At 72.5% G+C, this 114,215-nt stretch carries 96 protein-coding genes and 2 pseudogenes (2 of these 98 only partly in view); 34 read left to right on the forward strand and 64 right to left on the reverse strand.

All coding sequences use genetic code 11. From position 1 onward, the window contains the following. The 4 genes and pseudogenes from AC07AW_RS30475 to AC07AW_RS30490 form a co-directional block, all read right to left on the reverse strand. Positions 1–596: the 5' portion of a hypothetical protein gene (locus AC07AW_RS30475; RefSeq protein ID WP_478818673.1), read on the reverse strand. It extends 232 nt beyond the left edge of the window; 596 of the gene's 828 nt are visible here — the first part of the coding sequence; it begins with the start codon at positions 594–596; its stop codon lies off the left edge, out of view. Next, entirely contained in the window at positions 596–1,870 is a 1,275-nt protein-coding gene (locus AC07AW_RS30480; RefSeq protein ID WP_478818674.1) for a VWA domain-containing protein, read from the reverse strand. Before AC07AW_RS30480 ends, AC07AW_RS30475 begins: the two co-directional genes overlap by 1 nt. A gap of 37 nt (positions 1,871–1,907) precedes the next feature. Next, on the reverse strand, positions 1,908–2,444 hold the full coding sequence (locus tag AC07AW_RS30485; RefSeq protein ID WP_478818675.1) for a hypothetical protein: 537 nt from the start codon (positions 2,442–2,444) through the stop codon (positions 1,908–1,910). 270 nt (positions 2,445–2,714) lie between these two features. Then, positions 2,715–3,029: pseudogene (locus AC07AW_RS30490) on the reverse strand (SbtR family transcriptional regulator); the annotation flags it as partial. 87 nt (positions 3,030–3,116) lie between these two features. On the opposite strand from AC07AW_RS30490, the gene AC07AW_RS30495 reads away from it, so the two are divergent. Then, a complete protein-coding gene (locus AC07AW_RS30495) occupies positions 3,117–3,659 on the forward strand; it encodes an EamA family transporter (protein WP_478818676.1) in 543 nt (180 codons plus the stop codon). A gap of 69 nt (positions 3,660–3,728) precedes the next feature. On the opposite strand, the gene AC07AW_RS30500 is transcribed toward AC07AW_RS30495, so the two are convergent. The 4 genes from AC07AW_RS30500 to AC07AW_RS30515 form a co-directional block, all read right to left on the reverse strand. Then, the gene (locus AC07AW_RS30500) at positions 3,729–6,989 is read right to left on the reverse strand and encodes an NACHT domain-containing protein (RefSeq protein WP_478818677.1); all 3,261 of its coding nucleotides are present in this window, start codon (positions 6,987–6,989) and stop codon (positions 3,729–3,731) included. Between the two features lie 718 nt (positions 6,990–7,707). After that, positions 7,708–8,439: a flavodoxin family protein gene (locus AC07AW_RS30505; RefSeq protein ID WP_478818678.1), complete on the reverse strand. Its 732-nt coding sequence runs from the start codon at positions 8,437–8,439 to the stop codon at positions 7,708–7,710. A 264-nt stretch (positions 8,440–8,703) separates the two neighbouring features. Next, positions 8,704–8,952: a DUF6296 family protein gene (locus tag AC07AW_RS30510; RefSeq protein ID WP_478818679.1), complete on the reverse strand. Its 249-nt coding sequence runs from the start codon at positions 8,950–8,952 to the stop codon at positions 8,704–8,706. 83 nt (positions 8,953–9,035) lie between these two features. Further along, positions 9,036–9,845 (reverse strand): N-formylglutamate amidohydrolase, encoded by an 810-nt coding sequence (locus tag AC07AW_RS30515; RefSeq protein WP_478818680.1) that lies wholly within the window; start codon positions 9,843–9,845, stop codon positions 9,036–9,038. A gap of 171 nt (positions 9,846–10,016) precedes the next feature. On the opposite strand from AC07AW_RS30515, the gene AC07AW_RS30520 reads away from it, so the two are divergent. Both AC07AW_RS30520 and AC07AW_RS30525 read left to right on the forward strand, forming a co-directional pair. Continuing rightward, entirely contained in the window at positions 10,017–10,616 is a 600-nt protein-coding gene (locus AC07AW_RS30520) for an HPP family protein (RefSeq protein WP_478818681.1), read from the forward strand. 232 nt (positions 10,617–10,848) lie between these two features. Then, on the forward strand, positions 10,849–12,342 hold the full coding sequence (locus AC07AW_RS30525) for a SulP family inorganic anion transporter (protein WP_478818682.1): 1,494 nt from the start codon (positions 10,849–10,851) through the stop codon (positions 12,340–12,342). 62 nt (positions 12,343–12,404) lie between these two features. Here the strand turns inward: AC07AW_RS30525 and AC07AW_RS30530 are convergent, their stop codons facing one another. Continuing rightward, the gene (locus AC07AW_RS30530) at positions 12,405–12,833 is read right to left on the reverse strand and encodes an ATP-binding protein (RefSeq protein WP_478818683.1); all 429 of its coding nucleotides are present in this window, start codon (positions 12,831–12,833) and stop codon (positions 12,405–12,407) included. Between the two features lie 176 nt (positions 12,834–13,009). On the opposite strand from AC07AW_RS30530, the gene AC07AW_RS30535 reads away from it, so the two are divergent. Then, a complete protein-coding gene (locus AC07AW_RS30535) occupies positions 13,010–13,876 on the forward strand; it encodes a SigB/SigF/SigG family RNA polymerase sigma factor (RefSeq protein ID WP_478818684.1) in 867 nt (288 codons plus the stop codon). Positions 13,877–13,945: 69 nt separating this feature from the next. Here the strand turns inward: AC07AW_RS30535 and ehuA are convergent, their stop codons facing one another. The 10 genes and pseudogenes from ehuA to AC07AW_RS30585 form a co-directional block, all read right to left on the reverse strand. After that, positions 13,946–14,743 (reverse strand): ectoine/hydroxyectoine ABC transporter ATP-binding protein EhuA, encoded by a 798-nt coding sequence (ehuA, locus tag AC07AW_RS30540; protein ID WP_478818685.1) that lies wholly within the window; start codon positions 14,741–14,743, stop codon positions 13,946–13,948. Further along, positions 14,733–15,368, reverse strand: a complete 636-nt coding sequence (gene ehuD, locus AC07AW_RS30545) for an ectoine/hydroxyectoine ABC transporter permease subunit EhuD (RefSeq protein WP_478818686.1) — start codon at positions 15,366–15,368, stop codon at positions 14,733–14,735. Before ehuD ends, ehuA begins: the two co-directional genes overlap by 11 nt. Continuing rightward, a complete protein-coding gene (ehuC, locus tag AC07AW_RS30550) occupies positions 15,368–16,051 on the reverse strand; it encodes an ectoine/hydroxyectoine ABC transporter permease subunit EhuC (protein WP_478818930.1) in 684 nt (227 codons plus the stop codon). The genes ehuD and ehuC overlap by 1 nt, the downstream gene beginning before the upstream one ends. Before the next feature lie 108 nt (positions 16,052–16,159). Then, a pseudogene (ehuB, locus tag AC07AW_RS30555) lies at positions 16,160–17,076 on the reverse strand (ectoine/hydroxyectoine ABC transporter substrate-binding protein EhuB). Then, positions 17,073–17,969, reverse strand: coding sequence for an ectoine hydroxylase (thpD, locus tag AC07AW_RS30560; protein ID WP_478818687.1), 897 nt, complete (start codon positions 17,967–17,969; stop codon positions 17,073–17,075). The pseudogene ehuB and the gene thpD overlap by 4 nt, the downstream one beginning before the upstream one ends. 83 nt (positions 17,970–18,052) lie before the next feature. Then, positions 18,053–18,469 (reverse strand): ectoine synthase, encoded by a 417-nt coding sequence (locus AC07AW_RS30565; protein WP_478818688.1) that lies wholly within the window; start codon positions 18,467–18,469, stop codon positions 18,053–18,055. 37 nt (positions 18,470–18,506) lie between these two features. Beyond that, on the reverse strand, positions 18,507–19,778 hold the full coding sequence (gene ectB / locus AC07AW_RS30570) for a diaminobutyrate--2-oxoglutarate transaminase (RefSeq protein ID WP_478818689.1): 1,272 nt from the start codon (positions 19,776–19,778) through the stop codon (positions 18,507–18,509). A 113-nt stretch (positions 19,779–19,891) separates the two neighbouring features. Beyond that, a complete protein-coding gene (gene ectA / locus AC07AW_RS30575) occupies positions 19,892–20,440 on the reverse strand; it encodes a diaminobutyrate acetyltransferase (RefSeq protein ID WP_478818690.1) in 549 nt (182 codons plus the stop codon). A 332-nt stretch (positions 20,441–20,772) separates the two neighbouring features. Further along, positions 20,773–21,576, reverse strand: coding sequence for an endonuclease I family protein (locus AC07AW_RS30580; RefSeq protein ID WP_478818691.1), 804 nt, complete (start codon positions 21,574–21,576; stop codon positions 20,773–20,775). Between the two features lie 196 nt (positions 21,577–21,772). Further along, the gene (locus tag AC07AW_RS30585; protein ID WP_390490843.1) at positions 21,773–22,237 is read right to left on the reverse strand and encodes an Lrp/AsnC family transcriptional regulator; all 465 of its coding nucleotides are present in this window, start codon (positions 22,235–22,237) and stop codon (positions 21,773–21,775) included. Between the two features lie 118 nt (positions 22,238–22,355). Here AC07AW_RS30585 and AC07AW_RS30590 point away from each other — a divergent pair, with 118 nt between their 5' ends. The 4 genes from AC07AW_RS30590 to AC07AW_RS30605 all read left to right on the forward strand — a co-directional run bounded on the left by AC07AW_RS30590 (position 22,356) and on the right by AC07AW_RS30605 (position 27,807). Next, positions 22,356–23,477 (forward strand): asparaginase, encoded by a 1,122-nt coding sequence (locus tag AC07AW_RS30590; protein ID WP_478818692.1) that lies wholly within the window; start codon positions 22,356–22,358, stop codon positions 23,475–23,477. 327 nt (positions 23,478–23,804) lie between these two features. Next, positions 23,805–25,238 carry an aspartate ammonia-lyase gene (gene aspA, locus AC07AW_RS30595; protein ID WP_478818693.1) on the forward strand — a complete coding sequence of 478 codons (1,434 nt, stop codon included), beginning with the start codon at positions 23,805–23,807 and terminating at the stop codon, positions 25,236–25,238. A gap of 69 nt (positions 25,239–25,307) precedes the next feature. Beyond that, a complete protein-coding gene (locus AC07AW_RS30600; protein WP_478818694.1) occupies positions 25,308–26,075 on the forward strand; it encodes an aminoglycoside adenylyltransferase family protein in 768 nt (255 codons plus the stop codon). An 82-nt stretch (positions 26,076–26,157) separates the two neighbouring features. Further along, positions 26,158–27,807 (forward strand): GMC oxidoreductase, encoded by a 1,650-nt coding sequence (locus tag AC07AW_RS30605; protein WP_478818695.1) that lies wholly within the window; start codon positions 26,158–26,160, stop codon positions 27,805–27,807. 91 nt (positions 27,808–27,898) lie between these two features. On the opposite strand, the gene AC07AW_RS30610 is transcribed toward AC07AW_RS30605, so the two are convergent. From AC07AW_RS30610 to AC07AW_RS30620, 3 genes are all read right to left on the reverse strand, one after another. After that, the gene (locus tag AC07AW_RS30610; RefSeq protein WP_351182333.1) at positions 27,899–28,387 is read right to left on the reverse strand and encodes a carboxymuconolactone decarboxylase family protein; all 489 of its coding nucleotides are present in this window, start codon (positions 28,385–28,387) and stop codon (positions 27,899–27,901) included. Continuing rightward, positions 28,384–29,463 (reverse strand): NAD(P)H-dependent amine dehydrogenase family protein, encoded by a 1,080-nt coding sequence (locus AC07AW_RS30615; RefSeq protein WP_478818696.1) that lies wholly within the window; start codon positions 29,461–29,463, stop codon positions 28,384–28,386. Before AC07AW_RS30615 ends, AC07AW_RS30610 begins: the two co-directional genes overlap by 4 nt. An 81-nt stretch (positions 29,464–29,544) precedes the next feature. After that, entirely contained in the window at positions 29,545–29,985 is a 441-nt protein-coding gene (locus AC07AW_RS30620; RefSeq protein ID WP_478818697.1) for a GNAT family N-acetyltransferase, read from the reverse strand. Between the two features lie 152 nt (positions 29,986–30,137). Here AC07AW_RS30620 and AC07AW_RS30625 point away from each other — a divergent pair, with 152 nt between their 5' ends. After that, the gene (locus AC07AW_RS30625) at positions 30,138–30,941 is read left to right on the forward strand and encodes a hypothetical protein (protein WP_478818698.1); all 804 of its coding nucleotides are present in this window, start codon (positions 30,138–30,140) and stop codon (positions 30,939–30,941) included. Between the two features lie 51 nt (positions 30,942–30,992). Here the strand turns inward: AC07AW_RS30625 and AC07AW_RS30630 are convergent, their stop codons facing one another. Beyond that, complete coding sequence (locus AC07AW_RS30630; RefSeq protein ID WP_478818699.1) at positions 30,993–32,375, reverse strand: NAD(P)/FAD-dependent oxidoreductase; 1,383 nt, start codon at positions 32,373–32,375, stop codon at positions 30,993–30,995. Positions 32,376–32,498: 123 nt separating this feature from the next. Here AC07AW_RS30630 and AC07AW_RS30635 point away from each other — a divergent pair, with 123 nt between their 5' ends. Beyond that, positions 32,499–33,071 carry an NADPH-dependent FMN reductase gene (locus AC07AW_RS30635; RefSeq protein ID WP_478818700.1) on the forward strand — a complete coding sequence of 191 codons (573 nt, stop codon included), beginning with the start codon at positions 32,499–32,501 and terminating at the stop codon, positions 33,069–33,071. A 13-nt stretch (positions 33,072–33,084) separates the two neighbouring features. Here AC07AW_RS30635 and AC07AW_RS30640 read toward each other — a convergent pair whose 3' ends face one another. From AC07AW_RS30640 to AC07AW_RS30650, 3 genes are all read right to left on the reverse strand, one after another. Continuing rightward, positions 33,085–34,263 carry a YncE family protein gene (locus tag AC07AW_RS30640; protein ID WP_478818701.1) on the reverse strand — a complete coding sequence of 393 codons (1,179 nt, stop codon included), beginning with the start codon at positions 34,261–34,263 and terminating at the stop codon, positions 33,085–33,087. A gap of 177 nt (positions 34,264–34,440) precedes the next feature. Next, positions 34,441–35,022 (reverse strand): dienelactone hydrolase family protein, encoded by a 582-nt coding sequence (locus AC07AW_RS30645; protein WP_478818702.1) that lies wholly within the window; start codon positions 35,020–35,022, stop codon positions 34,441–34,443. Between the two features lie 105 nt (positions 35,023–35,127). Further along, positions 35,128–35,460 (reverse strand): hypothetical protein, encoded by a 333-nt coding sequence (locus AC07AW_RS30650; RefSeq protein ID WP_478818703.1) that lies wholly within the window; start codon positions 35,458–35,460, stop codon positions 35,128–35,130. A gap of 191 nt (positions 35,461–35,651) precedes the next feature. On the opposite strand from AC07AW_RS30650, the gene AC07AW_RS30655 reads away from it, so the two are divergent. From AC07AW_RS30655 to AC07AW_RS30680, 6 genes are all read left to right on the forward strand, one after another. Next, on the forward strand, positions 35,652–36,860 hold the full coding sequence (locus AC07AW_RS30655; RefSeq protein ID WP_478818704.1) for an RNA ligase: 1,209 nt from the start codon (positions 35,652–35,654) through the stop codon (positions 36,858–36,860). 4 nt (positions 36,861–36,864) lie between these two features. Continuing rightward, the gene (locus AC07AW_RS30660) at positions 36,865–37,782 is read left to right on the forward strand and encodes a phosphatase domain-containing protein (protein ID WP_478818705.1); all 918 of its coding nucleotides are present in this window, start codon (positions 36,865–36,867) and stop codon (positions 37,780–37,782) included. Between the two features lie 99 nt (positions 37,783–37,881). Next, positions 37,882–38,583 (forward strand): ribonuclease H family protein, encoded by a 702-nt coding sequence (locus AC07AW_RS30665; protein WP_478818706.1) that lies wholly within the window; start codon positions 37,882–37,884, stop codon positions 38,581–38,583. Between the two features lie 287 nt (positions 38,584–38,870). After that, positions 38,871–39,554 (forward strand): GNAT family N-acetyltransferase, encoded by a 684-nt coding sequence (locus tag AC07AW_RS30670; protein WP_478818707.1) that lies wholly within the window; start codon positions 38,871–38,873, stop codon positions 39,552–39,554. Between the two features lie 999 nt (positions 39,555–40,553). After that, positions 40,554–41,633: an enoyl-CoA hydratase/isomerase family protein gene (locus tag AC07AW_RS30675; protein ID WP_478818708.1), complete on the forward strand. Its 1,080-nt coding sequence runs from the start codon at positions 40,554–40,556 to the stop codon at positions 41,631–41,633. Further along, complete coding sequence (locus AC07AW_RS30680) at positions 41,630–42,553, forward strand: glutaminase (protein WP_478818709.1); 924 nt, start codon at positions 41,630–41,632, stop codon at positions 42,551–42,553. The genes AC07AW_RS30675 and AC07AW_RS30680 overlap by 4 nt, the downstream gene beginning before the upstream one ends. Positions 42,554–42,588: 35 nt before the next feature. On the opposite strand, the gene AC07AW_RS30685 is transcribed toward AC07AW_RS30680, so the two are convergent. Continuing rightward, complete coding sequence (locus tag AC07AW_RS30685) at positions 42,589–43,197, reverse strand: TetR/AcrR family transcriptional regulator (protein ID WP_478818710.1); 609 nt, start codon at positions 43,195–43,197, stop codon at positions 42,589–42,591. Positions 43,198–43,291: 94 nt separating this feature from the next. Here AC07AW_RS30685 and AC07AW_RS30690 point away from each other — a divergent pair, with 94 nt between their 5' ends. Then, entirely contained in the window at positions 43,292–43,684 is a 393-nt protein-coding gene (locus tag AC07AW_RS30690) for a DUF4345 domain-containing protein (protein WP_478818711.1), read from the forward strand. A 14-nt stretch (positions 43,685–43,698) separates the two neighbouring features. Here the strand turns inward: AC07AW_RS30690 and AC07AW_RS30695 are convergent, their stop codons facing one another. Next, the gene (locus AC07AW_RS30695) at positions 43,699–44,379 is read right to left on the reverse strand and encodes a lysophospholipid acyltransferase family protein (protein ID WP_478818712.1); all 681 of its coding nucleotides are present in this window, start codon (positions 44,377–44,379) and stop codon (positions 43,699–43,701) included. Between the two features lie 173 nt (positions 44,380–44,552). Between AC07AW_RS30695 and AC07AW_RS30700 the strand changes: the two genes are divergently transcribed. Continuing rightward, positions 44,553–44,999 (forward strand): hypothetical protein, encoded by a 447-nt coding sequence (locus AC07AW_RS30700; protein ID WP_478818713.1) that lies wholly within the window; start codon positions 44,553–44,555, stop codon positions 44,997–44,999. Between the two features lie 145 nt (positions 45,000–45,144). Continuing rightward, positions 45,145–47,427, forward strand: a complete 2,283-nt coding sequence (secD, locus tag AC07AW_RS30705; RefSeq protein ID WP_478818714.1) for a protein translocase subunit SecD — start codon at positions 45,145–45,147, stop codon at positions 47,425–47,427. Between the two features lie 55 nt (positions 47,428–47,482). On the opposite strand, the gene AC07AW_RS30710 is transcribed toward secD, so the two are convergent. From AC07AW_RS30710 to AC07AW_RS30720, 3 genes are read right to left on the reverse strand one after another with little or no spacing between them, the layout of a single operon-like run. Then, positions 47,483–47,881: a nuclear transport factor 2 family protein gene (locus AC07AW_RS30710; protein ID WP_478818715.1), complete on the reverse strand. Its 399-nt coding sequence runs from the start codon at positions 47,879–47,881 to the stop codon at positions 47,483–47,485. A 51-nt stretch (positions 47,882–47,932) separates the two neighbouring features. Next, positions 47,933–49,126, reverse strand: coding sequence for a macrolide-inactivating glycosyltransferase (gene mgt / locus AC07AW_RS30715; RefSeq protein WP_478818716.1), 1,194 nt, complete (start codon positions 49,124–49,126; stop codon positions 47,933–47,935). Positions 49,127–49,159: 33 nt separating this feature from the next. Beyond that, positions 49,160–50,332 carry an FAD-dependent monooxygenase gene (locus AC07AW_RS30720; RefSeq protein WP_478818717.1) on the reverse strand — a complete coding sequence of 391 codons (1,173 nt, stop codon included), beginning with the start codon at positions 50,330–50,332 and terminating at the stop codon, positions 49,160–49,162. A 79-nt stretch (positions 50,333–50,411) separates the two neighbouring features. On the opposite strand from AC07AW_RS30720, the gene AC07AW_RS30725 reads away from it, so the two are divergent. The 3 genes from AC07AW_RS30725 to AC07AW_RS30735 all read left to right on the forward strand — a co-directional run bounded on the left by AC07AW_RS30725 (position 50,412) and on the right by AC07AW_RS30735 (position 53,192). Next, positions 50,412–50,978: a TetR/AcrR family transcriptional regulator gene (locus AC07AW_RS30725; protein ID WP_478818718.1), complete on the forward strand. Its 567-nt coding sequence runs from the start codon at positions 50,412–50,414 to the stop codon at positions 50,976–50,978. Between the two features lie 141 nt (positions 50,979–51,119). Next, positions 51,120–51,887 (forward strand): NPP1 family protein, encoded by a 768-nt coding sequence (locus AC07AW_RS30730; protein ID WP_478818719.1) that lies wholly within the window; start codon positions 51,120–51,122, stop codon positions 51,885–51,887. 105 nt (positions 51,888–51,992) lie between these two features. After that, on the forward strand, positions 51,993–53,192 hold the full coding sequence (locus AC07AW_RS30735; protein WP_478818720.1) for a lactate 2-monooxygenase: 1,200 nt from the start codon (positions 51,993–51,995) through the stop codon (positions 53,190–53,192). On the opposite strand, the gene AC07AW_RS30740 is transcribed toward AC07AW_RS30735, so the two are convergent. The 7 genes from AC07AW_RS30740 to AC07AW_RS30770 all read right to left on the reverse strand — a co-directional run bounded on the left by AC07AW_RS30740 (position 53,155) and on the right by AC07AW_RS30770 (position 66,074). Then, the gene (locus AC07AW_RS30740) at positions 53,155–54,432 is read right to left on the reverse strand and encodes an FUSC family protein (RefSeq protein ID WP_478818721.1); all 1,278 of its coding nucleotides are present in this window, start codon (positions 54,430–54,432) and stop codon (positions 53,155–53,157) included. The two genes, AC07AW_RS30735 and AC07AW_RS30740, sit on opposite strands and share 38 nt — an antisense overlap. 144 nt (positions 54,433–54,576) lie before the next feature. After that, a complete protein-coding gene (locus tag AC07AW_RS30745) occupies positions 54,577–55,935 on the reverse strand; it encodes a hypothetical protein (RefSeq protein WP_478818722.1) in 1,359 nt (452 codons plus the stop codon). A gap of 95 nt (positions 55,936–56,030) precedes the next feature. Next, entirely contained in the window at positions 56,031–57,407 is a 1,377-nt protein-coding gene (locus AC07AW_RS30750; protein ID WP_478818723.1) for a sensor histidine kinase, read from the reverse strand. A 6-nt stretch (positions 57,408–57,413) separates the two neighbouring features. Continuing rightward, a complete protein-coding gene (locus AC07AW_RS30755; RefSeq protein ID WP_478818724.1) occupies positions 57,414–58,091 on the reverse strand; it encodes a response regulator transcription factor in 678 nt (225 codons plus the stop codon). A gap of 92 nt (positions 58,092–58,183) precedes the next feature. Then, positions 58,184–59,113 (reverse strand): hypothetical protein, encoded by a 930-nt coding sequence (locus AC07AW_RS30760; RefSeq protein ID WP_478818725.1) that lies wholly within the window; start codon positions 59,111–59,113, stop codon positions 58,184–58,186. Between the two features lie 71 nt (positions 59,114–59,184). Continuing rightward, on the reverse strand, positions 59,185–62,352 hold the full coding sequence (locus AC07AW_RS30765) for an efflux RND transporter permease subunit (RefSeq protein ID WP_478818726.1): 3,168 nt from the start codon (positions 62,350–62,352) through the stop codon (positions 59,185–59,187). Next, the gene (locus tag AC07AW_RS30770) at positions 62,349–66,074 is read right to left on the reverse strand and encodes an efflux RND transporter permease subunit (RefSeq protein WP_478818727.1); all 3,726 of its coding nucleotides are present in this window, start codon (positions 66,072–66,074) and stop codon (positions 62,349–62,351) included. Before AC07AW_RS30770 ends, AC07AW_RS30765 begins: the two co-directional genes overlap by 4 nt. Before the next feature lie 432 nt (positions 66,075–66,506). Between AC07AW_RS30770 and AC07AW_RS30775 the strand changes: the two genes are divergently transcribed. Beyond that, complete coding sequence (locus AC07AW_RS30775) at positions 66,507–67,196, forward strand: phosphatase PAP2 family protein (protein WP_478818728.1); 690 nt, start codon at positions 66,507–66,509, stop codon at positions 67,194–67,196. Positions 67,197–67,229: 33 nt separating this feature from the next. Here AC07AW_RS30775 and AC07AW_RS30780 read toward each other — a convergent pair whose 3' ends face one another. From AC07AW_RS30780 to AC07AW_RS30880, 21 genes are all read right to left on the reverse strand, one after another. Next, positions 67,230–68,555, reverse strand: coding sequence for a glutamate-1-semialdehyde 2,1-aminomutase (locus AC07AW_RS30780; protein ID WP_478818729.1), 1,326 nt, complete (start codon positions 68,553–68,555; stop codon positions 67,230–67,232). 7 nt (positions 68,556–68,562) lie between these two features. Next, positions 68,563–69,114: a dTDP-4-dehydrorhamnose 3,5-epimerase gene (gene rfbC, locus AC07AW_RS30785; protein WP_478818730.1), complete on the reverse strand. Its 552-nt coding sequence runs from the start codon at positions 69,112–69,114 to the stop codon at positions 68,563–68,565. Next, complete coding sequence (locus AC07AW_RS30790) at positions 69,111–70,337, reverse strand: polysaccharide pyruvyl transferase family protein (RefSeq protein WP_478818731.1); 1,227 nt, start codon at positions 70,335–70,337, stop codon at positions 69,111–69,113. Before AC07AW_RS30790 ends, rfbC begins: the two co-directional genes overlap by 4 nt. Further along, positions 70,334–71,281, reverse strand: a complete 948-nt coding sequence (locus AC07AW_RS30795; RefSeq protein ID WP_478818732.1) for a glycosyltransferase family 2 protein — start codon at positions 71,279–71,281, stop codon at positions 70,334–70,336. Before AC07AW_RS30795 ends, AC07AW_RS30790 begins: the two co-directional genes overlap by 4 nt. Beyond that, on the reverse strand, positions 71,278–72,567 hold the full coding sequence (locus AC07AW_RS30800) for a hypothetical protein (RefSeq protein WP_478818931.1): 1,290 nt from the start codon (positions 72,565–72,567) through the stop codon (positions 71,278–71,280). The genes AC07AW_RS30795 and AC07AW_RS30800 overlap by 4 nt, the downstream gene beginning before the upstream one ends. Positions 72,568–72,572: 5 nt before the next feature. Further along, positions 72,573–73,904: a DUF4910 domain-containing protein gene (locus AC07AW_RS30805; RefSeq protein WP_478818733.1), complete on the reverse strand. Its 1,332-nt coding sequence runs from the start codon at positions 73,902–73,904 to the stop codon at positions 72,573–72,575. Further along, positions 73,901–74,926: an NAD-dependent epimerase/dehydratase family protein gene (locus AC07AW_RS30810; protein ID WP_478818734.1), complete on the reverse strand. Its 1,026-nt coding sequence runs from the start codon at positions 74,924–74,926 to the stop codon at positions 73,901–73,903. The genes AC07AW_RS30805 and AC07AW_RS30810 overlap by 4 nt, the downstream gene beginning before the upstream one ends. Before the next feature lie 3 nt (positions 74,927–74,929). Then, complete coding sequence (locus AC07AW_RS30815; RefSeq protein WP_478818735.1) at positions 74,930–75,577, reverse strand: PIG-L deacetylase family protein; 648 nt, start codon at positions 75,575–75,577, stop codon at positions 74,930–74,932. Beyond that, positions 75,574–76,368, reverse strand: coding sequence for a glycosyltransferase family protein (locus tag AC07AW_RS30820; RefSeq protein WP_478818736.1), 795 nt, complete (start codon positions 76,366–76,368; stop codon positions 75,574–75,576). Before AC07AW_RS30820 ends, AC07AW_RS30815 begins: the two co-directional genes overlap by 4 nt. Further along, positions 76,365–77,600, reverse strand: coding sequence for a class I SAM-dependent methyltransferase (locus tag AC07AW_RS30825; RefSeq protein ID WP_478818737.1), 1,236 nt, complete (start codon positions 77,598–77,600; stop codon positions 76,365–76,367). Before AC07AW_RS30825 ends, AC07AW_RS30820 begins: the two co-directional genes overlap by 4 nt. Further along, complete coding sequence (locus AC07AW_RS30830) at positions 77,601–78,875, reverse strand: glycosyltransferase family 4 protein (protein ID WP_478818738.1); 1,275 nt, start codon at positions 78,873–78,875, stop codon at positions 77,601–77,603. A 7-nt stretch (positions 78,876–78,882) separates the two neighbouring features. Beyond that, positions 78,883–80,169 (reverse strand): O-antigen ligase domain-containing protein, encoded by a 1,287-nt coding sequence (locus tag AC07AW_RS30835; RefSeq protein ID WP_478818739.1) that lies wholly within the window; start codon positions 80,167–80,169, stop codon positions 78,883–78,885. A gap of 1 nt (position 80,170) precedes the next feature. Continuing rightward, complete coding sequence (locus AC07AW_RS30840) at positions 80,171–81,724, reverse strand: right-handed parallel beta-helix repeat-containing protein (RefSeq protein WP_478818740.1); 1,554 nt, start codon at positions 81,722–81,724, stop codon at positions 80,171–80,173. A 209-nt stretch (positions 81,725–81,933) separates the two neighbouring features. Beyond that, entirely contained in the window at positions 81,934–83,883 is a 1,950-nt protein-coding gene (locus AC07AW_RS30845) for a heparinase II/III domain-containing protein (protein WP_478818741.1), read from the reverse strand. Next, positions 83,880–86,066 (reverse strand): bi-domain-containing oxidoreductase, encoded by a 2,187-nt coding sequence (locus AC07AW_RS30850; RefSeq protein ID WP_478818742.1) that lies wholly within the window; start codon positions 86,064–86,066, stop codon positions 83,880–83,882. The genes AC07AW_RS30845 and AC07AW_RS30850 overlap by 4 nt, the downstream gene beginning before the upstream one ends. Before the next feature lie 17 nt (positions 86,067–86,083). Next, positions 86,084–88,018: an asparagine synthase (glutamine-hydrolyzing) gene (asnB, locus tag AC07AW_RS30855; protein ID WP_478818743.1), complete on the reverse strand. Its 1,935-nt coding sequence runs from the start codon at positions 88,016–88,018 to the stop codon at positions 86,084–86,086. A 3-nt stretch (positions 88,019–88,021) separates the two neighbouring features. Further along, positions 88,022–89,542, reverse strand: coding sequence for a Wzz/FepE/Etk N-terminal domain-containing protein (locus tag AC07AW_RS30860; RefSeq protein WP_478818744.1), 1,521 nt, complete (start codon positions 89,540–89,542; stop codon positions 88,022–88,024). Beyond that, positions 89,539–90,906, reverse strand: coding sequence for a YveK family protein (locus AC07AW_RS30865; protein WP_478818745.1), 1,368 nt, complete (start codon positions 90,904–90,906; stop codon positions 89,539–89,541). The genes AC07AW_RS30860 and AC07AW_RS30865 overlap by 4 nt, the downstream gene beginning before the upstream one ends. Continuing rightward, positions 90,903–92,168: a glycosyltransferase family 4 protein gene (locus AC07AW_RS30870; RefSeq protein ID WP_478818746.1), complete on the reverse strand. Its 1,266-nt coding sequence runs from the start codon at positions 92,166–92,168 to the stop codon at positions 90,903–90,905. The genes AC07AW_RS30865 and AC07AW_RS30870 overlap by 4 nt, the downstream gene beginning before the upstream one ends. After that, positions 92,158–93,474, reverse strand: a complete 1,317-nt coding sequence (locus AC07AW_RS30875; RefSeq protein ID WP_478818747.1) for a nucleotide sugar dehydrogenase — start codon at positions 93,472–93,474, stop codon at positions 92,158–92,160. The genes AC07AW_RS30870 and AC07AW_RS30875 overlap by 11 nt, the downstream gene beginning before the upstream one ends. Positions 93,475–93,547: 73 nt before the next feature. Continuing rightward, positions 93,548–95,026 (reverse strand): sugar transferase, encoded by a 1,479-nt coding sequence (locus AC07AW_RS30880; protein WP_478818748.1) that lies wholly within the window; start codon positions 95,024–95,026, stop codon positions 93,548–93,550. A gap of 556 nt (positions 95,027–95,582) precedes the next feature. Here AC07AW_RS30880 and AC07AW_RS30885 point away from each other — a divergent pair. The 6 genes from AC07AW_RS30885 to AC07AW_RS30910 all read left to right on the forward strand — a co-directional run bounded on the left by AC07AW_RS30885 (position 95,583) and on the right by AC07AW_RS30910 (position 104,273). Beyond that, positions 95,583–96,716: an FAD-dependent monooxygenase gene (locus AC07AW_RS30885; protein WP_478818749.1), complete on the forward strand. Its 1,134-nt coding sequence runs from the start codon at positions 95,583–95,585 to the stop codon at positions 96,714–96,716. A 295-nt stretch (positions 96,717–97,011) separates the two neighbouring features. Beyond that, a complete protein-coding gene (locus tag AC07AW_RS30890) occupies positions 97,012–97,515 on the forward strand; it encodes a hypothetical protein (RefSeq protein ID WP_478818750.1) in 504 nt (167 codons plus the stop codon). Continuing rightward, positions 97,515–98,915, forward strand: a complete 1,401-nt coding sequence (locus tag AC07AW_RS30895) for a hypothetical protein (RefSeq protein ID WP_478818751.1) — start codon at positions 97,515–97,517, stop codon at positions 98,913–98,915. The genes AC07AW_RS30890 and AC07AW_RS30895 overlap by 1 nt, the downstream gene beginning before the upstream one ends. Further along, positions 98,912–100,357 carry a VWA domain-containing protein gene (locus tag AC07AW_RS30900; protein WP_478818752.1) on the forward strand — a complete coding sequence of 482 codons (1,446 nt, stop codon included), beginning with the start codon at positions 98,912–98,914 and terminating at the stop codon, positions 100,355–100,357. Before AC07AW_RS30895 ends, AC07AW_RS30900 begins: the two co-directional genes overlap by 4 nt. A 17-nt stretch (positions 100,358–100,374) precedes the next feature. Beyond that, positions 100,375–101,496, forward strand: a complete 1,122-nt coding sequence (locus tag AC07AW_RS30905; RefSeq protein WP_478818753.1) for an ATP-binding protein — start codon at positions 100,375–100,377, stop codon at positions 101,494–101,496. Continuing rightward, on the forward strand, positions 101,493–104,273 hold the full coding sequence (locus AC07AW_RS30910; RefSeq protein ID WP_478818754.1) for a DUF5682 family protein: 2,781 nt from the start codon (positions 101,493–101,495) through the stop codon (positions 104,271–104,273). Before AC07AW_RS30905 ends, AC07AW_RS30910 begins: the two co-directional genes overlap by 4 nt. A gap of 15 nt (positions 104,274–104,288) precedes the next feature. On the opposite strand, the gene AC07AW_RS30915 is transcribed toward AC07AW_RS30910, so the two are convergent. After that, the gene (locus AC07AW_RS30915; RefSeq protein ID WP_478818755.1) at positions 104,289–104,843 is read right to left on the reverse strand and encodes a DinB family protein; all 555 of its coding nucleotides are present in this window, start codon (positions 104,841–104,843) and stop codon (positions 104,289–104,291) included. A gap of 111 nt (positions 104,844–104,954) precedes the next feature. Further along, positions 104,955–105,860, reverse strand: coding sequence for a hypothetical protein (locus AC07AW_RS30920; RefSeq protein ID WP_478818756.1), 906 nt, complete (start codon positions 105,858–105,860; stop codon positions 104,955–104,957). A gap of 272 nt (positions 105,861–106,132) precedes the next feature. On the opposite strand from AC07AW_RS30920, the gene AC07AW_RS30925 reads away from it, so the two are divergent. Together AC07AW_RS30925 and AC07AW_RS30930 are read left to right on the forward strand one after the other, a co-directional pair. Continuing rightward, a complete protein-coding gene (locus AC07AW_RS30925; protein WP_478818757.1) occupies positions 106,133–106,732 on the forward strand; it encodes a hypothetical protein in 600 nt (199 codons plus the stop codon). 71 nt (positions 106,733–106,803) lie between these two features. After that, positions 106,804–107,724, forward strand: coding sequence for a GNAT family N-acetyltransferase (locus AC07AW_RS30930; RefSeq protein ID WP_478818758.1), 921 nt, complete (start codon positions 106,804–106,806; stop codon positions 107,722–107,724). Here the strand turns inward: AC07AW_RS30930 and thpR are convergent. Both thpR and AC07AW_RS30940 read right to left on the reverse strand, forming a co-directional pair. Continuing rightward, the gene (gene thpR / locus AC07AW_RS30935) at positions 107,685–108,302 is read right to left on the reverse strand and encodes an RNA 2',3'-cyclic phosphodiesterase (protein WP_478818759.1); all 618 of its coding nucleotides are present in this window, start codon (positions 108,300–108,302) and stop codon (positions 107,685–107,687) included. The two genes, AC07AW_RS30930 and thpR, sit on opposite strands and share 40 nt — an antisense overlap. Before the next feature lie 139 nt (positions 108,303–108,441). After that, positions 108,442–109,719, reverse strand: coding sequence for a serine hydrolase domain-containing protein (locus AC07AW_RS30940; protein WP_478818760.1), 1,278 nt, complete (start codon positions 109,717–109,719; stop codon positions 108,442–108,444). A 248-nt stretch (positions 109,720–109,967) separates the two neighbouring features. Here AC07AW_RS30940 and AC07AW_RS30945 point away from each other — a divergent pair, with 248 nt between their 5' ends. Continuing rightward, entirely contained in the window at positions 109,968–111,998 is a 2,031-nt protein-coding gene (locus tag AC07AW_RS30945) for a calcium-binding protein (protein WP_478818761.1), read from the forward strand. Positions 111,999–112,097: 99 nt separating this feature from the next. Here the strand turns inward: AC07AW_RS30945 and AC07AW_RS30950 are convergent, their stop codons facing one another. Continuing rightward, on the reverse strand, positions 112,098–113,057 hold the full coding sequence (locus tag AC07AW_RS30950; RefSeq protein WP_478818762.1) for a helix-turn-helix domain-containing protein: 960 nt from the start codon (positions 113,055–113,057) through the stop codon (positions 112,098–112,100). A 164-nt stretch (positions 113,058–113,221) separates the two neighbouring features. Between AC07AW_RS30950 and AC07AW_RS30955 the strand changes: the two genes are divergently transcribed. Then, positions 113,222–114,097, forward strand: a complete 876-nt coding sequence (locus AC07AW_RS30955; protein ID WP_478818763.1) for a branched-chain amino acid ABC transporter permease — start codon at positions 113,222–113,224, stop codon at positions 114,095–114,097. Next, positions 114,058–114,215, forward strand: partial view of an ABC transporter substrate-binding protein gene (locus AC07AW_RS30960; RefSeq protein WP_478818764.1) — the beginning only. It continues 1,081 nt past the right edge of the window; 158 of the gene's 1,239 nt are visible here — the first part of the coding sequence; its start codon is at positions 114,058–114,060; the stop codon falls past the right edge of the window. The genes AC07AW_RS30955 and AC07AW_RS30960 overlap by 40 nt, the downstream gene beginning before the upstream one ends.

Genomic DNA, 114,215 nt, shown 5'->3' on the forward strand with positions numbered 1-114,215 from the left:
GCGGCGAGCGAGCCGTCCGTGGCGTAGGCGCCGCCCTCGTCGTGGAGGTCGGCCCCGATCCGCGCGGTGAACGGCTGGCCGAGGTCCTCGTCCGGGAGATCGGTGACGGTCAGCCGGACGTAGTAGCTGCCGGGCAGCGGGTCGTTCGCCCAGGCGTCGGCCGAGGCACGGACCGGGCGCAGCACACAGGCCAGCTCCACGGTCGCGGTCTCCTTCGCCGCCGTACGGGACTGCATCCCGTACATGCACGGCTGGCGCCGCCGCAGCCCGTCGTACACGTCGATCCGCCAGGTGGCGGGCCCGTGCCGCAGGGCCGCGTCGGGGAGCGTGACCGTCGCCTTCACGGTCGGCCGCTCGCCGGTGTCCGCCGGGAAGACCCAGTACAGGTAGTCACCGGTGGAGGCCTGCGCCGTGGCCTGCTGCCCCGGCAGGAACCGGGCGGCGGTACGGAAGGTGGTGCCGGCCTCCGTGGGCCCGGCCTCCTCGGCCGGGGAGGCCGAGGCGCTGGGCGTGTCGGCCAGGGCGGCCGGGGCCGCGAGGCCGAGCAGGGCGGCGCCCGCGAGAGCGGCCGTCGCGAGCATGCGTACGGTACGCATCAGTTGGTCCTCCAGACAGCGACGCGCCAGCGGGACAGCCAGCCCCAGAGCAGACCGGCGAGGAAGCCGGCGAGCACCAGCACGCCGAGCAGCCACCAGCCGCGGCCGAGACCGAACGAGGCGATGTCCGACGCGCTCGACGGGCCGTCGACGACGTCCACCGTCAGCTCGACCGGCATGCCCGGGGTCGTCTTGACCGACGGGGGAGCGGAGAAGGAGTTGCTGACCTGGAGGCACACCGTCTCGGCCGCCGGCTTCGCGTCCCCGGGGCCGTCGTCGGCGTCCGGCTTCGGGTAGCGCAGTCCGGTCGAGATCACGTCCGTGCGCCCGTCGCCCGCCTCGGAGCCGCGGACGATCTCCCGGCCGTGGAGGGTGACGGCGCGCAGCAGCACCCCGTAGTCGTTGTTGACGGCCCGGTCGGCCGACACGCTGACGGAGGCGCGCAGCTCCTGGCCGGGCAGCAGGTCCACCCGGTACCAGCGGTGCTCGCCGAAGGACTCGCGGTCCGTGTAGAGGCCGGGCTTGAGCTGCGGCGCCTTGTCGCACCGCGCCGTACCCTGCGTGGCCACGGGGGTGACGACCGGATCGGCCGCGCGGTCGACCAACTGCTTGACGCGGCGGGAGAGCTCCTCGGTGCGGTGGACCGAGGTGTACGTGCCTCCGGTGGCCTCCGCGATGCAGGTGAGCTGCTGCCGGGTCTTGGTGTCCGGCACCAGGCCCAGGGTGTCGATGACGAGGTGGATGCCCTTCGCCGCGATCTCGCGCGCCACCTGGCACGGGTCGAGCGGGGCGCAGGTGTCCTCGCCGTCCGTGATGAGCACGATGCGCTTGGTCGCCCCGTCCTCGCCGAGGTCGTCGGCCGCGCCGAGCAGCGCCGGACCGATCGGGGTCCAGCCCGTCGGGGCCAGGGTGGCCACCGCGGTCTTGGCCTCGGTGCGGTCGAGCGGGCCCACCGGGTAGAGCTGCCGGGTGTCCTTGCAGCCCCGCTTGCGGTCCTGCCCCGGGTAGTCGGCGCCGAGTGTGCGGATGCCGAGCCGTACCTCCTCGGGCACCGCGTCGAGGACCTCGTTGAAGGCCTGCTTGGCGGCGGCCATGCGGGACTTGCCGTCGATGTCCTTGGCCCGCATGGAGCCGCTGACGTCGAGGACCAGCTCGACCTTGGGGGATTCCTTCGCCACCGGTTCGTCGGCGGCCGCACCCGTCGGCAGGAGCGCGACGCTCAGGGCGGCGAGCAGCGCGCAGGCCCCGGTCGCCAGCCGTTTTCTCGTGATCATCGCCGGATCGTATTGATGATCGTGCGACAAACCCAAATCAGGTCTGGCTGTTGAGGAAGCCGATGAGGCAGGCGCCCCACCAGCCGGTCTGGCTGATGGTCGCGGCCAGGCCCGAACGGGCGAGCAGCCGGCGCGGGACAGGGCCGCCGCGGTGGGCCTCCAGGAGCTGGCCGAGCCGGTGCGCCCAGAGGCCGTTCAGGGTGACGGCGACGACGAGCCCCAGCTTGACCAGGGTCAACGGGGAGTGGAGGTCGGGGCGGAGGAAGAGGCCGGAGACGACGAGTCCGCCGAGCCCGGCCCAGATCGGCGCCTGGAGCGCGACGGCCGTGTCGAGGACGCCGGCCAGCGGCCGCTTCCCGGTCAGCCAGAGCACGGCGAACCAGTCGACGGCGAGCACCGCACCGAGCCCGACGACGAGGAACGCGACGTGGAAGAAGCGGGCCACCGTCAGGAGGGAGGCGTCCGCGTGGACGTGTCCGGCGGTCCAGCAGGCTGCCGCGATACCCGCGGTGGCGACGAGCCCGAGGGCGGTGAGGAGCCAGGAAGGGGTGAGCTCCTGCGCGGTTCTGGACATGCGTTGATCTTCCGGACGTATGAACGGCATAAATTAGGTAAGGCGAAGCTAAGTTCTCGCCCGTGGGTACGTCAAGCCGGTGTGGTGCACGTCCCAGCCCTTGAAAGGCCAGCTCAGCGGTGCTCTGGATGGGGGAACTCCGGCTTGCACCCCGCGTCCCGGACCGAGCGCCGGCCCCGGACCGACCTCCCCGATCCACCCCACGTCCGCGCACCGTATGCACGGTCCCGGTCCCGCCCGGACAGGCCCGCCGTGCGTGAGGTGCGGCTGTCAGGCCGCGTTGCGGCATCCGGTGAGGAGGAGGGCGACCATGCGCTTGGCGTCGGCCTGGTCGTAGTCGGGGCCGGTGATGCTGAGGTTTCCGATGGCGCGCATGAGGGTGTAGGCGGAGACCTCGGAACGAAGGTCGCCCTCGGCGGCGCAGGCGGCCAGGAGCGTCGCGCAGGCCGGGACCAGGGTGTCGAGCATGAGGGCGTGGAGGTTCTCCAGCCCCGGGTCTCCGGACCCCAGCGCCGCGCCGAGGCCGTGCTTGGTCACGAGGAAGTCCACGAACGCGTCCGTCCACAGGGTCAGCGCGGTGAACGGCGGTCGCTGCTGATCGGCGTCGCCATCGGAACCGAGCGCGATCTCCGGCCGACCCGGCCGGCCGGGCTGTTGCTCGGGTTCGCCGGGGTGGTGTTGATCTTCGCCCCGTGGCGCGCGACGGCGTCAGGCGGCTGGGGCGTCCTCGCCGTGGTCGTCGCGGCGGCGAGTTACGCCGTCGGCTTCACGTTCATGGGCCGCTTCCTGGTCGGCAGAGGCATCCCCACGCTCTCGCTCTCCGCGGCACAGCTCGTCGCGGCCACCGCCCTGACCGCGCCGACCCTTGCGGCGGGCGGTCTGACGCCGGTCGAGATCGACCCGAAGACGCTGATCGCCGTGGTGGTCCTGGGCGTCGTCGCCACCGGGGCCACGTTCCACCTCACCCACCGGAACATCGCCGCCGAGGGCGCCACGAACACGGCCACGGTCGGCTACCTGTTGCCGGTGGTTTCCGTCGCCCTGGGGGTCGTCGTACTCGACGAGGACTTCACCCTGTGGATCGCCGCCGGGATGGCGGTCGTGCTCGTCGGGGTCCTCCTGGTGCGCCGGCGCGCACAGCCGCCGGCACCGGAGGAAGCATCCGAGGGTCCCACGCACGGCCTTTCGCCACAGGAACAGGACGCACGACAGTGACGGCATTTCAGCGCCGAAGCACCGCCGCCCTCTCGGGCGCGGCTTCACCGCTGGCGGCTGTGAGTGGCCTTACGAGCGGGGTGTGCGGGTGCGTTCCGCCATCTGCCCCCAGAACTGCCGTAGTTGTTTGCAGGTCATCCCCTGCCACGGCGCGCGCTTGCGGGTCATGGCGATGAGGGGGAACCGGCCGCGGCGCCAGCGCAGCAGCGCCTGCTGCTGGAGGCAGAACACCTCACGCAGCTCGGCCCGGGGGAGGGCGCCCTTGGGCGGGTACGGGCAGAGCTCGAACGGGCAGTCGCGCAGGCAGGTGTTGCCGGGTTCGGCCTTACGCGCCATACCGACGGTCCGTCTCGGCTGGAGCGGCGAACGATCCCTGGTCAGACACGGCGGTAGGGAGTTGCGGGCGGACCGTTCGAACCGCCTCTCGATCAGGTCCGGATCACCGTTGCGCTCCGTGAGGTTGAGCAACAGCAGGACGTCGGCGAGCAGTTGCTGCGCCCGCGGGTCCAGCGTGGACCAACCGACCGACGGCGGGATCCAGAGGTTGTGCTTGCGGAAGAAGTGCGGGTCGCCGGAGGTGGAGCCGACCTTCTCCATCGCGCCCTTCTCGTCGATCCAGATGTACTGCTCAGGCCGGCCGGTCTCCAAGGCCAGCACGGCCAGTTCCGCCGCCCGGGACACGAAGGGATGCAGTCGCTCGCCATGGCGCGCCTGGTCCTCCTCGCGGCGGTCCGCGGGCGCGCGCTCGCTGCCGGCCAGCTTGAGCCAGCGTTGAACCGCGTCGTTCGGATCGGCAACCGGGCGGTGATTGTTGCGGTGATTGTTGCGGTGGTTGTCGTGCTCGTGGTCGGGCTCGTCGTCATTCGACTCTGTGACGGTGGTGCGGCCGAGACGGTCGGGCAGCTCCCAGAGACAGAGCGCGTGGATCAGGGTGAGCTGGGCGAACCAGTACCGCGACCTTGCCAGCATGGTCTCGGCCTTCTCGATCAGCAGTTCACGGGTGTCATCGTTCGTGTCGGGGTGGCGCCGACGGCGGTTGGCCGCGGACTTGAAGCCCTGCGCGAGGGCGACCTCGAGGGAGAGCGGCAGGTCGGCGGTGCCGCCCTTGCATTTGGTCGGATCGAGGTGTTTGAGCCAGGTGTCCAGCCGCTCGGCCGCCTCGGCGCGGCGCTCGATGCCGACCGAGCCGACGACCATGGGTACGGTCGTGGCACGGGTGGCGAACTGGCGCCAGACGTCACCCTTGCACTTGCGGATCTCGTCCTCCTTCCGCTGGAACTCCGCCTTCTGCTTCTCGGTGCGACGCTCGCCTCTCGACACGTCGCTGAGACGTTGGGCACGCTGCTGCAGATCCTTGAGCATCGCGTTGTACTGGTTGACCGGGTCGGGGGCAGGAGCTGAAGTCGGGCGGAAGACCCTACGCAGCGCGTCGAAGGCCGCGTCGCCGCCGGCGCCGACTTCTTGGGTGATCGCCAGTCGCAACGCGTAGGACTCCTCTTGGAACGCCAGTTCCAAGAACGAGCGGTACGCCGGCGATTGCTCGGGGGCGTGCCACGCGTCGGGGTCCGGGTCGCTGAGGTTCCGCCGTCGGGTGATCTCGCGCAGGACCTCGCCGTAGCGGTGGACCAAGCGCTCCCTGCCCTCGTCCAGGCTTCGGGGGTCACCAGCGGTGATCTTCGGCCACCGGCTGCTCAGGGCACTGGCGATGTCGGTGTGGATCGAGACTGCCTTGCCCTCGGGTTCGGCGGACTGGGCATGGACATCGACCTCGAGAGCCGCCGCGAACAGGTCCAGGGCCTTGGAGTCTGTCCGCTTGGTGTCTGCGGCAGCCTCCAGAAGGAGTCGTGGGTAGTCCTTGATGGTGGCCCACTCCTCCCGGCACGAGCGGAGGACCAGGCTGATCAGCAGTTCACGGCCGAGGTCGTTGCCTTGGAGCGACTGCCTGAGCTGATCCTTGGTGACCAGGTGGAGATACATGGAGCCGAGGTGGGCCTGGAGGATGCTGTGCGGGAAGGAGACGCCGTTGTCCCGACTCTCCACCAGGCTGAGCTGTTCTCCTCGGGAGGCGTGGAGGGCGTACTTGCTTGCGTATTGCTGTGGGTCGAGCGTGCGTTGGTCAGGGTGAAGCGCTTTCTGCAGCTTCTTGGCCACGGCGATCAGCCCGCGCTTCCCCTCAAGGGCAGGAGCGTTCATCGGGTCGAGCAGTTCGTCGAAGTCAACCTGCAGGCTGTCCCGGAGCAAACCGATGGTGGCCAGTGCGGAGAGCACGCGGACGGTCCGGTCCCGCTCTTTCTGGGTCAGGGCGACATCCTCGTACAGGTAACCGTGGATCACGGCTTCCTTCCAGGTCTCCAGCAGGCGCAGCCGTAGCGTCGAGCGGTCGCGGCTACGGGTGTCGAGCGCGTTCCCGGCCCTGGCGCTCTCCAGGTGCTCGAGCTGGTGCTTCCGTGCCAACTCGCGGGTGATCTCCATGTAGAGCGGGGACTCGCTCACCACGGCGGTCTCGACGATCCAGTCCAGCCGGTGGGTGTCGGGCTCCGGATCGTCCTGTGCCAGGAAGCAGAGGGCGGCCTCCTCGGAGAGCGGTTCCAGATCGATGATCGAGGCGTAGGTGTCCTCGAGCGGGGCGTGCGGTCGGGAGGCGATGACGAGGGGGAGCTTCTGCCGCTCGGCGCGGTCGATGGCGAGCCGGATTTCGTTGTCCCGGTCTCGTTGCCGACTGTCGGTGCTGAGCGCCTCCTCCAGGCCGTCCGCGATCACCACGGCCCGGCCTTCCTTGCAGAGCTGGCGCCAGACCTTGGCACCCTGTTCCGACGAGAGGAATGCCCCGGGATCGGCCTCGTTCGAAAACGTCTTCTCCGCCAGCGTGCGGAAGTCCAGGGAACCTTTGGTGTCGGCCTGGCGAAGCCTGACCGGGGCCGGGACCCGGCCCTGCCGGGCGAGCATCTGGGTGAGCTGGATGAGCACCGCCGTCTTCCCCGAGCCCACTCCGCCGACCAGGATGTACGGGCGCCGGTTCTGACGGTCGCCCAGTGACCGGCAGATCACCTCGCACAGTTGCTCACGGCCGACAATCTGCTCGACGGGCCTTCCGGCCGGAGCGACAAGCCGTTGCGGTTGGTGTTTGGCCTTGCGGACGATGGGCCGTTTGATGTGCCAGGACCGGTAGTACAGGAACACCGTGGTCGCCAGGGCGAGGGACAGGAACGGGAAGAGGAAGCCGGTTACCACGCCGCATGCGCCACTGTTTCCGCAACGCGCCTCAATGGGGCCCTTCGTGCCGCTGATGACGTTGGCGAGCGAATACCCGACGAACAGGAGGAAGGCCACGGCGGGGATGGGCGTGAGGATTTTCCGGAACGTTGCCCAAGTGAGCCGGTAGCGGATCCGGATGACTTTACGGCGGCAGATCCATCGGCGACGGATACCGCGTAAGGCCCGCCGGACCCACCGGTACAACGCTCGGATCGCGCGGCGTGGGCGTACCAGGCGGGGCGCGCTCCGGGGTCTGACCTTGCCCCCCGATTGCTTCCTTCCCCCGGGCTGTCGTGCGACGGTGTCCATGGGGTATCACGGCTTCTCGAATGAGCGAGGTTCGCCACATGGAAAGTTCATGTGTGAACCAGTCGGGTCCGGCTGATCCGAAGAGTCCATTCCATCGAATCACTACGGCACGCGATTGGGTACCCCTAGGCCCGCCGCTGACTTCGCCGACTTCTCCTCGGTGGGCGCAGTTCGGCCCGCAGGCCTGCGGCGGGGCCGCCGGTGTCAGGCAGGGCAAGGCCGCCCTCGTGCTCGCCGGCGGCGAGGAAAGGCGTCCAAGACGACGGCGCCCTCGGAGGGCCCGGCGGGTAGACAGCCTGCTTTTGCCGACGTCTGCACAGGCGATCATCGCCCCGATGGCGAGCGTGCCCAAGCCGACGCGGCTCAGTAGCCGTTGTACCGTTTGCGGGTGTGGCGAACAGCTGATCTCTCCGCCGACTTACCGAGCCCGTAACGCACAGTGGGCATGGCGGACAGCGAGAAGATCACCTGGGAAGCCGGCCGTTCAGCGATGCTCGGGATTCTCGAAGTCGAAGCGGCAGCCTGCATCCCACTCGGATCGCTGGTTGCCGTACGACGGGATACCGCCGGCGTCCTTGAGCATGCGGGCCAGGTGGAGCTGATTCCAGGTCATGAACGTGGTGTTGCGGTTGGTGAAGTCGTTCTCCGGCCCGCCCGAGCCCTCGTCGAGGTAGGAAGGGCCGGGTCCGGCCGGGCCGACCCAGCCTGCGTCGGCCTGCGGCGGGACGACGTAACCCAAGTGCTGAAGGCTGTAGATGACGTTCATCGCGCAGTGCTTTGCGCCGTCCTCGTTGCCGGTGATCAGGCAGCCGCCCACGCGACCGTAATAGGCGTACTGGCCACGCTCGTTGAGGATCGACGAGCAGGCGTACAGACGCTCGATCACCTTCTTCATGACCGAGGAGTTGTCTCCCAGCCACACAGGCCCCGCCAGGGTCAGGATGTCGGCGGCCATCACCTGCGAGTAGATCACCGGCCACTCGTCCGTCTCCCACCCGTGCTCCGTCATGTCCGGCCAGACACCGGTCGCGATGTCGATGTCCACCGCCCTGAGCACGTCGACCTGCACGCCCTGGCGCTCCATGATCCCGGTGCTGATGTCGATCAGCCCTTGCGTGTGGCTGCGCTCCGGGGAACGTTTCAGGGTGCAGTTGATCACCAGGGCGCGCAGGTCGGCGTACGACGTCGTCGGGTCCGGCACGGAATCCTCCTCCATCCGCTCAGGGAGTCCGGATGTGAAGGCACCGGAGATCTCCCCGTACAGCTCACCAGGCCTTCGCCCCGGGCGCTCGTGGAGCTGGGCCGGTTGCCTGACAGTCCGGAAGATCACGGTGATGTCGGGCGTGCTGCGGGCGCGGCCGTCGGCGGGGTCTCCTCACTCCGCGTGCGGCCCCCTCCCGGGCCCGACCCCAGCCTGCGTACTCGGCGCAACCCCGGCCGGTCCGGCGCGACCGAGCGCATGAGGGGCCCGGCCGCGACGTCAGGCCGGGGAGCCGTCGGGGTCGGGGAGTGGGCGGGCCCGAACGGTCTGGGCGGGTTCCTGATGGCCGCCCGAAGCGAGGATGCGCACCTCGTCGCGGTCGCTGATCTCGGCCCGGATGATGCCGGTGGCGTCGGTGTACACCGGATGGCCCCCGGCCCCCTTGAGCTGCGTGCGCTCCACGATCACGACGTCCAGGGCCGAGCCTGCGCCGTCGGAGAACACCAGCTCGTAGCGGCGTGGGTTCATCTCCCCGATTTTACGCCGATCGGGCGAGGCCACCCGCTGGGGAACCCGCCGCTCGGAGGAGGTCACGGCCCGGGACCCGCCGCTCAGCCGGGCGCGCCCTGGGTCACCGCGTCGACCAGCGCGGCCAGGGCAAGGCCCAGCGCCTCGGCGCCCGGGCCCGCCGGACCGCCCGGCTCGCTCATGTACAGATCGCGGCGGATCTCCACCATCAGGGCGCTCACCCGCGGATCCCGGCCGTAGTGCGCCAGCGGCACGTACGTCCCCGCGAAGGGGCTGTCCGTGCCGACGCCGCCGAACCCGCCGAACGCCTCCCGCGCCGCGTCGAGCAGCGCGGGCGGCGTGTGGAAGGCGTCCGTGCCGAGGCAGACCGGCGGGCGCGGCCCTTCGCCGTGCAGCTCGTACGGCAGCCGCTCGGTCGGGTACGAGTGGACGTCGACGATGACCGCCCGTCCCGCCACGGCCAGGCGCTCGGCCACGGCCTCCGTCATCGCCCGGGCGTACGGGGCGAAGTACCGGTCGAGCAGCGGCGCCGGGTCGAAACCGTCCGCCCGCAGCGCCGCGCGGTGGGTGGTGCGGGTGTACACCGCCCCCATCCCGACGGACAGCATCTCCTCACGCTCGTCCGGGAAGCGCTCCGGGTCGACGACGAGCCGCGAGAGCCGGTTGACGAACCGCCAGGGCGCCGTGCCGGCCGCCGCCGTGGCCACGTCGGCTATCTCCGCCGTGTGGGCGTCCGTGATGTGGTCCAGCTCCCGGGCCAGCTCCTCGTCGCCGAGCAGGATCCCCTCCCGTACGTCCGCGGGCACCTCGCGCGAGGAGTGTGGCACATGCAGGAGGACGGGGGAATCCGGTGCTCCGGGAAGGAGCCGGAACGAGGGCGTGGTGTCGGTCATGAGGCGATCTTGCCCCCGACCCCGCCCACGCCGTGGCGAAACCGCTGGTTACAGTGGTGCGAGGTCGCGCCGCCGCACCAGGCTCAGGCGTGAGACCGGGCCGACTGTCGACCACAGGGACCCGTACGACCACCACCCCTGTCCGTCCCTGTCCCGGAAACCGCACCGCACATGAGCACCGACGCCGCACTGCGTCCCGCCGCCGCCCCCGACACCCACGCCGCCCCCGACACCCACGTCGCCCCCGACACCCACGCCGCCAGGGAGCCGCGCCTGCCGTGGATCGCAGGACGCGCCCCGGCCCGGCCCGCGCCCGGCGCGGCCTTCCACAACGTCAGCGCCGCGACCGCCGCCCTCCTCGGGCTCGTCGCCATCGGCGCTCTCATCCACGAACCGGTGCTGATACCCCCGCTGGCCGCCAGCGCCGCGCTCGTGCACTGCGCCCCCGCTCTGCCCCTGGCCCAGCCCCGGAGCGTCGTCGTCGGCCACCTCATCGGCGCCGCCGCCGGATACGCCGTGGCGGCCGTCGCCGCGCACGGCAGCGCCTGGGCCGCGGCCGTCGCCGCCGGAGTCACGCTCGCCCTGAACACCCTGGCCCGCACTCCGCACTCCCCGGCCTGCGCCACCGCTGTCGTCATCGTGCTCCAGGCCCCCGCGCCCGGCCGCTTCGTCCCCCTGCTGTTCGGGGCCACGGCGCTGCTCGTCCTGACCGCGTTCGCCGCCTCCCGCATCCGCCGCGTGGCACCGAAGTACCCCGCCTACTGGTGGTGAGCGCCCCGGCCTCCCGAGGCTCTGAGCCCCCGCGCGCCCGACACGGCGACCGTACGCCCTCCGTCTGATCGCGTGTGCGGGCGCCTGCGGCCCGGTGCGCCCCGGTGATCCGCACCTCCGAGCGCCTTCCCCCGGGGTGATCGCGTCACCTTCCGGCCGGTTCCGGACGGAAACCACCGGTCGGCTCCGGTCCGTCCCGAACAGGCCCCGACAAGGGCGTATCACCCCTTGTATGGCCTCCTCCTTTCCGTACCTCCGGCAGGACTTCGCCGCCTCCCTCGTCGTGTTCCTCGTCGCGCTGCCGCTCTGCATCGGCGTGGCCGTCGCCTCCGGGGTCCCCGCCGAACTCGGTCTCGTCACCGGCATCGTCGGCGGCGCCGTCACCGGCCTCATGCGGGGCAGCAGCATCCAGGTCTCCGGACCCGCCGCCGGCCTCACCGTCCTCGTCCTCGACGCCGTCCGGACGCTCGGCCCGGCCGCGCTCGGCGTCATCGTGCTCCTGGCCGGGCTGCTCCAGGTCGCCATGGGCCTACTGCGCTGGGGCCGCTGGTTCCGGGCCATCTCCCTCTCCGTCGTCGAGGGCATGCTCGCCGGGATCGGCCTCGTCATCGTCGCCGGCCAGCTCTACGCCGCGACCGGACTCAGCGCCCCCGCCTCCGGCCCGGCCCGGCTCGCCGGACTGCCGGCCGCCCTCGGACGCGCCGTGACGAGCCTCGCCACCCTCGTCCCGCTCGCCGTCGCGGCCGCCACCGTCCTCGTGATCGTCGGCTGGCGGCACCTGCCCCGCCGGGCGCGGGCCGTCCCCGGCGCGCTCGTCGCCGTCCTCCTCGCGGCGCTCGCCACCGCCCTGTTCGACCTGCCGGTCGCGAGGGTCAGGGTGAGCGGGGTACTGGACGCCGTGGGGCTGCCCGGAGCGGACGGGCTCTCCGCCCTGACCGACGTCGCCCTGCTCGGCACCGTCCTCGCCTTCGCGCTGATCGCCTCCGCCGAGTCCCTCTTCAGCGCGGCCGCCGTGGACCGGCTGCACGACGGACCGCCCACCGACTACGACAAGGAACTGCTCGCCCAGGGGTTCGGCAACACGCTCTGCGGCCTGCTCGGGGCGCTGCCCATGACCGCCGTGATCGTCCGCAGCTCGGCCAACGTCCAGGCGGGCGCCAGGACCAGGGCTTCCCGCGTGCTCCACGGGCTGTGGCTGCTGCTCTTCGCCGCCCTGCTGCCGGGCACGCTGGAGTACGTACCGCTCGCGGCACTCGCCGGGATCCTCGTCCACGCGGGCTGGAAACTGATCCCCTTCCGGGGCCTCGTCACCCTCTGGCGCGGCCACCGCGGCGAGGCGCTCGTCCTCCTGGTGACGGCCCTGGCCATCGTCACCCTGAACATGCTCGAAGGCGTCCTGATCGGACTCGTCGTCTCCGTCGCCAAAGCGGCCTGGGACGCCTCCCACCTCCGCGTCGACCACACCGACGAGGGCGAAGGGCCCGTGCGCGTCGGCCTGTCGGGCACCGTGACCTTCCTGCGGCTGCCGACGATCCTGGACACCCTCGAAGCCCTGCCGCGCGACCGCCCGGTCGTCCTGGACCTCTCCGGACTCCATCACCTGGACCACGCCTGCCGGGCCGCGCTCGAGTCCTGGGCCGAGCGCCACCGCACGAACGGCGGCCCCGCCTCCGTACACCTCCACGGTCCGCCGGAGCGGCACCCCGCACGCCCCGCGGACGCCTGAGACAGGCCCCAGGGGGTGTGTCGAAAGTCCCGCACAGCCCCCACGGGACTTTCGAAGCACCCCTAGCGGTCGACCGTCACCGCCGCGTGGACCGTCTTGCCGTCCGGCCGGGTGTCCACCGTCACCTCGCGGCACAGGCGCAGCACGATCGGCCAGCCGAAGCCGCCGGGCCGCAGCTCCTCGCGGAGTTCGTGGCGCGGCGGCTCCTCGCTGGCGTCGGCCACGGAGACGGTGACCCGGTCGCTGCCGACGGCGATCCCGAACGAGGTGACCCCGCCGCCGTGGCGATGGGCGTTCGTGACCAGTTCCGAGGTGACGAGCAGCAGGTCGTCGACCTGGGAGGCCCGCAGGGGGCCGAGGGCCGTGAGCGTGTGGCGGACCAGCTGCCGGGCCTGCGCCGGAGTGAGGAGCGGTGACGTGCCGGTCCTCCCGGTGGCGGCCCATGGACCCGTGGTGTCCGCGCGGGACCTGGTGTCGCTCCGGCTGTTCATCGCGGTCCCTTTCTCCCGATGCGTCGAGGGCTGACGGTTTACGCCTGCCCGGTCACGCCGGAGTGATGCCTCCCGCCCGGGCCGAAGAAGGCGCGTCCCGGTGAGGAGTGCCTCCGCGCGGAGCGGGTACGCGAACCGGGACCGCCGAACGGACAGAGCAGGAGGAGGTCGTCCCCGTGCAGACCGAAGTGGCCAAGTCGACGGAGACGTACGTGACGAGCGGTACGGGGGAGGGCCTGCCCGACATCGAGGCCCCTCACGAGGTCGCGCCCCGGGACGCCCGCGCCCTGTCGAGAGTGTTCCTCCGTGAACTCGCGGCGCGGGAGGAGGGAACGGCGCAGCACCAGTACGTCCGGAACACCCTGATCGAGATGAACATGACGCTCGTGCGGTACGCGGCGGGCCGATTCCGCGGGCGTGCCGAGGAGATGGAGGACATCGTCCAGGTCGGCATGATCGGCCTGATCAAGGCGATCGACCGCTTCGACCTGGCCCGCGAGGTGGAGTTCACCACCTTCGCCGTGCCGTACATCGTGGGCGAGATCAAGCGGTTCTTCCGCGACACCTCCTGGGCGGTCCACGTCCCCCGCCGGCTCCAGGAGGCGCGGGTGGAGCTGGCCAAGGCGACCGACGAACTGAGCTCGCGGCTCGGCCGCGCACCCCGCGTCGCGGAACTGGCGCCGCTCATGGACCTGTCCGAGGACCAGGTCGTCGAGGCCCAGCTGGCCGCGAACGGCTACCACTCCACGTCCCTGGACGCCGCGATCGGCGGCGGTGACGACGACACGGACGACGCGGCCCTGGCCGACCTCATCGGCGAGGAGGACACGGCGCTCGCGCTCTTCGAGGACTTCCACACCCTCGCCCCGCTCGTGGCGGCCCTCGACGAGCGCGACCGGCTGCTGCTGCACCTGCGGTTCGTCGAGGAGCTGACCCAGACGCAGATCGGCGAGCGCCTCGGCGTGTCCCAGATGCACGTCTCGCGACTCCTGGCGCGGAGCCTGAACAGGCTCCGGGAAGGCATGGTCGGGACCGGCGTCTGAGCCTGAGACGGGGGTACGCCCGGGTCCCCCCCCCGGGTGTACCCCCGTCTCACCCGACCGGGCCCGTGCTCACCGGACCGAGCCGAGGAACGCCCGCGTGCGTTCGTGCGCGGGCGACTCCAGGAGCTCGTCCGCCGGGCCCGATTCCACGATCCGGCCCCGGTCGAACATCAGGATCCGGTCGGAGACGTCCCGCGCGAAACCCATCTCGTGGGTCACGCACAGCAGGGTGATGTCGGTGGAGCGGGCGATGTCGCGCAGCACGTCGAGCACCTCCGCCACCAGCTCCGGATCGAGCGCGGACGTCACCTCGTCGAGGAGCAGGATCCCGGGCCGCATCGCGAGGGCGCGGGCGATGGCCACGCGCTGCTGCTGGCCGCCGGAGAGCCGGGTCGGCCGCGCGTCGGCCCGGTCGCCGAGCCCGACCAGGTCGAGCAGGTCCCGCGCCCTGCGGTCCGCCTCGTCACGGCTCTCGCCGAGCACGTGGACGGGCGCCTCGACGATGTTCTCGAGGACGCTCATGTGCGGGAAGAGGTTGAACTGCTGGAAGACCATGCCGATCCGGCGCCGGCGCACCGCCAGATGGCGTTCGCTCGCCGGCACCGGCTTCCCGCCCGCGCCTCCCGGCATGTGGGAGAAGGGCTCCCCGTCCACGTGGATGACGCCGTCGGTGACCCGCTCGAGCGTCATGAGCAGCCGGAGGATCGTGGTCTTCCCGGAGCCGCTCGGGCCGATCAGCGTCACGCGCTCCCCGTGCCCGACCTCCAGATCGAGGCCGTCGAGCACGGTGCGGTCCCCGTACCGTTTGGTGACCCGGTCGAAGCGGACCGCGGGAGCGGCCGAGCCCTTGGGGTTCTCAGTGGGCAAGGCGTGCCTCCAGTCGTCGTACGAGCACGGACGTGGGCCAGCTCGCGAGCAGGAACACCGCGGCGGCCAGGGTGAAGCTCTCCAGATAGGCGAAGTGCGTACTGCCGAAGGTGTTCGCCTCGTGGACCATCTCGTGCACGGTGATCACCGAGAGCAGGGGCGTCTCCTTGAACATGGACACCGCGTAGTTGCCGAGCGGCGGCAGCACGTTCCGTACGGCCTGCGGCAGCACCACCGCCCGCCACACCCGCCGGCGCGGCAGCGACAGGGCCGTGCAGGCCTCCCACTGCCCGCGCGGCACGGCGTCGATGCCCGTCCGGTACACCTCCGAGAGGTACGTGGCGTAGTGCGTGCCGAGCACCAGGACGCCGAGCACCGGCGCGTCGAGCGCGGGCACGAGCACCCAGGCCGCGAACAGCTGCACCAGGAGCGGCGTCGAGCGGACGAACGCGGCCGCCCCGCGCACCGGAAGCGCCGCCCACCGGGGACCCGCCCGCTGGACCAGGGCGAGGACGAGCCCGAGGAGCATCGCGAGGGCGAACGCCGGGACGGTCGCCAGGACCGTGACACCGAAGCCCTCCAGTACGGCGGGCAGCGCGGCCCGGGCGGCCTCCCCGTCCCACATCAGGCACCGCCTTCCTGCCCGAGGCGGGCCTTCGCCGCCCGCTCCAGGGCGTTCATGAGGAGGCTCAGCACGACGGCCATGGCGAAGTAGAGCCCGAGGAGCAGCAGGTACGAGGCGGCCGTCGCGCCCGTCGCCGAGCGCAACTGGTCGATCTGGAAGGTGAGATCGGGGACCGTGACCAGGGAGAGCAGCGGTGTCGCCTTCAGGAGCTGCACGAGCAGGTTCTTGAACGGCGCGACCATCAGGGCGTGTGCCTGCGGCAGGACGACCCGCCGCAGCCGCAGCCCCGCCCCCATGCCGAGCGCGATCCCCGCCTCGGTCTGGGCGCGGGGGACCGCCGCCACCGCGCCCCGCACCACCTCGGCGCCGTACGCCCCGTAGTTGAGGCCGAGGGCGAGCACCGCGCAGGCGAGCGGTTCGAGCCGGAAGCCGACCATGGGCAGAGCGAAGAACAGCCAGAACAGCTGCACGTACAGCGAGGTCCCCCGGAAGAACTCCACGACGAGGCGCGCCCCGCCCCGCACCGGCAGCCGCGCCGACCGGGACAGCAGTCCGAGGACGTACGCGAGGAGCAGTGCGAGCGCGGCACCGAGCACCGTGGCCTCGACCGTGACGAGGAGTCCCTCGGCGAGCCGGGGCAGCGCGCGCCGCAGCTCGGGCAGGAAGCCCGCCGCGAGGGGCATGGAGCCGGACCCGGCGGACGGCGAGCCGGCAGGGAGGGGCACGGAGCCGGACCCGATGGACTGCGCGCCGGCCGCGACGGACAGGACGTCAGCCACGCCGGCCACCCCTCACCCGGCACACAGGTCGGCGGTCCGCAGCGAACGGGGCGGCACCTCACGGGCGGTGAACCCGTACTTCCCGACGAGGCCCACGAAGCGCTCGGGCGAGCCGGTGATCTTCAGGAGCTCCCGGTCGAAGGCGTCCCGGAGCCCGCTCGCCCCCGGCCGGAACACCGCTCCGCCCGCGCCGAGCTGCCGCACCCCGCCGACCACCGGGACGAACGCCTCGCCCACCTCCACCGGCGCGCCCGCGTTCGTCCGCGCGAGCCAGCGCAGCGAGATCGCGGTCAGCGCGAAGGCGTCGATCCGGCCGGCCAGGAGGGCGTCGAGCCCGTCCTGCTGCTTGGCGAGCGTCTTCACCGAGCCGTCCGGGACGCCCGCCGCCTTGGCGTAGGACGCCTCCACGGCCGCGGTCAGCACCCCGACGGTGGCGCCCTTCGCCGCGCAGGACTCCAGGTCGCTCACCCCCTTCGGGTTGCCCTTGCGGACCATGAGGGCGGTGGGGGAGCGAACTCCGGCTCGGAGAAGATCACCTTGGCACAGCGCTCGGGCGTGATCGACATGCCCGCGCTCACCACGTCGAAGCGGCCGGCGAGCAGTCCGGGGATCAGCGCGCCGAACTCCGTGAGCGTGGGGCGCAGTTCGCGCACGCCGAGCGCGGTGAATATCTCCCGGTGGAGGGCCGGGGCCTCGCCGGCGAGTTCGCCGCCGTCCTGGAAGCCGTAGGGCGCCTCACCGGCGAACCCGACCCGCACGAAGCCCTGTTCCCGCAGGTTCGCGAGAAGTTTCCCGTCGTCGGCGGGCGCTCCCGTCCCCGCCTGGGTGCGGGTGCAGGCGGTGAGCGGCCCGGCCGCCAGGGCGAGACCGCCGAGGACCGACGCCCTGCCGAGGAAGCGGCGGCGGTCGAGTGGCGCGGAGCCGCTCATGCCAGGTCCTCCGGGCGGGCGGCGATGAAGGAGGGGCGCCGGACCGGGGCGGCGAAGGGGGCCTCGGGGGCGTTCTCGACGCTGTTGAAGACGAGGAACACATTGCTCCGGGGGTACGGGGTGATGTTGTCGCCCGAGCCGTGCAGGGCGTTGCAGTCGAACCAGGTGGCCGATCCCGCCGGGCCCGTGAAGTGCCGGATGCCGCAGGCGTCGGCGAAGGTGGTGAGCGCCTCGTGGGACGGGGTCCCGGCGTCCTGCATCCGCAGCGACTGCTTGTAGTTGTCCTTGGGCGTCTCGCCCGCGCAGCCCAGGAAGGTGCGGTGCGAGCCCGGCATGATCATCAGGCTGCCGTTGGTGGTGTGGTTCGGGGTGAGGGCGATCGACACCGACACGGTCCGCATCCGGGGCAGCCCGTCCTCGGCGTGCCAGGTCTCGAAGTCGGAGTGCCAGTAGAAGCCGCTGGCGCCGAAGCCGGGCTTGACGTTGACCCTCGACTGGTGGACGTAGACGTCGGAGCCGAGGATCTGCCGGGCCCGCCCGACGACCCGCGGGTCCTCGGCCAGCCGGCGGAAGACCTCGCTGATCCGGTGCACCTCGAAGACGGAGCGGATCTCCTGGGAGCGGGGCTCGACGACGGCCCGCTCGTCCGCCCGTACGGCGGGGTCGGCGACGAGCCGGTCCAGCTCGGCGCGGAGCTCGTCGACCTCGGCCGGGGTGACGAGCTCGTCCACCGTGACGAAGCCGTCGCGGTCGTACTCCTCCAGCTCCCGGGCCCAGAAGGGGCCCGGCGTGCCGGGCTCGGACCACACGACGGGGTCCTTGCGGCCGATGAGCTCCTCCCGGGAGCCGCGGGTGGGGTAGAGGTCGACGGGACGGGTGGGTGCGGAGGCCATGGGGCGGGGTGCCTTCCTTTCGCGTACGGGGTGGTCGGGGGGCGCGGGCCGGTCTCGGGCCCGGCAGTGGTTCCGGCCGGCTCTCAGGCCTGGCCGGGTTCGGATTCGGGCTCGGAGAGGAGCGGGTAGACGCCGTTCTCGTCGTGGTCCTCGCGCCCGGTGACGGGCGGGTTGAAGACGCACAGGCAGCGGAAGTCCCGCTTGACCTTGAGGGTGTGGCGCTCGTGCCCGTCGAGCAGGTACATCGTTCCGGGCAGGATCGTGTACGTGCGCCCGGTCTCGTGGTCGGTGAGCTCGGCCTCGCCGGCGGTGCAGACGACGGCCTCGACGTGGTGGGCGTACCACATGGACGTCTCGGTGCCGGCGTACAGCACCGTCTCGTGGAGGGAGAAGCCGACCCGCTCGCGGGCGAGGAGGATGCGCTTGCTCTCCCAGGTGCCGGACGCGGCCCGGACATGCCGCTCGGTGTTCTCCAGCTCGTCGAAGGTACGGACGATCATGGGTGATGGCCTTTCGGGTGGATCTGGCGGTGCGGTCTCAGGCGGAGTGGCGTACGGAGCGGGCCAGCATGCCGAGGCCCTCGTCGAGCTCGTCGTCCGTCGCGGTCAGCGGAGGCAGCAGCTTGACCACCTCGCCGCGCGGCCCGGACGTCTCCAGGAGCAGACCGATCTCGAAGGCCCGCCGGCACACGGCCGCGGCGCGCTCCCCGTCGGCGAACTCCAGGCCCCAGACGAGGCCGCGTCCGCGCACGGCCAGGCCGGCGCGGTCGTCGTCGCCGCACAGGTCGAGCAGGGCGCGCTCGATCCGGTCGGCCCGGCCCAGGGTGCGTTCGCGCAGGGTGCCGTCGCGCCAGTAGGCGTCGAGGGCGGCCGTGGCGGTGACGAAGGCGGGGTTGTTGCCGCGGAAGGTGCCGTTGTGCTCGCCGGGCTCCCACAGGTCGAGCTCCGGCCGGAAGAGGCAGAGGGACATGGGCAGGCCGTAGCCGCTGATGGACTTGGACAGGGTGACGATGTCGGGCGTGATGCCCGCCTCCTCGAAGGAGAAGAAGTCGCCGGTGCGTCCGCAGCCCATCTGGATGTCGTCGACGATGAGGAGCATGTCGTGCCGGCGGCAGAGCTCCGCCAGCGCGCGCAGCCACTCGGCCCGTGCGACGTTGATGCCGCCCTCGCCCTGGACGGTCTCGACGATCACGGCCGCCGGGTGGTCGAGGCCGGAGCCGGCGTCGTCCAGGAGCCGCTCGAACCAGAGGAAGTCGGTGACCTGCCCGTCGAGGTAGTCGTCGAAGGGCATCCGGGCGGCGTGGTGCAGCGGGACGCCCGCTCCGGCGCGCTTGGCGGCGTTGCCGGTGACGGCCAGCGAGCCGAGCGACATGCCGTGGAAGGCGTTGGTGAAGGAGACGACCGTCTGGCGCCCCGTGACCTTGCGGGCGAGTTTGAGGGCGGCCTCCACGGCGTTGGTGCCGGTGGGGCCGGGGAACATCACCTTGTAGGGCAGGGCGCGGGGTTCGAGGACCGTCGTGCGGAAGGTCTCCAGGAAGGTGCGTTTGGCCGTCGTCGACATGTCGAGGCCGTGGGTGATGCCGTCGTCGGCGAGGTAGTCGAGGAGGGCGCGCTTGAGCACCGGGTTGTTGTGGCCGTAGTTGAGCGAGCCCGCCCCGGCGAAGAAGTCCAGGTACGGACGGCCGTCCTCGTCGTACAGCCGGCTCCCACTGGCGCGTTCGAAGACGACGGGCCAGGCACGGCAGTAGCTGCGGACCTCGGATTCGACGGTCTCGAAGACGGAGGGGGCGGCGATGTCGGTCAGGGTCACGAAGTCTCTTCTCCAGGGTGTGGTGCGGGGGAGTGGCGCGGAGTCGGCCGGGGACGCCGGGTCGGTTCAGGACGCCGGGGGTGGCTCGGGTCGCCGGGGTCGCCGGGGCCGGCTCAGGTCGCCGGAGTCGGCTCGGGCCGCCGGGGTGCGAGGGGGCCGATGCGGTAGAGCACCTCGGCCTCGTGTCCTGCCACGGGGAAGGAGGCGGACGGGAAGAGGACCTCGCGTGTCAGGTCGGCGCCGTGCCGGCGGGCGTAGGACCGGAAGAGCCGGTCCGACGCCAGGTTTCCCGGTGTGACGGTGGCCTCCACCCGGTCGAGTCCGTGCTCGGCCGCCACTCGGGCGGACAGAGCGTCGAGCAGGGTCCCGGCTACCCCGCTTCCGCGGTGCGAACCCTCCACGGCGACCTGCCAGACGAAGAGCGTCCCGGGTGCGTCGGGCCGCAGATATCCGGTGACGAAGCCGACGGGTCGCCCGGAGGCGTCACGGGCGACGGCGGTCGTGTCGGCGAAGTCACGGCACCACAGCAGGTAGCTGTACGGGGAGTTGAGGTCGAGTTCTCCCGAGCCGCGGGCGATCCGCCAGAGCTCGGCGCCGTCCGCGATCTCGGCCGGGCCGACGGAGAGGCCGCCGACCGGGGATTTCTGGGGGGCAGTGGTCATGGGCGCCGAAGCTACCGAGCGGGCCGCGGAACTTCCTGGGCCGGAGGTCTTGTTCGGCTCGGTGAGGGCGTGATAGGTGCGCCGCAGGTCTCCGTGGCGGGAATTCGCGGCCGAGTGCGCGGCAAATTCCCTCAAAGAGGGTCAAAGTCACCGTTTGTAACGGATGGATAACGCCTTCGGGTTGTCGAGGCCGGTCTTTCAAAAACGTGAGACGATCCGGGATTTCGCGTTTGAAGGCGCCGGAAGCGGTCAGGCGTAGGGGCCGACATGGCAGGAGCCGGGCCGGACGCGTCGCGTCCGGCCCGGCTCCCGTCACCTCCGTGGCGCTCGGACTACCAGATCGCCTCGATCCACTCCGGGTGGTCGATGAACGGGTTCCGGTTGTGCTGGTAGGTGTTGTAGATGACGTCGTTGCGACGCTCCTCGAAGGCGCTCGGCGGGTCCTGCTCGTTCCACTGCTTCAGGATCGAGAGGCGGCCGTGGAACGGGACGCTGCCGTTCGTGGAGGACTCGTTGGGCTCCAGGTTCGGCCAGCCGTCGCCACCCTCGTAACGGACGGCCATGTACAGGATCATGCGGGCCACGTCGCCCTTGTCCGCGTCGCGCGGCTCGAAGGAGTCGCTGTCCGTGTAGGCGCCCGGCGCGCCGCTGACCGCACTGCCGCCGTTGTCCCAGTCCTTGTTGCCGCGGATGCTGTTGACCTGCACGTCACAGGCGCGCAGGTGGTGCAGGTCGGTGCCGGGGCCGGCCGAGGTGCCGAAGCTGCCGTGGGACTGGGCCCAGGTGTGCTCGCGGTTCCAGTCGCCCACGGAGCCGCCGTTGAGGGACTTGCTGCGCGAGACGCCGCTGTAGAGCAGGATCACGTTGTTGGTGTTGTTCGGGTCCTGGTCGGTGACCTTCAGCGCGTTCCAGACCGCGTCGTACGAGATCTTGCTCTGGCTGCTGATGATGGTGTGCAGCGAGGACTTGAGGTTCGTGCCGGTCTTGCCGATCGCGTCCTTGTAGTACGTGGAGTCGTACGCGGTGGTCGTGGCGCTCGCGGGAGTCGCGGTGACCGCGGGGAGCGTGATGCCGACGAGGGCGGTGGCGACGGCCGCCGCCCACACCTTCCATCTGCCGATCCGCACAACGGACATGGGGGGCCCTTTCCCGGGGACGGCACGCGCGGGACTGCGGGCGCGGCTCAACGCCACCGCTGTCTACGCGTGTTGACTACGTGTCATCGGGAGGGTGGCACAGGTCAGGTACCTGTCATGTAACGGGGAGAAGGCTGTTGCGTGACGTTCTCGCATATGGCGCAACCGAGTACGCCCCCGGGGTGTCGCCGGGACCTCAGACGCCCCGGACGTCCACCGGCATCCCCTTCGGCTCCTTGATCCGCTTCATGATGATCTGCGAATTGACCTCGGTGACCCCGGCAAGGGTCGTCAGCCGCTCGATCCACAGCCGTTCGTACGCCGCCAGGTCCGCCACCGCGATCCGCAGCAGGCAGCCGGGGCTCCCGAACAGCCTGTACGCCTCGATCACGTCCGGCACGTCCTGGAGCGCCTCCTCGAAGGCCTCCACCGTCTCCCGGTCGCGCCGCACCTCCACCGAGACGAGGACCTCGAAGCCGCGGCCCACCGCCTCCGGGTCGATGATCGCCCGGTACCCCTGGATCACCCCGTCCTGCTCCAGCTGGCGCACCCGGCGCAGACAGGGGGAGGGGCTGAGCCCGACCCGCTGGGCCAGCTCCTGGTTGCTCAGCCGGCCGTCGTTCTGGAGCTCGCGCAAGATGTGGAGATCAATCCGGTCCATGGCGCAATTATCTACCACGCTGCAACAAACCAGGGGCGGATTTCGCAATCGCCTTGCGGACCTCCTGTCCTATCGTTGCGGACGCAGGAGATATGGGTACGGAGTAAGGACGGCAGGCATGAAGCGGACGCACGACGGGGGAGCACGCCGGATCGTCGTCATCAGCACCGGCGGCACGATCGCCAGCCGCTGGCAGGGCACCGGCTACGCGGCCGACGCCTCCGGGAACGACGTCCTGGCCACCGCCCCGCTCCCCGAGGACGTCACCGTCGAGGTCGTCGACCTGTTCAACGTGAACAGCTCCCGCATGACCGCGGCCCACCAGCTCGCCCTGCTGCGCACCGTCCAGGAGACCTTCGCCGACCCCGGCGTCGACGGCATCGTCGTCACCCACGGCACCGACACCCTGGAGGAGACGGCCTTCCTCCTGGACCTGCACCACGCCGATTCCCGCCCGGTGGTCCTCACCGGCGCCCAGCGCCCCTTCGGCACCGGCGACGGCGACGGCCCCGGCAACCTCTACGACGCGCTCCAGGTCGCCGCGAGCGTCCGCGACCTCGGCGTCCTCGTCGTCTTCGACGGACGCGTCCACGCGGCGCGCGGCACGGTGAAGACCCAGACCCTCGCCGCGGACGCCTTCTCCGACCCCTCCGCCGAGCGCCTCGGCCGCGTCGGGTTCTCCCGCGTCGACATCGAGCGGCAGCCGGAGCGTCCCGCCCCGCTGCCCCTGCCGGCCGCCGCGCGGACCGCGAACCCGGAGGCCACCGGCCCCGACGCCACCCCGCTGCCCCGGGTCGACATCGTCACGCACCACTCCGACGGCGACCCGTTCCTCCTGAACGCCGCCGTCTCCGCCGGCGCCCGCGGCATCGTCCTCGTCGCCACCGGCGCGGGCAACGCCACCCCCGAGATCGCCGCCGCCGTCGCGGACGCGGTCGCCCAGGGCGTCCTCGTCGCCGTCACCACCCGGGTCCCCGCGGGACCGCTGGCCGAGATATACACCGGCGGCGGCGCGGTCGACCTCGTCGCCTCCGGAGCCCTGCTCACCGGCACCCTCCGGGCCGGCCAGGCCCGGATCGCCCTCCTCGCCACGCTGCTCGCCGACGGCACCGGCGGCGCGGGCGACCCCGCCCGCAGCACCGCCCTCCTGCGCCGCCTCCTCGAAGGACCGGTCCGCGCCGAACCGGCCCTCGCCACCGGCCACTCCCGGTCCGCCTCGGCGGTCGCCGCCCGCGCCTGACGGCGCCCCCGGAACCCCGGCTCGCGGACGGCGCATCCCCCCGCCCGCCCGCGAGCCGGAATCAACCTCCTCCACCGGCGCCCCGCGCCCGCCGGGCCCGCCCGGCGGCTTCGCCGTGCCCGGAACCGGCCGCCCAGGCCGTACGCGCACGCGGGCAGCCCGCCGAGGCAGGCACGCGCACGCGTACCGGCGGCCGGGTCCCGCACGCGCACGCGTACCGGCGGCCGGGTCCCGCACGCGCACGCGTGGACGCCGGACGAGCCCTTCCGGCCCGACGTGCACCCCACCCCTCCCCACCCTCCCCGCTCTCCTCAAGGACGGCCCTTCATGGTTACCGCACCGGCCCCGCACGACCTCCCCGTCCGCCGCGAGCACGATCTGCTCGGCGACCGGGACGTCCCCGCCGACGCCTACTGGGGCGTCCACACGCTGCGCGCCACCGAGAACTTCGCCATCACCGGTACGCCCATCTCGGTCTACCCGCTCCTGATCGACGCGCTCGCCGCCGTCAAGGAGGCCGCCGCCCGCGCCAACGAGGAGCTCGGCCTGCTCCCCGCCGACAAGGCCGCCGCCATCGCCGGCGCCTGCCGGGAGATCCGTACGGGACAGCTCCACGACCAGTTCGTCGTGGACGTCGTCCAGGGCGGCGCCGGCACCTCCACCAACATGAACGCCAACGAGGTCGTCGCCAACCGGGCCCTGGAGCTCCTCGGCCACGCCAAGGGCGAGTACAGCCACCTCCACCCCAACGAGGACGTCAACCTCGGCCAGTCCACCAACGACGTCTACCCGACCGCGATCCGCATCGCGGCGATCGGCGCCGCCCGCGAGCTCCTGAAGGCCATGGCCGTCCTCCAGGACGCCTTCGCCGCCAAGGCCCTGGAGTTCCGCGAGGTCGTGAAGATGGGCCGCACCCAGCTCCAGGACGCGGTGCCCATGACGCTGGGCCAGGAGTTCTCCACGTACGCCGTGATGCTGGAGGAGGACCGCGGCCGGCTCGCCGAGGCGATCGAGCTCATCCACGAGATCAACCTCGGGGCCACCGCCATCGGCACCGGCCTCAACGCCGCCCCCGGCTACGCCGAGACGGCCCGCCGCAACCTCGCCGAACTGACCGGCCTGCCGCTCGTGACCTCCGCCAACCTCATCGAGGCCACCCAGGACTGCGGCGCCTTCGTGCAGCTCTCCGGTGTCCTCAAGCGGATCGCGGTCAAGCTCTCCAAGACCTGCAACGACCTGCGGCTGCTCTCCTCGGGACCGCGCGCGGGCCTCGGCGAGATCAACCTGCCGCCGGTGCAGGCCGGTTCCAGCATCATGCCCGGCAAGGTCAACCCGGTGATCCCCGAGGTCGTCAACCAGGTCGCCTTCGAGGTGATCGGCAACGACATCACCATCACCATGGCGGCCGAGGCGGGACAGCTCCAGCTCAACGCCTTCGAGCCGGTCATCTTCCACGCCCTCTCGAAGAGCCTGCTCTCCCTGCGCGCCGCCTGCCTCACCCTGGCCGAGCGCTGCGTCGACGGCATCACCGCCAACACCGAGGCGCTCCGGGCGGCCGTGGAGAACTCCATCGGTCTCGCCACCGCGCTCAACCCGCACCTGGGCTACACCGCCGCCACGGCCATCGCCAAGGAGGCGCTCGCCACCGGCCGAGGAGTCGTCGAACTCACCCTGGAGAAGGGGCTGCTGCCCGCCCACCGCCTCGCCGAGCTCCTCACCCCCGAGCGCCTGACGGGAGCCCCGGGTCCGTCCCCGGCCTGACCCGTCCGCCCGCGGCTCCTCCGGTACGGTGACGGCCCCACACCCGTCCCACCCGGAGGAGCAGGCCCGATGACCTCGAACGCCCGGGCCGGGCACGTCGTCCACCTCGTCCGCGAGGTACTGGGAGACGACGTGCTCGCCGCCTGCCTGCACGGCTCGGCCGTACTCGGCGGTCTCCGGCCGGGCAGCGACATCGACGTCCTGGTGACCGTGCGCCGCCGCACGACCGAGGCCGAACGGCGAGCCCTCGTCGAGTCCCTGCTCGCCGTCTCCGGCGCACGGGCGTACGAAGGGCCCGCCCGGCCCGTCGAACTGAGCATCGTCGTCCACGCCGACATCCGCCCCTGGCGGTATCCGCCCGTCTGCGGGTTCCTCTACGGGGAATGGCTCCGCGACGCGTTCGAGGCGGGCGCGACCCCCGAACCCGGGCCCTGCCCGGACCTCGCACCGCTGATCACCATGGCGCTCACCGGGAACGCCCCGCTCTTCGGCCCGCCGCCGACGGAGGTCTTCGACCCGGTCCCGGAGAGCGATCTGCGCGCCGCGATCGTCGCGGGCGTGCCCGGACTCCTCGCGGACCTCGACGGCGACACCCGCAACGTGCTGCTCACCCTGGCCCGGATCCTGACCACCCTGCGCACCGGCCGGATACGTTCGAAGGACGGGGCGGCGGACCGGCTGCTCGGCGAGCTGCCGGAGGAGCACCGGCCGGTGCTGGTCACCGCACGGGACCAGTATCTGGCGGGGGAGTACGGGGAGTGGGCGGAACTGCTGCCCGCTGCGCTGGCCCACGCCGCGTACGTAGCAGAGGCGATCAAGAGGGCCTCTCCGGCCTGAAGTTACCCGGCAGTTTCTCGTGACTTCCTCAGCGGGCGGTCGTAGAACGTGTTCCCATTCACTCGCGAGTGAGGAAGATCACATGAGTGAACACCCCTTGTCCGCCCAGGGAAATCACAGAGTCAGTCGCCGCCGCTTTCTCGCGGGAACAGGTTCTGTTCTCGGCGCCGCCGCCCTCGCCGGCACGATCACGACCCCCGCCCGCGCCGAGGTTCCCGGCCTGAACTGCACCCCCATCGCCGACGGCTCCCAGGTGCGCGCCCTCGTCATCGGCACCGGCTACGGCGGCTCCGTCGCCGCCCTGCGACTCGCCCGCGCCGGCGTCGACGTCCACATGATCGAGATGGGCATGGCCTGGGACACCCCCGGTCCCGACGGCAAGATCTTCGCCAACACCACCAAGCCCGACTACCGCTCCTTCTGGCTGCGGACCCGCACCAAGCAGCCGCTGAGCCAGTTCCTCGGCTTCCCGCTCGACAAGGACGTGCCGGTGCACACCGGCATCCTCGACGCGGAGGACTTCGCGGGCATCACCGTCTATCAGGGGCGTGGTGTCGGCGGAGGCTCCCTCGTCAACGGCGGCATGGCCGTCACCCCGCTCCGGGAGCGCTTCCCGGCGATCCTCCCCACCGTCGACCCGGCCGAGATGTACTCCACCTACTACCCGCGCGCCAACGCGGGCCTGGGCGTCACCTCGGTGGACGTGAACTGGTGGGAGAGCCAGCCCTGTTACCAGTACGCGCGGGTGGGCCGCAAGCACGCCGAGCGGTCCGGCTTCCCCTTCGTCTTCGTGCCCAACGTCTACGACTGGGACTACATGAAGCAGGAGGCCGCCGGGACGGTCCAGAAGTCCGCCCTGGAGGGTGAGGTCATCTACGGCAACAACGCCGGCAAGAAGAGCCTCCAGAAGACGTACCTCGCCCAGGCCGCCGCCACCGGCCGCGTGAGTGTCTCCCCGCTCCACCGGGTGACCTCGGTCAGCCCGGCGGCCGCGGGCGGCTACACCGTCGTCATCGACCAGATCGACACCACCGGCGCCACCCTCGTCACCAAGACCGTCCGTGCGGACCGGGTCTTCTTCGCCGCGGGCAGCGTCGGCACCAGCAAGCTCCTCACCCGCCTCAGGGCCACCGGCGCCCTGCCCGCCCTCAACGACCGGATAGGCAAGGGCTGGGGCGACAACGGCAACGTCATGTGCGGGCGCGCCAACCACATGTGGGACCCCACCGGCACTCTCCAGTCCTCCATGCCCACCGCGGGCATCGACAACTGGGACGCCGGCGGGGCCTTCGCCGAGGTCGCCCCGCTGCCCACCGGCATCGAGACCTACGCCTCGTTCTACCTCTCCATCACCCGGACCCCGCGCCGCGCCGAGTTCAGCTGGAACCCGGCCACCGGCAAGGTCGACCTGAGCTGGGACCGGGCCTGGAAGCAGACGTCCATCGACATGGCCAAGTCCATCTTCGACAAGATCAACGCCAAGGAGGGCACGATCTACCGCACCGACCTCTTCGGCGCCTACAAGATCTGGGGCGACCACCTCACCTACCACCCGCTCGGCGGCGCGGTCCTGGGGCAGGCCACCGACAACTACGGCCGGCTCCACGGCTACTCCGGCCTCTACGCCATCGACGGATCCCTGATCCCCGGCAACACCAGCGTCAACCCGTTCGTCACCATCACGGCCCTCGCCGAACGCAACATCGAACGGATCATCGCCGAGGACTTCTGACGAGAAGCGGAAGGGCCGGTCGGGGTTCCCGGCCGGCCCTTCCGTACGCCGGCCGGCCGGGGTCCCGGCCGGTCCTTCCGTACGCCGTCCCTCAGTGCGTCGGCAGCACGCACACCGTGTCGAGCCCGAGCACCCGGTTGAGCCGCCCGAACGCCAGCCACGACCCCAGGCTCATCGTCAGCTCCACGATCTCCGCCTGGCTGTACCGCGCCGTCATCCGCGCCCAGAACTCCTCGTCGAGGCCGTGATGGTCGAGCGCGTACCGCTCCGCGTACTCGGCCGCGAGCCGCGTCCGCTCGTCGAAGGCCTCCGAGACCTCCGTCTCGCGCCACGCCGCGACGAGCTCGTCGAAGCCCTCCTCGACCTTCTCCCCGTCCCGGTCGGTACGCCAGTCCAGACAGAAGCCGCAGCCGTTGATCTGCGCGATCCGCAGCCGGGCCGCCTCGAACTCGCGCAGCCCCAGGGTCGTGTGCGCGTACACCGACAGCGAGAAGTTCGCCGCCGCCGTCCCGATCTCCGGGACCATGTCGCCCCACACGTACCCGATCGGCTCCTGGCCCTCGGGAATGTCGATGATCATCGTGGTCTCCTTCCCAGCTTCCCGACCGCCGGCCGCAGCGGCACGTCCAGCGCGTCGTACAGTCCCGGCTCCGCCGCCACCAGCCACTCGATCGCCCCGACGAGCCGGCCGACCGCCGTGGCGTTCCCGCCCGCCGAGCGGTTCTCGCCCTCGTCGGTCGCCGCCACCGTCACCTCGATCCGGGGACTCCCCTCGACGATCACCCGGTGAGCGCCCGCCCCGTCCGGCGGCACCGGCCAGTCCGGCGCGCAGGAGGGGTGGATGCGGGTGACGTGCTCGATCACGATGCGGGGCTCCCCGCCGACGATCCCCTGCACCTCGAAGCGCACCGCGCCCTGCGTCCCCGCCTCGAACACGCCCATCGTCCGCGTCTTGACCGTGGACTCCAGCGGGCGCCGCTCCAGCGTCTCGCGGATCTCGTCGAGCTCGGCCCCGAGCGCCCGGGCCATCAGCCGTATCTGCCCGCCCCAGACCATCGTCGGCACCGAGGGCCACAGCATGGGCGGCTCGTACTCCATCGGCCGGCCCATCCCCACCAGCTCGCGGACCGACTCCTCCTGCTCGTACGTCGAGTAGTCGAAGATCTCCTGACAGCGGATCACGTCCACCGTGGCGGCGAGGCCGCTCACCAGGAGCGGCAGCACGTCGTTGCCCCAGCCCGGGTCGACGCCCGACACGAAGAGCGAACCACCCCCCTCCGCGACCGCCGCGAGCACCGGGTCCCGGAACTCGGGCGGCGCGTTGCGCTGGTCGTACAGCGGATACAGGGCGGGCGTCACCACCACCGCGCCCGCCGCCACCGCCCGCGCCACATCGGCGAGCGCCCCGTCGGGCCGGGTGTCGCCGGAGGCCGCGTACACCACCGCCCCCGGCCGCCCGTCGAGCACCGCGCCGACGTCGTCGCCGGCCACCACCCCGAGATCGTGCCCGAGCCCCGCGAGCCGGCCCGCGTCCCGGCCCACCTTCGCCGGATCGGACACGACCACGGCCACGAGCTCGAGCCCCGGATGGGCGTCCACGGCGCGAATGGCCGCGCGCCCGACATTTCCGGTACCCCACACCACCGTCCGAATCATGCGCGGAGGGTAGCGCCGGGCCCCGAAGGTTCCCAGACCCGCGACGCAATGTTCTGACGGATCGTCAGGAATGCTCTCTCGTCAGGCCAGACGCAGCGCCACGAACGGAATCGTGTCACCGGGCAGGACGTACCGCTCCACCTCCACGAAGCCGCGCGCCAGCGCGAATCGCAGACCCTCCTCGTTCGAGGCGAGGACCACCGTCTCCACGCCCTCGTCGCTCAGCGTCCGCGCGTGCGCGAGCCCCCGCTCGTACAGCGCGGTCCCGAAACCCCGCCCCCGGTACCCGGGCAGCGTCCGCGCGATGACCGTCGCCGCCGGGGTCTCCTCGTCCGGCGGACGCACCGTCGAACACCCCACCGCCACCTCCCCGAGGTACGCGACGTCCAGCCGGTTCCGGCCGGCCCGCTCCCGCACCTCCTCGGGGGACAGCACCGCCGTCGGGATGATCGTGTTGTGGACAGCCCGCCAGTCGGCGAGCTGCTCCTCGGTCCGCGCCCGTTCGATACGAAGATCACTCATCCCCGCAGGAAAGCCGGACCGGCGCGACGGGTCAACCTCTTTCCCGCATCCGCAGCGCGTCCGTCCGGGTGAGCGCGCGGTCGCAGCGGCAGCGCCGCCCACCGAGCGGGTACGGATCGCTGCACTGCCCCCGGCCAGGAGGATGCCGTCCCATGCCCGTCCGCAAGGGCGCCCCCGCGCTGCTGAGCGCCGGCACACTGTGCGCGGCCCTGTTGCTCAGCGGCTGCGCGAGCCCCGCACCGCCCGCACCCGCCGCACCCGCCGCACCCGTCCCGTCGTCCCCGCCGGCCGCGGGCGACAGCCGACCCGCCCCGGGCCCGCCCGGCAGGGCGGCCAACGACCTCGCCTCCGCCCCGGTCCCCGCACCCCGGATCCCCGGCGTCGGCCCCGCCACCCACGCCCTCGTGCCCGACGGCACCACCCAGGTCCTCGTCGCCACCGGCGCCACCGCCGACTCCAACACGGCCACCGTCACCCTCTACGCGCGCGACCGGGCCGGCCGGTGGACCGGGACCGCCGGACCGTGGCCCGCCCACAACGCCCTCCAGGGCTGGACCGACGACCACACCGCCGGCGACCTGCGCTCCCCCATCGGGGTCTTCCGGATCGGCGACGCGGGCGGTCTGCTGCCCGACCCCGGCTCCCGGCTCCCGTACGACCAGGACGAGGAGTTCGCCATCAGCGGCACCGGCCTCTCCGGCGAACCCCTCGAAGGCTCCTTCGACCATGTGATCGCCATCGACTACAACCGGGTGCCCGGCCGCACCCCGCTCGACAAGGAACGCCCGCTCGGCGAGGAGAAGGGCGGCGGCGTCTGGATCCACGTCGACCACGGCGGCCCGACCCAGGCCTGCATCGCCCTGGACCGGGGGGCGCTGCGCGAACTCCTGCGCGCCCTCGACCCGGCCGCGGAACCCGTCGTGGTCATGGGCCCGGCGCCGGTACTCGCCCGCTGACCCCCTGCGCGGCGCCGGGAGTCCACCCGCGATTCCCGGCGCCGTACGGGGTCAGTTCCCGCTGCCCGAGCCGACCGCCCCGCGGAACGAGGCCGTGTGCTCGCGGACCTGCTCCGGCGTCAGATACGCGTCCGTGTACTCGAAGTCCCGCAGCGTCCCCGCCTTCGCGGCCAGGAACCCGGTCCGTACGTAGTCGTCGCCGGCGACCGCGTTGAGCAGCCAGTTCGTCATCACCCGGGTCTTGGCCACATTGGTCCGCAGCGCCGCCCAGTGGTAGCCGCGCGCCACGGCCTGGGCGGGTGCTCCGTGCAGCTCCACGCCGAGCGGCTTCGACACCCCGTCCATCCCGCCCAGGTCCACCACGAGACCCAGGTCCTTGTGCGTGTACGGGTGGGTCCGCTCGCCCCGCAATGTCGACACCAGGTTGTCGGCGACGGCCTTGCCCTGCCGCATCGCGTGCTGCGCGGTCGGCGGGCAGATCGCCCCCTCCTCGCCCTTGGCGAGATCGGGAACCGCCGCCGCGTCCCCGAGCGCCCACACCCCGTCGAGCCCCGGCACGTCCATCTCGGCCGAGACGACGAGCCGGCCCCGGACGGTCTCCGCGCCGAGCGTGCCGATCAGCGGACTCGCGGCCACGCCGGCCGTCCAGATCAGCGTCCGGCTCGGCAGCACCCGCCCGTCCGTGAGCGTCACCCGCTCCTCGTCCACCGAGGCCACCGACACACCCAGCGACACCTCGATGCCGCGCTTCGTCAGGATGTCCATGGCGGCGGAGCCCAGCTTGTCGCCCAGCTCGGGCATCAGCTTCGGAGCGATGTCGACCAGATGCCACTTGATGAGGTCGGGGTCGAGCCGGGGATACCGCTTGACCGCGTTCGCCGTGAGCAGCTGGAGACAGGCAGCCGTCTCCGTACCGGCGTAACCGCCGCCGACCACGACGAACCGCAGCCGCGCGGCCCGCTCCTCGTCGTCGTTGCTCGCATCGGCCAGGTCCAGCTGGGCGATGACGTGGTCCCGGATGTACACGGCCTCCGCGAGCGTCTTCATGCCGCGCGCGTGCTCGGCGAGCCCCGGGATGTCGAAGCTGCGGGTCACGCTGCCGGGCGCGAGGACGAGATGGTCGTACGGCTCCGTCACGTACTCGCCGGAGATCGTCCGCACCACGCAGACCTTCGCCGCCGTGTCGATGCCGACCACACCGCCCGGGACGATCCGGGTCCGGTGCCGCTGGCTGCGCCGCAGCGAGAGCGCGACCGACTGGGGGGTCAGCACGCCCGCGGCCACCTGGGGGAGCAGCGGCAGGTACAGCTGGTACGAGAACGGCGAGAGGAGCGTGATCACCGCCTCCCGTTCCGTGAGGCGCCGTTCGAGCCGCCGCACGCAGCCCACACCGGCGAAACCGGCGCCCACCACGAGAATCCTCGGTCGCGTCACGCTGTCCGCCCTTCCGTAGGAGCGTCGTTTCACCCTTTTTATCGTGGTTGGTGACGTATCGCTCTTCGGGTTACGTTGCCGAAGAAGATCTCAGGGCCCCCCAGGGAAGGCGGAACAGCGCGCATGACGACGTACAAGGTCGGCTACCTCATCGGCAGCCTCTCGGAGAAGTCCATCAACCGGATCCTGTCCCGTGCACTCCTCCGCGTGGCGCCGCCGGGCCTGGAGTTCCAGGAGATCCCGATCAAGGACCTCCCGCTCTACAACCACGACTTCGACGCCGACTACCCGCCCGAGGGCAGGGCGCTCAAGGAGGCCATCGCGGCCGTCGACGCGATCCTCTTCGTGACACCGGAGTACAACCGGTCCATCCCCGGCGCGCTCAAGAACGCCATCGACTGGGCCAGTCGCCCCTGGGGCACGAACTCCTTCACCCACAAGCCGTCCGCCGTCATCGGCGCCTCGCCCGGCAAGATCGGCACCGCCGTCGCCCAGCAGAGCCTCCGGTCGGTGCTCTCCTTCTGCAACTCCCCGCAGATGAACGCCCCGGAGGCGTACATCCAGTTCACCCCGGGGCTGTTCGGCGAGGACGGCGAGGTCACCGATCCGACGACCCAGCAGTTCCTGAGCGACTTCATGGCCGACTTCAAGGCCTTCGTGGAGCGCGTCCTCACCGTCCTGCCACCCCAGCGCTGATACCTCGCGGGCGTCAGAGGACCGCGATCCCCAGCGGCCGCGAGCCGGCCGGAAGCCGGTGGGTGTCGCCCGTGCCGAGGTCGACGACGGTCAGACCGTCCCAGTAACCGTCCCGGGTGAAGCCGCCCGTCACATAGGCGGTGCGGCCGTCCCGGGACACGGCCACGGTCTCGTGCGGGCCCTCCAGCGGGTAGACCCGCTCGGCCCCGCCGGGCGTGCGCACCGTCAGGGAGGGCCCCTCGTCCACGTCCGGGTCGATCGGCCCGGTGCCCACGGTCAGGAGCGTCCCGTCGGCGGTCACGGTCGTGCCGTGCTGATGCGTGTTCGCGGTCATCGGCTCGATCGTCGTCCGGCCCGTCCGGGGGTCGACCACCGCGAGCCGCTCGCCCTCGAAGGGCAGCAGCAGCTTCCCGTCCGAGGGCCGCACGGCCGTGTAGTGCGGCTTGAGCCAGGAACCGAGCCCGCCCTCCGTGCCGTACGGGGCCACCTCGATCCGGCGCGGCTCCAGCGTCCCCGACGCGACGACGGTGACGTCGAAGGAGTCGTGGTTCGTCGCGTACACCTCGGCGCCGTCCTTCGACACGTCCACGTCGAACGGGCGCCGGCCGACCGGGACGACGTCGGTGACCTTCAGCGACACCGTGTCGACGACCTCCAGGGTGCCGTTCCCCCCGGGCACGTTGACCCCCACGTACACCCGCCGACCGTCCGGGGCGAGCGCGATGCCCATGCCGCCGCCCCGGTACTCACCCGTGGTCACCGGCCCGGTGTCCGTGCGGTAGGGAATCAGCGCGAGACGCTCCCGGTGCGCCGTGTCCACGACCGCCACGCCCTCGGCGGTCGCCACCCAGGCCCGGCCGTCCGCGCCGACGACCAGACCGTACGGGGCGGTGCCGACCTTCACGGAACCGGTGGCGCCCCGCGCGGGGTCGACGAAGGTGACCGTGTCGGAGCCGAAGTCCGTGACGAGCAGGGTGCCCGGGGCGACCGTGCCGTCCGGGCCGGGCGTCACGGTGACGGGGCCGCCGGGGGAGGGCGATCCGGCCGTGGGGGAGTTCCCGGCGGGCGTCCTCGTCCCGGTCGCGGACGCCGTCCCCCCGGAGCCCTGGGCGCAGCCCGCGAGCAGCACCACGGCCACCGCGCCGGGCACCAGCACCCGGGCGGCACGGGACGAACGGCGGAACTTCGGCATGACGGACTCCTCGGTACGGCAACCGCGCGGACGGCCCCGCCGGGGGTCCGCGCCCTGCCCCGATCCTCCGCCCGCCTCCGCCCCCGGCCGGTCCGCCGCCCGGCCCCTCCCGGACGGCGGACCGGCCGACACCGGGGTCCACCGATCGGTTGACCCCTGGGGCTCACCCCGTGGAGCTCACCCCTTGAGGGCGTCCAGGAAGCACAACACCCGCTCGGCGCACAGCGCGGCCGCCTCCGGTACGTAGTCCGGCGTACCCCGCTCGGCGAACAGGTGGGCCGTCCCCGGGTACAGGAACAGCTCCCGGTCCCCGGCGTCCGCGACCAGTTCCCGCGCCGCCGCAAGGTCCCCGTCGTCGACGAAGAACGGATCGGCGTCCATGCCGTGCACCTGCACGGGCACGCCCTCGGGCCAGGCCGGGCCGAAGGCGGTCGCCGGCACGCAGGCACTCAACAGCAGGGCGCCCGCGGCGCCGGGCCGCGTCTGCGCCAGCTTCTGCGCGGGCAGCACACCGAGCGAGAACCCGGCGTACACGATCCTCTCGGGAAGCCCCTCGGCCGCCTTCACGCCCCGCGCCGCGATCGTGTCGAAGCCGACCTCCTGGGCGTACCCGACGCCCACCTCCACGTCGCCGAAGGTATGCCCTTCGTACAGATCGGGCACATGCACCGTGTGCCCGGCCCGTCGCAGTCCGTCGGCGAACGCGCCGACCGCCTCGGTCAGCCCGAGCGCGTGGTGGAAGAGCAGTACCTCGGCCATGTCGTCATCCCCTGTGTCACCGTACGAGGCCCGCCCGCGCCGCGGCCCGGGCCACTTCGGAAGGCAGCATGACGCACGCCACTGACAAGGGTGCGGAGGACGAGGTCAGAGCATCGGCCGGTGCGGGACGACGGCGCCCGCCTGACCCACCATGCCCGCGGGTCCGCCGACGCCCATGGGTCCGCCGACGCCCATGGGTCCGCCGACGCCCATGGGACCGACACCACCCATCGGTCCGGTGGCGCCCATCGGAGCGCCCGCACCGGCGTGCGCGACAGCACCCTGCTGCACCGCGGGGATCCCCTGCGGAGGCATCTGGATCACACGGCTCAGATCCCGCAGAACCTCCTCGGCGACCTGACGGACGTCACCGGGAACGTCCCCCCGCTCCCGTATGAGCTCGGCATAGATCGGTGCCGTGCCGTCCGCGTGGTTCATGGGGCTCGCTTCCTGTGACTGCGCCGGATCCGTCACCGACGGGCAGACGGCGAGTCTACGGGGCACCACCGACACGCCCGGGATCGGGAGCCCGGTCGGCACCCCGGCCCGCCCGCCCCGCCGGTGAAATTCGGTGTTCTTCGCGGCTTTCCCGCCCGATCATGGATCATCGAACACACGGGAGGGACCCCATGAGCCAGGCGACCCTGACTCTCCATGACCTGATGCCGTCCGACGAGCTCGCCGCCGCACTCGCCGACGGACACGTCACACGCAAGCACCACCCCGAGCTGCCGCTGTCGATCTACACGTACACGCGCGCGTGCCAGTACGGCCAGGTCTGGAACCGGGCGACCACACGCTGCCGCGGGCTCGTCGCCGACAACGCCACCGGGCGGATCGTCGCGCTCCCCCTCCCCAAGTTCTTCAACCTCTCCGAGCACGCCGGCGGACGCCCCTACGCGCCCCCGCTGCCCGACGAACCCTTCGAGGTCTACGACAAGGTCGACGGCAGCCTCGCCGTCGTCTTCCACTACGCCGGCCGCTGGCACGTCGCCTCCAAGGGCTCCTTCACCAGCGCCCAGGCCACCTGGGCCCAGCGCCGCCTCGACGCCGCCGACACCACCGGCCTGACCCCCGGCGTCACCTACCTCGCCGAGATGCTCTACCCCGGCAACCGGATCGTCGTGAACTACGGCGAGCGCCGCGACCTCGTGCTGCTCGCCGCCTTCGGACCGGACGGCACCGAAGTCCCCCTCGCCGAGGCCGCCGGGGGATGGCAGCCCCTCGGCTCCGTCGTCCGCACCTGGCCCGCCATGGGCGTCGAGGAGCTCGTCGCCCTGACCGAGTCCAACACGCTCCCCGGCGGCCACCGGGCCACCGGCACCGACGCCGAGGGCTTCGTCCTGCGCTTCGCCTCCGGCCTGCGCGCCAAGGCCAAGCTCAGCGAGTACGTGCGCCTGCACAAGGTGCTCACCGGCGTCACCGAGCGGGATATCTGGCGCAGCCACGGCATCCAGCGCTTCGCCGGCCTCCCGGCCGGCGAGCTGGCCAAGGGCCTCGGCTGCTCCGTCACCGACGTCGAGGCGTCCGGCGGCAAGCCCCTCGACGCCCTCCTCGACCAGGTCCCGGACGAGTTCGACGCCTGGGTCCGCGAGGTGATCGACCGGCTGGAGACGGCCGCGGCGGACCGCGAGCGGGACATCGACGAGGCCTTCGACCGCCTCGCCCACCTCGCGGACGACCGGGCGGCCTTCGCCCGCGCCGCCTCGGGCCTCGGCGACCGGGCCCTGCGCGCCCTCCTCTTCCTGCGCCTCGACGGGCGCCCCACCGACCTCCTCGTCTGGCGCCAGCTGCGCCCCGAGGCCACCGACCCCTTCGCCCACGACGAGGAGAACTGAAACCGTGCCTGTCGTCCACCTCATGACCGGCCTCCCGGCCTCCGGGAAGACGACGGCCGCCCGCGCCCTCCAGGCCGCCGCCGAGGGGCGGGTGCGCCGCGTCAACCTCGACGACCTCCGCACCATGCTCGACCTCCCCGCGCCCGAGCGCGGCCGCTCCCACACGCACGAGCAGACCGTGCTCGGGATCCAGGACGCCGCGGTCCGCGCCGCCGTCGACGACGGCTTCGACGTCGTCGTCGACAACACGCACCTGACCCCGCACATCCCCAAGCGCCTCAAGGCGGCCGTCGGCGGCCTGGCCACCTTCGTCGTCCACGACTTCACCGACGTGCCCGCCGACGAGTGCGTCCGCCGCGACGCCGCCCGCGAGCGGCCCGTCGGCGAGGAGATCATCCGCATCCTCGCCGCGAAGCACGCCAAGGCGACCCGGGGCGGCTGGCGCCTCACCGCGGACTGGCTCAACGACCGCCCCACCGTCGGAGAGCCGTACGCGCCGGACCCGGCGCTCCCCACCGCCGTCATGTGCGACATCGACGGCACCCTCGCGCTGCGCGTGGACCGGGGACCGTACGACTTCAGCCGCTGCGACCGCGACCTGATCAACCCCTCCGTGCGGGACGCCCTGCGGGCCTTCCGGCACAGCGAGCGGGACCGGATCGTGCTGCTCTCCGGGCGCAGCGAGGACCACCGCGCCCTCACCGAGAGCTGGCTCGCCCACCACGAGGTGCCCTACGACGAGCTGTGGATGCGCGCCTCCGGCGACGGCCGCGGCGACGACCTCGTGAAGGCGGAGCTCTTCGACGCCCATGTGCGCCACCGGTACGCGGTCCGGGTCTCCCTGGACGACCGCGACCGGGTCGTCGCCCTCTGGCGCCGGATGGGCCTGCCCACCTGGCAGGTCAACTACGGCGCCTTCTGACCCGGTCCCGGGCCGTACGGGCCCGGCGGCGCGGGCTTCCCGGCCGTGCGGCGCCGGGGGTGGGACCGCCCACCCCCGGCGCCGTGTCAGGATCGTGGGATGGTGGAGAAGATCATCGCGGCGTGCGACGGCGCGTCGAAGGGAAACCCCGGCCCCGCGGCCTGGGCATGGGTCATCGGCCGCGCCGACGGAGCGATCGACCGCTGGGAGGCGGGCCCCCTCGGCCGGGCGACCAACAACGTGGCCGAACTCACGGCCCTGGAGCGCCTCCTGGAGGTCCTCGACCCGGCCGTGCCCGCCGAGGTCCGCATGGACTCGCAGTACGCCATGAAGGCCGTCACGACCTGGCTGCCCGGCTGGCGCCGCAAGGGCTGGAAGACCGCCGCCGGCACCCCGGTCGCCAACAAGGACCTGGTCGTGCGGATCGACGCGCTGCTCACCGGCCGGGACGTCGATTTCGTGTACGTCCCCGCGCACCAGGTCGACGGCGACCCCCTCAACGACGCCGCCGACCGCGCGGCCAGCCATTCCGCCCGTACGCAGGAGCCGCTGGCCTCCGCCGGCGGGGCCGAACTGCCCCCGGCCGAGCCCGCATCGCGCGCCTCCACGCCCCGGGCGCGCTCCTCTGCGCCCCGTACGGGCTCCGCGGGCGCGGGAGGCGGATCAGCCCGCAGGAGTCGCCCGTCCGGCGGCACCCTCAACGCGAAATTCCCGGGCCGCTGCCGCTGTGGCCGCGCCTACGACAAGGGCGAGACCATCGCGAAGAACTCCGACGGCTGGGGCCATCCCACCTGCGTCTGAACCGTGGGGCCGTCCGACTGGCGGGCGGCCCCGTCCGGCCCGTGAGACCGTCCGGCCCGGGCGCACGGCAGGCTTCACCCTCGCGTGGACGCAGGTTCTCCCGGGGTTCTGTTCTCGGAGCGGTTGTGGCTGCATACTGATCCTCCTCGCACCCGGTGACGAACCGTTTTACCTGCTCATTTGTCGTTCTCACGACACCTCCGGCACCGGGCGAGAACCCCCTCCTGCTGCCGCCGCGGCTACCCCGCGGCGGGAGTCGTCCCTGCCCGTGAAAGACCCGAGGTTCCGTGCCAGTACCTGTTCTCCTGACCGGGCGCTCCGTGCGCCTGGAGCCGCTGGCGATGCGGCACGCCGAAGCCCTCGCCCGGGCCGGCGGGGCGGACCGATCGGCCTACGCCTTCACCCCCGTACCCGACGGCCTCGAATCGGCCCTCGACTACATCGCCCGCGCCCTCACCGATCAGGCGGCAGGCCGTTGCCTGCCCTTCGCCCTGGTCGGTACGGCCGACGAGCGAGTGATCGGCTCGACCCGCTTCCTCGAACTCGACTACTGGCGGGGCCCGCTGATCTGGCCGCCCGTCCCCGGCATGCCCCACGGCGATCCGCTGACCGCCGTCCCGGACGCCGCCGAGATCGGGAACACCTGGATCGCCGGCGACGCCCGGGGTACAGGCATCAACACCGAGGCCAAGTACCTCATGCTCCGGCATGCCTTCGAGGTCTGGGGCGTCCGCCGCATCACCATGCGCGCCGACGCCCGCAACACCCGCTCCAGAATCGCCATCGAGCGCCTCGGAGCGACCTGCGAGGGCATTCGGCGCGCCCACTCCCGCGGCCTCGACGGCGCCGTCCGGGACACGGCCTTCTACTCGATCCTCGACGAGGAATGGCCCACCGTCCGGGACATCATCGAGCTGCGCCTCTCCACCCCCCGGCAGGTGCGCATCCCGCAGGACCTGCTCCCGGCCTGACCGGCCCGCGGCCGGCCCCGCTCTGTCGACCGGAGCGGGGCTGCGCCCTCCGGCGACTCGTGGTGACCTCGTGAACACACCCTGTGAAGAGCGAGGTACGCGCGATGCGCACGAACCCGACCGTCCGCCGCAGGACCGGCGCCACCGCCCTCACGCTCCTGACGGCTCTCCTCACCGCCGCGCCGGCCGCCGCCGTGTCCGGCGACATCGACACCGGCACCGTCCTCGTGGACGACTTCGACCTCAGCCGGACCGACACGTTCACCGCACGCCTCGAAGGCTGCCTCCCCGCCGACCTCCTCGGCACCGCCACCGTCACCGAACACTCCGTCGGCCGTCTCGCAAGATCGAATCCCGTGACGAGCGCACCATCCATGCCCCCGACGGCACCCCCATCGGCACCCTCTCCATCCAGGAGACCTACGACGTCGTCTTCACCGATGCCAACGGCAACGGCGAGCCCGACCCCGGTGAGATCACCACGGAACACCACCGCTTCCGCCTCACCTGCGGTTGAACCGGCGCTCGCGCCCCCGTCCCACCGGTGGTTCCATGGAGGTGACGGGAAGGACTCGGTGTGAGGACGCGGAGTAGCGGCCGTCACAGGACCGCGCACCGTGCAATCAGGATCCGCGAGAAGTGGATGAGTCCTTCCCGCCCCTCCCAGGGTCCGTACGTGAGTCCCGCCCGGTTCAGCCCGCGCCCACCGGAAGCGGCCCCACCCGGGACTCCAGCCGGACCGGAAGGTCGGCCCCGAGCACCACGTGCTCCGCCAGATCGGGCGCTCCGCCCCCACCGTCTCGGCGCTGACCCCCGATCCGAACACACCCCCCCTGTACTCCGTCGTACGAACCGGTCCACACCACCTTGCACTGCTTCTGATCCGCCATACCCGCAGGACAACAGCCCGTCGCTGGTGTTCGAACAGATCGCGCCGCATGCCGCGCGCGCCCGGTACGGTGGCCGGGACAACGAAGTCGTGCCACCCGAAGGGACCGAGTGATCGTGCCGACCGGAACTCCCGACGTGCTCCTCCGGACGGAGGGCCGGGCCGGGTTCATCACCCTGAACCGGCCCCGTGCCATCAACGCGCTCACCCACGCCATGGTCCTCGCCGTCGACGGCGCGCTCACCGCGTGGGAGCACGATCCGGCCGTCACCACCGTCGTCGTCGAAGGCGCCGGGGAGCGCGGCCTGTGCGCCGGCGGCGACATCCGCGCCATCCACGACGACGCGCGCACTGGAGGCTCCGCCTCCGCGGCGTTCTGGCGGGACGAGTACCGGCTCAACGCCCGTATCTCCCGCTACCCGAAGCCCTACGTCGCCCTCATGGACGGCATCGTGATGGGCGGTGGCGTCGGCGTCTCCGCGCACGGCTCCGTCCGCGTCGTCACCGAACGCTCCCGGGTCGCCATGCCCGAGACCGGCATCGGCTTCGTCCCCGACGTCGGCGGTACGTATCTCCTCGGCCGCGCCCCCGGCGAGCTCGGCGCCCACCTCGCCCTCACCGGCGGCCACGTCGGCGCCGCCGACGCGATCATGACGGGCCTCGCCGACGCCTTCGTACCCTCGACCGAACTCCCCGCCCTGGTCCGTGATCTGACGGACCTGCCGGCCGGTGAGGCGCTCGCCCGCCACGCCGTGGCGCCCCCGGAGGGCGTCCTCGCCGAACAGCGGGAGTGGATCGACGGCTGCTACACCGCCCCGACCGTCGAGGAGATCGTCGAGCGCCTCTTCGACACCGGTGTGCCCGCCGCCAAGGAGACGGCCGAGACCCTCCTCGCGAGGTCCCCGGCCGCCCTCAAGGCGACCCTGGCCACCCTCCGCCGCTCCCGCGCCCTCCCCGGCCTCGAGGAGGTCCTCGACCTGGAGTACCGCGTCTCGTGCGCGGCCCTCACCACGCCCGACCTCGTCGAGGGCATCCGCGCCCAGGTCGTCGACAAGGACCGGAACCCGCGCTGGACCCCGGCCACGCTCGCCGAGGTCACGGAGGCCGACGTCGCCCGCTACTTCGCGGTGCCGGACGGGGGCGACCTCGGTCTGGCCGCCGCCCTCGTCTCCCGGGACGGCGGCGCGTGACCACGGCGGCGACCTTCCAGCCCGTCCTGGACCGCATCGCCGAGGAAGTCGCGGAACTCACCGAGCGGGGCACCCCGGCCGACTACATCCCGGCCCTCGCGGCGGGCGACCCGCGCGACTTCGGCATGGCTGTGGCGGAACTCGACGGCACGGTCTACGGGGTGGGGGACTGGCGGCGCCCCTTCTCCACCCAGTCCGTCACCAAGGTCTTCACCCTCGCGCTCGCCCTCGCCGGAGAGGGCGAGACGCTCTGGGCCCATGTCGGCCGGGAACCCTCCGGCGACCCGTTCAACTCCCTCGTCCAGCTGGAGTACGAACACGGCATCCCGCGCAACCCGTTCATCAACGCGGGCGCCCTCGTCGTCACCGACCGGCTGCACCGCCTGACCGGCGACGCCTCCGGAAGCCTGCTCGACTTCCTGCGCGCCGAGAGCGGCAACCCGGACCTGGCCTTCGACGCCGGCGTCGCCGCCTCCGAAGCGGCCCACGGCGACCGGAACGCGGCTCTGGCCCACTTCATGGCCTCCTACGGCAACATCACGGGGCCCGTCCCCGACCTGCTGCGCGAGTACTTCCGCCAGTGCTCCCTGGAGGCCTCCTGCGCCGACCTGGCCCTCGCCACCGGCTTCCTGGCCCGGCACGGACTCCGCGCCGACGGCAGCCGCCTGCTGACCCGCAGTCAGGCCAAGCAGGTCAACGCGGTCATGCTCACCTGCGGCACCTACGACGCGGCCGGCGACTTCGCCTACCGCGTCGGGCTGCCCGGCAAGAGCGGCGTCGGCGGAGCGGTCGTCGCCGTCGTCCCGGGGCGCTGCACCCTGTGCGTCTGGAGCCCGGGCCTGGACAGCAGGGGCAACTCGGTGGCGGGCGTGACCGCCCTCGACCGCTTCACGACCATCACGGGCCTGTCGGTGTTCTGACCCGGCCTCAAGCGGCGAGCCGCCGGCACCGGCCGTCAGTGGGGCCAGTCCGGCGCCGGGTCCTGGTCGAGGAGCGGTCGGAGGGCCCCCACGACCGCTCCGACGCACACGTCGCGCAGCTCGGTGCGCGTACAGGTCTCGTGGGTCAGCCAGTCCACGCACAGCACCTGCACGAAGACCAGCCAGCTCTTCAGGACGCCCGACACGGCCTCCCGCGTCGGGTCGTCGGCGAGCGGCAGTACGCCGAGCAACCGCTCGCGCAGGGCGTCGAGTTCGCCGTTGACGATCGTCTGGACGAGGCGGTCGCCGGCCAGGACGCGGTTCGCCGCGAGAACGGTGTTGCGGTTCTCCGCGAAGTACTCGATGTGTGTGTCGAGGCCCTGCACCAGCTGTTCGACGAGGGTGTCGGCGGGGTCGAACCGTGTGTTCGCGAGCAGCTGCTCGGAGACCTCCTGGTAGAGCGCGGCGAAGAGGTCGCGCTTGTTGGGGAAGTGCTGGTAGAGCAGGGCGCGGGAGACTCCGGCCCGCTCGGCGACCTCTTCCATCAGCACCTCGTCGTACGGCAGCGCCGCGAAGAGCCGGGCGGCGACCTCCAGGAGCTGGGCGCGGCGTTCGGAGGGGCTGAGGCGTTTACGGGGAGGCACCCCGCCAGCTTACTTGACATGTGCCCAGTAAGGGGTCGTACGCTGACACACGCACCACTACTAGATGCGTGTCTACTTGATGGGGGTCGCGGACATGAGCAGAGCCAAGGCACTTCGGGGGCTCGCCCTGACCATGGGGTACGCGTGCGTGGCCATCGGACTCCTCCACGTCCTGCTCGGCAACGCCTCGATCCCCGGTGCCGCCTCGGCCGGTGCGACCGTCGACAGCCTCGGCCGGTTCTTCGGCGCGATCTTCGCCGGCTACGGACTCGCCTGGCTCTGGGCGGCGCGGCAGTCGCCGATCCCCGCCGCGGCCGTGCGCGGGCTCACCGCCGTGTTCCTCCTGGGGGCGCTCGGCCGTCTCCTCTCCCTCGCCGTCGAAGGGCGGCCGCACTGGTTCCAGCTGGCGCTGGCCGCCCTCGAACTGGCCCTGTCCCCGCTGCTGTTCTGGCTGGCGGAAGCGGACGCGGAGGCGCGAGCCGTCTGACGGAGGCCCTGGAATCAGCCGGACGTACCCCCGCCGACGAGAGCCGCCGGTTCCCCCAGGGCCCCGGCCGCCGTCCGCCAGGCCTCGGTCACGGCGCCGTGCGCCAGCTCCGTCGCGGCGGCCACGTCGTCGGGCAGGTGCAGCGCGGTACCGATGTGGACGTGCAGGCCCGGCCGGCGGACGGGCGCGGTGAGCACTCCAGCGAGCTGCTTCGCCCGCCCGCCCGAGGTGATCCGCCGTGCCCCCGCCTGGCCGATCGGCACGACCGGCGCACCCGTCGCCCGCGCGAGCCGCGCCAGTCCGGTGCGGAACATCTCCGGCGGGTTCTCGGCGGCGTCCCGGCGCGGGGGGATGCGCCCCTCCGCGTACAGCATCACGTGCCGCCCCGAGGCGAGCGCGACGGCCGCGTGGTCCAGGGCCGCCGCGGCCCGCGCCGAATTGCGGTGGACGGGCACATGACCCTCGCGCGTCAGCGCCCGGCCGAGCAGCGGCACCCGCCAGAGCCCCGAGGTGGCGAGCAGGACGGGCTCGACGGCCAGCCGTCTGCGGAGCGCGGCGAGCACGAGCGCGGGGTCGGCGAGCGACGTGTGGTTCACGACGAGGATGCTGCCCGGCTCGACACGGGCCCCGGGGTCCGAGGTGACGGTCAGCCGTCCGAAGAACGGGACGACGTGGGCGGCGAGACGGCTGAGCACGGAAGGCCCCCTGAAGTCGAGGCGGAACGGTGACGCAACCATCGTCCGGGGACCCCGAGGACCGGACATGAGCATCCGTACTCAACTGCCGTACGTACCGGGTACCCCGTCGTCATGAGCCCCGTCTACGCTGAGACCTGACAGGGCAGCAACCAGGGGCGGGGGAGGGCACGGTGGGGAGTCACGCACGGCGCGTCGCGCGCCTCGTACCCGCGATCCTCTGCGTACTCTGGTCCTTCCTGCTCGTCCCGGCATCCGCGACACCGACGCAGGGCGCGCCCGCGCCGAGCACCGCGACGTGGGGCGCCCCGGCGTCGAGCACCGCAACGAGCGGCCTCCCCGCCGCGAGTACCACCCCCCGAGCCCCCTCGCCCGCCGGTCCGCGCGCCGACTCGTCCGAGCCGCGCCTCGCGCCCGCAGCCGTCGTGGGGCTTCCGGCCGCCGTCGAGAACCCCGTGCGGTTCCCGGCGGCGCCCGCCGCTCCGCCCGCCGCGCCCGTCGACCTCTCCGTACCGGCGCGCGGTCTCCTCGAAGGCGACCCGCGCCGCGAGCGCGCGCCGCCCGGCGGCCACCACGGCCCGCACGCGTCGCGCGGGCCACCCTCCACCCGGCACAGCTGACGTCTCCCCGCGTCGCCGTCCGGGTCCTCGGCATGTCCACGGACCGGTCCTCGACGCGCATCCGACCGCACGCCCCGCACGGACAGCGGGCGCCGCCCCACCGAGGCGGCGTCCGCCGAGCCGTGCGCCCGCCCGTGGAGAACCCATGTCCTCTCGTGCCACGCTCCGGCGCGCGCTCCTCGCGCTCGCCGTCGTCGCCCTCTCCCTCTGGATCACCCTGACCACCCCGCCCCGCCTCGGACTCGACCTCCGCGGCGGCACCCGCATCGTCCTGCAGACCGAGGACGGACCCACCACCCGCGCCGACGCCGCCGCCACCGACCGCGCCCTTGAGGTGCTCCGCACGCGCGTGGACGGACTCGGCGTCGCGGAGCCCTCCCTCGCCCGCTCCGGCGAGCGCCGCATCGTCGTCGAACTGCCCGGCCTGCGCGACCCGCGCCGGGCCGCCGAGACCATCGGCCGTACGGCGCAGCTCACCTTCCACGCCGTCACCGGCACGGCCCAGGGCCCGGCAGGACCGGCCGCCGCCGACGGGACGCGCGTCCTGGCCGACCCCGACGCCCCCGGCAGCCATCTGGCGCTCGCCGCACCTGAGCTCACCGGCGACGGCGTGAAGAGCGCCGAGGCCGTCCTCGACACGGCGACCGGCCGCGGCTGGACCGTCGACCTCGCCTTCCGCGACGGTGCCGCGGACGCCTGGGCGCGGCTGACCGGCGCCGCCGCCTGCGCCGCCCCGGCCGACCCGGCGCGCCGGGTCGCGATCGTCCTCGACGACCGGATCGTCTCCGCACCCGGCATGCAGGCCGGTGTCCCGTGCGGAGCCGGCATCGGCGGCGGCTCCGCGCAGATCACCGGCGGGTTCTCCGCCCAGGAGGCACGCGACCTCGCGGCACTCGTCCAGGGCGGCGCGCTGCCCGTGCCCGTGACGACGGTCGAGCAGAGCACCGTGGGCCCCACGCTCGGCGCCGAGGCGATCCGCGCCAGTGCCCTGGCCGCGGCCATCGGCCTGGCCTGCACGGGCCTCTTCGTGATGGTGGTCTACCGGCTTCTCGGCGTCCTCGCGACGATCGCGCTCCTGTTGTACGGACTGATCTCGTACGCCGCCGTCGTCGCCGTGGGCGCCACCCTCACCCTGCCCGGTCTCGCCGGCTTCGTCCTGGCCGTCGGCATCGCCGTCGACGCGAACGTCCTGGTCTTCGAACGGGCCAGGGAGGAGTACGCGTTGCTCGGCCGGTCCGCCGGGCGGGACCTGCGGCGGCCGGTCGCGACGGCGTTCGGCAAGGTGTGGAGCGCCGTCGCGGACTCCCACATCACCACCCTGCTCGCGGCCGGCCTGCTGTTCGTCTTCGCCACGGGTCCCGTCAAGGGTTTCGGCGTGACGCTCGCGATCGGCGTCCTCACCTCGCTGATCACCGCCATGGTGGTCACCCGGCTCCTCGCCGACCTGACGCTGGGCCTGCCCGCCGTCCGTAGGCGCCCGGCGGTGACCGGCATGGCCGCGCTCGGCCGGTTGAGGACCCGGCTGGCCCGCCGTGTCCCGCGTCTGATGGCGCACCGGCGCCGCTGGCTGACCGCCTGCGCCGGGCTGCTGCTGGTGGCCCTCGCCGGAATCGGTGTGCGCGGAGTGGAGTTCGGCGTCGAGTTCACCGGCGGCCGGGTCGTCCAGTACACGGCCGAACGCCCGGTGGACGCCGACACGGCCCGTACGGCCGTCGCGGCCGCCGGTTTCCCCGACGCCGTCGTGCAGACGACCGGTGACGGTGCCGTCTCGGTGCGCGTCCGGGAGACCGGGGACGGCGAGCAGCGGGAGATCAGGGAGGCGCTCACCCGGGTCGCGGGCCCGGTGGAGGCCGAGCGCGACGATCTGATCGGCCCCAGCCTCGGCGGAGAACTGCGCACCCACGCCCTCCTGGCGCTCGGCCTGGCGGTGGCGGCGCAACTCCTGTACCTGACGGTGCGGTTCCGCTGGACGTACGCCACGGCGGCCGTGGCGGCGATGACGCAGGACGTCCTGCTGGTGGTCGGCCTGTTCGCGTGGCTGGGCAAGCCCGTGGACAGCGTCTTCCTCGCCGCGCTGCTCACCGTCGTCGGATATTCGGTCAACGACTCCGTGGTCGTCCTGGACCGGCTGCGGGAGCTGCGCCGCAGGGGCGGGGGCGTGCCGCTCGCGGACCTCGCCGACCGGGCCGTCGCCCAGACCCTGCCCCGTACGGTCAACACCGGCATGGGGGCGCTGTTCGTCCTGGTGGCGCTCGCGGCCCTGGGCGGGGACTCGCTCGCGGACTTCTCCGTCGCGCTCCTCGCGGGCGTCGTCCTCGGCATGGCGTCCACGGTGTTCACGGCGATGCCGCTGGCCGTCACCCTGGAGACCCGCCACCCGGTGCCGGCCGCGACCGCGCCGCGCCGGCGCGCGGGCGCCGTGGTCTGACGGAGCCGCGCCCGTCGCCCTCCTCATGTCGGGGGGCGACGGGCCGGCGTCCCGGTCAGGGCTTGTCGAACCAGGACAGGGCCGCGATCCGCCAGCCGTCCGGCGTCCGGACGAACTGGATCGTCTTGGTGCCCTCGCCCTCGTAGGGCTTGCCGTCCAGGACGCCGGACTTGCGGTAGGTGCCGAACCGCGAGGCGATGTCGCCCTCGATCCGCGTCTCCTCGGAGGTCTCCCACTCGGAGAACTCGACGAGCCGCCCGTCGGAGAGCAGCCGCTCGCGCGGCACGACGAACTCCTCCACGGAGTACGCGGTGAACGTGGGCGCGGTGCAGACGATGACCCCCTGGGGCAGGACGAGCCGCCGGATCCGGTCCACGTCGGGGGCCTTGCCGCCCCGGTTGTCGAACGCGCCGTAGAACGCGGCGGTCACCTGGTCAATCTCGGTCTTGGACATGACACGACCCTACGCCGCACGTCGAGCAGGGCCCCGCCCCCTGCGGGTGGATCAGCCGAGCTCCGCCTCGATCAGATCGGCGGCGCGGGGCGTGCCGCCCTCGCGAGCCATCGACGCCTGGATCTCCCGGGCGCGGCGCGCCACTTCGGGGTCGTCGACGAGCCCGAGCACGGCCTCCCGCAACCGTTCGGGGGTGACCTCCTCCATCGGCAGATGCCGTGCCACACCCAGGGACCGGAGCATGTCGGCGTTCGCGAACTGGTCGGTGGCCAGCGGCACGGCGACCATGGGCGTGGCGGTGGCGAGCCCCTCCTGGCTGCCGCCGGCTCCCGCGTGGGTGATGAACGCGTCTGTCTGGCGGAGGATCGCCAACTGGGGGACCCAGGAGTGCACTTCGATGTTCGACGGCAGCTCTCCGAGCTCGGCGGGGTCGACGAACCTGCCGATCTGCAGGACGAGGTGCCAGCCCGGGAGACCGGCGAAGGCCTCCACGCAGTCACGGTAGAAACCGGGCTGCTTGGTGAAGGAGGAACCGAGCGAGACCAGGACCACCTTCTCCGCCCCCGCCGGCCGCTGCCACTCGCCCTGTTCGGCGCGGGAGCCCTGGCAGGCCCCGACGAAGGTGTAGACGGACTCGTCGACCCGGTCGGCCTGCGGCTGGAGGGCCCGGGGGATGAGGACGATCGCGCGGCGCGGGCGGGCGACGAACCTGTCCGGGTGGGTGTCGATCCCGTGCCCGCCGAGCCACTCCTCGAAGCGCGCGTAGTAGGCCCGGCCGCGCGGTGAGGCCTTGAGCTCGGCGAACATCGGCTCGGCGACCTCTTCCTCGTACCCCTCCCACGGCACCAGGTTCGGCCACAGCGAGACGGCGGGCACGCCCCACGTGTGAGCGAGGACGGGGGCCGGATAGGCGGTGATGTCGTGGAGGACCAGGTCCGGCCGGTCGCCGTCGAAGGCCTCGGCGAGCTGCGGCAGCGCCTGCATCGCGTCGGCGAGGAAGGGTTCGAGGTTGTCGATCAGCTCGGTGCCCCAGGCGTCCGGGTCGTCGTCGGTCGGCAGGGTGGAGGTGTAGACGACGGGCGTCGCCCCGGTCTCCGCGACCTTCTCGGCGAAGGACGCGGGGACGGCGTAGCTGACGCGGTGGCCCCGGGCGACGAGCTCGCGGATGACCTCCAGGCTCGGGTTCACGTGGCCGTGGGCGGCGATGGAGAACATGGCGATGTGCGCGGGGGAAGGGGTGGTCATGACGACCACCCTAGGCGAGACGAAACGTATCGTCTACTTCTTTCGCGGGTGCAGGCTCGGCGGTGTCCAGTCGGCGTGCCGCAGGATGGCGCGCAGGGTCACGCCGTCCGGAGCCGCCCGCAGGGCCGTGTTGCGTACGGCGACGGCGAGCGGATGGGCGAGCTGCTGGCCCATCCGGCCGGCCCGGCGGGCGGCGCGGGCGACGGACTGGCTGCGCGGGCGCCGCTCGGCGTCGTACCGGGACAGTGCCGTGTCGACGTCGGGCGCGGTGGCGAGCGCGGCGGCCAGTGACACCGCGTCCTCGAGCGCCTGGCAGGCGCCCTGGCCGAGATTCGGGGTCATGGCATGGGCCGCGTCGCCGAGCAGGGCGACCCGGCCCACGACGAAGGAGGGCACGGGGGTGGCCAGTTCGTGGATGTCGTGGTGCAGCACGGCCTCGGGGCGGGTGGCCGCGAGCAGGGCCGGGATCGGCTCGTGCCAGTCCCGGAAACGGCGGCGCAGCACCTCCAGGGGGTCCCGATGGCGCACTCCCGGCGGGGAGTTGAGTACGGCGTGCCACTCGGCCCGTCCGTCGGCGAGGGCGATGTGCCCGAACTCGGCGCCCCGGCCCCAGGTCAGCTCGAAGTCGGACGCCGCCGGCACGGGGGAGTCGGTGAGGGCGCGCAGGACCGTCGAACCGCTGTACGTCGGACCCGGATGGCCCGGGAAGAGCAGGGCGCGGAGGCCGCTGTTCACACCGTCGGCGGCCACCACCAGATCCGCTTCTCGTACCCCGTCCCCGGTGACCACCCCCACCCGGTCCGCGGCGGCCAGGTCCAGGGAGGTCACCTCCGCCCCGACGGTCGGGCATCCTTCGGGCAGCGCCGCGCGCAGCAGCCGGTGCAGTGCGGCGCGCGGGATCCCGACGATCGGGGTGCCGAGCGCCCGCTCCAGGGCGGCCCCGTCCATCCGGGCCAGCCAGCCGCCGCCCGGGACCCGGGTGCCGCCGGTGTACTGGGGCCGGGCGGCCTCCCGTACTTCCGTGCCGACGCCCAGCGCGTCCAGGGCGCGGATGCCGTTGGCGTGGAGGGAGATCCCCGCGCCGGCGTCGCCGAGGGCCGCGGCGCGTTCGAGGACGGTCACCTCCCAGCCGGCCCGCCGCAGTCCGATCGCCGCCGCAAGGCCGCCGATCCCGCCACCGACCACCACCGCGTTCCCGCCGTCCATGCCAGGCACCCCTTCGTGCGGTTCTTCTACAGCTGTAGAAGAACCGTACTCCTGGCCTCTACAGGTGTAGAAAGGGGGGATGCCCGCCGACGCCCCCGCCCGACGCACCCTCCTCGCCGACACCGCCATCGACGTGCTCGCCGAGCACGGCATGCGCGGGCTCACCCATCGCGCGGTCGACCGGGCCGCGGGTCTGCCGCCCGGCACCACGTCCGCCTACCACCGCACCCGTCAGTCGCTCCTGACCGCGCTCGTCCGCCGCCTCGTCGAGCGCGACCAGGCCGAGATCCAGGAGGCCGGCCGGCGGGCCGGTGCCCTGCGCGACGCCGAGGAACTCGTCGCCGGGCTCACCGCGTTCGCCGGGCTCCGGCTCACCGGCGAAGGCCGCCGCCGTTCCCTCGCGCGCTACGCGTGCGCCCTGGAGAGCGTGCACCAGCCCGAGTTGCGGGAGATCCTCGTGCCGCGCGAGAACGCGGCCCGGCAGTCCGTCGAGGACTTCCTCGCCGCCCAGGGGCTCGCGGACGCCCGCGCGCGCACGGTCACCCTGCTCACCTGCGTGGACGGCCTGGTCTTCGACCGCCTGGTCAACGGCGGCACCGTCCCCGCCGAGGAGGTCCGCCGCCTGGTGACGGCCGCACTTCGCTGAGGGCGCGCGCGGGGGCGGCCGACGGGAGGTGGCCAACGGGAGGTGGCGGTGGGGTGAATGCTTGCCCGGGAGCTCTCGCGCACGTGTGATGTCCATGCCAAACTTCGGGTCGGTCCACGCCCACCGACCCAGGGGGAAGCAGTGAAGACACCCGCGTACGCCACCAGGGGCGCGCTCGCCCTCGCCGGCGCCCTCGCGCTGATCATCGCCCTGCCGGGCAGCGCGCTCGCCGCACCGCCCACCGCCCTGCCCGCCAACGCCGACGGCCTGGAGCAGACCTTCCAGCCGGCCTACGACTACGACACGGACGGCTGCTACCCCACCCCCGCGATCGGCCCCGACGGGACGCTCAACGGCGGCCTCAACCCCTCCGGCGCCCTCAACGGCCAGTGCCGTGACGCCTGGGACCTCACCAACACCAACGGGTACGCGCGCGCGAAGTGCAACAACGGCTGGTGCGCCGTCATCTACGGTCTCTACTTCGAGAAGGACCAGGCGGTGGCCGGCAGCAGCCTCGGCGGACACCGCCACGACTGGGAACACGTCGTGGTCTGGGTGCAGAACGACCAGGCGCAGTACGTCTCCACCTCCGCCCACGGCAACTTCGACATCTACGGCCGCGACCGGATCCGCTGGGACGGCACCCACCCGAAGATCGTCTACCACAAGGACGGCATCGGCACCCACTGCTTCCGCCCGGCGAACTCCAACGACGAACCGCCCGAGAACCACCAGCACACCTGGCAGTTCCCCGCCCTGGTCGGCTGGAACGGCTACCCCGCGGGCATCCGCGAGAAGCTCACCCAGGCGGACTTCGGCAGCGCGGTCTTCGGCCTCAAGGACGGGAACCTCGCCTCCCACCTGGCCAAGGCGAAGCCCGCCGGCATCCCCTTCGACCCGTACGCCTGATCGCGACCGGACACCCACCGCAGGCCGACAGGTCCTGGTCACGCGCGCGCGGGACGGGCAAGGTGGCCGGGACAGCACCCGGCGACCGGAAGGGACGACGCCCCCATGCCCCAGCAGTACGGCGACTACCAGAACGAGATCTACCTCAACGGGCTCTTCGGCGTCACACCCACCCTGCCGATGACCTTCGCCGATCTGGAGGCGAAGGCCCGCGCGGCCCTGCCGCCCTCGCTCTGGTCGTACGTCGCCGGCGGCGCGGGCGACGAGTACACCCAGGAGGCCAACGTCACCGCCTTCCAGCGGTGGGGGCTCGTCCCGCGCATGATGGTCGGCGCCGCCCAACGCGACCTGTCCGTCGACCTCTTCGGCCTCAAGCTGCCGTCCCCGCTGTTCATGGCGCCGGTCGGAGTGATCGGGCTCTGCGCCCAGGACGGGCACGGCGACCTCGCGACGGCCCGGGCCGCCGCCCGTACCGGCGTCCCCATGATCGCCTCCACACTCGGCGTCGACCCCATGGAACAGGTCGCCGCCGCGTACGGGGACACCCCCGGCTTCTTCCAGCTCTACACCCCCACCGACCGCGCCCTCGCGGAGAGCCTGGTGCAACGCGCCGAGGCGGCCGGCTTCCGGGGCATCGTCGTCACCCTCGACACCTGGATCACCGGCTGGCGTCCCCGGGACCTCGCCACCAGCAACTTCCCGCAGCTGCGCGGACACTGCCTGGCCAACTACACCAGCGACCCGGTCTTCCGGGCGCGCCTCGCCAAGACCCCCGAGGAGGACCCGGGCGCCGTCGTCGCGGAGTGGGCGGGGATCTTCGGCAAGCCGCTCGTCTGGGACCACCTCGCCTGGCTGCGCTCCCTCACCGACCTGCCGATCATCCTCAAGGGCATCTGCCACCCGGAGGACGTCCGCCGCGCCAGGGACGGCGGCGTCGACGGCATCTACTGCTCCAACCACGGCGGACGCCAGGCGAACGGCGGCCTGCCCGCCCTCGACGCCCTCCCCGGCGTGGTCGCCGCCGCCGACGGCCTGCCCGTGCTCTTCGACTCCGGCGTCCGCACCGGCGCCGACATCGTGAAGGCCCTGGCCCTCGGCGCCACGGCGGTCGGCATCGGCCGCCCTTACGCGTACGGCCTCGCCCTCGGCGGGGAGGACGGCATCGTCCACGTCCTGCGCTCCCTCCTCGCCGAGACCGACCTGATCATGGCCGTCGACGGCTACCCGACCCTGGACGACCTCCGCGCGGACGGCGCCCTGCGACCCGTCATGACGTACGGCGCGCCCGGGCCGCGAGGGAGGTGACGCGGCGGCGCCGTTCCTCACGTGCGCGCGTGTGCCGGTCCAGCTCTTCCATGAGGCGCCGACCACGGTGATCCGGTTCGAGTTCGTCGAGGACGCGGTCGATCTCGGCGAGCAGCGCGCCGTACAACTGCCAGCGCTCCGGATCCTGCGCCGCCTCCTCCCTCAGCAGCCGGGCGGCCTGGTCACGGGCGGCGCGGGCCGCCCCGAGCTCCTCGCCGAGGCGGCCCTCCGCCGTCTCCGCCTCCGCGCTCGAAGGCGAGGTGACGAGGCGGGCGAAGCTCATGAGGGTGTCCGCGAGGTGCCGCAAGGTCTCCCGCAGCGCGACACCCGTCTCCCGGCGCACGAGGGCGGCCCCGCGCCGTTCCTTCGCGAGGTCGGTCAGGGAACGGGTGAGGACGCGGAGCACGACCGCGCAGATCTCCAGGGTGTCGAGGCCCGTGCGCAGCACGATCCGGTGCAGCAGCCCCTCCTTGACCCGCGGGTTGAGCCGGAGGCTGTCCTCCGCCTGCCGCAGGGCCGCGTCGACGTCCGCGACGTCGTTGTCGAGGCGCCGCGCCTCGTGCAGCCGTGCCGCCGCCCGCTCCACCGGAGCGGGCGGCGGGCCCGCCTCGGGAACCGGGGCCGGTCCGGGCCGGGCGTCCGGGTCGGCGAGCTCCTCGCCGACGTCCAGGAGCAGTCGCCGCATCCGCCGGGCCAGGTCCACGATCGAGTCCCCGGCGGTGTCCACCCAGACCGGCGGGACGAGCACGACGTTGAAGAGCAGGCCCACCACGGCACCGATCAGCGTCTCCAGGACGCGGTCCCAGGCGGTGTCGGCGACCTGGGTGACACCGAGGACCAGCATCGCGCTGATGGCCACCTCGGGCACGAACTCCTCCACCCGCACGAACCGGCCCACGACGAGGGACGCCAGGATGATCAGGGCGAGGCTCCACCAGCTGAGTCCGACGAGCGCGCTGAACGCGATGGCGATGAGCACGCCCACCACGACGGAGTTCACCCGCCGCAGGCTCGTCGTGAGCGTCGAGTACAGCGTCACCTGGACGACGAGCAGCGCGGTGAGCGGGGCGGTCAGCGGCGCCGGTTCGGCACTGAGCCGGAGGGCGACGACGTACGAGAGCGTCGCCGCCGCCGTGGATCGCACCGTCTGCACCACCACCGGGTCCCGACGCCACCGCCGCCACCACTTCCAGCGCCGCCACGGGCGGGGAAGGACGCGTGGGACGGAGCGGTGCGGCATGGATCCTTCTCCGGCGGTCGGGGAGCTGCGGGTGCCTTCCCGCCGCCACGCCATCAAACCGCGACGCTCGGTGCTGCCGCGGGCACGGGCCCGCCGACGCGCCGGAGACCCCGGCGCGATGCCGGGGTCTGTCGGTGCTGCCGGTCAGCCGGACAGGGCGGACGCGAGCCGGTCCACCGCCTGCTGGGCGACCGCGGTGTCCGTGCGGTCGGCCGCGTCGCGCAGGGCATGCAGCGAGGCGGCGATCCGGTCCGCCCGGGCGGAGTCCGTGTCGTGCTTGACGCGGTCCCAGGTGAGTTCGAGGCAGGTCGCGTCACCGGCGATCGCGCCCGCGTCCCGGGCGGCGGCGTCCAGCGCGGACTGGCGCGCCCACAGCCCCATCCGGGCGGCCTCGACCGTCGCGAGCGGCTCGTAGCGCAGGTGCAGGTCGAGGTCGTTCTGGGCGACCCGGAGCGCCGCACCCCGGACGAGATCGGCATCGCGCGCCTTGACGGCCGTGGTGAGCGAGTCGAGGTCCCGGTCCATCTGCTCGACGAGCAGCCGGGGCACCTGGTCGGCGGCACGGTACGCGTCCCAGGCGGCGCGCACCTTCGCCACGTTCGCCTCGGTCGCCCCGGTGTGCGCCGCGCGGACCGCTGCCGAGAGGGCCGCGAGTTCGGCGGGTACGGGGCCCGGGGTGACGTCCGTCGGTACGGCCAGCGAGATCGCCTCCAGGTCGGCGCCGGGCTCGTCGATGGTGAGCTCGCCGTACCCGGGGGCGATGACCTTGTCCTCGCGCGAGCCGTCCTGGTTGAGCTCGCTCGTGGTGATCGCGCCCTTGACGGGTCCGTACGGCCCCGGGACCGTCTGCCCGGCGGCCTTGACGGTGACCTGCTCGAAGACCACGCCCGGGCTGTTCTCCGGCCGGAACACGTCACCGGCCTTCGGCTCGTGGGGCATGATCATCGCGGCCGGTCCGCTCTTCCCGGACCGCCAGGTGCCGCCGGTGTCCGCGACCACCCCGTTCTCGTAGTTGAAGACGTCCTCGCCGAGGTACCAGACCGATCCGTCGTCGGCCTGCGCGAACCAGTCCGTCGCGACCTCCTTGACCCGCCCGTCCGAGAGGGACATGTACTGGAGCGTGCGTGCCCGGACCTGCTCGCCGTTCACGGTGACGGTCTTGATGTCGGGCAGCAGCGTGAGCTCGGTGCGGAAGGGCTTCCCGTCGACGTGACCGTCGTAGATCACCTGCTGGATCCGCGAACTGGCGTGGAGCGGGTTGGTGATGTCCGTCGGCCGGCTGAACACGGGCGTTGCCAGGTCGACCCGGTCCTGCTCCGGGGCGAGCGGCAGACACGTGTCGGTCTTCTGGCCGCCTTCCTCCACGATCCGTACGCATTCGGAGCCCGCCGCGGGGGTCCCGCTCGCGGCTCCGCCGCCGACGGCACCGGCGGTGCAGCCGCCGGTCGAGAGGGTCGCGGCCAGGACCGCGCACACCGCGGCCGCCGGATATCTGTTCCTCATGGCTGCCTCCTCTGCCGTGACATCGACGCTGCCACCCGGGTGCTGAAGGGAGCCTGAACGGAACTGAACCGGTCTTCAGGAGCGGTGGCGCGGCCTCAGACCTCCGGGTCCGCCGGGAGCACCACCTCGAAGCGGGCCCCGCCGAGGCGTCCGTCGGTCACCGTCGCCGTGCCACCGTGCGCCGCGACCAGTTCGGCGACGATGGCGAGCCCGAGGCCACTGCCGGCCGTGCTGCCCGCGTCGCCCCCGTCGGCCGTCGAGCGGGACCGCGCCTCGTCGAGGCGTACGAACCGTTCGAAGACCCGCTCGCGATCTGCCGGCGGCACGCCGGGACCGTCGTCCTCCACGCCCAGTACGACGCGGCCGTCCGGCAGCTCGGCGAGGTCGAAGGCGACCTCGGAGCGCGCGTGCCGGGCCGCGTTGTCGCTCAGGTTGCGCACCACCCTGCCCAGGCCCCGCGGGTCCGCCCGCCGCCGGGCCGCCGACACCCCGGCCGTACTGATCCGTAGCCCGGGCGCCGTCTCCCGCAGTCGGTGCGCCTCGTCGAGGAGCAGGTCGTCGAGATCCACCGGCCGCAGCCGGGGGCGCAGCGCGTCCTCGTCGGCGCGGGCGAGCAGCAACAGGTCGTCGACCAGCCGCTGGATCCGCAGATCCTCGGCGAGCACCGTCCTGGCCAGCCGTTCACTCGTCGACCGGTCCGTCAGCCGGTCGGGGTGGGCGAGCGCGACCTCGACGTGCTGGCGGATGGACGCCACCGGGGAACGCAGCTCGTGCGAGGCGTCGGAGATGAACCGGCGCTGGGCGCCCTGTGCCCGTTCGAGCCGGTCCAGCATGCGGTTCATCGTGGTGGCGAGGCGTCCGATCTCGTCGCGGCCCGGCGGAAGCGGCACCCTGCGGTGCAGCTCCGCCGCCGAGATCGCGTCCACCTCCCTCCTGATGGCCGCCACGGGCGCCAGCGCCCGCCCGACCGCCATCCAGGTCGTGCCGGCCACCACGAGCATCAGCAGCGGCAGCCCCGTGAGCAGCAGCCGGGTGACGATCCGGGTCGATTCGTCGACCGTGACCAGCGTCTGCCCGGACAGTACGGTCCGGACCCCGCCGGGCCCTTCGGCGGTCACCGCCACCACCAGGAACCGGTCCTCGTCCAGGGGCGTGGTGAGGATGGCCTCGGTGCCCTTGCGTGGGTCGGCGAGGGCCGGCAGACGCGCGGCTTTCGGGCTGCCGGCGATCACGTCTCCCCGGGCGTCCAGGACCTGGATGAACTGTTCGTCCTGCTCGCTCACGGTCAGCGACGGCACCCCGCGCCCGGACTCGATGACGGCCGCCACCTGCTCGGCCCGGTCCCGCGCTGCCTGCCGTACGTCGTCGGTGAGCTCGGCCCGCATGAGCGCGACCAGGGCCACCGCTCCCGCGACCACGCCCACCGCCACGACGAGGACGGCCGCCACGGTCGACCGGAACCGTACGCCCATGGCCGCCTACCCCCCGTCGGGGGCCAGGCGGTAGCCGCAGCCCCGTACGGTCTCGATGGACGCCCGGCCGAAGGGCCGGTCCAGCTTGTTCCGGAGATGCCGGACGTAGACCTCGACGATGTTCGGGTCGCCCTCGAAGGCGTCGTCCCAGACGTGCGCGAGGATCTCGCGCTTCGACACGGTCTCGCCGCGCCGGCGCAGGAGGAACTCGAGCAGTGCCAGCTCCCGGGCGGTCAGCTCGACCCGTACCGCACCCCGTGACACCTCCTTGGCCGCCGGGTCGAGGCGCAGGTCGCCGGCGGTGAGGGCGGCGGGCCGCTCGCGCGGTTCGCGGCGCAGCAGCGCACGGAGCCGGGCGAGCAGCACCGCGTACGAGAAGGGTTTCGTCAGGTAGTCGTCGGCGCCCGCGTCGAGCCCCTCCACCTCGTCCCACTCGCCCTCCTTGGCGGTGAGCATCAGGATCGGGGTCCAGTTCCCCTCGGCGCGCAGGGTGGCGCAGACGCGGTAGCCGTTCAGGCCGGGGAGCATGATGTCGAGGACGATCGCGTCGTACGCGTGCTCGCGCGCCCGCCACAGGCCGTCCGTGCCGTCCAGGGCGACGTCGACGGCGAAGCCCTCCGCCTCCAGGCCGTTGCGGAGCCCCTCGGCGAAGCGCTCCTCGTCGTCCACGATCAGAACCCGCATGTCCCGATTGTGACCCGCGTCACCTGAACCCGGGCTGAAGGGCACGCGGTGCCGCCCGCCTCGGCGAGCGGCACCGCGCGGCCCCACCCGTCCTACGACCGGGCCAGGAGACCTGTCGCGCCGGCGGGCTCCGCGGGCGGGGTGGTGCCGTAGACGTCCGGGCTGATCCTGTAGCCGCGCGCGTCCTGCCTCAGGACCTCCCTGTCGACGGCCGCGAGCTCCTTGGGGCTCAGCTGGGTGAACTCGGTCAGGGACAGGGTCTCCGGGTTCTCCTCGCCCACGGGCTCCACCTTGATGTTGCCCACCTGCGGCGCGTAGGACTTCCGCTGGTGGCCGCCCTCGGGGTCGAGCGGCGCGAACTCGTCCGTCACCAGGACGTTCTGGAAGCAGCCGACCTCGACGCAGACGCTCTGGCCGGTCTGGAACACCGTGGCACAGTCCCAGAAGCCGATCTCGGGCGCCAGGCCCTCGGTGTAGGTGGGGCTGCCCACCCGCGGCCTGGCGAGCATGGCGATGCCCGCCTGGGCGTCCTGCACGCCGGAGATCCAGGTGTCGGGCGCGCCGACGAGCCGGCCGTTCTCGTAGAGCTCCGGGTACTCCCCGAGGCGCCAGACCGCTCCGCGCCAGTCCTGGGCGAAGAACGCCAGCTCCGACTCCTCGACCTTCTTGCCGTTGAGGTCCTGGTCGTACACCACCACGGTGCGCACGCCGTCGATGACCTTGGTCAGGTCGGTCACCGTCGTCACCACGGTGTGGTCCTCACCGGCGACGTCGCCGGTGAGGACCAGGCGGGTACCGGGCCTCAGCGGAAGGAACCTGTTGGTCACCCTCGGGAGAGCGGGGAACGTGTACGGGCGGAGGGCGGGGGGCCCTGGGCAGTCACCCTGCGCCCGCGCGCCGGGTTTCGCCGGGGCGGGAGAAGGCGCCTGGGGGGTACTGGTGGCCTCCGCGCCGGGGGCCAGCAGCAGTGCGGCGACGATCGGGCTCAGCAGGGCAGCGGCCGCGCGGATGCGACGGGGCATTCAGCTTGATCCTCTCGGTGGAGCCAGGGTGGGGCTCCACCGAGAGGCGGCGGCCCCGTCCGCCGCCTGCCTCAGTGCGTGGCGGCCGCCTCATGCTGCGGCCTGTGGCGCCTGAATCCCTTGCCGAAACGCAGGTACAGGGAAGGCACGACGAGCAAATTCAGCAAGGTGGACGTAACCAGACCGCCCACGATGACCACGGCGAGCGGGTACTCGATCTCGTGGCCCGGCCGGTTGCCGAGGAAGACCAGGGGCAGCACCGCGAGTCCGGTCGCCAGCGAGGTCATCAGGATGGGGGAGAGCCGTTCGCGCGCACCGCGCAGCACCAGGGCGGGCCCGAAGGCCATGCCCTCGTGCTCCTCCAGGTGCTGGCAGTGGTTGATCAGCAGGATGCCGTTGCGCGCGGCGATGCCGAGCACGGTGAAGAAGCCGACCAGGGAACCCAGCGAGATGTTCCCGCCGGCGATCCAGACCGCGAGGACACCGCCGACCAGGGCCATGGGCAGGGTGAGGAAGGACAGCAGGGCGAGCCGCCAGCTGCGGAAGGAGGCCTGGAGCAGCACGAAGATCGCCAGAGCCGCGAAGATCGCGCTGTAGAACAGGACCCGCTGGGCGGCCTGCCGCTCCTCGTGCTCCCCGAGCAGCTCCGTGTGGTATCCGCGGGGGAAGTCGGTGGAGTCGATCGCCCGCTCGACGTCCGAGACGACGGCGCTGAGGTCGCGTCCGGAGGCGCTGGCGTTCACGTCGAGGTGGCGCGAGCCGTTCTCACGCGCGATCAGATTCGGCTGCGGCTCGATGGCCACCTTGGCGACGTCACCGAGCGGCACCGTGGTGCCGGAGGGCGTGTCGATCGGGAGCCGGCTGATGGCCGCCACGCTGCTGCGGGTCTCGGGGGTGCTCCACACCATCGTGTCGTAGGCCCGGCCGCCGCGGAAGATGTCTCCGACCTCCTCGCCGGCCACGAGGGTGGACGCGGCGCGGCGCACGTCACCGGGCTTGAGCTCGTACTTCGCCGCCTTGTCGACATCGACCGTCACCTGGACCTGGGGGATGTCGACCTGGAGGTCGGCGTGGACGTCGGCGGTGCCGGCGATCTTGCCGATCTTCTCCTGGAGTTCCAGGCCCTTCTCGCGCAGGACCTTCTGGTCCTGGCCGTAGAGACGGATGACGATCGGATACTTGGAGCCGGTGAGCACCTCGTCGACGCGCTCGTTGAGGTACGTCTGGACGTTCTGTTCCATGCCGGCGTAGCGCGCCACGGTCTCCTTGATCTGGTTGAGCGTCTTGTCGTAGTCGGCCTTGGGGTCGATGCTGATCCAGCCCTCGCCGAAGTTGACGCCGGCGATCTCGTCGCCCAGGAACGCCTGTCCGATGTGGGCCCCGAAGACGTTGCGCACTCCGGGGATGGCCCGCACCTCACGGCTCACCTGGGTGACCATGCGCCGCTCTTCCTGCACGGACGTGCCGGGCGTGGAGATGAAGTGCATCAGGAAGTCCCGCTCCTTGAAGGCGGGCATCAGGGACTGGCTGAGTTGTGGCACGAGGAGCGCCGCGACGAGCACGAGCACGCCGGACACCAGATAGGCGTGCACCGGCCGCTTGATGATGCGCCGGAGCCCGGCCGTGTAGCCGGTCTGCAGCCAGCGCAGCAGCGGGGACTGCCGGCGTTCCACCTTCGCCTTGCGCAGCATGATCAGGCACAGGGCCGGGGTGACTGTCAGGGCCACGACCATGGAGGCGAGGATGGCGAACGTGTAGGAGACGGCGAGCGTCCGGAAGAACGAGCCCGCCACTCCCTGGAGCAGGAACACCGGCACGATGGCCACGACGATGATCATCGTCGCGTAGACGATCGGGCTCCGGACCTCCAGCGAGGCGTTCAGGATGACCTTCGCCACCGAGGTGTCACCGCCGGCTTTCCGGCGTTCGCGCAGGCGTCTGAGGATGTTCTCGACGTCGATGATCGCGTCGTCCACGACGGCGCCCAGGGCGATCACGAGTCCGGCGAGGGCCATGGTGTTGATGGTGTCCCCGCGCCAGTGCAGCACCAGCACGGCCGCCATGAGGGACAGCGGGATCGTCAGCAGGCTGATCAGCGCGACGCGCCATTCGTAGAGGAAGGCCGCGAGGACCACGACGACCATCAGGAACCCGAGCACCAGGGCCTGGGTCAGATTGTCGATCGCGGTGTGGATGAAGTCCTCCTGCTGGAAGACGGTCGTGTCGAACGTGACGCCGGGCAGGCCGGGTTCGAGGGACTCGATGGCCTTCTCGACGTTCCTGGTGATCTCCGGGGTGTCGCCCCAGGGCAGCTTCTCGACGATCAGCAGCAGACCGGGGTCGCCGCCGATGACGGCGTCGCCGATGAGCGGCTGGGGGGCCTCCTTCACGAGGGCGACGTCCCCGAGCCGCACGGTGCGGTCGCTCTCCGCGCGCACCGGCACCTGGGAGAGGTCATTGGGCGTCACGACCGGCAGGACGTGCCGGATGCCGAGGCGCTGCGTGGGGGTCTCGATCCAGCCGCCGGTGCCGATGACGGAGCCCGCGGTGAACTTGAGCAGACCGGAGTCGACCGAATCGCCGGTGGCTTCCATGACGTCGTCGAGACTGACCTTGTGGGCCTGCATCTTGAGCGGGTCCACCTGCACGGTCATCATCTGCAGCCGCTCGCCGAAGATGCTCACGTTGGCGACACCGGGCACCCGGAGCAGACGGGCCCTGACCTCCCAGTACGCCGTCATGGACATGGACATCAGAGCCTTGTCGGAGTGGTCCTGCGAGGACATCCCGATCTTCATGACACGGCTGGTCGCCGCGACGGGCGGCATGATCACCGGAGGGGCGGCCCAGGTCGGCAGCGAGTGCGACACCTGCGCCACCCGTTCCTGGACCTCCTGCCGTGCCTTGAAGATGTCGGTGCCCTCGTGGAAGATCAGCTGGATCGACGAGAGCTGCGCGACGGACTCGGAGCGCAGGTCGTCGAGTGAGTCGAGCCCGTTGAGGGACTGCTCCAGCGGAACGGTGACCAGGGACTCCACGTCGGCCGTGGACAGGCCGAGGCAGGTCGTCTGGATCTCGACCCGCGGCGGCGCGAACTCGGGGAAGACGTCCACCCGCTGCTGGGGCAGCGAGGTGATGCCGACGACCATCATCACGGCGGCCGCGGCGACCACGAGGTAGCGGAAGCGCAGGCTGAAACCGACGATCCAGCGCATCAGGGTGCGGCGTTCCTCACTCATTCGTGCTCGCCGTCCGTCTCGTACTCGATGCCCAGCAGTTCTGCGGCCCCGACCGTCACCACGGGGGTGCCCGTCGCGAGGCCGGAGGTCACGACCGCGTCGTGGTCACCGAACTGCCCCAGTTGGACGGGGGTCCGGATGTACACGAAGGGCTCCGGGTTGGTGAAGGCGAAGGTCTTGCCTTCCGGGTCGTAGACCACCGCCTTCAGCGGGATGAGTGTCCGCGCCGGTCCGGTGCCGTCCAGCGGCGCCTGCCGCAGCGGCTCCGTCGTGAGGTGGATCCGCTCGACCGTGTCCTCGGCCAGGGTCAGGTGGGGGATCTTCCCCTCCTCGACCTGTTCGATCTCGGCGGGCGGCGCCTCCGAGTGTTCGGCGGCCGAGGCCGAGGAGGAGTCCGAGTTGCTGCAGGCCGACAGGCCCGCCCCGCCGGCGAGCAGCAGTCCCGCCGCCGACAGGCCCACGGCCCACCGGCGCCGGGTACGACGCCGGCGGGTACCGCCGGAGGGTGTGGCGTTGCGTTCCGTCCTGCCGTCGTCCGCGGCCGCCGTGTCCGGGGCCTGACCTGCCGTCGCCGGAGCCGGCTCCGGGCCGGCGGGACGCCGCCTGACGCCTCCGGGGGAGGGGAAGAAGCGGATGTACAGGGCGGGCACGATGAACAGCGTGACGAGGGTCGAGGTGACCAGTCCGCCGAGCACGACGACGGCCAGCGGGTGCAGCACCTCCATGCCCTCGACGGTGCCGAGGAAGACGGCGGGCAGCACCGCGACGGCCGTGGCCAGCGCGGTCAGCAGGACCGGGCCGACCCGGTCGCGGGTGGCGTCGACGATGCGCTGCGGGTCGACGGTGCCGTCCGCGCGCGGCTCGACCTCCTGGTAGCCGCGGATGAGCAGCACCAGGTTGCGCACGGCGATGCCCAGCACGAGCAGGAGGCCGCCGAGCGCTCCGATCGACATGATGCCGTCGACGGCGAACGCGGTCAGCACACCGCCCACGCCGGCCAGCGGCAGGGCGAGCAGGACGAGCGTCGCCGCACGCCAGCTGCCGAAGACCGCCTGCAGGAGGAGGAAGGTGCCCAGCAGCGCGGCGGCCGCGAGCGCCGCGATGCGCAGGTCCTGGCTCTGCTGGTGCGCGACGTCGCTCTGCACCTCGGCGTGGTACTCGTACGGCATCGGCATCGCCTGGACGCGGTTCCTGACGTCGTCGAGCACGGAGTTCAGATCACGCCCGCTGACGTCGGCGACGACGGCGAGGCTGCGCGAGGTGGCTTCGTGCTGGATGACCGTCGGGTACGGGGTGACGCGGACGGCGGCGACGTCGCCGAGGCGCACATGCCCGCCGTTCGGTGTGTCGATCAGAAGGTTCTGGACGTTCTGCGGGGCGGACCGTGTCGCGGGCGAACCCCACACCACGACGTCGAAGACCTTCTGCTCCTCGTAGAGGCTGCCCACCGGCAGGCCGGAGAAGTAGGTGGCGGCCGTGCGGCGGACGTCACCGGGCTTGATCCCGTGGCTCCGGGCCGCCGCGAGGTCGACCTTGACCTCCAGGGTCGGCTCCTCGACCACGTTCGGGACCTGCGGCCGGACGACTCCGGGCACCTGCGCGATGGCCTTGCTCACCTGCTCGGCCTGCTGCTGCAGCACGCGCAGGTCGTTGCCGTAGACGCGCACGACGACCGGTGCGCCGTCGCCGTCCTCGGCCCGGACCTCGTTCAGCCGTGCCAGCGGATACGTCATCACTTCACTGTCGAGGCCGGTCTGGTCGTCCATGGTGCGGTGGACCGCGGCGACGGTCTTGCCGTAGTCGGCCGAGCTCTTCAGGTTGACCCAGAACTCACCGGAGTTGACGTTGACGACCTGGTCGGACTCCCGGGCGCGGCCGACGTGGGCCCCGACGCTCTCGACGCCCGGCACGGCACGCAGGTCGTGGGCGGCCGCCTGGCCGAGGCGGTCCATCTCCGGCAGCGAGGTACCGGGCGGCGCCTCCACACGGATCAGCAGCGCACGCTGGTGCAGGGCCGGGATGGGCGACGCGCCGTCGAGCTGCGGCCACACCGCGAAGGCCGCGCCGGCCAGCACGGCGGCCGCGACCAGCGCCCGGCCCGGCCGCAGCAGGGTCTTCGGGCCGATCCGGTCGAAGCCGCGGTGGAGCCAACCGAGCACCGGGTTGCGGTGGTGTCCCAGCCTGGTGCGCGCGAGCAGCATGGCGGCCAGCACGGGCGTGAGGGTCAGGGCGACGACGGTGGAAGCGATCACCGCGAGCACGTAGGACAGGGCCAGTGGCCGGGCGAACGCTCCGCCCACCCCGCTCAGGAACACGATGGGCACCACGGCGAGCAGCAGGATCAGGGTGGCGAAGAAGGCAGGCCGGCGCACCGCCGCCGTGGCGTCGACCACGACCTCGGACACCGAGCGGCGTTCGCCGGATCTCCGGCCTTCGCGCTGGAACTGGCTCTGAATCCGGTCGAATCCGATCACGATGTCGTCGATGACGGCGCCGAGAGCGATCGTGAGACCGGCCAGGACCATCATGTTGAAGGGCGAACCACGCAGGTAGAGCACCCACAGCGCGGCGATCTCGGCCATCGTGATCGAGACGAGGCTGATCAGGCCGACGCGCCAGGAGAGGAAGTACAGGCCGAGCAGCGCCGAGACGGCGGGCACGGCGATGAGCGCCCACACACCCACGTTGTCGAGCGCCGTGTCGACGAAGGACGCCGGCCGGTACACATGGGTGTCGACGGTGATGCCGGAGAGTCCGGGCTGGAGCGACGTCATCGCCTCTTCGACGGCGTGGGTGACGTCACGGGTGTCGGCGCCGGGGAACTTCTCGATCACCAGCATGATTCCGGGGCCGCCGCCCAGCATCACGTCGCCGATGAGGGGCTGGTGGTCCTCCACCACGGTGGCGACGTCACCGATGCGCAGCCGCTTGGCGGCGGTGTCGTCCAGGGCCACGGACGCCAGGTCCTGCGCCTTGGTGATGGGCAGCACGTGCTGGATCGCGAGGCGCTGGCTCGGGGTGTCGATGAACCCGCCGGTGCCCGGCGTCGAGGCCTCCACGAAGGTCAGCGGCGACACCCACAGCGCGTTGCCCGTCGTCCGGACCACCTGGTCGAGGGAGACGTTCCGGTCCCGCAGCTGCTCCGGGTCGATCTGGACCTGCAGCTGCCGGTCCTGCTCACCCCAGATGACCACGTTCGCCACACCCGGGATGCCCATCAGGCGCGGCTTGATGTTCCACCGCGCGAGGACGGACATGTCGATGCGGGAGACGTCCTTCGAGGAGAGCCCGATCATCATGACCCGGCTCGTCGACGAGAGCGGCTGGATCATGACCGGCTGCTTGCCCACCTGGGGCAGACCGGCCACCTGGATCAGGCGTTCCTGGACGGCCTGCCTGGCCTTCTGCTCGTTCGTGCCCGGCTCGAAGACGAGGTCGACCGAGGACAGACCGGGGGCCGACTCGGACGTGATCTCGTCGAGCCACGCCACGCCGTTGAGCAGGTCCTGTTCCATCGGGACGGTGATGAGCTGCTCGACCTCGGCCGCGGACAGTCCCGGCGCCTCGGTCTGGATCTGCACCTGCGTCGGTCCGAACTCCGGGTAGACGTCTGCCGACGCCGCCCGTGGGAGCTGGATGAACCCCAGGGCCATCACGGCCGCTGCCACACCGAGGATCAGGTTCCGGAACGTAAGACTGAGAGAAAGGATCTTGTGGACCACGGCAGGGTCCTGCCTTCCAGAGCGACTGCGCGCTCCACCGACCCTGCCCCCGGGCCCCTTCCCCAGGGCCTGACGAGAGCGATGGACCGCGCGCCGGGCGGACGGCCTACCGGGCGCACCTGCGAGGGACGTCCGTCCTGCTGCGGCATCAGTCGCCGGCGTCGGCCGGCGGTGGTGAGGGTTCCCGGCCGAGACGGCCGACCTCGTACTCATGTCCGGCAAGAGCTATAAACCGGCCGAACCGCCAGCCATGTCTATAGCGGATACGTACGGCGTAAATGTACCCCGTAGGTGAAGAAACTGTCAATTTCCCCCCAAATAGGATTAGCTACGAGATGGCCGGATTTCAACCCCCCCTAGGCGCCTGCGCCGAGCTTGTCGTGCCGCTTGGTTAGGGTGACGAGGAGAGGTCGGACAGGACAGGGGGCTCGCGTGGGATCGCCTGGCGGGAAGGGTCACCACCACACGCCGAACGGGCGCGAAGGGCCGGCGGCCGGCAGGTCGGCGCCCGCGGCGCTCGGGGCGACCGCGTCCCTCGCCGCCCTTGCACTCCTCGTGCTCGGCGTCCGGTACGCGGGCGACACCCGGCCCGCACGCGTGGACGCATGGATCCAGCCCGTGTTGGAGGATGTCCGGCCGCCCTGGGCGCACGCCGCCGAGGCCGTCGACTTCCTGGGCGAACCCGCCGGAGCGGTGCTGTCGATCGTGGCCGTCGTGACCGCCTGTCTGCTGCTCCGGCGGCCGCGCCTCGCGGTGCTCGTCGTCGCCGGCTCCGGACTGACCGTGGCGGCGACGAAGGTGCTCAAGTCCCTGGTGGGACGCACCATCCACGGCGACAACCTGTCCTTCCCGAGCGGGCACACCGCCTTCCTCACCGCGCTCGCCCTCGTGGTGGCGCTCCTCGCCACCGACCGCCTCGGCCTCGGCAGAACGGCCGGCAGTGTGCTCGTGCTCGCCACGGCGCTGGTCGCCGGAGCCGCCATGGGCTGGGCGCAGGTGGTCACGGGCGCGCACTACCCGACCGACACCGTCGGCGGCTGGTGCACCGCGCTCGTGGTGGTACCGGCGACGGCGTGGCTGATCGACCGGATCGCCGACGACGGCCCCCGGCAGCGCCGCTGACGTCACGTCACCGGCGCCCCCGCTGACGTCACGTCATGCCAGGCGGCGGAACACGGGCTTCACCGGCCGCCCGGCCAGCCAGGGCGTGGGATCCCCGGCGTCCAGCGCCTTCCGGTACACGGCACACGCCTCGCCCACCACCTCGACCGTGCGGTCGATGTCGGCCTCGTCGAGCGCGCTGCTCACCACGAACGACGGGGCGAGCACCCCGCCCGCCAGGAGCCGGCGCAGGAACAGGGTGCGGTACTCCTGGGACGGCTGCCCGTTCTCGTCGAGGGTGCCGAAGACCAGGTTGCTGGCCCGGCCCCGTACGACGAGGTGGTCGCCGACGCCCATGCCGGCGGCCACCTCGCGGACACCGGCGGCCAGGCGCTCGCCCAGGGCGTGCAGTCGTGCGGTGATGCCCTCCTCGACGTAGGTCGCGAGCACGGCCATCGCGGCGGCGAGCGAGTGGGTCTCGGCGCCGTGCGTGGTGGACAGCAGGAACACCCGGTCGCCGGAGTGACGCAGCCCGCCCCGCTCCATCAGCTCGCGGCGCCCGGCGAGCGCGGAGACGGCGAACCCGTTGCCCAGCGCCTTGCCGAACGTGGAGAGGTCGGGGACGACGCCGTACAGGCCCTGGGCGCCCGCCTCGGACCAGCGCAGTCCGGTGATCATCTCGTCGAAGACCAGGACGCAGCCGTGCCGGTCGGCCAGCTCGCGCAGGCCCGCGAGGTATCCCGGCGGAGGTTCGGTGTGGCCGGCGGGTTCGAGGATCAGGCAGGCGACCTCGCCCTGATAGCGGGTCAGCAGTTCCTCCGTGGCCGTCAGATCCCCGTACGGGAACGCGACGGTGAGCTCGTTCGTCGCCGCCGGTATGCCGGCGGACATCGGCGTGGTGCCGATGAACCAGTCGTCGACGGAGAAGAACGGATGGTCACCGCAGATGGCCACCCGCGGGCGCCCCGTGACGGCGCGGGCGAGCCGCACCGCGGCGGTGGTGACGTCGGAGCCGTTCTTCGCGAACTTCACCATCTCGGCTGTCGGCACCGTGGCCAGGAACCGCTCCGCGGCCTCGACCTCCAGGATGGACGGCCGGACGAAGTTGCTGCCGCGGTCGATCTCCCGCCGCACCGCCTCCAGGACGCGCGGGTGGGCGTGGCCGAGACTGACCGACCTTAGGCCCGAGCCGTACTCGATGTAGCGGTTGCCGTCGACGTCCCACACATGGGCACCGCGGCCGTGACTGATGACCGGGGCCAGGTGTTCGGGGTACTGGTCGTCGCCTTTGGCGTAGGTGTGCGCGCCCCCGGGGATCAGGGCGTGCAGCCGCTCGTTCGCCGTCCGCGACCGCGGCAGGCGGAGGTCTTCGGTGTCCATGCTGTTCTCACTTCTCCGCTTGCTTCAGGGCCTCGGCGAGGCGCGGCGCCTCCCGGTCCCGCAGGGACATCGAGGTGACCGGCAGCGGCCAGGGGACGGCGAGCTCCGGGTCGTCGAAGGCGATCGTCACGTCCTCGGCCGGATCGTGCGGGCGGTCGATCCGGTACGAGGTGTCGGCGGTCTCGGTCAGCGCCTGGAAGCCGTGCGCGCACCCCGCCGGGATGTACAGGGTCGCCTGCGTCTCGCCGGACAGCTCGAAGGAGGCCACGTTGCGGTAGGTCGGCGAGTCCGCCCGCAGGTCGACGACGACGTCGAAGATCCTCCCGTACGAGCAGCGCACGAGCTTGGCCTCGCCGGCGCCCGAGCGCAGGTGCAGACCGCGCAGCACGCCCCGGGCCGAGCGGGACACGCTGTCCTGGAGGAACGCGTTCGGGTCGAGGCCCACCGAGCGGACCACGTCGGCGTCGAAGGTGCGGCAGAAGAAGCCGCGCTCGTCGGCGTACGGCGTCGGCTCGAACAGGAACGCTCCGGCGATCGCCGGGACTTGGGTCGCTTTCATGAGGCCTTCCGATACGCAGGGGCGTGGGTGGTCTTCGGGAAGAGTGCCGTGGTCAAGGCGGTGAAATGGTGGGCCAGTCGCCGTGCCGCGTCCTGGTTCCGCTCGGTGAGGGTCTGCCGGAGTTCGGCCGATCGCTTCTCCAGGTCCCGGAACTGTTCGAGCAGCCGGTCCGCGTCGAGCTCGCGCGCGGGGTGGCAGTACGTACCGAGGCCCATCCCGGCCATGAGGGCGTCGCTCTTCGCCGCGTAGGTGACCGCGAGCACCGGAGTTCCGGTCTTCAGCGCGCAGATCAGGTTGTGGTAGCGGATCGCCACCACGCTGTCCGCGGCCGCCATCTCCTTCATCAGGTCGGCCAGCGAGGACGTCTCGGCAGCGGTGACCAGCGGCGAGTCCACCGCTTCGAGGATGGCGGCGACCACCGGCGCGTCGACCTCGTCGCCGGTGAGCAGCCGCACCCGCCTGCCGTCCTCGACCAGCGCGCGGACGAAGCGGGTCGTCCCGTCGAGATAGCGCCGGTGGATCTCCTCGGCCCGGGCCCGGTCGTCGTTGCCCCCGTGGAAGGCCATGACGCCCACGCAGACCAGACCCGAAGGGTCCGCCGGGGGAGGCGGCGTCGGCAGGGCGAACGCCAGGTCCGGGTGGACCTCGTCGCGCGCGGTGTCCACGCCCATCGCCCGCATGGCGTCGCGGGACTGGGCGTCCCGGTACGAGCGGTACGCGGCCAGCCGTGCCGACCAGCGCACCAGGGCCCGGGTGGGCCGGTTGCGGATCGCCGCGGCGCCGACACCGACCAGGGCGATCGGGGTGCCGACCAGCCGGCCGGAAGCGCAGAGCAGGAACAGCGCGTACGGGAAGCCCCACGGGCGCAGCGGCAGCGTGGCCTCCAGGACGCCCATGCCCGGGACGATCACCACGTCGTGCCGGCGCACCCAGGCGGCGGTGCGGACGACGTCGACGAGCTTGCCCAGACCCTTGCCCACGACCGCGCCCGCACGCGACGCGGTCCGGTACTCCCCGCGGTACCAGTGCAGTCGCGTCGCGGGGATCCCGAACCGGGCCGTCACGGCCTCGGGCCCGCCGCACAGCGCGTCGACGACCGCCTCCGGGTGCTCGGCGCGGAGGTATCCGAGGACGGCTTCGAGCGATCCGTCGTTGCCGAGGTTCCCGGAGCCGAGCAGGCCGAAGACCCCGACACGTACCGGAGTTCGGTTCCGGGACGTCATGCCTGCCTGTCCTCGCGTCCGGCCACGAGGGCGTCGACGGAGACGCTGAGCAGCGCCGGGTCGACCGGAGCGCGGTCCTCGACCCGCTCGCCGGCGCCCGGCCGGGCCCGGCTGGCCGCCCACTCCATCAGGTGGCGGTAGCACGCGCGCCGGTCCGCGGCGGACAGCGGCGCCCGCCGGATCGCGTCGACGAAACCCCAGACGTACTCGGCGAGCAGCCGGGCCGTCGGGTGCAGCGGGCCGGCCCGCCGCGGGTCCAGATTGACGCACCGGGAGCGCTTGGACGGGTTGGCCCGCTCGGCGCGGGAGGGATGGTCGCGGCGGAAGTACAGCAGCTCCGGCACCTGGTGGAACCGCCCGTGCAGACCGATCTCGCAGACGAACGTGCGGTCCGCGTGGTGGTAGCTGTCGAGCGGCTTCACCCGGCGCAGCACGTCGGCCCGTATCACCCCGTAGAAGTCGTCGCCGCCGGGCTCGAACAGCATGCTGCGGAAGCGCTCCGGCGCGCGCGGCGAGGCGGTGGCGAGCCCGTACTCGTACGGGACCTTCACCTGGCCGTCCTCGTCGATGACCGCCTGGTCGGCATGGGCGAGGATCACGTCCGGACGCTCGTCGAGCGCCTCCACACAGCGGCGGAGCAGATCCCGGGCGTACAGGTCGTCGTGCGAGGCCCACTTGAACAGTTCGGTGCGGCACTCGGCGAACACCCGGTTGTGGTTCGGCGTGGCGCCGACGTTCCGCGGCAGCCGGAGGTACCGGACGCGCTCGTCCTTCGCCGCGTACGCGCGGCTGATGTCCTGGGTCCCGTCGGTCGAGGCGTTGTCGGAGATGACCAGCTCGAAGTCCCCGTAGGTCTGGCCGAGGAGGGCGTCGAGCGATTCGGCGAGATACTCCTCGCCGTTGTACACGGGCAGGCCGATGGTCAGCCTGGGTCGGGCGGTCATGAGGTCCTCACTTCGGGGATCGAGTTCTCGTGGTGCTCGCGCCGGCCGGCGCGCAGGTGCAGCCACCACACGGCCGAACTGGTGACGGTCGCGGCGGCGACGCCCCAGGCCGAGCCGACCGTGCCGGCCAGGGCCGCCCCGCCGAGCCCGCCGCCGGCGTAGCAGGCGGAGGCGAAGAGCTGGGCGCGCAGGCTGCGCCGGGCCGCGCCGAGCGCGCGCAGCCCGGCCGCCGCGCCGGTGCCGAGGCCGGCGCCCGCGACACTGAGCGTGGCCGGCACGATGAGCTCCGAGGCGGAGTGCCAGACGCCGCCGAGCACGAGCTCGCCGAGCCGGTCCGGTACGAGGAGCAGCGCCGCGCCCCAGAGCAGCGCGGCGGCGGCCTGCCCGCCGCCGAGCAGCAGACAGAACCTGCCGAGCCGGTGCGGGGTCCGCCGCAGCACCCGGGCCGCCTCGGCGACGGTGACCAGGGACAGGCCCATGAGCAGGGCGAGGAACGGGCCTTGCAGGAGTTCGGCGCCCCGGACGGCACCCACCGCGCCGACACCGGCGATCGCGCCGAGACCGTACGCCCGCAGCTGGCCCGCGCCGCTGAGGCTGCTGTTCTCGACGAGGTACCGGTAGCCGAGGTCGCGCTGCTCGCGGAGCCATCCGCGGGCCTGCACCGGGCGGGGCCGGATGCCGGACTGGAGGGAGCCGTACCCCGCGGCCACCGCTGCGGACCCGCCCCAGGCGAGCACGAAGGCGGCCACGCTGCCCACGTGCGCCGCCACGACCAGGGCGGGGACGAGCGCGACGCCCCACACGAGGTCGTTGACGAACGCCTTCTTCCCGGCGCCGGCCGCGAAGAAGGCGAACCGCCAGGCGTCCTGCAGCAGCAGCCCCGGCAGGACGACGCCCAGGCAGGCGAACGCCTGCCCCACGCTGCCGCCGAGGGCGAGCCCGACCAGCAGACAGACCGCGCCCACGGCGGCACCGAGGCCGAGCGCGGCGCCCGAGGACCGGGCCACCGCCGTGCGCCAGGACGCCTCGGGCACGGCGCTGAACCGCACCACGAGCGGGTCGGTGGCCAGGCCCCGGGAGGCGCCGAGCACGACGCCGTACGTCACCCAGGCCAGGCTGAACACGCCGAACGCGGTCGGCCCCAGCGAGCGCGCCACGTAGATTCCCACCGCGAAGTTGCTCATGCTGGAGGCCGCCTGATCGGCGAGTCCCCAGGACAGGCGGCCGACGACGGCCCGCCGGGCGGACCCGGCCGGTGCCGTCGTCTTCTCCTCCTCGGTGGTCATCGGCGTCATGCCTTGATCAGTCCGGCGCCCCGCAGGGCGCCGGCCGCGGCGGCGACGGTGTCGAACGGCAGCCCGGACCGCTCGGCGACGTCCAGCAGACTGTGCTCGCCGTCGGAGAGGTTGAGCACCCACAGCATGGCCATCTGGGCCTGCTTGGTGTCGCTGCGCCCGCCGAGCGCGTCGTACAGTCCGCGCCGGCCCAGCTGCGGCTCGCCGAACGGACTGAGGTTGACGTACCGCCGGTTGCGGTCGAGGAGGGCGAACGCCTCGCGGCAGACGGCGAGCGTGTCCGCCATCGCCTCCGGGGAGACGAAGTCCAGGTTGTCCGCCGAGGTGTGGTACTCGGGGTAGCCGGCGTACGGGGTCCGGGTGAGCGAGCCCACGCCGAGATCGAACCCGGGCGAGCAGAACTGCCGCTCGTCGTAGCCGTACGGCGTGAACTCGTTGACCTGGTGCGGGCGTTCGGAAGCGGCCAGGACGTACTGCAGCACCCGGTCGATCTCCGCGTCGCCGCGCCTGCTCCGCTTGTACGTCAGCCCGCCCGGGTCGCCGGCGCAGGCCAGGACGAGCCCGTGCTTGACCCTTCCCCCAGCTCTCGGCTCCGCTCGAGCAGGGGATACCCCAATGACCCGCTCCTTGTTGCGGGCCAGCCAGGTGATCGCCCCGATCGTGCCGGGCGCGAACAGGAAGCGGTACGTGTAGTACGGCGTCCGCTCCGCCAGCTCCCTGGCCAGGAACGTCGCCACCGCGACGCCGGCCATGTTGTCGTTGGCAAGGGACGGGTGGCAGACATGGCAGGAGACGATCACCTCGTCGGCGACCTGCCCCGGGACCACGTGCTCGGCGTAGGTGAGGTGGCCGTCGGCGAGCGTGGAGTCCACGCACACCTCGTAGTCGCCCTCCGGCAGCGCGTCCAGGGTCTCCTGGGCCAGGCAGAACCCCCACTCCGGCTTGTAGTAGCTGGTGCGGTACGGCACCCAGCTCGGGTGGTCCGGCAGGGTGTGCAGGTGGGGGCGCAGCTCCGACAGCGGCATGGTCGCCGACACCGGCACGCTGTAGCCGAGCACGTGCAGGCTGGACGCGGCGAAGTCGACGACCCGCCTGCCGTCGGCGTCGGCGACGTACGCGTCGCGGATGTTCCACTCCTGCGGCACCGTCCAGTCGAGCACCTGCGTCCCGGTCGGCACCTCGTGCACCTGGAGCGGGATGTACTCGCCGACGATGTCCAGGGTGGCGCGCACGCCGTCGCCGGTGATGGACCGGCAGAGCGGGTACAGCCGCTCCACCAGCTTGTACATGTCCTCGCCGGCCGCCGCCTGTTCGTCGGTCGCGGTCATCGGCGCCACCGCAGGGTGTCGTCGACGGCGCCGCTCTCGGACGCCGCGCGCAGCACGGCGAGGCGGGTGAAGCGCTGCTCGAAGGACTCCTTGGTCAGCCCGTACTCCCGGTAGGCGTCGGCGAGTTCGAGCGCGCCCCGCTTCACCGTCCACTCGCAGTCGAAGCCGGGGATCGCGCCGCGGAACCGGGAGAAGTCCACCCGGTACGACCGGGGGTCGGCGCCGTTCTCCCCGGTGATCCGCACCGTGGAGCCCTCCACCGCCTCGGCGACCTGCCCGGCGATCTCGGCGACCGTGACGTTGTTGACCTCGCTGCCGATGTTGAACGCCCGGTCGTGCACCGCCTCCCGGGGTGCGTCGAGCGCGGCCGTGAAGGCCCGGGCGATGTCGGCGGCGTGCACCAGCGGGCGCCACGGGGTGCCGTCGGAGAGCACGAGGACCTCGCCGGACAGCAGCGCGTGGCCCACCAGGTTGTTGAGGACGATGTCGGCGCGCAGCCGGGGCGAGTAGCCGAAGGCGGTGGCGTTGCGCATGTACACCGGGCTGAAGTCGCCGTCGGCCAGCTCGTGCAGATCGTCTTCCACCCGCACCTTGGACTCCGCGTACGGCGTCACCGGGCGCAGCGGCGCGTCCTCGGCCACCAGGTCGTCGCCGCCCGCGGCGCCGTACACCGAGCACGTCGACGCGTACAGGAAGCGCCCCACCCCGGCGTCCCGGGCCAGCCGGGCGAGGCGTACGGACGCGTGGTGGTTGATGTCGTAGGTGAGCTCCGGCGCCAGCGAGCCCAGCGGGTCGTTGGACAGCGCGGCCAGGTGGATCACGGCGTCCACCCCGGCCACGTGCTCGGCGGTGACATCGCGCAGGTCCACGCAGGGCCCCTGCGGGTCCGCCGGCTGCGGGCCGAGGACGCAGTCGGCGAACAGACCGGCGTCGAGGCCGACGACTTCGTGTCCGGCGGCCGTGAGGACCGGGGCCATCACGGTGCCCAGGTAGCCCTGGTGTCCGGTCAGCAGTACGCGCAAGGTTCATTCCCCCAGGTCGAGAGTGAGTTTGGTGACGGCGAACGCCTCGGCGTAGCGCGTCTGGCTTTCGATGCCCCGGATCCGGGCCAGGCCGAGGAAGGCCTCCCGGTCGTACCAGGGGCGGTGCCGCTGCGAGGGGTAGTGCTCCTGAAGGAGCCGCACCTTCTGTTCGGCGATCTCCGGTGACAGCGGCTGGTACGCCACCGGCCGGCCGAGGTCGGCGTCCCACTTGACGATCTCGTAGCCGAGTACGAGGTGGTCACGGAACGCGGTGGGGATCAGCTGCGCCAGGCCGCGGTGGTCCTGGTGCGCGTCATCGGTCCGCGGGGCCAGGACGAGGTCCGGCTCGGTCCGCCCGCGCAGCTCCTCGACGGCGGCCTTGGCCTCCTCCCAGTGCGCGGGCATCCGGCCGTCCGGCAGCTTGAGCACGGTGAGACGCAGGTCGGCGCCCGGGCAGAAGGCGGCGAGCGCGGCCTGCTCCTCCTGCTCGCGCTCGGTACCGCCGCCGGACAGCACCAGCGCGTCGACACGGATGCCGGGCCGCGCGAGGCACAGCGTCAGGAGCGTGCCGCCGGCGCCGATGGCGAGGTCGTCGCAGTGCGCGCCCACCGCGACGATCCGCTCAACACGCCCGGCCCCGAGGCGGATCACGCCTTCACCCCCGCCGTGTCCCGTTCCCACACGGCCCACGGACGCTCGCCCCGCGCGTACGCCTCGTCGAGCGCGGCCCGCTCCTTCACGGTGTCGGTCGGCTTCCAGAAGCCGCGGTGCTGGTACGCCACGAGCCGGCCTTCCTTGGCCAGGCCGGCGCATCCGTCGGCGACCAGGTCCCCGCCCTCCGGGATGTGGTCGAAGACCTCCTGGCGGAGCACGAAGTAGCCGCCGTTCTCCCAGAGCGGCATGTCGCTCACCGCGGTGATGCCCCCCACCAGACCGTCCTCGCCCAGGTCCACGCAGTGGAACGAGGACTGCGGCGGCACCACCATCATCGACGCGCCCGCGTCACGCCGGGAGAAGCGGTCGATCATCTCCGGCAGCGGGGCGTCGGTGAGCACGTCGGCGTAGTTGGCGAGGAACATCTCGTCGCCGTCCAGGTGGTGCCGCACCCGGCGCAGCCGCTCCCCGATCGGCGACTCGATGCCGGTCTGCGCGAAGGTGATCGTCCAGTCGGATATGTCGGTGGACAGCAGCTCGGTCCGGCCGCCGCGCAGCACGAAGTCGTTGGACGTCGTCTCCTCGTAGTTGAGGAAGAAGTCCTTGATGTGGTGCGCGCCGTACCCGAGGCACAGGATGAACTCCGTGTGCCCGTAGTGCGCGTAGTAGCGCATGACGTGCCAGATCAGCGGCCGCGGACCGACCATCGCCATCGGCTTGGGCACGTCGTCGGAGGTGCCGTTCCGCATCCGCATCCCGTAACCGCCGCAGAACAGTACGACCTTCATCGCTCGACCTCGACAATGCTGAGTTCCGGGATGGGGAAGACAAGGCGGCCGCCCCACTCGTGCACGAAGGACAGCTGCTCGACCAGCTCGGCCCGCAGGTTCCACGGGAGGACGAGGACGTAGTCCGGCCGGTCGGCGGCGATCCGCTCGGGCGGCAGGATCGGGATGCGGGTGCCCGGGGTGAACCTGCCGTGCTTGTACGGGTTGCGGTCGACCGTGTACGCGAGCAGGTCGGGCCGGATGCCGCAGTGGTTGAGCAGGGTGTTGCCCTTGCCCGGCGCCCCGTAGCCGACGACCGTCTCGCCCCGCTCCGCCGCGTCGATGAGGAACCGCAGCAGGTCCCGGCGCACCTTGGCCACCCGGTCGGAGAACTCGGCGTATCCGGAGAGCTCCTGGAGCCCGGCGGCCTTCTCGCGGTCGAGCACCTCCGCCACCCGCGCCGTCGGCTCCCCGGCCGCCGCCGCAGGCCGCGCCCACAGCCGGATGGAGCCGCCGTGCGTGGGCAGCAGCTCGACGTCCACCAGGGTGAGCCCGCCGCTCGCGAGCGCCCGGATCGCGGACGCGACCGTGTAGTACTGGAAGTGCTCGTGGTAGATCGTGTCGTACTGGTTCTCCTCGATCAGGGTCAGCAGATGCTGCACCTCGATGGAGACCCAGCCGTCGTCGGCGACCAGGGCGCGCAGCCCCTGGGTGAACCCGACGACGTCGGGGATGTGCGCGTACACGTTGTTGGCCACGACCAGGTCCGCCGGGCCGTGCTCGGCGCGGACGGCCGCACCGGTCTCCGGGGACAGGAACTCCGTGACCGTGGGCACACCCGCGTCCCGCGCCGCGGCACCGACGTTCACCGACGGCTCGATGCCGAGGCAGCGGATCCCGCGGTCCACCACGTGCTTCAGCAGATAGCCGTCGTTGCTCGCGACCTCGACCACGAAGGCGTCGGAGCCGAGGTCCGCCCGCCGCACGGCGTCGTCGACGAACACCCGCGCGTGCTCCACCCAGGAGGTCGAGAACGAGGAGAAGTACGCGTACTCCTTGAACGTCTCCTCGGGCGTGATCAGCGGCGGGATCTGCGCCAGCCAGCAATCGGTGCAGACCCGCAGATGCAGCGGGTACGCGGGCTCCGGCAGGTCCAGTCGGTCCGCGGCGAGAAAGCTCTCGCACGGCGGGGTCGCCCCCAGATCGACGACGCTCGCCAGCGCAGCCGAACCGCAGAGTCGGCATCGTGTCATCTACTGCCCCCCATCTCCGCTCGCGCGGGTGAACCGTCGCGAGTCGGCGTTGTCGTTCCCCACCGGCGGCACGCCGTGCGCGCCGCCCGACCGCCCCGCGATCGCGGTGCGGTACTCCTCCACCAGGCGTGCGAGGCCGACGGCAGGGCTGAACCCCTGCTCGTATCGGCGCCGGGCCGCCCGGCCCATCTCCTGGTTCCGCGCCGGGTCGGCCGTGATCCGGCGTATGCCGGACGCGAGCGAGGCGGGCTCTCCCGCGCGGTGCTGCAGCCCGGTCACCCCCTCCTCGACGAGGTCGACATAGCCGCCGTGACCGGCGGCGACGGCCGGCACCCCCGCCGCCATCGCCTCCGCGACCACCAGACCGAAGGTCTCCCTGGCCAGCGAGGGAGCCACCACGGCGACCGACCGCGCGGTGGCCCGCCGGCACTCCGCCGGGTCCAGGAGGCCGGCGACCCGGACGTCGTCCCGGCCCGCCGCCCACGCGGTCACCTCCCCCTCCATCGGCCCCGAGCCGGCGAGCACCAGCGGCACGCCCACCCCGCCGTCCGCGGCGATCTCGTCCCACGCGGCCATGAGCACCCGTACGCCCTTGGCCTCCGACAGCCGGCCGAGGAAGAGCAGGTGCTCGCCGGCGCCCGCCCGGACCGTGCCCGGATCGGGCACGAAGTTGGGCTTCACCGTCAGCCGCTCCGCGGGCATGCCGGAGCGCACCAGGAGGTCGCGCTGCGTCGCGGAGATGCAGAAGAACCGCTCCACGCCCGACCACCACCGCCGCCGGTTGACCGACAGGCTGACCGCGAGCGGAACCGTCGCGAGGCGGGAGTCCCGGTAGCAGCCGTGCCGGATCCCGGGCAGCGACGCCTTCGACCCGACGCACTCGGTGCACGGCCGGCCGTCCCGGTGCAGCGTGCCGGGCGGGCACACCTGGGCGTAGTTGTGCAGCGTCGCGACGACGGGCACGCCGGCGTCGGCGCAGGCTGCCAGGACCGCGGGGGACAGGAGCGGGAAGACGTTGTGGACGTGCACCACGTCCGGCCGCTCTGCGCGGAGCCGGGCGGCGAGCTCCGTGCGGACCGCCGGGTTCCACGGCACGAGCAGCGGCACCGCGACCTTGCCCAGCAGGGACCGCCCGGCGATGTCGTCGCTGCGCCGCTCGAACACGTCGACCCGGTGACCGGCCGCGCGCAGCAGCCCCACCTCCTCGTCGACGACGCGGTTCTCCCCGCTCGGCTGCGCCGAGGAGTAGCGGTTGTGCACCACAAGGACATGCATGCTCAGGTCACCTCCGGGCCCATCGCGGGATACGCCGTCGAGGGATCTCGACGGTCGGCAGGGGCACGACGGCGGCCGCGGGCGGTGCCGCGAGCAGCGAGGCGGCCAGGGTCAGATGCAGCAGATACGCCGAGGCGTCGCCGAGACCGACCTCCGTGTACGAGGAGAGCGCGCAGTAGCTGATCAGGAAGATCGCGCAGGCCCTCGGGAGCGACGGCGGCCGCAGCAGCGCGACGCCGCCGAGGACGATGATCATCGCCGCCACGATGGTGACGCCGATGAGTCCCTGCTCGTCGTAGACGGCCAGCCAGCTGTTGTCGATCGGCAGCCCGTCGAAGGACTTGTCGCCCAGGCCCGTGCCGAACACCTTCTCCCCGGTCGTCCGGGGCGCCGAGAGCAGGGCGTCCCAGACCTTGGCCCGGCCGGTGAGGTTGGCGAAGTTCTCCTGGCTCTGTCCGCGCAGGAACCACGCCCGCAGCGCGGAGCTGAACACCACCGCCGCCACCGCGGCGCACAGCACCGCCCAGGCGAAGAACCGGCGGGCGGCGGCGCTCGTCAGGACGAGCGAGCCGATCGCGAGACCAAGACCGATGAGCAGACCGAGCGTGGCCGTCCGGGTGTGGGTCATCGCGAGCAGGACGAGCGACGGCACGATGATCACCGCCGCGCCCGCCCCGGTGGTCCGCCGGCCGAGCAGGAGCAGCACGGTGAGACCGATGATCACCGCGGAGTACTGTCCGATCTGCGGCGGGGTGAGCGGCCACAGCGCCCCGACGAGCCGTCCGCCGTAGTACTCGGGCATGGCCGTGGCCGGTGAGACGGCCAGGCCCGCGGCCACGAGCACGAGCACCGCGAAGTACATCCGGATGTGGTACCGGACGAGCGTCAGGCTGCCGTCCCACCAGCGGCTGAGCAGCCACAGCGTGCCGACGAAGAGAGCCAGCCGGGCGCAGCGGAACAGCGCGCCGAACCCCACCTCCAGCTGCACGCTGGAGATCACGCTCGGCACGAGCAGCAGGGTCAGCAGGAACACGAAGGCGCTGGGCCGGACACGCAGCCCGAGATTGAGCGCGAGCGCCAGCACGAACGCGGCCACCAGCGCGCCCATGGTGGCCATCTGGATGAGGGAGCGGGGGATCGTGAAGACGGTCTTCGCCCCGGCGGAGCCGAGCGTGTTGAGGGCGAGCAACGCCCAGATGATCCCGACGGTCCTCGGCGTGCCGGCAGGGCGCGGTGCGTCACCGGCCCGCGTGCCCGCCGTGTCCGGTCCGCCCGGCTTCAGTGCTTCGGCCATGTCACCCACCGGCCGGTGCGTCGAAGGTGCTGCCCGCGTCCTGCCCGTACGGCGCGCCCCGCCACTGCCCGGAGCCGAACTTCCGGCTCGTGTCGTGGGCGACGAAGCTCCACGGTCCCCGGTAGGCGTTGTCGTACCAGCGGTTGTGCTGCCGAAGCGTGATCGCCTCGGCGACCTGTTCGCCCCGGTACGGCGACCAGTCCGGCGAGGTGCCGTAGTTGGCGAGCACCGCCATGCGGCCGCACTCCTCCGTGCACCGGACGACGGACGGGTCGAGCACGAAGCGGTTGTCGTGGATCTCCACCCGCTGCGTCTTCCAGCGGCAGTCGTCGTACAGCGGTGCGCCGGCGATCCCCGGCTGCGCGCAGCGGGCCGTCCCCTTCACAAGGAGCGTGCAGTATTCGGTCGAGGTGTTGGCCGGGCTGTTGCAGAACCGGTCGGCGTTCTCCCACAGGGTGATGCCGTTCCAGTTGTTCTCCAGCACGTTCCGGTAGATCTCGATCCTGTCCGTGCGGGCCCGGACCCGTGGTTCGCCGCCGGCCTCGGAGATGTAGACGGTCGCGTACGGGAAGTCATCGCCGTCCTCGGCCTCCTGGCGGCCCTCGACCCAGTTGTTCCGCCGGATCGTGTTGTTCCGGATGACCGCGTTGTAGCTGGTCTCGTACATCAGCGCGGCACCGTCGTTGTCTTCGAGGACATTGCCCTCGAAGAGGAAGTCGTTGTTGTTCGTGTCCGCCCACAGGCCGGCTCCGCGGTTGTCGTGCACCCAGTTCCCGCGGACGTCGGCGCCGTCGATCGCCCAGAACTTGATGCCCCCGCTGCAGCCGCAGCCGGGCTGCCGCCGCTCCCAGTCGTCGGTGTTGTTGCCCACGATCTCGTTGCCCTCGACCACCAGGCCGCGGATGGAGTCACCGGTCTTGTAGGCGTTCATGCCGTACTGGCCGTTGCCCCGCACACAGCTGGCACGGAGCTGCTGGCGGGCGCCGGCCATCAGCCCGGCGCCGGAGTTGTGCTGGATCGTCGCGTACTCGATCACCCACCCGTCGGCCATGTCGTGGTTCACCACACCCTCGTCCTGCGGCGCGAGGAAACCCTGCACGGTCAGATGGCTGATGGTGACGTCGCGGGCGGTACCGCCGAAGGCGTAGTGGTTGGTCTTCCCGCCGTCGAGCACCGCGCCGGGCGCGCCGAGGTAGCGGTTCCCCTGCTTGGCCATGACCTGGGCGTAGGGGTCCGAGGTGAACCTGTGCGTTCCCGGCAGCAGCCAGAAGGTGGTGTTCGGGGGGTTGTCGTCGGTCTTCGCGTCCAGGTCGCCGACGACCGCGGGGTCGACCGTCACCGCGCCCGGCGGCGCCTGCGACGGCCCGGCCGCGGGCCTGTCGCAGACCCGGGCCAAGGACGCGCCGGGCGCCCCGGACCCGGAGGGCGTACCGGACACCGAAGGCGCACCCCCCGGCTTCGCCGGGGCGTCCGGCGTACTTGTACAGCCGGCCGCCGCCAGGGCCAGCGCGAGCGCCGCCGCCGGCAACGCCCAGCGCCGCCTCTCGAACACCAAGCCTCTCCCCAGGGGGTGTTGTGAAAGTCCCGCACGGCACCCACGGCGCCCGGCACGCGCCCTCGCCGCACCGGTCAAAGACCCAAGTAGCTCCTCCCCCACTCTCGGCTTCGCTCGAGCGGGGGGACCCCCATCGAGGGCCTTCGTCCGGCACGCCGAGGACGCGCACCGGACACCGCGGACACCGCACAGGACTTTCACAACACCCCCTATCCGCTGAACCCGAGCACGGTCGTGAACTCCTGCATGCCCTCGGCGAAACCCGTGCCGACGAGCGTGGTGGCGGGTTCCTTGCGGCCGAAGCCGGGGGAGTACCAGCCCAGCGGCGGTTCCGTCTCGCCGCGATGCGCCCGCCAGGACAGCTGCGCGGGCAGGTCGAGCACCGCGGAGCGGTCCTCGCCCTCCACGGTCCAGGTGAGCACCGCCCGGTTGCCCACCAGGTCCGCGGCGATCGCCGGGCCGAGGTGGAACGCCAGGCGCACGGGCCCGCTCCCGCCGCGGACCTCGTCGACCACGAGCAGCTCCCGGCTCGCGGCGGTCAGCTCCACCCGGCGGCGGTGCACGGCGGGCCCGTAGCCGTCGTGCTCGGCCGACCAGCGGGCCACCCCCGCGCCGGCCGTGTCCGCGACCAGGACACGGGTGCTCGCATGCCGGGTCCACAGGAACGGACCACCTGAGACGGACTGGTCGGCGCCGTCCCACTGGAGGGTGTTGTGGCCGAGGGTCGACCGGAAGTACTCCCGCCACTCGGGCTGCCCGTGATAGCAGAACGTCCCCGGGTCGGCGAGCACGTCGACCCCGTCGTGCCGGACCTCCACGGACAGCGCGTCCGCGTGGGCGTGCGCGGCGATGGACAGGAACCCGTGCGGACCGCCGTCGCAGCGCGCCCAGATCTCACCGGGACCGCGCAGGATGGTCATGCCCGCGTCGGCGAAGTGGGCCGGTCGGCGGGACGGGCGGGTCACGGTTCCGTTCTTCCCGTACGGCCGGACGAGCGCGCCGAGGAGCGGGGTGCGCACATCGGTGCCGGTCACCTCGGGCCACCAGTCGAGCCGGCCGAACACGGCCTCCCCGGTGGCGAGCAGCGAGCCCCAGCGGTCGGTGTCCGGACCGTCCACGATCAGACCGTGCCCGTCGTCCGCGTCGCCCTGGCGCGGCGGCCGCAGCCGGTTGTCCACGACGGCCGCGAGCGCGTCGGTCATCCGCAGCAGCACCAGCCGGACCGTCGCGGGGACCGGCACGCCGGCGGCGTCCGCCTCGGCCACCGCGGCCAGACCGAGCTCGAGGACCAGGCCGTGGTACTCGGTGGCCAGCTCACGGTTGAGGCCGGAGAGGAAGGTGTTGCCGCGCAGGTGCCGTTCGAGCGACCGCAGCGCGTCGGCCCGCCAGCGCGCCGAGGAGGGGAACCACCCGAACGCGCAGGCCGCGGCGAACTGCCCGGCAGCCTCCGCGACGACGTGGTTGTTCGCCGAGGAACCCCGGCTGGGGAACGCGGCCAGCCAGCGCTGGTGGTGCCAGATCTGGCTGACCGCCACCGGGTTGCCCTCGAAGAGACCGGCCGCGCCCGGCCAGCCGTCGAGCAGCCGTCGGATCCACACCCAGGACAGCAGCCGGATCCCCAGCTCGATGCCGCTGATCCAGTGCACGCCGCGCAGCGGCGGGTTGGCAGCCCACCACGACCGCAGGTGCGCGGCCACGCGCTCGGCGTACCGCTCGTCCCCGGTGACCGCGTAGGCGGCGGCGAGCACGGTCAGGTACTGGTGCCGGGACGGCTCCCAGATCTGCTTGATGTCCCCGGCAGCGTCCTCGTCCCGGTACGGCACGTCGAAGGCGTACCCCGACGGAGCCCGGCGCCCGGTCTTCGGGTCGAGGAACCAGTCCGGGGCGACCAGGTCGTCGCGCTCCACCCCGAAGTACTCGGCGTGCCCGGCCATCAGCCGGTCCGCCTCGGCGACGAGACGCTTCGCCGCGTCCGGCGCCACCGCCTCGATCGTCCCCGAGGGCAGCACCGCGGTGAACCGGGCGCCGGTCACGGCCGGGGACTGCGGGCGTGCCGACCGCCACCGGCGCCTGCGCAGCGTGTCGCCCACCCGGCCGCCGACCTCCCGCGGCCCCATCCGGGAGAGCCGCCGCAGGTACCAACCCGCGCTCATGCTCATCGCGCCCCCGCCAGCGTCACCGGCGCACCGGCGGCCAGGCCGGCCTGGACGGCGAGGGTGGCCGCCGTGGTGGCGACCAGGGACTCCAGCGGCACCGGCATCGGCGCGCCGGTCCGCACGGCCTTGACGAACGCCGCCAGTTCGGCGTTCTGACCCTTGTCGCGGGCCTTGGGCAGCCGCGAACTGACCCACTTCTCGGGGCCGTGCACCGAGGCCCGGACGAAGTCGTCGAGCTTCAGCACCTTGCCGTCCGCGACGAGGTCCAGCGTCTCCTTGGGGAAGCCGGCCGCGCCGTTCGTGACGTAGCTGATGGTGGCGGTGGACCCGTCCGGGTAGCGCAGGACGACCTGCAGGTCCTCGTTGCCGGGTGCGGCGGTCGCGTACACCGAGACCGGATCGGCCCCGAGGAGCCAGCTCGCCGTGTCGATGAAGTGCCCGCCCTCGCCGGCGAACCGCGAGCCCTCCGTGCCCTGCTGGAGGTACCAGCTTCCGTGCTGGAGCCGGCCCGCGTTGACCAGGTAGCGGAGGCTCGCCGGACCCGTCCGGGCGCCGAACCGCTTCCTGGCCTCCTGCAGCAGCGGCGCGAACCGGCGGTTGAAGCCCACCTGCAGCCGGTCGTTGCCGGACTCCTCCACCGCGGCGAGCACCCCGGCCAGCTCCTCCTCGCCGAGCGCCAGCGGCTTCTCCACGAACACCGCCTTGCCGGCGAACAGCGCCTTCTTCGTCAGTTCGGCGTGCGAGCTGTGCCGGGTGACCACGAACACCGCGTCGATCGACGGGTCGCCGAGAACCGCGTCCAGATCGGTGGTCGCCCCGGCGAAGCCGAACTTCCGCTGCGCGTTGGCCGCGGACAGCGCCGTCGTCGTGACGACCGTGGACAGCTCGACGCCGTCGCGCCCCACCAGGTGCGGAAGCAGCATCGACGTCGCGTAGTTGCCCGCCCCGACGAACGCGAGGCGCACCGGCGACTTGGCGAACCGGGCCCGGGCGGGCGCCGCGTCCCCGCGCCGCACCTCGGGCACGGCCACCGACGGGGCCGTCGCCTCCCCCGCCTCCTCGTGGTCGGGGTACCGGAACAGCACGGCGACGGCCTTCAGCTCGCCGTCCTTCAGGCTCTGGTACGTCTTGACGGCGTCGTCGAAGTCGGCGATGTGGGAGATCAGCGGCTCCACGTCGACGCAGCCGCGGGCCAGGAGGTCGAGGAAGCACGCCAGGTTGCGGCGCTCGGTCCAGCGCACGTAGCCGATCGGGTAGTCCCGCCCCTCCAGCTCGTACGCCGGGTCGTAGCGGCCGGGACCGTACGAGCGGGAGAACCGGACGTCGAGTTCCTTCTCGTAGTACGCGTTCCACGGCAGGTCCAGCCGGCACTTGCCGATGTCGACGACCCGGCCGCGGTCCCGGCTCAGGTGGGCGGCCAGTTCGACGGGCTGGTTGCTGCCCCCGCCGGCGGCCAGATAGACCTGGTCCACGCCGTGACCGCCGGTGAGCTCGACGACGGCGGCCTCCACGGCCGGCGACGCGGGATCACCGCAGGCCGCGGCGCCCAAGCGCTCGGCGAGCTCACAGCGCACCGGATCGGGGTCCGCCCCGACGACGCGGACGCCGGAGGCGGTGAGGAGCTGCACCACCAGCTGCCCGATGAGACCGAGGCCGATGACGAGCGCCACCTCGCCGAGCTGCGGCTCGCCCTGACGGACGCCCTGGAGCGCGATCGACCCGACGGTGCCGAAGGCCGCGTGCCGGGGCGCGAGGCCGTCCGGCAGCGGGGTGTAGAGGTTCTTCGGCACCCAGTTCAGCTCGGCGTGCAGCGCGTGCTCGTTGCCGGCGCAGGCCACGAGGTCGCCGACCTTCACATCGTCGACCCCGGCGCCGACCTGCTCGACCACCCCGCACAGCGAGTAGCCGAGGGGCGTGTACGAGTCGAGCTTGCCCATCACCTTGCGGTAGGTGGCGGGCACCCCCTGGGTGGCGACGCTCTGCATGACCTTGGCCACCTGGTCCGGACGCGAGCGGGCCTTGCCCAGCATCGACATGCCGGCCTCGGACACCTTCATGAGCTCGGTCCCGGTGGATATCAGCGAGTACGCGGTGCGGACCAGCACACCGCCCGGCTTGCACCCCGGCACCGGCACGTCGAGAACCGCCAGCTCGCCGCTCTTGTAGTTCTGCACAACCTGTTTCACCAGAAGTCCCCTTGTTTCTACGCCGTCCGGCGAGCGTCCGTGCCGGCCCCGGAGGCCATGCCGCGATACCAGTACTCGAGGGTCAGCACATGCCACAGATGCTTGGAGAAGTCCCGCTGTCCGGCGGCGTCCTCGGCGACCATGCGCGCCAGCGCGTCCCGGCGCAGGAACCCGGAGTTCACGAGCACGCCGTCGTTCACCACCTCGCGCACCAGTGGCGCCAGGTCCCGGCTCATCCAGGCCCGCAGGGGGGCGCTGAACAGGCCCTTCGGCCGGTACACGATCTCCCGGGGCAGGATCGAGGTGGCGGCCTCCTTGAGGACGGCCTTGCCCTGCCGGCCGACGATCTTGCGATCACCGGGCACGGCGAACGCCGCCTTCACCACCTCGACGTCCACGTACGGCACCCGCACCTCGGTCGACGCGGCCATGCTCGACCGGTCCGTGTAGGCGAGGTTCAGGCCCGGCAGGAACATCCGGGCGTCGCCCAGGCACATGCGGTTGACGAAGTCGTCGAGGTCGTTGTCCTCGTAGACGTCCGCGTGCTCGGTCAGCACGTCGTCGACCGTCCCGGCCAGGTCCGGATCGACCAGGGAGAGCAGCTCCTCCTGGTCGTACATCGTGTAGCTGCGCCGGAACGCGGTCTCCTCCGGCAGGTCGGCGAAGGAGAGGAACCGCTTCGCGAAGCGCACCGACCGGTACCCCCGGCGGGCCGTGGCCACCGGCAGCCGGTCCACGGCCCCGGCCAGGCCGCGCCGCAGCTGCCGCGGGACGCGCTGGTAGCGCAGCGCGATCAGGTTGGCCAGGTGCTTGCGGTATCCGGCGAACAGCTCGTCGGCGCCCATCCCCGAGAGCATCACCTTGACCCCGGCCTCCCGGGCGGCCGAGCAGATCAGGAACGTGTTGATCGCCGCGGGGTCCCCGATCGGCTCGTCCAGGTGGTACGTCATCTGCGGCAGCAGATCGAGCACGTTCGGCGCGATCTCGATCTCCTTCAGATCGACACCGAACTGCTCCGCCACCTGCCGCGCATAGCGCAGGTCGTCCGGCATCGCCTCGAACCTGGCGTCCTCGGCACGGAAGCCGATCGTGTAGGCGGAGATGCCGGGTTGGTCACGGGCGGCCAGCGCCGTCAGATAGCTGGAGTCGAGACCACCGGAGAGGAAGGTCGCCACGGGGACGTCGGAGAGCATGTGCCGACGCGTCGACTCCTCCACGATGGCGGCCAGATCCGGCCGCTCGCCGCTCCGGGCCCGCTCCCGGCCCTCGGCGGCGACGTCCTTCAGGTTCCAGAACCGGCCGCGCTCCGTCCGGCCGTCGGGCCGCAACCGGAGCCAGCTCCCCGGCGGCAGCTTCTCCGCCTCGCGGAACGCGCACCGCGAGTCCGGCACCCAGTAGTAGAGGAGCGAGGCCACCAGGGCCGCGTGGTCCACCTCGAGGGGTCCGCCGGTGGCGGCGGCCAGCGCCTTCAGCTCGGAGGCGAAGAGCAGGCCCTCACCGCGCCGCAGCAGGAACAGCGGCTTGATGCCGAGCTGGTCGCGGGCGAGCACCAGCTCACCGGTCCGCTCGTCGAAGACCCCGAACGCGAACATGCCGCGCAGCCGGGGCAGACAGTCCGTGCCCCAGCGCCGCCAGGCCTCCAGGAGCACCTCGGTGTCCGACGTACCGCGGAACCGCACCCCGGCGGCCGCCAGTTCGGCACGCAGCTCGGGCGCGTTGTACAGCTCGCCGTTGTACGTCAGGACGAGGCCGCCCGAGACCATCGGCTGGGCGCCGGTCTCGGACAGGTCGACGATCGCCAACCGCCGGTGGCCGAGGTGCACTTCGCCGTCCCCGACGGGGTGGCTGTACCGGCCGGCGCCGTCCGGACCGCGGTGGGCGAGGGTGTCGGTGAGCCGGTCGGTCACGGCCTTCCCGTCCGGCCATCGGTAACTGCCTGCGATGCCACACATGAGCTACCGCACCTCCTGGTCGTTGTCCGGGACCCGCGCGGCCCACATCGGCACCCGCTCCGTCCGCCACCGGCCCGCTCCGCTCGGCCGGGCCTGCGGCTCGCTCCGTCCGCGCGGCGCGGTCTGCGGCCCGTCCCACAGCGTGCCGTCGGTCCGGTCACGCGCGTCGGGGTCGATCAGCACCACACCGATCACCGCGATCCGCTGCTCCGCGAGCTGCCGCGCCACGGTGTGCAGCCAGGCGGCGCTGCCGTGCCCGGCGCGCACGACGAGCACCGTCCGGGTGCCGAGGTGCCGGAGGTCGGTCCACGCCGTGCCGGGCGCCACCGAGCCCACGCCGAGCCTGCGCTCCTGGTGCGAACCGGCGTCGGCACGCTCGCTGCTGACGACGACGGGGTCTCCCGGCTCCGGCCGGTGGCCGGCGAGCTCCGGGCCGGGCAGGCCGTCGACGACGACCATGGGCCCCTCCGCCGTCAGCGCGCGGCCGAGATCGAGCGCGATGTCGCTCGTACTCCGCGCGCAGCCCAGTTCGAGCAGCGACATCGGCTCCGCCGAACCGCGCAGGGTGCGGGCCAGAGAGGTGGTGAGCCTGGCCCGTGCCGCCTGGATCCGTCGGCGCCCCCACAGCCGGGAGGGCCGGCGGGGCAGCTCGGCGACGACCGAGGCGCCGAGGTTCGCCGCGATGTCCCGGCGCAGCACGGGGCGGTCCGCCACCACCGAGCCGACCGCGGCCACCGCGAGCCCGAGCGCGAGCCCGAGGGCGAGACCGATCGCGGCGTCGACTGCGGCGGTCTTGAGCAGGGAGTGCCGCACCGCGCGCGGGGCGTCCACGATCTGCGTACCGGCGATGAGATGGGGCGTACCGATCCGCGCCTCCGCGGCGCGCTGGTCGAAATCGGCGATCCGCGAGGTGAGTTCGGCCCGGCGGGCGTAGAGCGACTCCGAGTCCGCCGAGGCCTTGGGTCCGTTCCCTGACGATCCGTCCGCGATCGCCTTGTTGACCTGCCCGAGTTCCTCGCGCATGCGGTCACGCTGGTCGAGCAGGGCCTTGGCCTCGGCGTCCGCGGCCTCCTGGATCCGGTGCAGATGGTCCGCGATGAACGCGTCGGCCAGTGCCCCGGCGCGGGCCACCGCCTCGGTGTCGCTGTCACCGGTCGCACTGATCTGCAGCACGTTGTTGGTCAGGCCGGCCCCCTCGTAGTCCTTCATGAAGTCCTCCGGCTTCACCGGGGACTTGAGGGACTGCAGGGCCTGACTGGCGATCCGCGTGGTCCGCAGCAGCTCGACGTCGGTACGGATCAGCGTTCCGGGGTCGTTCGGCTGGTCCTCCTGATGCGCGACCAGCAGCTTGACCACAGCGGTCGGCCGCGGCGGCAGCAGGATCGCCAGCGCGGCCCCGAGGAGCAGTCCGACCAGCGCCAGGGAGCCCCAGAGACGGCGCCGTCTGCGCACCGCCACCACCAGCACGTGCAGGTCGAGCAGTGGAGCGGCGGCCGACGACTCCGAAGTCGTACTCGTCGTCACCCTGAACCTTCCGTCGTGTCGTTGGCCATCACGAATGCCGGCGTGCCGGCGTGCCGGGGACGGTCGGTCGACCGTGTCGAAGGGACCCGGACCGGGCCGGCGAGGACGGCACCGACGAGCTCGTGCCGGGCGTCGGCACACGCCTCGGCGATGCCCGCGAGCTCGCCCGCGGTCCAGCTGCCCGCGCTGAGCACGACCAGGGCACCGGACTCCTTGTCCCGGTCCGGCACCATCGGCCGGGACACCGAAACCCCCGCCACCCGCAGCACCAGGCCGCCCTCGGCCTCGGCGGCGAGCTGCCCGGCGGCCCGGCGGGCGATCTCGTCACCGTCCGGGACGACGACGAGGAGCCGCCCCGGTGCCGGAATCCGGTCCTGGAGGCGGGCGTACACCCGCCGGTAGCGGATCTGCCGGCTGGCCTCGTCGCCGGACGTCCGCGGGGCCGGGATGTCCCACCGGACGTCGACGCCAAGGAGCCGGCGGAGCCAGGTCCGCGGGCCACGGGCCTCCGGCCGGTGCGAGAACCGATCACCGGGCACGTCGACGGTGCCGAGGAGCGCCGAGCCCAGCGCCGCGGCGATCTCCGGTTCGGTGCGCAGCCGGCGGCTCATCCGCGCGGCGGCGAGATGACCGATGAACGCGACCAGGAAGAACAGCACCGCCCCGGCGACGACGAGCTGCGTCCTGGTCGGCGGTGCCTCACCGGTCGGCCGGGCCGCCGTCCCCATGACGACCATGCTGGCCTTGCTGGTCGCCGGACCGGCCTGGTCCAGCTTGTCGATGGCCTCCTGCAGCGAGGTGCGCAGCTTCGCGAGCTCGGTGCGGGTCTGCACGCTCTCCACGGAACGGCCCGGTCCCGCCTCGTCGGCCAGCTCGGTGATACGGCGGTTGGTCTGCGTCACCGTCTTCCGCAGGGCATCGACCCGCGCGGCCGACTCGGGGTCGCTGCTGTCGCCCACGATGTTCGCGGCGAAGGCGACGAACTGCCGGGCCACCTGGTCGGAGAGCTGCTGGGCCCGCTTCGGGGTGTCGGCCGTGCCCGAGATCTTGATGATGTTCCCGTCGGCGGCCTCGGCGGTCACCTGCTCCTTCAGCTCCCTGCCGTCGACCCCGGCCCAGCCGAGCGCGGCGGCCGCGCGGTCGACCACCACCGAACTCGTCGCGACCTGCGTCTGCGTGAGCAGCTCACGCTCCTCCCACGACCCCGGCAGCAGCACCGATGCCGACGTCGTGTAGCGCGGCGGAAGCAGCAGGGACGTGCCGTAGCCGACGAGGGCGCCCACCATGGCCAGGATGGTGAGGAACCGCCCACGCCGACGGAGAATCCGCCCGACCGTGACCAGGCGTATCGTGTCATCGCTCAACGACGCGGCCTCTTCCGTCCCCGGTTCGGGCCCCCCGCCGACAGCGGAGCGCGGTCACGGCAGGCCGCCGCGTAGGCGGCGAGCAGCGATTGCTGGGAGTTCCGCCAGGAAAGCGGTCCGCCGATCCGCTCCTGGCCGATCTTGCCCATCCGCTCCCGCTCCTCCGGATCGTCGAGGAGCCGCGCGACGAGCCCGGCGAACTCGGCCTCGTCGTTGGCGGGTGCGTACACGGCGGCCTCACCGGCGGAGACGCGTGCCTCCCGGAGGTCGAACGAGACGATCGGCCGGCCCATCACCATGTATTCCAGGACCTTGTTCATGGTCGACACGTCGTTGAGCGGATTGCGCGGGTCGGGGGAGAGGCACACGTCCGCGGTGGACAGATAGCGCGCCAGATCGGCGTCCGGTATTCGCCCGGTGAACTGCACCTGCTCCGAGAGCCCCAGCCGCCGGGACAGCTCGACCATCGCGTCGAAGGCGTCGCCGGCGCCGACGAACACCGCGTGCCAGTCGGTCCGCCCGAGCTCGTCCCGCAACTTCGCCAGGGCCCGCAAGGCGTAGTCGACGCCGTCCTGCGGGCCCATGACGCCCAGGTAGCACAGCAGATGAGGCTTGCCGCGCTTCAGCTCCGGCTCGGCCGGTACGGGATGGAACCGGTCGACGTCGGGCGCGCTGCGCACCACGAACACGTCCTCCGGCCGCCGGCCGCCGCGGCGCACCGCGACGTCCCGGTAGCTCTCGTTCGTGGCGAGCACGACGTCCGCGGCCCGGTACGTCGCCCGCTCCAGCGCGCACACACCGCGGTAGAGCAGGTCCTTGCCGCGGTCGAACCGGGAGAGGTACAGCTCGGGCACCAGGTCGTGCTGGTCGAAGACGAACCGCGCCCCCTGCCGCTTCAGCCACAGGGCGGGCAGGAACAGCAGGTCCGGCGGATTGCAGGCGTGGACCACGTCGACCGGGCCGACCCGGCGGGCCAGCCGGACCGTGTGCCACAACGCCGTTCCGTACTCCCGCAGATAGCCGGCCGGCCCTCCGGTGGCCGCGCGCAGCGGGTAGCGGTGGATCCGCACCCCGTCGATCACCGCCTCCGGCTCGGTGTCCCGCTTCTCCCCCCGGGGGCATATGACGTGCACCTCCCAGCCCGCGTCGCGCAGCGTCGTGCACTCCTGCCACACCCGCCGGTCGAACGGCACCGACAGGTTCTCCACCAGGATCAGCGCACGCCGGGCGGGCCCGGCGCCACTGGTCTTCTCACCAAGCAAGGCCCACGTACCCCGGTTCGGCCCGGCGCGACTCGGCGTCGGGAAGGTGGATGAGGTCGACGATCACCGGGCTCTCGCCATGCGGCAGCGCCGCGAGGACGGCCGGATCCCTGGTCCCGACGAGGCACACCTCTGCATGGTCCAGGACCTCGCCGACGGACTCGGCGAGCAGCTGCGCGAGGTGCGGCAGCCGGTTCTCGATGTACTCGCGGTTCGCGCCGAGCAGCCGGGAGAGGTTCACGTTGGGGTCGTAGATCCGCAGGTCGTACCCCTTGCCGAAGAGCCGCTCCGCCAGCTCGACGAGCGGGCTCTCGCGGAGGTCGTCGGTGCCGGGCTTGAAGGAGAGCCCGAACAGGCCCACCCGCCGCTTCCCGGTGCGCTCGACCAGCTCCACCGCGCGCTGCAGATGGTCGGCGTTGGAGGGCAGTACGTGGGAGAGGATCGGCACCGAGACGTCGGCCCGCTGCGCCGCGTGGACCAGGCTGCGCAGGTCCTTGGGCAGGCACGAGCCACCGAAGGCGAAACCGGGCCGCAGATAGGCGGGGCTGATGTTCAGCTTGCGGTCCGCGAGGAACACGTCGATCACCTGGTGCGAGTCCACACCGAGCGCCTGGCACACCGCGCCCAGCTCGTTCGCGAAGCCGATCTTGAGACCGTGGAACGCGTTGTCCGCGTACTTGATCGCCTCGGCCGTCGGGACCGGCACCCGGAACACCTCGCCGGGCAGGCCCTCGTAGAGCGCCGCCACCATGTCGCCGCTCGCCCGGTCGAGCTCGCCGATGACGGTCTTGGGCGGATCGAAGAAGTCCCGCACGCTCGTGCCCTCGCGCAGGAACTCCGGGTTGACCGCGACCCCCACGTCCACCCCGGCCGTGCCGCCGACGTACTTCTCCAGGATCGGCACGAGCAGGTTCAGGCAGGTGCCCGGGAGCATGGTGCTGCGGAAGACGACGGTGTGCCGTCCGCCCCGCTCGGCCACCGCGGCGCCGATCTCCTCGGTGACCCGCTCCAGATAGGTGGTGCACAGGCTGCCGTTGGGCTCCGACGGCGTGCCCACGCAGACCAGCGACACATCGCTGGCCGCGATCGCCTCGCGGACGTCGGCGGTGGCGCGCAGCGCTCCGGTCCGCACCACCTCGGCGATGAGCTCGCCGATCCGCTCCTCGACCACCGGGGCCTTGCCGTCGTTGACCAGGTCGACCTTCACCTGGTTGACGTCCACCCCGATGACCTCGTGGCCCATGCTGGCCAGGCACGCGGCCGACACGCAGCCCACGTAACCCAGCCCGAAAACGCTGACTCTCATGACTCGTTCCTCCCCCCAGGCAGGCCCTCCCGGCCTGCGGTCCCCGTGCCGGCCCCTCGGCGATCCCCGTGCATCAGTAGGCCCCCTGCCCGTAGAGCACCGCACGCAGCGTCTTCCACAAGATCACCGTGTCCAGGGCGAGCGACCAGTCCTCCACGTACCGCAGGTCGAGGCGCACCGCCTCGTCCCACGACAGGTCGCTGCGTCCGCTGATCTGCCACAGGCCGGTCAGGCCGGGCTTGACGAGCAGCCGCCGCCGGACGTCCGGGCCGTACGCGGCGCACTCCTCCGGCAGCGGAGGCCGCGGCCCGACGAGCGACATCGATCCGGTGAGCACGTTGAACAACTGCGGGAGCTCGTCGAGCGAGTACCGGCGCAGCACCGCCCCCACCCGGGTCACCCGCGGATCCCGGCGGAGCTTGAACAGCAGACCGGCGCCCTCGTTGCGGTCGGCCAGCGCGGCACGTGCCCGGTCGGCCCCGACGACCATCGTGCGGAACTTGAGAATGGTGAACTCGCGGCCGTCCTTGCCGACCCTGCGCTGGCTGTAGAGCGCCCCACCCCGGCTGTCCGCCAGGACGAGCAGCCCGACGATCAGCATCAGCGGCGCCAACAGCATCAGCAGGATCGCCGCGCCCACGCGGTCGACGACCCCCTTGATCGCCCGGCGGCCCCCGGTGAACGTCGGCATGCTGACCCGCAGCAGCGGGATCCCGAGCACCGCGTCGATGTGCAGCCGCGGACCGGCCACCTCCATCAGCACCGGGGCCACGACCATCTCGGCCTCGCTGCCCTCGAGGTTCCACGCCAGCCGCTGCAGCCGGTCCGGTGACCAGTGCGGGTCCGGGGTGACCGCGACGACACGGTAGCCGTCGTGGCGGACGTGCTTGGCGACGTCCGACAACTCTCCGACGACCGGCACTCCGTCCAGCAGGTCACCGTCGAGCCCGCGACCGTCCGTCGTGCACACCGCGTCCACCCGCCAGCCGAGGTGCGGGAACTTGCGGGTCCGGGAGATCAGGTCGCTCACGGTGGCCGGGCTCCCGGCGGCGAGCACCGGCCGCAGGCACCGGCCTTCCTTGCGCTGATTGTGCAGCCAGAGACGCAGCAGATACCGCGTCGTCATGGTGATGAGCGCGATCGCGGGGATCGCGACGAAGATCCACAGCTTGATGTTGTGCGAGGTCAGGGCGATTCCGGCGAGCGCCATCACGATGGTCGCCGTGAACAGGGAGCGCCCGAGCCGGCGGAACTCCTCGGCGCCCTGGCCGAGGACCGCCGGAGCCCACGCCCGGTTCACCGCGAGCGCGGCCAGGACGAGGAGTTCGGTGCCGAAGGCGAGAGTGCCCCACCGCTCATGCCAGTAGGCGGCGTCCCGGGCCCCGAAGAAGCCACCGATCGCCGCCACGACGAAGGCGGTGGCCACGGTGTCGCCGGCGATCACCGCACGGCGGTAGCGCTGCTCCCAGTCACTCGCGGTCCGGCCGATCGTCGCGCTGTCCAGCCGGTCGCGCGCCGATGGAAACGGGCTGACCAATTCCCCCTGCTGCACAGACCCCCCCAGGGTGCCAGTGGGCTCGACGTGTTGGCTCCACACGGTTCCTCCCCCCGGGAGGCCCCCGCCTCCCGCGCTGTTCCTCCCCTCGGGAGGCCCCCGCCTCCCGCACCGCGCTGTTCCTCTTCCGGGTCATCCGCCCACCCCGCGAATGACGTACCGGGTACCGCAGCGCTACTCGAACACCCCATCCAGGCGATAGATCATCATTTGTCGCCTGGTGTCCGGGCTTGTGAAGCAAGGTCAATCTAGAGCATCAAAGCCCTCCAGAAGAGGGATGTGGGCAACTTGTGCTGAACCTTTGAAGGTTGATCCTTCGTCGGACAATCACCCGCAGAAGCCTTCGCGACGGAGACGTGCCTTGTGACCTGTGGTGACGGGCGTTCACCGGGCTGTAGGCGGCGGCGATCCGGGGGTGTCCCGGCATGAACGGCCGGGCCGAGCTTGGCTTGTTTTTTAACCTGGTCGCGGGCGGTCGGAGGAACAACCCGGGCTTTTCGTCCGGGGGTTGGACTCCTCCGCCCTGTTCACCCACCTTCTGGAGACATCCGAGATGGCGACATCCCTGCGCGTCCTGATCCACGGCGGAGGCATCGGCGGCCTCGCGCTCGCGACCGCGCTCGCGCGGCGCGGCCACACCGTGGAGGTGGCCGAGCTCCGCGAGGAGCTCGACGCCCTCGGCGTGGGAATCATCCAGCCCTCCAACGCTCTGCATGTCATGCGGGAGTTGGGGGTGCTCGACGCCTGCCTGGCGGCCGGGTTCGCATGGGAGGTCCTGACCATCGCCGACCCCGAGGGGAACCCGCTGGCGCGCATACCCCAGCCGCGCATGGAAGACGTCCCGGCCGCCAACGGGATTCCGCGGCCCGCCCTCGCCAAGGTGCTCGGCGACGCCGCCGTCGCCGCGGGCGCCAAGGTCCGCCACGCCGTGACGCTCACCGGACTCGACGACGACGGTACGGGCGTCACCGTGACGCTCTCCGACGGATCCACCGACCGCTGGGACCTGGTCGTCGGCTTCGACGGAATCGGCTCCCCGCTGCGCACCCGCCTCCACGGCGACCGGTACGCGCCCGCGTACACCGGATTCGCCAACTGGCGCGTCACCGTGCCCCGCCACCCCGACGTACGGGGCGTGGTCATGGCCACCGCCGGCCGGGAGGCGAAGGCCCTGCTCACCCCCATCACGGACGAACTCATGTACCTGGGCGCCGTGTTCGCCGAAGCGGAGGACTTCCGGCCGGACCCGGCCCGCGCCCACGAGGAGCTCGCCGAGCGGCTCTCGATGTTCTCCGGCCCCGTCGCCGAAGCCCTCGGCGCGGTCACCGACCCGGCGGCCGTCGTGTACTCCCGCATCTCCCAGGTGACGGTCGAGGAGCCGTGGCACGTCGGCCGGGTGGTGCTGGCCGGCGACGCCGCCCACGCCTCCACCCCGCACCTCGCCCAGGGAGCGGCGATGGCCGTCGAGGACGCCCTCGTCCTCGCCGAGTCCCTGGACACCGCGGCCTCGGTCCCCGAGGCCCTGGAAGCCTGGGAGGCCCGGCGCCGGCCCCGCGCCCTGTGGGTGCAGGCCATGTCCCGGGCCGTCCTCAAGCAGGAGATGGGCGCGCCGACGACGCCCGAGGAGGACGCGCTCCTGGAGATCGGCATCCCCGGAGCCGCCCACGTCCTCGTGAAGCCCTACTAGGACACCCCGCGGGGCCGGGCTTTCCCAGGGCCCGGCCCCGCGCGCCCCTCCTGCCGTCCCACGGCGTCCATTCCTGCCGTCCCACGGCGTCGACGCCTGCCGTCCCGCGGCGTCCGCGCCTGCCGTCCCACGGCTTCGACCCCTCCCGTCCCACGGCTTCGACCCCTGCCGTCCCACGGCTTCCACCCCTCCCGTCCCACGGCGTCCGAAGGCGTTGTCAGTGGGCGGGGATACGTTGTCGATGTTCCGCCGCTCCGGCGTGAACATCCCCTTTGACGTGCATGGGAGAAGTGCGTTGGCGGTCTGGGAGAGGTCGAGCGCGGCGCGGGTGGTACCGCCCGCGCGGCCGCGGAAACTCGCGAAGGTGCCGTTCGTCGAGCTGGCCGACGGACGCTTGCAGGGCGTGGTGTCCAGCGGCTCCGACACAGGGCGCGTGTACGTGTCCTCCATCGCCGCCGGAACGTACGCGTTCGCGTGCAGCACCAACAACAACCGCCCCTGCGGCGGCGCGCGCGGCTCGTACTGCAACCACATCCGCGCACTCGTCACCGAGGCCGTCCTCCAGTACGGCGCGCAGCGCGTCGCCCGCTACCTCAGGGCCGAGACGCCCGACCGGGAGCCCGACGCCCAGGCACTCGTCGACGCGATGACCGCCACGCGGCCCGCACAGGGCGACACTTCGGCCGCCGCGCCCGTGTTCAGCCGCTTCCTGCGGCACCTCGCCTACCTCGAACTCGAGCCGGTCACCGCGCCGTTGCCCGAGATGCAGTGGTTCCCGCCGACGAGGGCGGTCGCCTGATGCGTACGGACCTGCTCGCCGACCCGATCGACAGACTCGACGAGGCGCTGGCCGCCGTGGACGCCTTCGACGACGCACTCGTCGCCGGCCTGCTCCGTCCGCAGCCCGCCCAGACCGCAGGGCTCGCCGCGCTCGCGGACGCCCTCGCCGGCACCCCGCTCGCCTCCGTCGTCGCCGAGGCCGCCGACAAGGCCATGGCCGGCTCCGCCGGAGAGGACCACTTCCTCGCGCTCGCCGCCGCCCGCACCGCGCTCATGGGCTCGGTCCACGACGCCCTGACGGCCCGCGTCGCGGACGTCACCGGCCGCCCGGCCGCGCAGCCCGCCTCGGCGGAGGAGGCGACCTTCGGCGGGCAGCCCGCCGCCAACGTGCTCGCCGCGGCCCGCGCCTGGCTCTGCGACCTCGCGCGCTCCGGCTGGCGGGGCATCGACCACGAACTCGTCGGCGGCGCCGCGCCCGTGGTCTCCGCGATGCTGCCGGACCCCGCGCTCCGCCGACAGGCGACGCTGCTCGACGGCTTCTCGGCCGAGCTCGCCGCATCGTGCCCCGGGGCCACCCTGGACCGCATCCCGGTGCGCCGCTGGGCCGACCTGTGGTCGCGCGCCCTGCTCCTCACCGTGCCCGGAGCCGCCCGCACACCCGGCGGGTCCACCGCGACTGGTCGACTGCTGCCCCTCGGCGTCGACGTGCAGGAGCACGCGACCGCCGTACAGGCCCAGGTGCACGCGGTGTTCGAACCGGCCGACGGCTCGGCTCCGCGTCTGGTCCGGGCGGCGGCGTCCGCGCCCAAACCCGACACCGTCGTCGGCGCCGGGCTCTGGCAGCTGCTCCGGCCGCGCATGTCGCTCCTCACCGCCGTGAGCGAGGGCCTCGCCATGGAACTCGACGCCATGCCCGTCACCGCCGAGGGCGACCTCGTCTGGGACGACGAGCACGCCCGCGCGGGGGCACCCGCCGACCCCTTCGCCACGGCCAGGGTCGTCCTCGCCACAGCGATCGACCCGGTCACGGCGCCCCTGGACCGTCACCCGGTACGGATCGCCGTGCCCGTCCTCCTGGAGGGGTACGCGGCGGAGCGCGAGGGCGACGGGCCGCTGACGTTCACGATCGCCGGCCACCGGCTCGCCGTGGACACCGACCGCGGACCGGCCGCCGGACCGCTCACCCCGGAGGCGATCGCCGCGTCCGGCGCGTGCCTGGGTCTCCTCCGCTGGGACGCCGGGGAGTTCCTCGTCCAGCCACTCGCCGTCGAGACGACCGTCCGGAAGAAGACCGTCGCGGTCCACGCGGGCGCGTGGGCCGGCGGCACCACCGACAAGACCGGAGTCCGCGCCGAGAAGGCGGCCACGGACGCGGTCGCCGTCCTGCGCGAACGAGCGGGAAAGCTGCTGCGCTCATGACCGACGAGAACGCCTCGCCCGAGCCCGCCTTCCCCACCGGGCGGACGGCATCGACCGCGCCGACGGCCGACTCCACGGCCGCGACCGGCACGCCGTCCCCGGTGCCGGCCGCGCCCGACCCCCACGACAACCGGCGGCAGGTCCTCTACTGGCGGCTGCTCGCCCGGCTCTTCGACCCCGAGGAGCAGGCCACCCTGGAAGCGGCGAGCCTCGCCGTCGTCGAGGACATCGGCCTGCCGTCCGCGCTGCTCGACCCCGGCGCCTCCGTGGACTCCGTCGTCCAGCGACACCCGGAGCTCGCCGACGAGCTCGACGGCCTCATGACCCCGGAGCCCGAGCCGGACGACGCACGCGACCGGGCCGCCGAGGTGCGGCGCGCCGCACTCGCCTCGAAACTGCTGCTCAACGTCTTCGCCACCGGCTCCGGAACCGTCTCCGCCGGGCAGCTCGCCCGCTGGCAGTCGGACGCGGGCTGGCTGGAGCGCGCGCTCGGTTCACCGCCCGGCGGTCTGCGCGGCGGCAAGGCGTCGGGCGCGGCCCTCACCGGCGGCGGCCTCGGACCCGAGCTCGGCGCCATCGAGGCCGACCTCGTCCACCGCATGCACCTGCGCGAAGTCCTCGCGGACCCCGCGCTGGCCGCACAGCTCACCCCCAGCATGTCCCTGATCGAGCAGCTGCTGCGCGACAAGGGCAACCTCTCCGGCGTGGCACTGGCCAACGCCAAGACGCTGATCAGGCGGTACGTCGACGAGGTCGCCCAGGTGCTCCGTACCCAGGTCGAGAAGGCCACCGTCGGCGAACTCGACCGCTCGGTCCCGCCCAAGCGGGTCTTCCGGAACCTCGATCTCGATCGCACCATCTGGAAGAACCTCACCAACTGGAGCCCGGAGGAGGAGCGGCTGTACGTCGACCGCCTCCACTACCGGCACACCGTCCGCAGGACCACGCCCCAGCGGCTGATCGTCGTGGTGGACCAGTCCGGTTCCATGGTCGACTCGATGGTCAACTGCACCATCCTCGCCTCGATCTTCGCCGGGCTGCCCAAGGTGGACGTCCACCTCATCGCGTACGACACCCGCGCGATCGACCTCACACCCTGGGTGCACGACCCGTTCGACGTGCTCCTGCGCACCAACCTCGGCGGCGGCAACGACGGGCCCGTGGCGATGGCCATGGCCCGGCCGAAGATCGCCGAGCCGAAGAACACCGTCATGGTCTGGATCTCCGACTTCTACGAGTTCGGCCGCTCACAGCCACTGTTCGAGGGCATCGAGGAGGTCCACCGCTCCGGGGTCCGCTTCATCCCCGTGGGCTCGGTGACCAGCTCCGGACGGCAGGAGGTCAACCCCTGGTTCCGGGAGCGGTTCAAGGCCCTCGGCACCCCGGTGATCTCCGGCCACATCGACAAGCTCGTGCACGAACTCAAGACCTTCCTCACCTGAGACCGAAAGGCCCTCCCATGTCCGACCTGCTCCGCGCTCCCGCCGAGATCAAGTACGCCGAGGAACTCGACTGGCTGGAGTCGATCGACGACAACCCCAAGCCCTTCTCCTGGCGCCTCTCCCCGAAGATGGTCCGCCTCTTCATCCTCGGCTCCGAGCGCGCCGACGGCCTCGACCGGGAGGTGACGCAGAAGTGGTTCGGCGACCGCAGCTTCGTCGAGCGCTCCATCGTCACCCTCGCCTCCGACCGCGGCCTGCTCCTCATCGGCGACCCCGGCACCGGCAAGAGCTGGCTCGCCGAACTCCTTGCCGCCGCGATCAGCCGCAACTCCACCCAGGTCGTCCAGGGCACGGCCGGCACGACCGAGGACCACATCAAGTACTCCTGGAACGTGTCCATGGTCATCGCCAAGGGCCAGTCCCGCGCGTCGATGATCCCCTCGCCGATCATGACCGCGATGGAGACCGGCACCATCGGCCGCTTCGAGGAGCTCACCCGCTCCACCAGCGACGTCCAGGACGCGCTCATCTCGATCCTCTCCGAGAAGTACATCTCGGTCCCCGAACTCGACGGCGCCGACGGCGAGAACATCGTCTTCGCCAAGCCCGGCTTCTCGGTCATCGCCACCGCCAACAGCCGCGACCGGGGCGTCAACGACCTCTCCTCCGCGCTCAAGCGCCGCTTCAACTTCGTCCGCATCCCGGTCGTGACGAACAAGAAGAGCGAGGCCGAGATCGTGCGCTTCCGCACCGAGGAGCTGCTGCGCCGGCACGCCATCGAACTGGACGTGCCGCCCACCCTCCTCGACGTCCTCCTCCAGAGCTTCGCCGACCTGCGGGCCTCCGCCGCCGCGGCCGGCAGCGACGACGAGAAGCTGGAGTCCGCCCTCTCGACCGCCGAGCAGATCGGCGTCCTCGAGGACTCGATCCTGCACAGCAACTTCTTCGGCGAGCGCACCCTGACCGCCCGCGCCCTCGCCGCCTCCCTGGTCGGCACACTCGCCCGACGCGAACCGGAGGACCTGGCCATCCTCAACAAGTACCTGCACGGCGTCGTCGAGCCGCGCGGCAAGGAGGAGGGCGGCTCCTGGCCCGAGTTCCTCGAGGGCGGCCGCGAAGCGATCGCGAAGCTGTCGTGACCGGGACCCCGTTCACCGCCCTGCGCGGCCAACTCCACGAGGCTGCTGCCGAGTTCGCCGGAGGTGCGGACGCCCTGGAGGGCATCCTCCTCGGCCTCGTCGACGACGTCGACCGCGCCGTGGCGGAACCCCTGGAGATCTTCCCCGTCTGCCACCACTCGCCCGCCTCCGCCCTCGCGATGGCCCGCCGGCTGCGCGAGAAGCAGCCCAAGGTCGTCTACCTGGAGCTGTGCGAGGACATGACGCCGCTCCTCACCGAGCTGCGCAACTGCCGGCTGCCGGTCGCCGTGCAGGCGTTCGCGAGCGACATCGACGGCTTCCCTCCCGACTGGGCACCGCTGTCCGTCGTCGCCCCCGTCACGGAGGCCTCCGCCGAGTACCAGGCCATCGCCTACGCCCTCGACACCCCCGGCGTGGAGCTGGTCCTCGTCGACCGCTCCTCCGACCACGTCTTCCAGTGGGACCCCCGGCACGATCGCACCGACGAGCCGGACGCCCGCGCGGAGGGCGGCACCGAGGCGGCACTCCACGGGGAGGCCGTCGGCGTCGAGATCGGCGACCTGCGACCCCGCTTCGCCGAACTGGAGGAGCACCTGCTGCGCCACGGCAAGGTGCGGCACTGGTCGGAGTGGTGGCACCAGTACGTCGAGGTGCCGCTCGGCGACAGCGACCACGACACCTACCGCCAGGTCATGTTCCTCATCGGCAGCCTCTTCCGGCGGCTCGCCCCGGGGGACGGGGACCGCGTCCGCGTCGACGAGGACCGCGAGCGGTACATGTGGACCCGGATGCGCGAGCACCTCGCCGCCACCGGCACCGACCCCGCGGACTGCCTCTACGTCTGCGGCGCCTTCCACGCGGCCAGCCGCGTCGACGAGTTCGGCGTGCACGGCAGCGACGGCTTCGAGATCTCACCCCCTACGGCCACGACCTGGCAGTACGGTCTGATCCCCTCCAGCAACGCGGCGATCGAGGCCCAGTTCGGCCTCGCCTCCGGCTCCGTGTCCATCGCCGCGACGCAGTGGACGAAGAACCTCAAGCGCACCCGGGTGAAGCCGTACCGCCTCGACGGACAGGCCGGCACGAAGAAGACGGCGGCGAAGACCACCGGGCCGGCCGCCCTCCCCGAGACCGCCGCGCCGGCCGAGGACCGCCTTTCCGGCTTCCTCCGGCGGCCGCCGGTCCTCGACACCCTGGACGAGACCGAACTGCTCGGCTGGTCCGTGGACATCGTCCGCGCCGCCCGCCGCAACGGCTACCTGGCCTCCACCGCCGACGCGATCGCCGTCTTCGAGACCTCGATCCTGCTCGCCGGGATGCGGGACCGGGCCAAGCCCACCCCGTACGACTTCCAGGACGCCGCGGTCACCTGCATCGAGAAGGACAGCGTGCCCGGGCGCCGGGACGTGCGCCGCCTCGTCGAGATCATGATGGGCGGCGACCGGATCGGCCAGGTCGGCTACGAGGCACTGCCACCGCTCGCCCGCGACGTCCACGACCGGCTCGCCCCCCTGGAGCTGAACCTCCAGCAGCGCGGGGTCCGCCGGGCACTCCTCGACATGACCTCCCGGCCCGAACTGCGGGCCTGCTCGGACGTCCTGTGGATGCTGCGCCGCCTGATGCCGGGCGCCGCCGCACGGCCCGTCATGGGGGAGCGGCGGCTCGGCGAGCGGTCGATCCAGGAGTCCTGGGACCTCGCCCTCGGCACCCACCAAAGGGCCCTCATCGAGCTCGGCTACGAGGGCGTCAGCCTCGAACAGGTCCTGGAGCAGCGCCTGCGCCGCACCGCGTACGCACCGCAGGCGACGACCGCCGAGGCCCTCGCGGCCGTCGAGGACGCCACGCTGTACCTGGGCGGCCGACGCCTCGCCGAGGAGCTCGGCACCCGCGCCCTCGAGGTGCTGGCGGGTGAGCGTACGGTCGACGGTGCGCCGGAGGTCCTGCGCCGGGTGCGCGGACTCCTCGCGTACTACCGCACCAGCGAGCCGGTGCTGCCGCCGTGGATCCAGTCCTTCGTCAGAACCGGCTACGCGCACTACTGCACGCTGCTGCCGACGGCCTTCCGCGACGAGGACGCGACGGTGGGGCAGGTCGCCGCGATGCTCGGCTTCCTGTTCAGCATGGAGAGCCTGGCGCTCTCCCTCGGCTGCGACCGGACCCAGCTTGAGCTGGCCGTCGCCCAGGCGCATCCCGAGGACCCGGCGAAGACGGCGCTGCTGTGGGCGGCGCAGGTACAGCTGGGCACACTCACCCGGGGTGAGTTGCGGACCCGCTGCGACGAGCTCCTCGCCAACCCCCTCGTCGTGCCGTCCTATCCGCGCTACCTCAGCGGCTTCGTGCACGCCCTGGAGCCGGTGCCGGGCCTCGCGGACGTGGTGGTGGAGGCCGTGTCGAACGCCTTCGGCCGCCTGCCCGACGCCGTACTGCTGCCGTGGCTTCCGGTCCTCATCACGACCCTCCGCTCCAACGCGGCGGAACTGGCCCCGCTGCTCATCCGCGAGGCGGGACGGATCTTCCCGGCCCGGCTCGCGGCCCTGGACACCTGGGTCCCGCCCTGGCACACCCCACCGGCCGCCCCGACCGGCCTTCCCACGGGCGCCGCCCCCCGGGGAGCGGCGCTCCTGCCCGCCCACCCGACGACGTGCGACGCCCTCGCGGAGCTCCTCGGCTCCGCGGAGGGATGGACCACGACGAACGGCCCGGCGGCGACGGGCGCGGCCCTCCTCACCACGCACCCGGCCACGGCCGACGCACTGGCGGTCCTCATGGCCCGATGACACCACCCCGGTCCGCTACTGGCCGACCCGTCCGTCGACACACTCGCGCAACAGGTCGGCGTGCCCGCAGTGGCGGGCGTACTCCTCGATCCGGTGCACCATCAGCTCCCGCACCGCGATCCCGTCCTTCGGGAGGCGCTCGCCCAGGTCCGGGTGCTCGGCGAGGGCGGCGTCGGCCGCGGCCTGCTCGCGCTCCAGATCGGCGTACGAGGCGTCGACCACCGCCTGGTCGGCGACGGCCTCGTGGAAGTCCGCGTCCCGCTTGCCGTACACCTTCGGCAGCGGTTCACCGGTGATCCAGGTGATCCAGTCCCGTTCCACCTCGGCGAGGTGCCGGATCAGACCGAGCAGCGACATCGTCGACGGCGGAACGGAACGGCGGGCCAGCTGTTCCGGATCCAGGCCCTCGCACTTCATCCGCAGCGTCAGACGGTAGCCGGAGAGGAAGTCCTGGAGCGTCGCGAGCTCGCCCTCCGGGGCCTCGCCGCTGTCACGGGGGTCGTCGGCAGGGTCCGCCCACATGTCGGGGTAGACCGTCGCCCGGCTCCATCGCTCGGGAAGATCATTCATGCGCCCATCCTCGCGCGCGAGGCCGTCGGCCCGCCATGGAATTGTGTCGCCCCGGCGGGGCGCCCGCCGTGCGGCCACCCTGCCCCGGGCGGCCGCACGGCCGAGCCCGGGTCAGGTCGTGCAGAACGGCAGGGTCCGCACCTGTCCGCCGAGGTTCTCGTCGTCGGTGCCGAGGAGGGCCTCGGCGGATCCGGGCAGACACTCCACGGCCTCGATCTTGTATCCCGGGAACGTCCCGAGCACGGTCGGCGAGGCCGCCTGCGCGATCCGTACCCGACCCGTCGCCGACACGGTCACCCGGCCCGCGTCGCTCACCGCCGAGTCGAACGGCCCGTCGTCACCCGCGTCACCCGCCGAACCGACCACGATCCGGCCGGAGTCCGTCACCGCGATGTCGGAGATGTGCCGCGCGCCGTCACCCGTCGGGTACGCGGCCCGGTAGCTCCGCTGCGAGACGGCGCCGAACAGGGGCTGCCCCCACGGCGCGAACGTCAACGACGCGGCGTACAGCGTGGCCGGCCGCCCCGCCCCGGCGCCCCGGTCCGCCCAGAGGGCGGCGAGCTTGCCGTCCCGGGCGACGAGCGCGAAGCTCTCGAAGTCGTCGCCCTCGCCGATCGCCGGCAGCGGCGTGTAGTCGACGACCGTCGCCGTCGAACCGGCGATCTTCAGCCGGTAGAGGATGCCGCGGCCGGTGAGCGCCAGGAACTCCCCGGGCATCCCCGGGATGGGCTCGACGGCCTCCAGATCGACGGGTTCCGCGCCGTCCCAGGTGAGCGGGGTGACGACGGCCGAGTTCTCGGTGCGGGTGAGACGGGACAGCCGCGGCTGCCCGGACCCCTTGTTGTCGTGGACGACCAGGGCGTTCACCCCCTCTCCGTCCGCGGTACGTCCCTCGTACGCGAGACCGCTGACACCGCTGCGGGAGTCACCGCCGACCTTCTGCCAGGAGTCGGCCGCTCCGGCCGGGGCGGCGCCGAGCACCGCGAGGAGCGCGGTCGTCGCGGTGAACCAGGTCATGCGCTGCAACATCGGATTCTTCACGGGAAGTCGCTTGCCTTCTCTGTCCGACAGACGCGAGGTCACGCGCCGGGCGCCAGGTTATTGATCATGGTCAGCGCCGCCCAGCGCGCGTTGCGCCATCCGCCGGAGCGTGAAGTCGTACGGGGGCGCGCGGCCGGGTCGCACACGGCGGCACCGGTCCGTCCACGCACGGCGGCGGTTCACTCGTGACGGTGGACTCCGGCCGAGCCGCCGCCCCTGCCCGTCGAGGCTCGGGCACCGTGACTCCCATGCCCGCCCGCCGCACCGCATTCCTCCTGCTCATCGCGCTCCTCACCACCGGATGCGTGGCCGTCCCGCACGGTCCTGCCCCGGCTCCGGCGCCCCGCCCCGGCGGACTCGCCCCGGCCGCCGACCGTCCCCCCGCCCCCCTCCCCACCCCCACCCCCCTCGCCACCCCCACCTGGCCCGTCCTCACCGAGCCCGCCCCTCGGGAGGCCCTCGGCACCACGGACCCCCGCCCGGCTTCCCGGACGGCCGAGGCATCCGGCCGGAAGACGGCCGACGCGTCCGCCGAGGCGCGCACCGACGGCCGCCCACCCGCTCACAGGGCGGCTCCGAACCGCCCGCACACCACCCCGAACAAGCCGAGGAAGCCCGCGAACAGGAATCGCGCGAACAGGAATCCCGCGAACGGGAAGTCCGCGAACAGAAAGCCCGTCACGAGGACCGTGCCCCGCCCTCCGCAGAACCACCGGCCCGGCCCCGCTCGCCCGCACCGGCAGACGGATGCCCGGCCGCCCGAGATGCGGCGCCTCTGCCGCCAGGCCGAGTCCATCCAGGCCCCCATGGGCGCCGCCGACCTCTGCCGCGGCCTGTACGGCCGCTGACCCCGGCGCCTCGTCCCGGCCGGGCGGAAACTCGGTTGTACCGTCCCGATCCGCCCGGCTATAAGACGATCATGTTCACACCACGGCCCTTCCTCCACGCCGACATGCCCCGCCTCCAGGAGACCGTGGGGGAGTGGATCGCCACCGCCGGCCGCGACGCCTACGACCACGTGGGCGAGCTCCCGCACCGCGTGTACGACAACCTGCGCGGTCTCCCCGTCGGAGACCTGGTGCACGTCTGGGAGCACGAGCAGGACGGCCGGGTCGGCGGCGTCACCATCTGCCTTCGGTTCGGCGCCGCGTTCGACGCGTTCTGCGCGCCGGAACTGCGCGGTACCGACACCGAACGCGCGATGCTGACGTTCGCCGCCGACACCACCGCACGGCACATGGCGGACGACGAGGAGTACGTCCTCACCGACCTCTTCGAGACCGACACCCTCCGCGGACGTCTGCTGAACGAACTGGGCTTCACCCACTTCCGGATCTGGGACGACGTGAACACCCGCGGCCTGACCGATCTCCCTCCCGTCGTGGTGCCCGAGGGATTCACCGTCCGGGCGGCCACCCTCGACGACGCCGAAGCCCTCGCCGAGGCCCGCAACGCCTCCTTCGGCACCGACTGGACGGGCGCGGCCTACCGGGACGGAATGATGACCCGGCCCGGGTACGACCCGGCCCGCGAGATCGTGGCCGAGGCCCCGGACGGACGCATCGGCGCGTACACCGTCCTCTGGGTCGACGAACGCAACGGTCTCGGGCACTTCGAGCCCGTCGGCACCCACGAGGCCTTCCGCCGCCTCGGCCTGGCCCGGGCGGTGATGGCCGAGTCCCTGCGGCGCATGGCGGAGCTGGGCCTCCGGCGGGTGACGGTCAACCACGACGCCGAGAACCTCCCGGCCGCGAAGCTGTACGGCTCCCTGGGCTTCACCCCCGAGTGCCGTACCCACGGCTACCGCCGGGCGAAGGCCCAGGACTCGATGTCGCGATAGCGGATCGGGCCCGGGCCCCGGCCGTAGTCGCTGCCGACGAGGTGAAGGCGCTCGGCGGGCCAGCGCCGGCCGGTGAACCCGGCGAGCGCGTCGGCCACCTCCAGCACGGACCTCGGATCGTCGCGGCGGGCACGGGCGAGCGTCAGGTGCGGACGCAGCGGCCGGTCCTCGAAGGGAATGCCGCACTCCTTGACGACCGTCCGCACCTCCGTGGCGATGCGGTGCAGTCCGTCGAGGTCCCCGTCGATCCCGCTCCACAGCACCCGGTCGTCGAAGTGCCCTCCGCCGCGCAGCGCCAGCTCCACCGGCCGGTGCGCCGCCGCGATCGCCGCCAGCGGCGGCCGCAGCAGAGGGACGGTCGCCACCGGGAGCTCCCCGAGGAACGCCAGCGTGATGTGCCAGTCCTCGATCCGGTTCCACCGCATCCGCGGGTACGCCTCGTACGCCGGGCCCAGCTCGCGCGCCAACTCGTCCTTCGCGTCGTCCGGCGGGGCGAGCGCGACGAAGACCCGCACGGTCGAGGTCCGCGCCCTGTCCTCGTCGCCGGACTCCGTACCCTGCCCGGGCGCCTCAGCCATCTTCCGTTCCCTACCCACCGTCTGTCCCGCAGCCTTCGCAGGCGAGGGTACGCGGTGCCCCGGCCCCCACCCGCGGCGGGGACGCCCCGCGCCCCGACCCGACCCGACGCGCCTCGACCCGACGCGCCCCGCCGTGCCGTCAGCCGGTGAAGGCCGCGAGGGCCAGGCGCTGGGCGACCGCCGCGGCGCCGTCGCGTATGAAGGACGAGGTGCCCATCGCGTAGACCGCGCGGCGGTCGAGGTCCCGGGAGGCGAAGACACCGCTCCGGTACCCCGGTTCGGAGCCGGTCTTGCCCCAGAGGACCGAGCCGTCCGGCAGCGGGACGGACATCAGCCCGACGCTGAAGCAGGCCGTCCCCCTGCCGGGACCGGTGTTGCACGAGGCCTCGTCGGCGTACGGCAGCGGCTCGCCTGCCTTGCCCTTCGGCACGGTGAACAGCTCCGCCGTCTGCTCCGGCCGCAGCAGCCGGCCGTCGAACAGACCGGTGATGAACCGGTCCAGGTCACCCGTGGTGGAGGTCATGCTCGCGGGCAGCCCGCCCTGCACGTTGACATCGACCTGCTCGCCGTCGCTTCGCCGCAGGTACCCGGGCAGGTACGGCCGGGGAACGGGCGTGCTGCGGTCCGGGACGGCAGCCGCGGTCTCCCGCATCCCCAGCGGCCGCAGGATGCGGGTCGTGACCTCGTGCTGGTAGGAGTGCCCGGTCAGCTCCTCGATCAGCTTGCCGGCGACGCGGTATCCGAAGGAGTTGTACTGCTGACGGGTGCCCGGGCTGAAGTGCGGGCCGGGGGCCGGCCTGCCCTCGGGGCGGAGCGTCTGCTCGATCACCTCGTCGAAGGTCAGGTGGTCGAGGCGGCGCTCGATCTCCTCCTCGGCGGAGGGCGCCGGCGCGCCCTCGAAGTCGTCCGGCAGACCGCTGGTGTGGTTCAGCAGCTGCCGCACGCTGATCGGCTCCGGGAAGCGGCTCTCCGGCAGCAGCCCCGGCAGGTAGTGCTGGACGCTGCGGTCCAGGTCGACACGGCCCTCACCGGCGAGCTGGAGCAGGATCACCGCCTCCATCGGTTTGCTGATGCTCCCGATCCGGAAGTGGGCGGCGGGGCTGACGCGCCGACCGGAGACGACGTCCCCCGACGTGCCGCGCCACACCTCCCCGCCCTTGTGTACTTCGGCGACGATCCCCGCGACACCGTCCTCGGGACGTAATTCCATCGCCGCGCGCAGGGCGCCGCGGTCGATCGGGGCACCGGTCCCACCGTCCGCCCGGGCGAGTGCCGCGGGACGTGCGGGCGCGGCGGGGGCCGCCTGCGCCGGCGCGGCGAGGCCCCACGCCAAGGCGGCGGTCAAGGTCAAGGTCAGGGCCGGGGGCAGGGTCGAGGAACGGCGCACGGAGAGCTCCACTCGGAAGGTGTCGATCATGTCCCTTCGAGTCTGTCCGCCCGGGCCGCCCGTCGCGCCGGGGATCACCCGGGCCCGCCCCTGAAACTCCCCTGACTCCGCATCAGGGGCGCCCGCCGTCCCGCGCCCCCCATGCGCTCCCTCGCGGGGGTGGTTCCCCGAGGGCCAGTGGGGCGCAGCGCGGCACGGCCCGCCCGGCCGGGGAGCGCTCCCGGCCGAAGCTGTGCGCTGCCCCCTGTCCACCTTCGAAGACGGAGGTTCGTCCATCCATGACCCACGCACTTCTCCGAGCGGCGGCACGGCGCCGCAGACCCGGCGGGAGGGTCGGGGCGCCGGCCGCGCTCGGGCTCGCGCTCGTCCTCGCCCTGCCCGGCACCGCTCTCGCCGCCCCGGGTGACCTGGACCCGACCTTCGGGCCCGACGGCCGGGTGACGACCCCCATCAGCGGGTACGCGGAGGGCCACGACATCGTGCGGCAGGCCGACGGAAAGCTGGTCGTGGTGGGGACGAGCGAGGCCGGCTTCGCGCTCGCCCGCTACAACACCGACGGCGGCCTCGACACCTCCTTCAGCGGCGACGGCATCACGACCAGCGACTTCGGCGGCGGCTTCCACTCGGCCAACGCCGTCGCGATCCAGCCCTCGGACGGCAAGATCGTCGTGGCGGGCACCACCGAGGTGATCGCCGAAGAGGGCGGAGGCTGCTGCTTCTTCTCCGTGGCCCGCTACAACACCGACGGCACCCTGGACGCGGGCTTCGGCAACGGCGGCCTCGTCCGCGTCGACGAGTTCGGCGGCTCCGCGGACGGCTCCGACATCGCCGTACAGCCGGACGGCAAGATCATCGCCGCGGGCAAGGGCGCGGGCGGCGGCTACGCGCTCGTACGCCTCGACACCAGCGGGAACCTCGACCCCTCCCTGGGCGGTGACGGGGCCGTGGTCGCGGGCTTCACGCCCACCTCGCCCCAGGACGGCGGCGGCATCGCCCGGAGCATGGCCCTCCAGCCGGACGGCAAGATCGTCTCCGTCGGCTACGTGGGCAACACCGCCTTCGACATCGGCGTGGCCCGCTACAACAGCAACGGCACCCTCGACACCACCTTCAGCGGCGACGGCATGGTCACCGCCGACTTCGGCGGCACCGAGTTCGGCAACGCCGTGGCCGTACAGCCCGACGGCAAGATCCTCGCCGCGGGCTCCGGCGGCGCCGGCTACGCCCTGCTCCGCTACCACAGCAACGGCACCCCCGACGCCGGCTTCGGCACGGCCGGGCGCACCTCGGTCAACTCCCCGGGCGACGGCGGCTTCGCGTACGCCATGGCGCTCCAGCAGAACGGCAAGATCGTGCTCGCCGGCCGGGCCGACGACCCGAACAGCTCCGAGGCCAACGACTTCGGCCTGGCCCGCTTCAACCCGAACGGCACCGTCGACACCGGCTTCGGCGGGGACGGCTTCGTGGTCACCGGCTTCAACGACTTCGACGAGGCCCGCGGCGTGCTCGTCCAGCCCGACGGCAAGATCGTCGCGGCCGGCTACGGGGCGGGCTTCGCCTTCGCCCTCGCCCGCTATCAGGGCGGCGACGGCACGCCCTCGTACGCCGACCTGTCGGTGACGAAGGCCGGTACGAGCACGGTGCGCATCGGCGACCGCGCCACCTACACGGTGACGGTCACCAACGCGGCGTCCTCCACCGCCACCGCGACCGGCGTCACGCTGACGGACACGCTCTCCGGCGCCGGCGCGACCCTCATCTCCGCGGTCCCGTCGCAGGGCACCTGCACCACCACCGCGACGGGCGCCACCTGCTCCCTCGGGTCCCTCACCCCGGGCGCCGGTGCCACCGTCACGGTGACGGCCGAACCCCGGGCCACCGGCACCCTCACGAACACCGCGGGCGTCAGCGCCACCCAGCCGGACCCGGTGACCCCCGGCAACACGGCCGGCGCGACCACCTCGGTCAACAACTCCCGCGGCTGCACCGTCATCGGCACCAGCGGCGCGGACACCCTGAACGGCGGATACTCCAACGACGTCATCTGCGGCCTCGGCGGCAACGACACCATCCGCGCGAGCTACGGCACCGACACCGTCCACGGCGGCTACGGCAACGACAACATCGACGGCGGCTTCGGCGACGACACCCTCGACGGCGGTCCCGGCAGCGACACCCTGACCGGCTACTACGGCAACGACCGCCTCACCACCACCGACGGCGTCTCCGGCAACGACATCGCCAACGGCGGCTCCGGCACCGACACCTGCACCACCGACCCGGGCGACTCCCGCATCAGCTGCCCCTGACCCCACGCTCCTCCGGGTGCCGTCGCCGCGACCCACGGCGACGGCACCCGGTGGTCCTCAGGCCAGGTCGAAGGACGGCTCCGGCATCAGGGACCGCGGTCACGGCTCCGGCCGTGCCCTCGCCTGCTCCCGTACCGCGCGCGGTGACAGGCCGAACTCGGCCCGGAACACCCGGCTGAAGTGACTCGCCTCGCCCAGGCCTCTGCGCGCCGCAAGGACGTACGCGGGCAGGTGGGCGAGCGACGGGTCGAGAAGGTCCCGGCGGATCTGCTCCAGGCGGCGCCGCCGTACGTGATCGCCGACCGTCACGCCCGACTCCCGGAAGAGCGCGTGGAGATGGCGTACGGAGATGTGGTGCGCCGCCGCGATCGTCCCCGGCGACAGGTCCTCCGCGAGCCGCTCGTCCACATAGGCGAGGATCCGCTCCAGGGCCCCCACCGACCCGGTGCCGGGAGCCGGACCCGCGCCGCCCGTCTCGCGCAGCAGCGTCCGCAGGATCGCCGACACGTGCTCGCCCATGTCCCGGCGGGCCAGTGGCCCGAACCCGCCCGCCCGCTCGGCCAGTTCACCGAGCACCGCCGAGAGCACCCGCCCGCTCGGTGAGCGCGGCAGCTCCGCGTTGGCCGTCACCGCGCCGTCCGCCCGCGCCAGCTGCCCCGCCGTACCGGCGTCCAGGGACAGCACGAAGTACCGGTGCGAGGAGCCGAGTTCGAGGCGGAACGGCCGCGCGCCGGTGTAGAGCACGAAGTCGCCCGGCGTAAGTGCCGCCCGGCGTCCGTCCTGCTCCAGCTCACCGTGCCCCGACACGAGCAGCCCGAGGAGATGGCCCGGCCGGGGAGCCGCGGGGGAGGGTCGGGGCATCACCCGGATCTCCTGCTCCCCGGTGATGTCGCAGCCGCTCAGGGCACCGAAACGACTCGGCCGCATGTCGGCGGCGTACCCCTCGTCGCCCGCCCTGGCCCGGACGAGCACCGTGTCCGAAGCGCCCGACAGGTCCGCCGAGGCGGTGTCGAGGTAGCCGAAGACCAGATTGCCGTCGTCCCGCCGCTCCACCCGCATGCCGTGCTCCTCCCGCCCCCTGCCCGCACCGCACGCACCCTTCGCGCCGTCCGGTCCGCGCACTGCGGGCACAGAACTCTGCGCTGCCGGACCAGTGCCCACCGCGGGATTGCCAGATGCTCGCAGAGTCCCCGCTGCACCCGGAAGCACAGAGGCGGTAACAGATGGATGTACTTCTGGCCATCCTTGGCCAGTTCGGCCTCTACGGCCTGCTCACGGTCGGCATCGCGGTGATCTTCGCGGCGACCCGCGTGGTCAACCTCGCCCAGGGGGACCTGGCCATGGCCGGCGCCTACGTCGCCGCGACCGCGACCGCCGCCCCCTTCGGCCTCCGCACCCTGCTCGCCCTCGCCGCCGGAGCACCCCTGCTCCTCGTCGTCGAACGGCTGCTGCTGCGCCGCCCCGGCTCCGACGGCCTGGCCGCCATGCTGGTCACCTGGGGCCTGGGCATGGCCCTGCGGCAGGGCGCGGAACTCCTCTTCACCGGGACCTCGCGCACCGTCGCCGTACCCGTGGACGGCACCCTCGACGTCCTCGGCACCCCCTACCCGACGTACCGGCTCGTGTGCGCCCTGACCGCGATCGGCGTCATCGCCCTCGTCCTGCTCGCGGCCCACCGCACCGACTGGGGACTGCGGCTGCGGGCCGTCGCCGACAACCCGGCCATGGCGGCGCTCCTCGGCACCGACCCGCGCCGGATGCGCGCCACGGCCTTCGCCGCCGGCGGCCTGCTCGCGGTCCTCGCCGGAGCCCTCTACAGCCCCGTGCTCGCCGTGAACCCCGGCATGGGGTTCAGCCTGCTCGTCCCCGTCTTCTTCGGCCTGCTGCTCAGCCGCCCCGGAGCCCTGGCCACCGCCGCCGGCGCCGCCCTGCTGATCTCCGCGCTGTCGGTCCTGCTGCGCACCTGGCTCTCCGACACCCTCGCCGAAGCCCTCTTCTACGCCGTCGTCGTCGCGATCGCCGCCCTGCGCTCGCGCCCCTGGATCGGAAGGTTCTCCGCATGGTTCCGTCGCACCCCCGCCCCCGCGAGCGCCGCATGACGCCCGCGCTCCGGACCACCGCGCTCGCGATGGCGGGCACCCTCGCCCTCGCGCTCACCGGCTGCCGGGGCGCGGCCCTGTCCGACGACGACGCCCCGGCCACCGGCGGACCGGTGAA

The sequence above is a fragment of the Streptomyces sp. NPDC044003 genome (genome assembly GCF_056435185.1).

Excerpts from the sequence above, each read along its gene's own strand:
- AC07AW_RS30480 (WP_478818674.1), bottom strand. The coding sequence starts at position 1,870 with ATGATCACGAGAAAACGGCTGGCGACCGGGGCCTGCGCGCTGCTCGCC.
- AC07AW_RS30485 (WP_478818675.1), bottom strand. The coding sequence starts at position 2,444 with ATGTCCAGAACCGCGCAGGAGCTCACCCCTTCCTGGCTCCTCACCGCC.
- AC07AW_RS30505 (WP_478818678.1), bottom strand. The coding sequence starts at position 8,439 with ATGGAGGAGGATTCCGTGCCGGACCCGACGACGTCGTACGCCGACCTG.
- AC07AW_RS30510 (WP_478818679.1), bottom strand. The coding sequence starts at position 8,952 with ATGAACCCACGCCGCTACGAGCTGGTGTTCTCCGACGGCGCAGGCTCG.
- AC07AW_RS30515 (WP_478818680.1), bottom strand. The coding sequence starts at position 9,845 with ATGACCGACACCACGCCCTCGTTCCGGCTCCTTCCCGGAGCACCGGAT.
- AC07AW_RS30520 (WP_478818681.1), top strand. The coding sequence starts at position 10,017 with ATGAGCACCGACGCCGCACTGCGTCCCGCCGCCGCCCCCGACACCCAC.
- AC07AW_RS30525 (WP_478818682.1), top strand. The coding sequence starts at position 10,849 with ATGGCCTCCTCCTTTCCGTACCTCCGGCAGGACTTCGCCGCCTCCCTC.
- AC07AW_RS30530 (WP_478818683.1), bottom strand. The coding sequence starts at position 12,833 with ATGAACAGCCGGAGCGACACCAGGTCCCGCGCGGACACCACGGGTCCA.
- ehuD (WP_478818686.1), bottom strand. The coding sequence starts at position 15,368 with ATGTGGGACGGGGAGGCCGCCCGGGCCGCGCTGCCCGCCGTACTGGAG.
- ehuC (WP_478818930.1), bottom strand. The coding sequence starts at position 16,051 with ATGCCCCTCGCGGCGGGCTTCCTGCCCGAGCTGCGGCGCGCGCTGCCC.
- thpD (WP_478818687.1), bottom strand. The coding sequence starts at position 17,969 with ATGGCCTCCGCACCCACCCGTCCCGTCGACCTCTACCCCACCCGCGGC.
- AC07AW_RS30565 (WP_478818688.1), bottom strand. The coding sequence starts at position 18,469 with ATGATCGTCCGTACCTTCGACGAGCTGGAGAACACCGAGCGGCATGTC.
- ectA (WP_478818690.1), bottom strand. The coding sequence starts at position 20,440 with ATGACCACTGCCCCCCAGAAATCCCCGGTCGGCGGCCTCTCCGTCGGC.
- AC07AW_RS30580 (WP_478818691.1), bottom strand. The coding sequence starts at position 21,576 with ATGTCCGTTGTGCGGATCGGCAGATGGAAGGTGTGGGCGGCGGCCGTC.
- AC07AW_RS30585 (WP_390490843.1), bottom strand. The coding sequence starts at position 22,237 with ATGGACCGGATTGATCTCCACATCTTGCGCGAGCTCCAGAACGACGGC.
- AC07AW_RS30590 (WP_478818692.1), top strand. The coding sequence starts at position 22,356 with ATGAAGCGGACGCACGACGGGGGAGCACGCCGGATCGTCGTCATCAGC.
- aspA (WP_478818693.1), top strand. The coding sequence starts at position 23,805 with ATGGTTACCGCACCGGCCCCGCACGACCTCCCCGTCCGCCGCGAGCAC.
- AC07AW_RS30600 (WP_478818694.1), top strand. The coding sequence starts at position 25,308 with ATGACCTCGAACGCCCGGGCCGGGCACGTCGTCCACCTCGTCCGCGAG.
- AC07AW_RS30605 (WP_478818695.1), top strand. The coding sequence starts at position 26,158 with ATGAGTGAACACCCCTTGTCCGCCCAGGGAAATCACAGAGTCAGTCGC.
- AC07AW_RS30610 (WP_351182333.1), bottom strand. The coding sequence starts at position 28,387 with ATGATCATCGACATTCCCGAGGGCCAGGAGCCGATCGGGTACGTGTGG.
- AC07AW_RS30615 (WP_478818696.1), bottom strand. The coding sequence starts at position 29,463 with ATGATTCGGACGGTGGTGTGGGGTACCGGAAATGTCGGGCGCGCGGCC.
- AC07AW_RS30620 (WP_478818697.1), bottom strand. The coding sequence starts at position 29,985 with ATGAGTGATCTTCGTATCGAACGGGCGCGGACCGAGGAGCAGCTCGCC.
- AC07AW_RS30625 (WP_478818698.1), top strand. The coding sequence starts at position 30,138 with ATGCCCGTCCGCAAGGGCGCCCCCGCGCTGCTGAGCGCCGGCACACTG.
- AC07AW_RS30635 (WP_478818700.1), top strand. The coding sequence starts at position 32,499 with ATGACGACGTACAAGGTCGGCTACCTCATCGGCAGCCTCTCGGAGAAG.
- AC07AW_RS30640 (WP_478818701.1), bottom strand. The coding sequence starts at position 34,263 with ATGCCGAAGTTCCGCCGTTCGTCCCGTGCCGCCCGGGTGCTGGTGCCC.
- AC07AW_RS30645 (WP_478818702.1), bottom strand. The coding sequence starts at position 35,022 with ATGGCCGAGGTACTGCTCTTCCACCACGCGCTCGGGCTGACCGAGGCG.
- AC07AW_RS30650 (WP_478818703.1), bottom strand. The coding sequence starts at position 35,460 with ATGAACCACGCGGACGGCACGGCACCGATCTATGCCGAGCTCATACGG.
- AC07AW_RS30655 (WP_478818704.1), top strand. The coding sequence starts at position 35,652 with ATGAGCCAGGCGACCCTGACTCTCCATGACCTGATGCCGTCCGACGAG.
- AC07AW_RS30665 (WP_478818706.1), top strand. The coding sequence starts at position 37,882 with ATGGTGGAGAAGATCATCGCGGCGTGCGACGGCGCGTCGAAGGGAAAC.
- AC07AW_RS30690 (WP_478818711.1), top strand. The coding sequence starts at position 43,292 with ATGAGCAGAGCCAAGGCACTTCGGGGGCTCGCCCTGACCATGGGGTAC.
- secD (WP_478818714.1), top strand. The coding sequence starts at position 45,145 with ATGTCCTCTCGTGCCACGCTCCGGCGCGCGCTCCTCGCGCTCGCCGTC.
- AC07AW_RS30710 (WP_478818715.1), bottom strand. The coding sequence starts at position 47,881 with ATGTCCAAGACCGAGATTGACCAGGTGACCGCCGCGTTCTACGGCGCG.
- mgt (WP_478818716.1), bottom strand. The coding sequence starts at position 49,126 with ATGACCACCCCTTCCCCCGCGCACATCGCCATGTTCTCCATCGCCGCC.
- AC07AW_RS30720 (WP_478818717.1), bottom strand. The coding sequence starts at position 50,332 with ATGGACGGCGGGAACGCGGTGGTGGTCGGTGGCGGGATCGGCGGCCTT.
- AC07AW_RS30725 (WP_478818718.1), top strand. The coding sequence starts at position 50,412 with ATGCCCGCCGACGCCCCCGCCCGACGCACCCTCCTCGCCGACACCGCC.
- AC07AW_RS30735 (WP_478818720.1), top strand. The coding sequence starts at position 51,993 with ATGCCCCAGCAGTACGGCGACTACCAGAACGAGATCTACCTCAACGGG.
- AC07AW_RS30740 (WP_478818721.1), bottom strand. The coding sequence starts at position 54,432 with ATGCCGCACCGCTCCGTCCCACGCGTCCTTCCCCGCCCGTGGCGGCGC.
- AC07AW_RS30745 (WP_478818722.1), bottom strand. The coding sequence starts at position 55,935 with ATGAGGAACAGATATCCGGCGGCCGCGGTGTGCGCGGTCCTGGCCGCG.
- AC07AW_RS30750 (WP_478818723.1), bottom strand. The coding sequence starts at position 57,407 with ATGGGCGTACGGTTCCGGTCGACCGTGGCGGCCGTCCTCGTCGTGGCG.
- AC07AW_RS30755 (WP_478818724.1), bottom strand. The coding sequence starts at position 58,091 with ATGCGGGTTCTGATCGTGGACGACGAGGAGCGCTTCGCCGAGGGGCTC.
- AC07AW_RS30760 (WP_478818725.1), bottom strand. The coding sequence starts at position 59,113 with ATGCCCCGTCGCATCCGCGCGGCCGCTGCCCTGCTGAGCCCGATCGTC.
- AC07AW_RS30765 (WP_478818726.1), bottom strand. The coding sequence starts at position 62,352 with ATGAGTGAGGAACGCCGCACCCTGATGCGCTGGATCGTCGGTTTCAGC.
- AC07AW_RS30780 (WP_478818729.1), bottom strand. The coding sequence starts at position 68,555 with ATGGACACCGAAGACCTCCGCCTGCCGCGGTCGCGGACGGCGAACGAG.
- rfbC (WP_478818730.1), bottom strand. The coding sequence starts at position 69,114 with ATGAAAGCGACCCAAGTCCCGGCGATCGCCGGAGCGTTCCTGTTCGAG.
- AC07AW_RS30790 (WP_478818731.1), bottom strand. The coding sequence starts at position 70,337 with ATGACGTCCCGGAACCGAACTCCGGTACGTGTCGGGGTCTTCGGCCTG.
- AC07AW_RS30795 (WP_478818732.1), bottom strand. The coding sequence starts at position 71,281 with ATGACCGCCCGACCCAGGCTGACCATCGGCCTGCCCGTGTACAACGGC.
- AC07AW_RS30800 (WP_478818931.1), bottom strand. The coding sequence starts at position 72,567 with ATGACCACCGAGGAGGAGAAGACGACGGCACCGGCCGGGTCCGCCCGG.
- AC07AW_RS30805 (WP_478818733.1), bottom strand. The coding sequence starts at position 73,904 with ATGACCGCGACCGACGAACAGGCGGCGGCCGGCGAGGACATGTACAAG.
- AC07AW_RS30820 (WP_478818736.1), bottom strand. The coding sequence starts at position 76,368 with ATGAAGGTCGTACTGTTCTGCGGCGGTTACGGGATGCGGATGCGGAAC.
- AC07AW_RS30825 (WP_478818737.1), bottom strand. The coding sequence starts at position 77,600 with ATGACACGATGCCGACTCTGCGGTTCGGCTGCGCTGGCGAGCGTCGTC.
- AC07AW_RS30830 (WP_478818738.1), bottom strand. The coding sequence starts at position 78,875 with ATGCATGTCCTTGTGGTGCACAACCGCTACTCCTCGGCGCAGCCGAGC.
- AC07AW_RS30835 (WP_478818739.1), bottom strand. The coding sequence starts at position 80,169 with ATGGCCGAAGCACTGAAGCCGGGCGGACCGGACACGGCGGGCACGCGG.
- AC07AW_RS30845 (WP_478818741.1), bottom strand. The coding sequence starts at position 83,883 with ATGAGCATGAGCGCGGGTTGGTACCTGCGGCGGCTCTCCCGGATGGGG.
- asnB (WP_478818743.1), bottom strand. The coding sequence starts at position 88,018 with ATGTGTGGCATCGCAGGCAGTTACCGATGGCCGGACGGGAAGGCCGTG.
- AC07AW_RS30875 (WP_478818747.1), bottom strand. The coding sequence starts at position 93,474 with ATGAGAGTCAGCGTTTTCGGGCTGGGTTACGTGGGCTGCGTGTCGGCC.
- AC07AW_RS30885 (WP_478818749.1), top strand. The coding sequence starts at position 95,583 with ATGGCGACATCCCTGCGCGTCCTGATCCACGGCGGAGGCATCGGCGGC.
- AC07AW_RS30895 (WP_478818751.1), top strand. The coding sequence starts at position 97,515 with ATGCGTACGGACCTGCTCGCCGACCCGATCGACAGACTCGACGAGGCG.
- AC07AW_RS30900 (WP_478818752.1), top strand. The coding sequence starts at position 98,912 with ATGACCGACGAGAACGCCTCGCCCGAGCCCGCCTTCCCCACCGGGCGG.
- AC07AW_RS30905 (WP_478818753.1), top strand. The coding sequence starts at position 100,375 with ATGTCCGACCTGCTCCGCGCTCCCGCCGAGATCAAGTACGCCGAGGAA.
- AC07AW_RS30915 (WP_478818755.1), bottom strand. The coding sequence starts at position 104,843 with ATGAATGATCTTCCCGAGCGATGGAGCCGGGCGACGGTCTACCCCGAC.
- AC07AW_RS30920 (WP_478818756.1), bottom strand. The coding sequence starts at position 105,860 with ATGACCTGGTTCACCGCGACGACCGCGCTCCTCGCGGTGCTCGGCGCC.
- AC07AW_RS30925 (WP_478818757.1), top strand. The coding sequence starts at position 106,133 with ATGCCCGCCCGCCGCACCGCATTCCTCCTGCTCATCGCGCTCCTCACC.
- AC07AW_RS30930 (WP_478818758.1), top strand. The coding sequence starts at position 106,804 with ATGTTCACACCACGGCCCTTCCTCCACGCCGACATGCCCCGCCTCCAG.
- thpR (WP_478818759.1), bottom strand. The coding sequence starts at position 108,302 with ATGGCTGAGGCGCCCGGGCAGGGTACGGAGTCCGGCGACGAGGACAGG.
- AC07AW_RS30940 (WP_478818760.1), bottom strand. The coding sequence starts at position 109,719 with ATGATCGACACCTTCCGAGTGGAGCTCTCCGTGCGCCGTTCCTCGACC.
- AC07AW_RS30945 (WP_478818761.1), top strand. The coding sequence starts at position 109,968 with ATGACCCACGCACTTCTCCGAGCGGCGGCACGGCGCCGCAGACCCGGC.
- AC07AW_RS30950 (WP_478818762.1), bottom strand. The coding sequence starts at position 113,057 with ATGCGGGTGGAGCGGCGGGACGACGGCAATCTGGTCTTCGGCTACCTC.
- AC07AW_RS30955 (WP_478818763.1), top strand. The coding sequence starts at position 113,222 with ATGGATGTACTTCTGGCCATCCTTGGCCAGTTCGGCCTCTACGGCCTG.